This window comes from Thermoanaerobacter sp. X514, assembly GCF_000019065.1.
Classification (GTDB): Bacteria; Bacillota; Thermoanaerobacteria; order Thermoanaerobacterales; family Thermoanaerobacteraceae; genus Thermoanaerobacter; species Thermoanaerobacter pseudethanolicus.
Window position 1 is genome coordinate 796,654 of record NC_010320.1, and the last position, 115,343, is coordinate 911,996.

110 protein-coding genes, 2 tRNA genes, 3 pseudogenes and 2 other annotated features (2 of these 117 only partly in view) are annotated in these 115,343 nt (G+C 35.6%); of the genes and pseudogenes, 103 read left to right on the plus strand and 12 right to left on the minus strand.

Going from position 1 to position 115,343, the window contains the following annotated elements; genetic code table 11:
- The 5 genes from TETH514_RS03920 to TETH514_RS03940 form a co-directional block, all read left to right on the plus strand.
- Positions 1-1,810, plus strand: partial view of a heavy metal translocating P-type ATPase gene (locus tag TETH514_RS03920; RefSeq protein ID WP_009053005.1) — the 3' portion only. The gene continues 290 nt to the left of window position 1, outside the view; the window shows 1,810 of its 2,100 coding nt (coding positions 291-2,100); its start codon lies beyond the left edge, outside the window; the stop codon is at positions 1,808-1,810.
- Positions 1,811-1,980: 170 nt separating this feature from the next.
- On the plus strand, positions 1,981-2,919 hold the full coding sequence (gene cysK, locus TETH514_RS03925; protein WP_009053004.1) for a cysteine synthase A: 939 nt from the start codon (positions 1,981-1,983) through the stop codon (positions 2,917-2,919).
- Between the two features lie 76 nt (positions 2,920-2,995).
- Complete coding sequence (nifS, locus tag TETH514_RS03930) at positions 2,996-4,150, plus strand: cysteine desulfurase NifS (RefSeq protein ID WP_009053003.1); 1,155 nt, start codon at positions 2,996-2,998, stop codon at positions 4,148-4,150.
- A 32-nt stretch (positions 4,151-4,182) separates the two neighbouring features.
- Complete coding sequence (gene mnmA, locus TETH514_RS03935; RefSeq protein WP_038016936.1) at positions 4,183-5,277, plus strand: tRNA 2-thiouridine(34) synthase MnmA; 1,095 nt, start codon at positions 4,183-4,185, stop codon at positions 5,275-5,277.
- 70 nt (positions 5,278-5,347) lie between these two features.
- Entirely contained in the window at positions 5,348-7,741 is a 2,394-nt protein-coding gene (locus TETH514_RS03940) for a heavy metal translocating P-type ATPase (RefSeq protein WP_009053001.1), read from the plus strand.
- 238 nt (positions 7,742-7,979) lie between these two features.
- On the opposite strand, the pseudogene TETH514_RS12230 reads toward TETH514_RS03940, so the two are convergent.
- Both TETH514_RS12230 and TETH514_RS03945 read right to left on the minus strand, forming a co-directional pair.
- Positions 7,980-8,102 (minus strand): annotated as a pseudogene (locus tag TETH514_RS12230) (ATP-binding cassette domain-containing protein); the annotation flags it as partial.
- Positions 8,092-8,727, minus strand: a complete 636-nt coding sequence (locus TETH514_RS03945) for an EAL domain-containing protein (protein WP_009053000.1) — start codon at positions 8,725-8,727, stop codon at positions 8,092-8,094. The pseudogene TETH514_RS12230 and the gene TETH514_RS03945, both read right to left, overlap by 11 nt.
- 96 nt (positions 8,728-8,823) lie before the next feature.
- Between TETH514_RS03945 and TETH514_RS03950 the strand changes: the two genes are divergently transcribed.
- The 3 genes from TETH514_RS03950 (at position 8,824) to TETH514_RS03960 (ending at position 12,020) form a co-directional block, all read left to right on the plus strand.
- Positions 8,824-9,534 (plus strand): N-acetylmuramoyl-L-alanine amidase, encoded by a 711-nt coding sequence (locus TETH514_RS03950; RefSeq protein WP_003867780.1) that lies wholly within the window; start codon positions 8,824-8,826, stop codon positions 9,532-9,534.
- Complete coding sequence (locus tag TETH514_RS03955; protein WP_003867781.1) at positions 9,531-9,869, plus strand: phage holin; 339 nt, start codon at positions 9,531-9,533, stop codon at positions 9,867-9,869. The genes TETH514_RS03950 and TETH514_RS03955 overlap by 4 nt, the downstream gene beginning before the upstream one ends.
- Positions 9,870-10,151: 282 nt before the next feature.
- A complete protein-coding gene (locus TETH514_RS03960; RefSeq protein WP_038016943.1) occupies positions 10,152-12,020 on the plus strand; it encodes a DUF4914 family protein in 1,869 nt (622 codons plus the stop codon).
- Between the two features lie 297 nt (positions 12,021-12,317).
- Here the strand turns inward: TETH514_RS03960 and TETH514_RS03965 are convergent, their stop codons facing one another.
- Entirely contained in the window at positions 12,318-13,505 is a 1,188-nt protein-coding gene (locus TETH514_RS03965) for a glycine C-acetyltransferase (RefSeq protein ID WP_009052998.1), read from the minus strand.
- Positions 13,506-13,524: 19 nt separating this feature from the next.
- Positions 13,525-14,571 (minus strand): L-threonine 3-dehydrogenase, encoded by a 1,047-nt coding sequence (gene tdh / locus TETH514_RS03970; RefSeq protein WP_003867785.1) that lies wholly within the window; start codon positions 14,569-14,571, stop codon positions 13,525-13,527.
- A 224-nt stretch (positions 14,572-14,795) separates the two neighbouring features.
- Between tdh and nifJ the strand changes: the two genes are divergently transcribed.
- Complete coding sequence (nifJ, locus tag TETH514_RS03975; RefSeq protein ID WP_009052997.1) at positions 14,796-18,311, plus strand: pyruvate:ferredoxin (flavodoxin) oxidoreductase; 3,516 nt, start codon at positions 14,796-14,798, stop codon at positions 18,309-18,311.
- Between the two features lie 26 nt (positions 18,312-18,337).
- Here nifJ and TETH514_RS12235 read toward each other — a convergent pair whose 3' ends face one another.
- Positions 18,338-18,499 carry a DUF3787 domain-containing protein gene (locus TETH514_RS12235; RefSeq protein ID WP_009052996.1) on the minus strand — a complete coding sequence of 54 codons (162 nt, stop codon included), beginning with the start codon at positions 18,497-18,499 and terminating at the stop codon, positions 18,338-18,340.
- Positions 18,500-18,655: 156 nt separating this feature from the next.
- Between TETH514_RS12235 and TETH514_RS03980 the strand changes: the two genes are divergently transcribed.
- Positions 18,656-19,063 (plus strand): DUF1284 domain-containing protein, encoded by a 408-nt coding sequence (locus TETH514_RS03980; protein WP_003867788.1) that lies wholly within the window; start codon positions 18,656-18,658, stop codon positions 19,061-19,063.
- 6 nt (positions 19,064-19,069) lie between these two features.
- On the opposite strand, the gene TETH514_RS03985 is transcribed toward TETH514_RS03980, so the two are convergent.
- From TETH514_RS03985 to TETH514_RS04000, 4 genes are read right to left on the minus strand one after another with little or no spacing between them, the layout of a single operon-like run.
- Complete coding sequence (locus TETH514_RS03985; protein WP_009052995.1) at positions 19,070-19,930, minus strand: ABC transporter permease; 861 nt, start codon at positions 19,928-19,930, stop codon at positions 19,070-19,072.
- Positions 19,927-20,829: an ABC transporter ATP-binding protein gene (locus TETH514_RS03990; RefSeq protein ID WP_009052994.1), complete on the minus strand. Its 903-nt coding sequence runs from the start codon at positions 20,827-20,829 to the stop codon at positions 19,927-19,929. The genes TETH514_RS03985 and TETH514_RS03990 overlap by 4 nt, the downstream gene beginning before the upstream one ends.
- Positions 20,830-20,833: 4 nt before the next feature.
- Entirely contained in the window at positions 20,834-21,994 is a 1,161-nt protein-coding gene (locus TETH514_RS03995; RefSeq protein WP_009052993.1) for a DUF2275 domain-containing protein, read from the minus strand.
- A gap of 2 nt (positions 21,995-21,996) precedes the next feature.
- A complete protein-coding gene (locus tag TETH514_RS04000) occupies positions 21,997-22,497 on the minus strand; it encodes an RNA polymerase sigma factor SigX (protein WP_009052992.1) in 501 nt (166 codons plus the stop codon).
- A gap of 175 nt (positions 22,498-22,672) precedes the next feature.
- On the opposite strand from TETH514_RS04000, the gene TETH514_RS04005 reads away from it, so the two are divergent.
- The 14 genes from TETH514_RS04005 (at position 22,673) to TETH514_RS04070 (ending at position 38,411) form a co-directional block, all read left to right on the plus strand.
- Entirely contained in the window at positions 22,673-23,614 is a 942-nt protein-coding gene (locus tag TETH514_RS04005) for a DMT family transporter (RefSeq protein WP_009052991.1), read from the plus strand.
- A gap of 588 nt (positions 23,615-24,202) precedes the next feature.
- A tRNA-Glu gene (locus TETH514_RS04010) sits at positions 24,203-24,277 on the plus strand.
- A 145-nt stretch (positions 24,278-24,422) separates the two neighbouring features.
- Complete coding sequence (gene spoIIE / locus TETH514_RS04015) at positions 24,423-26,768, plus strand: stage II sporulation protein E (protein WP_003867795.1); 2,346 nt, start codon at positions 24,423-24,425, stop codon at positions 26,766-26,768.
- Between the two features lie 160 nt (positions 26,769-26,928).
- Complete coding sequence (tilS, locus tag TETH514_RS04020) at positions 26,929-28,305, plus strand: tRNA lysidine(34) synthetase TilS (RefSeq protein ID WP_009052990.1); 1,377 nt, start codon at positions 26,929-26,931, stop codon at positions 28,303-28,305.
- Positions 28,306-28,330: 25 nt separating this feature from the next.
- Complete coding sequence (gene hpt, locus TETH514_RS04025; protein ID WP_003867797.1) at positions 28,331-28,876, plus strand: hypoxanthine phosphoribosyltransferase; 546 nt, start codon at positions 28,331-28,333, stop codon at positions 28,874-28,876.
- A 71-nt stretch (positions 28,877-28,947) separates the two neighbouring features.
- Complete coding sequence (ftsH, locus tag TETH514_RS04030; RefSeq protein WP_003867798.1) at positions 28,948-30,783, plus strand: ATP-dependent zinc metalloprotease FtsH; 1,836 nt, start codon at positions 28,948-28,950, stop codon at positions 30,781-30,783.
- Positions 30,784-30,956: 173 nt separating this feature from the next.
- Complete coding sequence (locus tag TETH514_RS04035) at positions 30,957-32,339, plus strand: ATP-binding protein (RefSeq protein WP_009052989.1); 1,383 nt, start codon at positions 30,957-30,959, stop codon at positions 32,337-32,339.
- A gap of 25 nt (positions 32,340-32,364) precedes the next feature.
- A complete protein-coding gene (locus tag TETH514_RS04040) occupies positions 32,365-34,032 on the plus strand; it encodes a formate--tetrahydrofolate ligase (protein WP_009052988.1) in 1,668 nt (555 codons plus the stop codon).
- Between the two features lie 20 nt (positions 34,033-34,052).
- Positions 34,053-34,418 (plus strand): hypothetical protein, encoded by a 366-nt coding sequence (locus tag TETH514_RS04045; RefSeq protein WP_009052987.1) that lies wholly within the window; start codon positions 34,053-34,055, stop codon positions 34,416-34,418.
- A 277-nt stretch (positions 34,419-34,695) separates the two neighbouring features.
- A complete protein-coding gene (locus TETH514_RS04050) occupies positions 34,696-36,246 on the plus strand; it encodes an acyl-CoA carboxylase subunit beta (RefSeq protein WP_009052986.1) in 1,551 nt (516 codons plus the stop codon).
- Between the two features lie 12 nt (positions 36,247-36,258).
- Positions 36,259-36,516: an OadG family transporter subunit gene (locus TETH514_RS04055; RefSeq protein ID WP_003867804.1), complete on the plus strand. Its 258-nt coding sequence runs from the start codon at positions 36,259-36,261 to the stop codon at positions 36,514-36,516.
- Between the two features lie 17 nt (positions 36,517-36,533).
- Positions 36,534-36,932, plus strand: coding sequence for a biotin/lipoyl-containing protein (locus tag TETH514_RS04060; protein WP_003867805.1), 399 nt, complete (start codon positions 36,534-36,536; stop codon positions 36,930-36,932).
- Positions 36,933-37,068: 136 nt separating this feature from the next.
- A complete protein-coding gene (locus TETH514_RS04065) occupies positions 37,069-37,596 on the plus strand; it encodes an ECF transporter S component (protein WP_009052985.1) in 528 nt (175 codons plus the stop codon).
- A 47-nt stretch (positions 37,597-37,643) separates the two neighbouring features.
- Positions 37,644-38,411, plus strand: a complete 768-nt coding sequence (locus TETH514_RS04070) for a type III pantothenate kinase (protein ID WP_003867807.1) — start codon at positions 37,644-37,646, stop codon at positions 38,409-38,411.
- A gap of 6 nt (positions 38,412-38,417) precedes the next feature.
- Here TETH514_RS04070 and TETH514_RS04075 read toward each other — a convergent pair whose 3' ends face one another.
- Entirely contained in the window at positions 38,418-39,527 is a 1,110-nt protein-coding gene (locus TETH514_RS04075) for an endospore germination permease (RefSeq protein WP_003867808.1), read from the minus strand.
- Between the two features lie 96 nt (positions 39,528-39,623).
- Between TETH514_RS04075 and TETH514_RS04080 the strand changes: the two genes are divergently transcribed.
- The 14 genes from TETH514_RS04080 (at position 39,624) to TETH514_RS04145 (ending at position 52,843) form a co-directional block, all read left to right on the plus strand.
- Entirely contained in the window at positions 39,624-41,159 is a 1,536-nt protein-coding gene (locus TETH514_RS04080; RefSeq protein WP_009052984.1) for a spore germination protein, read from the plus strand.
- Between the two features lies 1 nt (position 41,160).
- Positions 41,161-42,345 (plus strand): Ger(x)C family spore germination protein, encoded by a 1,185-nt coding sequence (locus TETH514_RS04085; RefSeq protein ID WP_009052983.1) that lies wholly within the window; start codon positions 41,161-41,163, stop codon positions 42,343-42,345.
- 4 nt (positions 42,346-42,349) lie between these two features.
- Positions 42,350-42,574 carry a hypothetical protein gene (locus TETH514_RS04090; RefSeq protein ID WP_009052982.1) on the plus strand — a complete coding sequence of 75 codons (225 nt, stop codon included), beginning with the start codon at positions 42,350-42,352 and terminating at the stop codon, positions 42,572-42,574.
- A 115-nt stretch (positions 42,575-42,689) separates the two neighbouring features.
- The gene (locus TETH514_RS04095) at positions 42,690-43,214 is read left to right on the plus strand and encodes a hypothetical protein (protein WP_003867812.1); all 525 of its coding nucleotides are present in this window, start codon (positions 42,690-42,692) and stop codon (positions 43,212-43,214) included.
- Positions 43,215-43,218: 4 nt separating this feature from the next.
- The gene (locus TETH514_RS04100) at positions 43,219-44,127 is read left to right on the plus strand and encodes a hypothetical protein (RefSeq protein WP_003867813.1); all 909 of its coding nucleotides are present in this window, start codon (positions 43,219-43,221) and stop codon (positions 44,125-44,127) included.
- Between the two features lie 13 nt (positions 44,128-44,140).
- Positions 44,141-45,229, plus strand: coding sequence for an NAD(P)H-binding protein (locus tag TETH514_RS04105; protein WP_003867814.1), 1,089 nt, complete (start codon positions 44,141-44,143; stop codon positions 45,227-45,229).
- Between the two features lie 164 nt (positions 45,230-45,393).
- Positions 45,394-45,867: a transcription elongation factor GreA gene (gene greA / locus TETH514_RS04110; RefSeq protein WP_003867815.1), complete on the plus strand. Its 474-nt coding sequence runs from the start codon at positions 45,394-45,396 to the stop codon at positions 45,865-45,867.
- 19 nt (positions 45,868-45,886) lie between these two features.
- Entirely contained in the window at positions 45,887-47,386 is a 1,500-nt protein-coding gene (gene lysS / locus TETH514_RS04115; protein ID WP_009052981.1) for a lysine--tRNA ligase, read from the plus strand.
- 392 nt (positions 47,387-47,778) lie between these two features.
- Positions 47,779-48,345 carry a GTP cyclohydrolase I FolE gene (folE, locus tag TETH514_RS04120; protein ID WP_003867817.1) on the plus strand — a complete coding sequence of 189 codons (567 nt, stop codon included), beginning with the start codon at positions 47,779-47,781 and terminating at the stop codon, positions 48,343-48,345.
- Positions 48,346-48,357: 12 nt separating this feature from the next.
- Positions 48,358-49,170 (plus strand): dihydropteroate synthase, encoded by an 813-nt coding sequence (folP, locus tag TETH514_RS04125; RefSeq protein WP_003867818.1) that lies wholly within the window; start codon positions 48,358-48,360, stop codon positions 49,168-49,170.
- Positions 49,167-49,667 (plus strand): 2-amino-4-hydroxy-6-hydroxymethyldihydropteridine diphosphokinase, encoded by a 501-nt coding sequence (folK, locus tag TETH514_RS04130; RefSeq protein ID WP_003867819.1) that lies wholly within the window; start codon positions 49,167-49,169, stop codon positions 49,665-49,667. Before folP ends, folK begins: the two co-directional genes overlap by 4 nt.
- Before the next feature lie 3 nt (positions 49,668-49,670).
- Positions 49,671-50,039, plus strand: coding sequence for a 6-carboxytetrahydropterin synthase QueD (queD, locus tag TETH514_RS04135; RefSeq protein WP_009052980.1), 369 nt, complete (start codon positions 49,671-49,673; stop codon positions 50,037-50,039).
- A 10-nt stretch (positions 50,040-50,049) separates the two neighbouring features.
- Entirely contained in the window at positions 50,050-50,742 is a 693-nt protein-coding gene (sfsA, locus tag TETH514_RS04140) for a DNA/RNA nuclease SfsA (RefSeq protein WP_009052979.1), read from the plus strand.
- 103 nt (positions 50,743-50,845) lie between these two features.
- Positions 50,846-52,843, plus strand: coding sequence for a S9 family peptidase (locus TETH514_RS04145; protein WP_009052978.1), 1,998 nt, complete (start codon positions 50,846-50,848; stop codon positions 52,841-52,843).
- Between the two features lie 36 nt (positions 52,844-52,879).
- Here TETH514_RS04145 and TETH514_RS04150 read toward each other — a convergent pair whose 3' ends face one another.
- Positions 52,880-53,518 (minus strand): DUF1614 domain-containing protein, encoded by a 639-nt coding sequence (locus TETH514_RS04150; protein ID WP_009052977.1) that lies wholly within the window; start codon positions 53,516-53,518, stop codon positions 52,880-52,882.
- A gap of 146 nt (positions 53,519-53,664) precedes the next feature.
- Between TETH514_RS04150 and TETH514_RS04155 the strand changes: the two genes are divergently transcribed.
- The 19 genes from TETH514_RS04155 to radA all read left to right on the plus strand — a co-directional run bounded on the left by TETH514_RS04155 (position 53,665) and on the right by radA (position 77,911).
- Positions 53,665-53,892 carry a DUF896 domain-containing protein gene (locus TETH514_RS04155; protein ID WP_009052976.1) on the plus strand — a complete coding sequence of 76 codons (228 nt, stop codon included), beginning with the start codon at positions 53,665-53,667 and terminating at the stop codon, positions 53,890-53,892.
- A gap of 20 nt (positions 53,893-53,912) precedes the next feature.
- Complete coding sequence (locus tag TETH514_RS04160) at positions 53,913-55,340, plus strand: aspartate aminotransferase family protein (protein WP_009052975.1); 1,428 nt, start codon at positions 53,913-53,915, stop codon at positions 55,338-55,340.
- Positions 55,341-55,361: 21 nt separating this feature from the next.
- Positions 55,362-55,847, plus strand: a complete 486-nt coding sequence (locus tag TETH514_RS04165) for a thioredoxin family protein (protein ID WP_004400942.1) — start codon at positions 55,362-55,364, stop codon at positions 55,845-55,847.
- A gap of 178 nt (positions 55,848-56,025) precedes the next feature.
- Positions 56,026-58,338: a vitamin B12-dependent ribonucleotide reductase gene (locus TETH514_RS04170; protein WP_009052974.1), complete on the plus strand. Its 2,313-nt coding sequence runs from the start codon at positions 56,026-56,028 to the stop codon at positions 58,336-58,338.
- Between the two features lie 214 nt (positions 58,339-58,552).
- On the plus strand, positions 58,553-60,217 hold the full coding sequence (locus TETH514_RS04175; RefSeq protein WP_009052973.1) for a sensor domain-containing diguanylate cyclase: 1,665 nt from the start codon (positions 58,553-58,555) through the stop codon (positions 60,215-60,217).
- A 220-nt stretch (positions 60,218-60,437) separates the two neighbouring features.
- On the plus strand, positions 60,438-62,396 hold the full coding sequence (locus TETH514_RS04180; RefSeq protein WP_009052972.1) for a BglG family transcription antiterminator: 1,959 nt from the start codon (positions 60,438-60,440) through the stop codon (positions 62,394-62,396).
- Complete coding sequence (locus TETH514_RS04185; RefSeq protein WP_003868412.1) at positions 62,383-62,832, plus strand: PTS sugar transporter subunit IIA; 450 nt, start codon at positions 62,383-62,385, stop codon at positions 62,830-62,832. Before TETH514_RS04180 ends, TETH514_RS04185 begins: the two co-directional genes overlap by 14 nt.
- A 41-nt stretch (positions 62,833-62,873) precedes the next feature.
- Positions 62,874-63,920 carry a PTS fructose transporter subunit IIC gene (locus tag TETH514_RS04190; RefSeq protein ID WP_009052971.1) on the plus strand — a complete coding sequence of 349 codons (1,047 nt, stop codon included), beginning with the start codon at positions 62,874-62,876 and terminating at the stop codon, positions 63,918-63,920.
- A gap of 64 nt (positions 63,921-63,984) precedes the next feature.
- Positions 63,985-64,296: a PTS fructose transporter subunit IIB gene (locus tag TETH514_RS04195; protein WP_003868415.1), complete on the plus strand. Its 312-nt coding sequence runs from the start codon at positions 63,985-63,987 to the stop codon at positions 64,294-64,296.
- Between the two features lie 180 nt (positions 64,297-64,476).
- Positions 64,477-66,198: a phosphoenolpyruvate--protein phosphotransferase gene (gene ptsP / locus TETH514_RS04200; RefSeq protein ID WP_009052970.1), complete on the plus strand. Its 1,722-nt coding sequence runs from the start codon at positions 64,477-64,479 to the stop codon at positions 66,196-66,198.
- Positions 66,199-66,316: 118 nt separating this feature from the next.
- Complete coding sequence (gene fusA / locus TETH514_RS04205; protein WP_009052969.1) at positions 66,317-68,356, plus strand: elongation factor G; 2,040 nt, start codon at positions 66,317-66,319, stop codon at positions 68,354-68,356.
- Positions 68,357-68,803: 447 nt separating this feature from the next.
- Complete coding sequence (gene ltrA, locus TETH514_RS04210; protein ID WP_009052667.1) at positions 68,804-70,216, plus strand: group II intron reverse transcriptase/maturase; 1,413 nt, start codon at positions 68,804-68,806, stop codon at positions 70,214-70,216.
- 158 nt (positions 70,217-70,374) lie between these two features.
- Positions 70,375-71,586: an NADP-dependent malic enzyme gene (locus TETH514_RS04215; protein ID WP_009052852.1), complete on the plus strand. Its 1,212-nt coding sequence runs from the start codon at positions 70,375-70,377 to the stop codon at positions 71,584-71,586.
- Between the two features lie 25 nt (positions 71,587-71,611).
- Positions 71,612-71,803, plus strand: coding sequence for a hypothetical protein (locus TETH514_RS04220; protein ID WP_009052851.1), 192 nt, complete (start codon positions 71,612-71,614; stop codon positions 71,801-71,803).
- A gap of 166 nt (positions 71,804-71,969) precedes the next feature.
- On the plus strand, positions 71,970-72,434 hold the full coding sequence (locus TETH514_RS04230; RefSeq protein WP_009052850.1) for a CtsR family transcriptional regulator: 465 nt from the start codon (positions 71,970-71,972) through the stop codon (positions 72,432-72,434).
- A gap of 14 nt (positions 72,435-72,448) precedes the next feature.
- Positions 72,449-72,964: a UvrB/UvrC motif-containing protein gene (locus tag TETH514_RS04235; protein ID WP_003868421.1), complete on the plus strand. Its 516-nt coding sequence runs from the start codon at positions 72,449-72,451 to the stop codon at positions 72,962-72,964.
- 9 nt (positions 72,965-72,973) lie between these two features.
- Positions 72,974-73,993, plus strand: coding sequence for a protein arginine kinase (locus tag TETH514_RS04240; protein ID WP_003868422.1), 1,020 nt, complete (start codon positions 72,974-72,976; stop codon positions 73,991-73,993).
- Between the two features lie 12 nt (positions 73,994-74,005).
- A complete protein-coding gene (locus tag TETH514_RS04245; RefSeq protein WP_012268632.1) occupies positions 74,006-76,456 on the plus strand; it encodes an ATP-dependent Clp protease ATP-binding subunit in 2,451 nt (816 codons plus the stop codon).
- Positions 76,457-76,537: 81 nt separating this feature from the next.
- Positions 76,538-77,911: a DNA repair protein RadA gene (gene radA, locus TETH514_RS04250; protein ID WP_012268633.1), complete on the plus strand. Its 1,374-nt coding sequence runs from the start codon at positions 76,538-76,540 to the stop codon at positions 77,909-77,911.
- Between the two features lie 305 nt (positions 77,912-78,216).
- On the opposite strand, the gene TETH514_RS04255 is transcribed toward radA, so the two are convergent.
- The gene (locus TETH514_RS04255) at positions 78,217-78,612 is read right to left on the minus strand and encodes a hypothetical protein (RefSeq protein ID WP_009052848.1); all 396 of its coding nucleotides are present in this window, start codon (positions 78,610-78,612) and stop codon (positions 78,217-78,219) included.
- 283 nt (positions 78,613-78,895) lie between these two features.
- On the opposite strand from TETH514_RS04255, the gene TETH514_RS04260 reads away from it, so the two are divergent.
- The 46 genes and pseudogenes from TETH514_RS04260 to rplF form a co-directional block, all read left to right on the plus strand.
- Positions 78,896-79,999 (plus strand): PIN/TRAM domain-containing protein, encoded by a 1,104-nt coding sequence (locus tag TETH514_RS04260; RefSeq protein ID WP_009052847.1) that lies wholly within the window; start codon positions 78,896-78,898, stop codon positions 79,997-79,999.
- Positions 80,000-80,080: 81 nt separating this feature from the next.
- Complete coding sequence (gene ispD, locus TETH514_RS04265; protein WP_009052846.1) at positions 80,081-80,764, plus strand: 2-C-methyl-D-erythritol 4-phosphate cytidylyltransferase; 684 nt, start codon at positions 80,081-80,083, stop codon at positions 80,762-80,764.
- A gap of 66 nt (positions 80,765-80,830) precedes the next feature.
- Positions 80,831-82,075: an alpha/beta hydrolase gene (locus TETH514_RS04270; protein WP_009052845.1), complete on the plus strand. Its 1,245-nt coding sequence runs from the start codon at positions 80,831-80,833 to the stop codon at positions 82,073-82,075.
- Positions 82,068-82,565 (plus strand): 2-C-methyl-D-erythritol 2,4-cyclodiphosphate synthase, encoded by a 498-nt coding sequence (gene ispF / locus TETH514_RS04275; protein WP_012268634.1) that lies wholly within the window; start codon positions 82,068-82,070, stop codon positions 82,563-82,565. The genes TETH514_RS04270 and ispF overlap by 8 nt, the downstream gene beginning before the upstream one ends.
- A gap of 44 nt (positions 82,566-82,609) precedes the next feature.
- A complete protein-coding gene (locus TETH514_RS04280; protein ID WP_009052843.1) occupies positions 82,610-84,322 on the plus strand; it encodes a proline--tRNA ligase in 1,713 nt (570 codons plus the stop codon).
- Between the two features lie 93 nt (positions 84,323-84,415).
- Positions 84,416-84,595, plus strand: a complete 180-nt coding sequence (locus TETH514_RS04285; protein ID WP_009052842.1) for a hypothetical protein — start codon at positions 84,416-84,418, stop codon at positions 84,593-84,595.
- Between the two features lie 102 nt (positions 84,596-84,697).
- Positions 84,698-86,155: a glutamate--tRNA ligase gene (gltX, locus tag TETH514_RS04290; protein ID WP_009052841.1), complete on the plus strand. Its 1,458-nt coding sequence runs from the start codon at positions 84,698-84,700 to the stop codon at positions 86,153-86,155.
- Positions 86,153-86,369: a binding site (T-box leader), on the plus strand. (Overlaps the previous gene by 3 nt.)
- 34 nt (positions 86,370-86,403) lie before the next feature.
- The gene (cysE, locus tag TETH514_RS04295; RefSeq protein WP_003868433.1) at positions 86,404-87,069 is read left to right on the plus strand and encodes a serine O-acetyltransferase; all 666 of its coding nucleotides are present in this window, start codon (positions 86,404-86,406) and stop codon (positions 87,067-87,069) included.
- A complete protein-coding gene (gene cysS / locus TETH514_RS04300; RefSeq protein ID WP_003868434.1) occupies positions 87,056-88,456 on the plus strand; it encodes a cysteine--tRNA ligase in 1,401 nt (466 codons plus the stop codon). Before cysE ends, cysS begins: the two co-directional genes overlap by 14 nt.
- Positions 88,441-88,870 (plus strand): annotated as a pseudogene (locus tag TETH514_RS04305) (Mini-ribonuclease 3). Before cysS ends, TETH514_RS04305 begins: the two are co-directional and overlap by 16 nt.
- 9 nt (positions 88,871-88,879) lie before the next feature.
- Entirely contained in the window at positions 88,880-89,623 is a 744-nt protein-coding gene (rlmB, locus tag TETH514_RS04310) for a 23S rRNA (guanosine(2251)-2'-O)-methyltransferase RlmB (protein ID WP_009052840.1), read from the plus strand.
- Positions 89,623-90,129 carry an NYN domain-containing protein gene (locus TETH514_RS04315; RefSeq protein WP_003868438.1) on the plus strand — a complete coding sequence of 169 codons (507 nt, stop codon included), beginning with the start codon at positions 89,623-89,625 and terminating at the stop codon, positions 90,127-90,129. Before rlmB ends, TETH514_RS04315 begins: the two co-directional genes overlap by 1 nt.
- Positions 90,130-90,209: 80 nt before the next feature.
- The gene (sigH, locus tag TETH514_RS04320) at positions 90,210-90,854 is read left to right on the plus strand and encodes an RNA polymerase sporulation sigma factor SigH (RefSeq protein ID WP_009052839.1); all 645 of its coding nucleotides are present in this window, start codon (positions 90,210-90,212) and stop codon (positions 90,852-90,854) included.
- A 61-nt stretch (positions 90,855-90,915) separates the two neighbouring features.
- Positions 90,916-90,991 (plus strand) — tRNA-Thr (locus TETH514_RS04325).
- Between the two features lie 141 nt (positions 90,992-91,132).
- Positions 91,133-92,335, plus strand: a complete 1,203-nt coding sequence (gene tuf / locus TETH514_RS04330; protein WP_012268637.1) for an elongation factor Tu — start codon at positions 91,133-91,135, stop codon at positions 92,333-92,335.
- 183 nt (positions 92,336-92,518) lie between these two features.
- Positions 92,519-92,668 carry a 50S ribosomal protein L33 gene (gene rpmG, locus TETH514_RS12245; RefSeq protein ID WP_004402360.1) on the plus strand — a complete coding sequence of 50 codons (150 nt, stop codon included), beginning with the start codon at positions 92,519-92,521 and terminating at the stop codon, positions 92,666-92,668.
- Positions 92,669-92,697: 29 nt separating this feature from the next.
- Positions 92,698-92,896 (plus strand): annotated as a pseudogene (gene secE / locus TETH514_RS04335) (preprotein translocase subunit SecE).
- Between the two features lie 32 nt (positions 92,897-92,928).
- Positions 92,929-93,453, plus strand: a complete 525-nt coding sequence (gene nusG / locus TETH514_RS04340; RefSeq protein ID WP_003868694.1) for a transcription termination/antitermination protein NusG — start codon at positions 92,929-92,931, stop codon at positions 93,451-93,453.
- A gap of 46 nt (positions 93,454-93,499) precedes the next feature.
- Complete coding sequence (gene rplK, locus TETH514_RS04345) at positions 93,500-93,922, plus strand: 50S ribosomal protein L11 (protein ID WP_003868695.1); 423 nt, start codon at positions 93,500-93,502, stop codon at positions 93,920-93,922.
- 46 nt (positions 93,923-93,968) lie between these two features.
- Complete coding sequence (rplA, locus tag TETH514_RS04350; RefSeq protein ID WP_003868696.1) at positions 93,969-94,661, plus strand: 50S ribosomal protein L1; 693 nt, start codon at positions 93,969-93,971, stop codon at positions 94,659-94,661.
- Between the two features lie 47 nt (positions 94,662-94,708).
- Positions 94,709-94,831: a sequence feature (ribosomal protein L10 leader region), on the plus strand.
- A 13-nt stretch (positions 94,832-94,844) separates the two neighbouring features.
- On the plus strand, positions 94,845-95,378 hold the full coding sequence (gene rplJ, locus TETH514_RS04355) for a 50S ribosomal protein L10 (RefSeq protein WP_003868697.1): 534 nt from the start codon (positions 94,845-94,847) through the stop codon (positions 95,376-95,378).
- 37 nt (positions 95,379-95,415) lie between these two features.
- Positions 95,416-95,793 (plus strand): 50S ribosomal protein L7/L12, encoded by a 378-nt coding sequence (rplL, locus tag TETH514_RS04360; RefSeq protein WP_003868698.1) that lies wholly within the window; start codon positions 95,416-95,418, stop codon positions 95,791-95,793.
- 226 nt (positions 95,794-96,019) lie between these two features.
- A complete protein-coding gene (gene rpoB, locus TETH514_RS04365; RefSeq protein WP_003868699.1) occupies positions 96,020-99,736 on the plus strand; it encodes a DNA-directed RNA polymerase subunit beta in 3,717 nt (1,238 codons plus the stop codon).
- Between the two features lie 42 nt (positions 99,737-99,778).
- Positions 99,779-103,333 carry a DNA-directed RNA polymerase subunit beta' gene (gene rpoC / locus TETH514_RS04370; protein WP_009052836.1) on the plus strand — a complete coding sequence of 1,185 codons (3,555 nt, stop codon included), beginning with the start codon at positions 99,779-99,781 and terminating at the stop codon, positions 103,331-103,333.
- Between the two features lie 95 nt (positions 103,334-103,428).
- Positions 103,429-103,683 (plus strand): ribosomal L7Ae/L30e/S12e/Gadd45 family protein, encoded by a 255-nt coding sequence (locus TETH514_RS04375; protein ID WP_003868701.1) that lies wholly within the window; start codon positions 103,429-103,431, stop codon positions 103,681-103,683.
- 54 nt (positions 103,684-103,737) lie between these two features.
- A complete protein-coding gene (gene rpsL, locus TETH514_RS04380; RefSeq protein WP_003868702.1) occupies positions 103,738-104,112 on the plus strand; it encodes a 30S ribosomal protein S12 in 375 nt (124 codons plus the stop codon).
- Between the two features lie 79 nt (positions 104,113-104,191).
- Entirely contained in the window at positions 104,192-104,662 is a 471-nt protein-coding gene (rpsG, locus tag TETH514_RS04385; RefSeq protein WP_003868703.1) for a 30S ribosomal protein S7, read from the plus strand.
- 49 nt (positions 104,663-104,711) lie between these two features.
- Positions 104,712-106,781, plus strand: coding sequence for an elongation factor G (fusA, locus tag TETH514_RS04390; RefSeq protein WP_009052835.1), 2,070 nt, complete (start codon positions 104,712-104,714; stop codon positions 106,779-106,781).
- 14 nt (positions 106,782-106,795) lie between these two features.
- Positions 106,796-107,998: an elongation factor Tu gene (tuf, locus tag TETH514_RS04395; protein ID WP_012268640.1), complete on the plus strand. Its 1,203-nt coding sequence runs from the start codon at positions 106,796-106,798 to the stop codon at positions 107,996-107,998.
- 191 nt (positions 107,999-108,189) lie between these two features.
- Positions 108,190-108,498: a 30S ribosomal protein S10 gene (gene rpsJ, locus TETH514_RS04400; protein ID WP_003868559.1), complete on the plus strand. Its 309-nt coding sequence runs from the start codon at positions 108,190-108,192 to the stop codon at positions 108,496-108,498.
- Positions 108,499-108,581: 83 nt separating this feature from the next.
- Positions 108,582-109,214, plus strand: coding sequence for a 50S ribosomal protein L3 (gene rplC, locus TETH514_RS04405; RefSeq protein ID WP_009052834.1), 633 nt, complete (start codon positions 108,582-108,584; stop codon positions 109,212-109,214).
- 17 nt (positions 109,215-109,231) lie between these two features.
- Positions 109,232-109,852: a 50S ribosomal protein L4 gene (rplD, locus tag TETH514_RS04410; RefSeq protein WP_003868561.1), complete on the plus strand. Its 621-nt coding sequence runs from the start codon at positions 109,232-109,234 to the stop codon at positions 109,850-109,852.
- The gene (rplW, locus tag TETH514_RS04415; protein ID WP_003868562.1) at positions 109,852-110,145 is read left to right on the plus strand and encodes a 50S ribosomal protein L23; all 294 of its coding nucleotides are present in this window, start codon (positions 109,852-109,854) and stop codon (positions 110,143-110,145) included. Before rplD ends, rplW begins: the two co-directional genes overlap by 1 nt.
- 23 nt (positions 110,146-110,168) lie before the next feature.
- The gene (gene rplB, locus TETH514_RS04420; protein ID WP_003868563.1) at positions 110,169-110,996 is read left to right on the plus strand and encodes a 50S ribosomal protein L2; all 828 of its coding nucleotides are present in this window, start codon (positions 110,169-110,171) and stop codon (positions 110,994-110,996) included.
- A 22-nt stretch (positions 110,997-111,018) separates the two neighbouring features.
- The gene (gene rpsS, locus TETH514_RS04425; RefSeq protein ID WP_003868564.1) at positions 111,019-111,300 is read left to right on the plus strand and encodes a 30S ribosomal protein S19; all 282 of its coding nucleotides are present in this window, start codon (positions 111,019-111,021) and stop codon (positions 111,298-111,300) included.
- A 17-nt stretch (positions 111,301-111,317) separates the two neighbouring features.
- Complete coding sequence (gene rplV, locus TETH514_RS04430) at positions 111,318-111,653, plus strand: 50S ribosomal protein L22 (RefSeq protein WP_003868565.1); 336 nt, start codon at positions 111,318-111,320, stop codon at positions 111,651-111,653.
- 13 nt (positions 111,654-111,666) lie between these two features.
- The gene (rpsC, locus tag TETH514_RS04435; RefSeq protein ID WP_003868566.1) at positions 111,667-112,332 is read left to right on the plus strand and encodes a 30S ribosomal protein S3; all 666 of its coding nucleotides are present in this window, start codon (positions 111,667-111,669) and stop codon (positions 112,330-112,332) included.
- Between the two features lie 3 nt (positions 112,333-112,335).
- Positions 112,336-112,770: a 50S ribosomal protein L16 gene (rplP, locus tag TETH514_RS04440; RefSeq protein WP_003868567.1), complete on the plus strand. Its 435-nt coding sequence runs from the start codon at positions 112,336-112,338 to the stop codon at positions 112,768-112,770.
- Entirely contained in the window at positions 112,760-112,969 is a 210-nt protein-coding gene (gene rpmC, locus TETH514_RS04445) for a 50S ribosomal protein L29 (protein ID WP_003868568.1), read from the plus strand. The genes rplP and rpmC overlap by 11 nt, the downstream gene beginning before the upstream one ends.
- A 17-nt stretch (positions 112,970-112,986) precedes the next feature.
- Positions 112,987-113,241, plus strand: a complete 255-nt coding sequence (gene rpsQ / locus TETH514_RS04450) for a 30S ribosomal protein S17 (RefSeq protein WP_003868569.1) — start codon at positions 112,987-112,989, stop codon at positions 113,239-113,241.
- 21 nt (positions 113,242-113,262) lie between these two features.
- Positions 113,263-113,631, plus strand: a complete 369-nt coding sequence (gene rplN / locus TETH514_RS04455; RefSeq protein WP_003868570.1) for a 50S ribosomal protein L14 — start codon at positions 113,263-113,265, stop codon at positions 113,629-113,631.
- Positions 113,632-113,643: 12 nt separating this feature from the next.
- On the plus strand, positions 113,644-113,967 hold the full coding sequence (gene rplX / locus TETH514_RS04460; RefSeq protein WP_003868571.1) for a 50S ribosomal protein L24: 324 nt from the start codon (positions 113,644-113,646) through the stop codon (positions 113,965-113,967).
- 23 nt (positions 113,968-113,990) lie between these two features.
- On the plus strand, positions 113,991-114,530 hold the full coding sequence (gene rplE, locus TETH514_RS04465) for a 50S ribosomal protein L5 (RefSeq protein ID WP_003868572.1): 540 nt from the start codon (positions 113,991-113,993) through the stop codon (positions 114,528-114,530).
- A 16-nt stretch (positions 114,531-114,546) separates the two neighbouring features.
- On the plus strand, positions 114,547-114,732 hold the full coding sequence (locus TETH514_RS04470; protein ID WP_003868573.1) for a type Z 30S ribosomal protein S14: 186 nt from the start codon (positions 114,547-114,549) through the stop codon (positions 114,730-114,732).
- Positions 114,733-114,750: 18 nt separating this feature from the next.
- The gene (gene rpsH, locus TETH514_RS04475) at positions 114,751-115,149 is read left to right on the plus strand and encodes a 30S ribosomal protein S8 (RefSeq protein ID WP_003868574.1); all 399 of its coding nucleotides are present in this window, start codon (positions 114,751-114,753) and stop codon (positions 115,147-115,149) included.
- Between the two features lie 22 nt (positions 115,150-115,171).
- A protein-coding gene (rplF, locus tag TETH514_RS04480) for a 50S ribosomal protein L6 (RefSeq protein WP_003868575.1) crosses the window boundary here: on the plus strand, positions 115,172-115,343 show its 5' portion. The gene runs 371 nt beyond the window's last position; only the first 172 of its 543 coding nucleotides appear in the window; it begins with the start codon at positions 115,172-115,174; its stop codon lies beyond the right edge, outside the window.

A 115,343-nucleotide genomic window follows, 5' to 3' on the forward strand; every position in this document is an offset into this window, starting at 1 on the left:
TTCTGCTATTTTGTTTGCTGTTGCATTGATATTTAATTTATCTGTTTATGTTAAATTTACCTTATTTTTTATAAGTTATATAATCGTAGGTGGAGAAGTCATCTTAACAGCTGCTAAAAAGATTTTAAAAGGGCAGGTTTTCGATGAACATTTTCTTATGAGCATAGCGACAATCGGTGCTTTTGCGATTGGAGAGTATCCTGAAGGTGTAGCTGTAATGCTTTTTTATCAGATTGGTGACCTTCTGCAGGATGCTGCTGTTGACCGTTCGAAAAGGTCTATTAAAGAGTTAATGGACATTCGTCCCGATTACGCTAACTTAAAAATTGGAGATGAAATAAAAAGGGTTTCACCAGAAGAAGTAAAAACTGGAGATATCATCATAGTGAAACCTGGCGAAAGAATACCGCTTGACGGAAAAGTAATTGATGGAAAGTCAATGGTTGATACTTCTGCATTAACTGGGGAGTCTGTTTTGAGAGAAGTTTATGAAGGCTCAGAGGTTTTAAGCGGCTTTATAAACAAAAATGGCCTTCTCACAATAGAAGTAACGCAAGAATTTGGCGAATCGACCGTTTCAAAAATACTGGATCTAGTTGAGAAGGCGAGCAGTAGAAAAGCTTCTACAGAGAATTTTATAACAAAATTCGCGAAATATTACACTCCTATTGTTGTTTTTTTGGCACTAATTATTGCAGTAATTCCTCTTTTAATTATACCAGGAGCAACTTTTAAGCAATTTATGTATAGAGCACTTATTTTTCTTGTAATATCATGCCCCTGTGCACTGGTGTTATCAATTCCCTTAAGCTTTTTTGCTGGTATAGGTGCTGCGTCAAAAAATGGCATCATTGTAAAAGGAAGCAACTATTTGGAAGCTTTGAGCAATGTAGAAACTGTTGTATTTGATAAAACAGGTACCCTTACAAAAGGGGTATTTAAGTTAACGGAAATTAAACCTGTAAATGGTATAAGTAGGGATGCGCTTTTAGAATATACGGCATATGCCGAAAGTTTTTCAAACCATCCTATAGCAGAATCCATTTTAAAAGCCTATGGAAAAGAAGTAGACAGATCTAAAATAAAAAAGTATGAAGAAATTTCAGGAAATGGCGTAAGAGCAAATATAGATGGAAAAAAAGTCCTTGTAGGTAATGCTAAATTAATGAAGGCCGAAAATATTGATTGTGTTACCAGTGACTCAATAGGTACTATCATTCATGTAGCTATAGATAACAAATATTCTGGTTATATCGTCATATCCGATGAAGTAAAAGAAGATTCCTCAAGAGCCATAGAAGGCCTAAGAGAAATGGGCATTAAGAGGATTGTCATGCTTACGGGGGATAACAAAGCTATCAGCGATAAAATCGCTGCTTCATTAAGGATTGATGAAGTGTATTCAGAACTTTTTCCAAATGAGAAAGTTGGTATACTTGAGAAGTTATATGCTAACAATAAAAAGGGCAAACTCATATTTGTCGGTGATGGCATAAATGATGCACCGGTTTTAGCGAGAGCTGATGTTGGTGTTGCAATGGGTGGAATCGGGTCAGATGTTGCTATAGAAGCAGCCGATGTAGTTTTAATGACAGATGAACCTTCAAAACTGGTAACAGCGATAAAGATATCCAAAAAAACAAAATTAATAGTATGGGAAAATATCCTTCTTGCGCTGGGAGTAAAAATAGTAGTTTTAGCACTTGGTGCTTTAGGGGTTCCTACAATGTGGGAAGCTGTATTCGCCGACGTTGGTGTTGCTCTCCTTGCAGTCCTTAATGCATTGCGTGTGCTAACTGGGGCGGTTTAAAACCGCCCCTTAAGTTTATGGAAACACAGAAATCTTCGTGACTTTTTTGCCTATAAATAAACTGAATTTTGAAAGTATCTATTGACATTGATATAAGATTGTGATACTTTAAGAAGAGAAAATTTATAATTCTTATCGGAATACTCGGAATTAAAAGGAGGCAAAAAATTATGTCTGAAAGAGAAGACAAAATTTATGAGGATATAACCCAGCTTATAGGCAATACACCTATGATTAGGTTAAATAAAATTGTTCCTGAAAATGCAGCGGAGGTCATAGTAAAATTAGAGTCTTTTAACCCAGGTGGGAGCGTTAAGGACAGAATTGCATTAAATATGATAAAAAGGGCTGAGGAAGAAGGAAGATTAAAACCTGGTGGGACAATTGTTGAAGCTACCAGTGGAAATACAGGCATTGGTCTTGCAATGGTCAGTGCTGTAAAAGGGTATAAATTGATTCTTGTCATGCCTGATACGATGAGTATAGAACGACGAAATTTACTTTTGTCATATGGAGCAGAGCTTGTTTTAACACCCGGTGCAGAGGGCATGAAAGGAGCCATAAAAAAGGCACAAGAAATTTTGGAATTGAATCCTGATTATATAATTTTAGATCAGTTTAAAAATTCTGCGAATCCAGAAATACATGAGCTTACAACGGCAAAAGAAATATTAAAAGATACAAATGGAATAGTAGATGCATTTGTAGCAGGTGTAGGCACAGGGGGAACAATATCCGGAGTAGGGAAAGTTTTAAAGCAATATAACAAAGATATAAAGATTTTTGCAGTAGAACCAGAGGAATCTCCTGTATTGTCAGGCGGCAAACCTGGACCTCATAAGATACAAGGAATAGGAGCTGGATTTATTCCCGACACATTAAATCTTGACGTTATCGATGAAATTATAAAGGTAAAAGAGAGAGATGCTTTTGAGATGTCAATGAAACTTGCAAAACAAGAAGGAATTCTTTGTGGTATTTCTTCAGGCGCAAATGTTTTTGCGGCAATTGAAGTTGCAAATCGCATCGGGAAAGGAAAACGAGTTGTAACTGTGTTGCCTGATACTGGGGAAAGATATTTAAGTATGCACAAATTTTTTGAATATTGAACTCCATAATGAATAAAAAATGCAGAATATGAACAGATACTAAGAAGTAGAAGATAAATAGAGAGAGGCGATTTTTGTGAGCACAATTTATTTAGACAATGCGGCGACTACTCCAGTTGATAAAAGGGTATTAGAGGCGATGTTACCATATTATAGTGATGTTTTTGGTAATCCCTCTTCTTTACATTCACATGGTCAAGAGGCGAAAAAAGCTATTGAAGAAGCGAGGGAAAAAGTAGCAAAAGCACTAGGTGCAGATTCTGAGGAAATATATTTTACCAGTGGAGGGTCTGAGTCAGATAATTGGGCATTAAAAGGTGTAGCATATGCGTTGAAAGAAAAAGGAAATCATATTATTACAACAGAAATTGAACATCATGCAGTGCTCCATACTTGCCGATATCTTGAAAAAGAAGGATTCAAAGTAACATATCTTCCAGTTGACGAATATGGACTTGTAAAACCTGAAGATTTAAAAAAGGCGATTACAGATAAAACAATCCTTGTTTCTATAATGTTTGCTAATAATGAGATAGGTACGATAGAGCCAATTGAGGAGCTTGTCAAAATAGCTCATGAAAAAAACATATATTTTCATACTGATGCTGTGCAAGCAGTTGGAAATGTACCGATAGATGTAAAAAAATTAGATGTTGATTTGTTATCTCTATCTGCCCATAAAATATATGGACCTAAAGGCGTGGGAGCATTATATATAAAGAAGGGGGTAAAGATTCATTCGCTTATACAGGGAGGAACACAGGAAAAAAATAGAAGAGCAGGTACTGAAAATGTTCCAGGAATAGTAGGACTGGGGGAAGCGATAGAGCTTATCACGAAAAATTTGGATTCTCATATAAATAAACTTACATTTTTAAGAGATAAACTTATAAATGGAATATTAGAAAAAATACCTTATACGAGGTTAAACGGGCATCCAACAAAAAGGCTTCCAGGCAATGTTAATGTATCATTTGAATTTATAGATGGCGAATCCCTTATTTTAAACTTAGATATGGCAGGAATATGTGCTTCAAGTGGTTCAGCATGCACTTCTGGTTCACTTGAGCCATCTCATGTGCTTCTGGCAATTGGGCTCTCAAAAGAATTAGCTCGAGGGTCTTTGAGACTTACAATAGGTAAAGATAACACTGAAGAAGATATAGATAAGGTTTTAGAAGCACTTCCACAAATTGTTAAAAGATTAAGGTCAATATCACAGATTGTATGAGAGAATCTACAAGGAGGTTAGAAAATTTTTTTATGAAAAAGAATAACAGAGTAGTTGTGGGAATGAGCGGAGGTGTTGATAGCTCTGTTTCAGCGTATCTTTTAAAAGAGCAGGGATTTGATGTTATAGGTGTTACGATGCAAATATGGCAGGACAAAGATGAGGAAGCCGTAAGAGTTGAAGGCGGCTGTTGTTCATTAAGTGCTGTTAATGACGCCAGAAGAGTAGCGAATAAGATTGGCATTAAATATTATGTAATGAATTTTAAGGATGTTTTTAAAGAAAAAGTAATAGATTATTTTGTAGATGAATATTTAAGAGGTAGGACTCCTAATCCATGTATTGCTTGTAATAAATATATAAAATTTGAAGAACTTTTAAAAAGAGCCTGGATGATAGATGCATATTATGTAGCAACAGGCCATTATGCGGTTAAAGAGTACGATGAAGAAAGAGGAAGGTATTTATTAAAGAAATCTGTAGATACTTCCAAAGACCAGACTTATGTACTATATAATCTTACTCAAACTCAGCTTGAGCATATTTTGTTTCCACTGGGTAAATATAAAAAAGATGAGGTCAGAGAGTTAGCTAAAAATTTAGGCCTGCCTGTTGCATCAAAGCCAGACAGTCAAGAAATTTGTTTTGTAACTGATAATGATTATGGAAAATTTATTAGAGAAAATGCCAAAGAAGAAATAAAACCAGGAGAATTTCGTGATACGAGAGGTAGATTTTTAGGCTATCATAAAGGGATTATACATTATACAATAGGACAAAGGAAAGGTTTAGGAATTTCTGTTGGCAAACCCCTCTATGTTGTCGATATTGATGCAGAAAATAATGTGGTAGTATTAGGATACGGTGACGAAGTATTTGGGGATGAACTCATTTCCTACAATAATAATTTTATTTCAATTGACAAACTTGAAAGAGAAATGAGAGTAAAAGCAAAGATACGGTACAATGCAAAAGAACAGGATGCAGTAATACGACCACTTGAAGACGGCAAAGTTTTTGTGAAATTTGACAATCCACAAAGGGCTATTACACCAGGACAGTCAGTAGTTTTTTATGATGGAGATATTGTTGTAGGAGGGGGAACAATAGAAAGAAAAGTTAGATAAAATTTCTGAATCTCCTTTTATGTGGAAGAATTTCCTATAAGAAACTAAAAGATGAAGAGGAGATGAAAATATGGCCGAAAAAGCTAATTTAAAAATAACAGGGATGTCTTGTGCAGCTTGCGCAACAAAAATAGAAAAAGGGCTTAAAAGCTTAGATGGAGTTTTAGATGCAAATGTAAATCTTGCGATTGAAAAAGCAACAGTTATATATGATCCAGATAAAATTAATATATGCGATATGGAGAAAAAAATAGAAGATATAGGATATGGTGTAATAAAAGATAAAGTAGAGCTTGCACTTATGGGTATGTCCTGCGCATCCTGCGCTGCTAAAATCGAAAAAACCTTAAAAAACCTTCCTGGTGTAAGCAACGCATCAGTCAACTTTGCGACGGAAACGGCAACTGTTGAATATGATTCAAATGAAATTGATACAGAAAAAATGATTAAAGCGATAAAAGATATAGGATATGATGCAAAAGAGAAGACTGGAGTAGGTATTGACACTGAAAAAGAGATAAAGGAGAGGGAAATAAATACATTAAGAAAATTGGTAATATATTCAGCGATTTTAACTGTCCCACTGGTATTATCAATGTTTTTGGTAATGTTTAAAGTTCCAGGAGGGATACTTGAGAATCCGTGGTTGCAGGTGTTTTTATCTTCACCTGTTCAGTTTATTGTGGGTCTTAGATATTATAAAGGGGCGTGGAACAATTTAAAAAATATGACGGCAAATATGGATACTTTGGTAGCTATGGGAACATCTGCAGCATATTTTTATAGTTTGTACAATGTATTTACAAAACCCTCTCATGAGATACACAATTACTTGTATTTTGAGGCATCAGCAGTTATTATAACGCTTGTAACATTGGGTAAGCTGCTTGAAGCTACAGCCAAAGGGAAAACATCTGAAGCAATAAAAAACCTCATGGGACTACAAGCAAAGACCGCAAGAGTGATAAGGGATGGACAAGAATTAGATATACCTATTGAAGAAGTCAAAGTCGGGGACATCGTTGTTGTAAGACCGGGCGAAAAAATACCAGTGGACGGTAAAATAGTTGAAGGTAGTTCCACAATAGATGAATCTATGATAACTGGAGAATCTATTCCTGTAGAAAAAGGAGTTGGTGATGAAGTAATTGGTGCTACGATAAATAAAACAGGAACGTTTAAATTTGAAGCGACAAAAGTGGGTAAAGATACGGTACTATCGCAAATTATTAAAATGGTGGAAGACGCCCAAGGTTCCAAAGCACCAATTCAACAAATTGCTGATAAAATCTCTGGTATTTTTGTACCCACAGTTATGGGTATAGCTGCTACCACATTTTTAATCTGGTATTTTGGGTATGGAGATTTTAATGCGGGCATAATAAATGCAGTATCTGTGCTTGTAATTGCGTGCCCGTGTGCGCTTGGACTTGCAGTTCCCACTTCTGTGATGGTAGGGACAGGAAAAGGAGCAGAAAATGGTATACTCATAAAGGGAGGAGAACATCTGCAGAGGGCAGGAAAAATAACGACAATAGTGCTTGATAAGACTGGGACGATAACAAAAGGAGAACCGGAAGTTACAGACATAGAAGCTTTTGGAAATTTCACCGAAGAGGAGATACTAAAAATAGCGGGAATTGCGGAAAAAAATTCTGAGCATCCATTGGGACAAGCAATTGTCAATAAAGCAAAAGAAAAATTCAAAATATTGGAAGTTCCTGAGAAATTTGAGGCTATACCAGGCTACGGTATATGCATTACGATAAATGAAAAAGAATTTTATATTGGCAATAGAAGGCTTATGGATAGACAAAATATTGATATAACGCCAATTGAAGACAAACTTGTAAATTTAGAAATACAAGGTAAAACATCAATGATTTTGGCTTCCAAAGATTGTGTTTATGGCATTATAGCAGTTGCAGATACAGTAAAGAGTGACTCGGCAAAAGCTATTAAAGAGTTACAGGCTATGGGTATTGAAGTGTACATGATTACGGGAGATAATAAAAGGACTGCTGAGGCAATAGCAAAACAAGTTGGTATAAAAAATGTGTTGGCAGAAGTATTGCCAGAAGATAAAGCTGAAGAGGTTGCCAAGCTTCAAAAAATGGGAAAGGTAGTTGCAATGGTGGGAGATGGTATTAATGATGCTCCTGCTTTAGCTACTGCGGATGTTGGCATAGCGATAGGTACAGGTACAGATGTGGCGATAGAAACCTCAGATATAACGTTGATAAGTGGAAATCTTATGGGTATTGTGACCGCCATAAAATTAAGCAAAGCTACCATGAGAAATATATATCAAAATTTATTCTGGGCTTTTATATACAACACAATCGGTATACCATTTGCTGCAATGGGATTTTTAACTCCAGCTATAGCGGGAGGGGCGATGGCGTTTAGCTCAGTATCAGTTGTTTTAAATGCTCTGAGATTAAGAAGGTTTAGGGAGGGATAAATATTTAAAATGAGTTTGGAATTGTCCAAACTCATTCTTTTAATGCAGGAAGCCACACTACAAAAGTTGCTTCTTTTCTCTTTTTACTGTAGATTTTGATCAACTCTTTGCTGTTGTCCACCACTTAATTCATGGGATATCTTTTTCATCAAGTATTTTTTCCTGTTCTGTTTTTTCCATTTTTTCTATTCCAAATAAGATATTTTTTCAACTGTCATGTGTGGAAATAATGCATAGTAGCAATTAGTCTTAAAATTGTACATTTACCGCTTCCACTGGGACCTAAAAGTGCTACAATCTCTCCTTTTTCAATAGATAAATTAAAGTCCTTTAATAGATAAAGGACTGCACTAATAAGCATAATTGAACATTAATTCTATCTCCTTTGAAGTTTTAGGTCTCGATATATAATAACCTTGTATTTTGTCACAACCCCATTCCTTTAGCATACTAAGCTGTTCCTCTGTTTCTACCCCTTCCGCTACGACTTCATAGTTCATTTCCTTTGAGATATACAAAATTCCCTTAATTAATGTTTTTACTTTGTTTTCGTCAATCCTGTCAATAAGGCTTTTGTCCATCTTAATAGTGCTTATAGGAAACTCTATCATGTTTATTAAGGAAGAATATCCAACTCCAAAATCATCTAGCGAAATCTTTATTCCCCTTCTTAAAAATTCGTCTATTTTATTTACCCTTTGCTCTTTAATATCTAATATTTGAGTTTCAGTAAATTCTATGCCGATGAGATTTGATGGTATATTGTATTTACTAATAAGCTCATCAAATTTAAAGAAAAACTCATCGTCCCTAAGCTGAAGGGGAGAAACATTGATGTTAACCTTAAGCTCGATACCCTTATTCCGCCAATCTTTTATTTGTTTAAAAATATCTTCAATAATAAAAATACCAAATTCTTTGATAAGACATACGCCTGATAGATGAACGCGATCGTGATACCTGGAAAGTAGTAGGATTTGAAGCAAAGCAAGCTCTTAGCACTTTTGAGGAATTTACCTACAAAAGGCGCATTTACATTTTTTATTTTTTATATAAACTTGTTAATTTTCTTTGCATATTATATGATTATGATAGAAGAATTTACAAAATTTATTTTAATGGTGGTGAGTGAAGTGCTCATAGCTATTGATCCAGGTCACGGAGGGAAAGATCCGGGAGCAGTGGTTGAAAACTATAAGGAAAAAGACTTAAATCTAGATATCGCTTTAAAATTAAGGGAGATTTTATTGGACAAAAATATAAGCGTGATTATGACAAGAGATAAAGATGAAACTGTAGATTTGCAACAAAGGTGTGATATTGCTAATAAGAACAAAGTAGACTACTTTATTTCAATTCATTGCAATAGTTTTAAGGACCCTACTGCAAATGGTACGGAAACTTATGCATATCCGGGAAGCATTGTAGGCCAAAATTTAGCTCAATATGTCCAAAATGAGATAGTAGAAATGTTAAAAACGGCGAATAGGGGGGTAAAGTATGCAACTTTTTATGTTTTAAAACACACCGTAATGCCAGCAATATTGGTTGAAACAGCTTTTATGTCAAATCCGCAAAATTTAGATTTGCTTTTACACAGACCAGATATTTTTGCACAGGCGATTTCAAATGGGATAATTAAATTTTTAGAAAGTATAAATTATCAACAAACTGATGATATTAAAAAATTGCGCAGGAAAGGGATTATAAATGAGCATTATGATCCTAAAAGTTTTGTCACATGGGGAGAATTTGCTTCTGTTATAATAAAAATATTGGGGGGAACAAAATGAGAGATTTGATTATGACAATTTTGACTGCTGGTGTTCAACTTGGTATAATGGTCGTGCTTGGATATTTGATTGATTATTTAAATACCAAAATTGGTATGGAAAAAATGAAAAGATATTACGAAATTGCAAAAACTTTTGTGCAAGCAGTAGAACAACAAATAGGGCCTGGCAAAGGACCAGATAAGAAAACAGAAGTTTTTAATTTATTAAAGAAAGTGATTGGCAATAAGTTGACAGATGAAGAGATAGATAAATTAATAGAAGCGGCAGTTTTTGAAATGAATTATATATTGAAATTGAAAGGTCTAGAAAAGCAAGCTGAAGTGAATAAGTAAAAGCGCTCCATTAGGAGTGCTTTTGTTTTTATCACCTATTACTAATCAAAATTGCAAGAATGCGATTCAAAAATTTCATCAATGTAAAAGATTACAGAAGATATGTGCGCAAAAGAACGATATTATGACAAAAAGTTCGGAATGTAGATACATACTAAAAATTATTTTGCAAATTTTATTATTCAAATTGCAAACTTGAAAAATTTTTTGTATAATATTCTTATACTTATTATTGTGAGGTGGTATAAGATGGACTTTTCTCTCATTACTAATAAGGAAACAATGGAAATTATAAGTAAAATGAGCCTACCAGAAGAAGTAGAGGAAATATTAAAAAAGTGTCCTAAAATAACAATTCCAGAAAGTAGACAACATCTTCTTGAAATTTCTGTTGGGGGGAATAATGACTTTTTTGAAGTTTTTTATGATGTTCCAGGGAAAGGAAAAGTATTAGAAGCCACCGTGGCAAGATGTAAAAACGGATTAGCAGTTAATTATCCTGAGCCTTATATGAGAAGGAGAGAGCCAGACTGTCTCGTCGTTGCCGATAATGGGGAGACAGATAAGCCAAGATTTATGGAAAGATATAAATACGATTTTGAGGAGTTAAGACAGAAGACTTTTGAATGGTTAAAAGATCAGAATTTAATTGTTATGCCTTTTATGGCCGGTGGTGAAGAATACGGCTATCCTTCGCTTTTATTGGCACCCGAAAATGCTGGTTTCTTTGCTACAGCTCTTGCAGATATTCAAGGATTTATACCTAAAAAGGAAATACCGGAAGGTTTTACTCCGAAAGCAATAGTATATTCAGCTCCTCCATTTAGGCATACCCACTTTAATGGAAAGCAAGTAGTTGTACACAACCGCTTAGAGAATCTTTATGAACTTTTTTCGTATAACTTGTATCCTGGCCCAAGTGCAAAAAAAGGAATATATGGAGTACTCTTAACAATGGGAGAAAAAGAAGGGTGGATTACTGCTCATGCTTCTGCAGTAAGAATAATTACTCCTTATGACAATATATTGACTATTATGCATGAGGGTGCCAGCGGTGGCGGAAAGAGTGAAATGTTGGAACAGATTCATAGAGAACCTGATGGTTCTATAAAGGTAGGACGCAATTTAGTAACAGGGGATGAAATATATGTAGAGTTGAAAGAGGCTTGTGAGTTGCAGCCTGTAACTGACGATATGGCCTTATGTCATCCTAAATTGCAGCAAGGCAAAAAGTTGGTTATAAAAGATGCAGAAAAAGGTTGGTTTATACGTGTAGATCATATGAATGAATATGGAACAGACCCTCATTTTGAAAAGTTATGTATCTATCCTAAAGAGCCTTTAATCTTTTTAAACATAGACGGAGTGCCTAAATCCACTTGTCTTATATGGGAACATATTATGGATGCACCTGGCAAACCTTGTCCTAATCCTCGTGTAGTTATGCCAAAAAGATTTATGCCAAATGTAGTTGATGAACCTGTAGAAGTGGATGTAAGAAGTTTTGGTGTGAGGACTCCGCCCTCCTCAAAGGAAAAACCATCATATGGGATAATAGGTATGTTACATTTGTTACCACCTGCTCTTGCTTGGTTGTGGAGACTAGTGGCGCCGAGAGGTCATGCAAATCCCAGCATTGTAGAAACTGAAGGGCTTCAAAGTGAAGGAGTAGGCTCATATTGGCCTTTTGCAACGGGGAAAAGAGTAACCCATGCAAATCTCTTGCTCCAACAGATTATAAATACGCCTGGTACTCGATACATTCTTGTTCCAAATCAACACATAGGTGTATGGAAAGTTGGATTTATGCCTGAATGGATAGCTCGTGAATATCTTGCAAGAAGAGGAAGCGTGAGATTCAGGCCAGACCAAATTACACCAGCGAGAAGTAGTCTCTTAGGTTATGCTTTAAATACATTAAAAATAAACGGAAGCTTTATTCCTCGTGAATTACTGCAAGTCAACAAGCAGCCAGAAGTGGGAGATGAAGGATATGACAAGGGTGCAGAGATGTTAAATGAATTTTTCAAAAGAGAATTAAAACAATTTTTAGTACCTGAACTTGATCCCCTCGGCAGAAAGATTATTGAAACGTGTTTAGAAAATGGAACTTTAGAGGACTATATAAAACTTTTAGGAGATTATAGATAAATTGAAAGAGAAAAGAGCCTGTACTAAGTTGTATGGGCTCTTTTTTTGTGGTTCTTTGTCAAGAGTTGGGGTGGGTATTTTTCTGAATGCCGCCCTTTAGTTTTAAACTGAAATATGTAATCGTTGTGTCAGCTTTCAGAAATTTTGTGATATAATTGGTATGCACTTATTCTGATGCTTCTTTTTGATAAATTTTGTTATTTAACCAATTTTATTATAACAGGCATTCAGAATAAGTGCGCTATTTTTTATGGATGATTTTTATCCACCCCAACATTTGTTAGAGAACCAAATTTTTTAAATTATATTCAATTGTTTTCCGACTTTTTCAAAAGCTTTTAAGGCAGCGTCTAAGTCTTCTTTTGTATGGGCAGCTGTTACAATTGTTCTTACTCTGGCTTTGTTTTTAGGTACAGTTGGATATACTATTCCTTGCGCGAAAACTCCTTCTTCAAAGAGTTTTCTGCTAAATTCGAGAGCTTTAGTTTCTTCGCCTATTATTACAGGGGTGATAGGTGTTTCACTCTTGCCGGTATCAAAACCTAAAGATTTTAACTTTTCTTTGAAATATTTTGCGTTATCCCACAGCTTGCGAGTGAGAGCATCACTTTCACTTAAAATATTTATAGCTTCTATTGATGCTGCAACTGCCGCAGGAGGTAGAGCTGTACTGAAGAGGAAGGGTCTGCCTCTATGATTTAGCCATTCTATAAGCTCTCTTTTGCCAGCTACATATCCTCCAACAACTCCGATTGCTTTGGAAAGTGTGCCTATTTGTATATCAATTCTTCCGTGTAAGTTGAAATGGTCAGCAGAGCCTCTTCCGCTTTCACCTAAAACGCCACTGGCATGTGCGTCATCTACATAAGTTATTGCACTGTATTTTTCTGCCAATTTCACTATTTCGGGGAGTTTCGCTATATCGCCATCCATGCTGAATACTCCGTCAGTTATTATCATTTTGACTCTGTATTTATCTTTTACTTCTTTTAATACTCTTTCTAGGTCCTCCATGTCACTGTGTTTGTATATTACCACATCTGCTCGGCTTAATCTGCAGCCATCGATGATACTGGCGTGGTTTAATTCGTCACTTATTATGACGTCTCCTTTGTCAACAACTGCTTGAATGACGCCCATGTTTGCTGTAAAACCTGATTGGAAAGTGAGAACTGCTTCTTCTCTTTTAAATTCAGCTAATTTTCTTTCAAGTTCTTCGTGAATTGTCATGTTTCCTATTATCGTTCTTACGGCGCCAGCACCAACTCCCCATTTTTCAATAGCTTCTATTGCGGCTTTTTTTAACCGCGGATGATTTGCAAGGCCGAGGTAGTTGTTTGAAGAAAGGTTTATAACTTTCTTTCCATCGATTATAGAACGGGGGCCAGAGGGACTTTCAAGGACAGTTAATTTTCTATACACACCTGCTTTTTTGAGTTCTTCCAGCTTTTCTTTTATAAAGTCAAGGTCATGAATGCTTGACATATTAAAAACCTCCTTTTGTTTATGGATATAATACAACTTTGCCACATTGGCCTTTTATCATTAGTTCCATCCCTTTTTGGTATTCAGTGAGAGGGAAGGTATGGGTGATTATTGGCTTTAATGCATCTTTTAATCCTGAGCGCAATAAACCTTTTACTTGGTACCAAGTATCGTACATTCGCCTTCCTGTGATGCCGTGTATAGTTATGCCTTTAAAAATGACATCATTGGTTATGTCTATAGGGACTTCATTGTCAGGAAGACCTAAAATAGACATTCTTCCGCCTTTTGCGATATATTTAAGACCTTGCCTTATTGCAATCGAGCTTCCAGAGAAGTCCAATACTACATCCGCGCCGTAGCCTTCTGTTTCGCTTTTTATTATACTGACAACGTCTTCTTTAAGAGGGTTTATAACTCGTGTTGCACCTAATTTATGAGCAAGTTCCCTTCTGTATTCGACAGGTTCTATTGCAAATACAGCTGAAGCTCCTGTTGTTTTAAGAAGTGGTATCGCCATCATACCTATAGGACCGCAACCTACTACAGCGACAGTTTTTCCTACTACCTCTCCAGAAAATACTGTGTGAACGGCGTTTCCAAGGGGTTCTTGTATGGAGAGAAGTTCTAAAGGTATGTCTTTATCGTTTAGCCATACATTGCTTTCCGGGACTTTAATGTATTCTGCAAAAGCACCGTCTGTATCAACACCGAGTATGAGGGTGTTTTCGCAGATGTGGGCATTACCTGTTCTGCAAGCTTTGCATTTTCCACATACTATGTGAGTTTCCGCACTTACTAAATCTCCAACCTTTACAGATGTTACATTTTTACCTATTTCTACAACTTCTCCTACAAATTCATGTCCCATTGTCTTTGGAGGTTTTATGCGGCTTTTTGCCCATTCATTCCAAACGTAAATGTGAACGTCTGTGCCGCAAATAGATGTAGCTTTGACTTTTATTAAGACTTCATCCGGTCCTATTATTGGTATTTCTTTTTTTATTATATCTGCACCCTCTGTGGTATGTTGTTTAACAACAGCGGTCATATATCCTTCCACCATGGACAACTCCTTTTCTTGTACACTCAACTTAATACATAATATATTCTATATTTTTAGAAGAATTCCTTCTTACATTACAAAAAAATTTGAAGAACTACATTTTTTCCAGAAAAGTTTCACTAAATAAAGGTGAAAAAGGCTTTAAAATGTATGATAATCCTTTTTTGTCAAATAATATATCTGAATATATGAATACAAATTTAAAATTGGTGAGGAGGAAACTTATGAAAAAGTCAATGAAAACAATGGACGGAAATACAGCTGCTGCCTATGCCTCTTATGCTTTTACTGAGGTTGCAGCAATTTACCCTATTACGCCTTCTTCTCCAATGGCAGAAAATGTCGATGAATGGGCTGCCCACGGCAAAAAGAACATATTTGGACAACCCGTGAAGGTTGTTGAAATGCAGTCAGAAGCAGGTGCTGCAGGTGCTGTCCATGGTTCTTTAACTGCAGGCGCTTTGACAACCACATATACCGCATCACAAGGACTTCTTTTAATGATACCAAACATGTATAAAATAGCAGGAGAGCTTTTGCCGGGGGTTTTTCATGTAAGTGCCCGTGCTATTTCTGCCCATGCACTTTCTATATTTGGTGACCATCAGGATGTAATGGCAGTAAGACAAACAGGTTTTGCACTTCTTTCTTCTTCAAATGTCCAAGAAGCTATGGATATGGGTTTTATAGCACATCTTTGCGCGATAAAATCGAGAGTACCTTTTTTGCATTTTTTCGATGGTTTTAGAACCTCTCACGAAATGCAGAAAATAGAAGTGGTGGAATATGAGGATATTGCAAAGCTTTTGGACTTAAAAGCAGTAAAAGAGTTTAGAGATAGGGCACTTAATCCAGAACACCCTGTTGTAAGGGGTACTGCTCAAAATCCTGATATATACTTTCAGGGAAGAGAGGTAGCTAATAAATTTTATGAAAAAGTTCCCGAAATAGTGGAAGATTACATGAAAAAATTTAAAGAATTGACTGGAAGGGAATATCATCCCTTTGATTATTATGGAGCAAAGGATGCAGAGTACATAATTGTTGCAATGGGGTCGGTGTGTGACACAATAGAAGAGACAATTGATTATTTGATGAAAAAAGGTGAAAAAGTAGGCTTAATTAAAGTGCATCTTTACAGGCCTTTTTCAGAGAAGCATTTTTTTAATGTGCTTCCTGGTACAGTAAAGAAAATCGCTGTGTTGGACAGAACAAAAGAACCTGGTTCTATAGGTGAACCGCTATATCTTGATTTGGTTAAAGCTTTTTACCACAAAGATAAGAAGCCTGTAATAGTAGGAGGAAGGTATGGCCTTGGCTCAAAAGACACAACTCCTTCTCAAATTATTGCTGTGTATGATAATTTAAAGAAAGACTATCCAAAAGATCGATTTACAATAGGAATTGTAGACGATGTAACTTATACCTCATTAGAAGAAGGTGAATTTGTAGAGACAACTCCTGAAGGCACTGTAAGCTGTAAGTTTTGGGGATTAGGCTCTGACGGTACAGTTGGTGCAAATAAATCGGCTATTAAGATAATTGGGGACAATACAGATTTGTATGTGCAGGCATATTTTCAGTATGACAGCAAAAAATCAGGTGGAACTACTATTTCCCATTTGAGGTTTGGTAAAAAGCCGATTAAATCCAGCTATCTTGTAAATCACGCTGATTACATTGCTTGTCACAATAAATCTTTTATTTATAACTATGATGTGCTAAAAGGCCTTAAAAAAGGTGGCACCTTTGTGCTAAATTGTCCTTGGAGCAAAGAGGAACTTGATGACAAACTGCCTGCCTCAATGAAAAGATACATTGCTGAAAACAGCATCAATTTTTATATAATAGATGCAGTGTCTATTGCGCAAGAGGTAGGATTAGGTGGCAGAATAAACATGATAATGCAGACTGTGTTTTTTAAACTAATAAACATAATACCTTTTGAAGAAGCGGTTAAGTATTTAAAAGATTCTATACAGAAAGCCTATGGCAAAAAAGGGCAGGATATAGTGGAGATGAACTTAAGAGCTGTAGATAAAAGCATAGAAGCACTTGTAAAGGTAGAAGTGCCTGAAGAGTGGAAAAACGCAAAAGAAGGGCAAAAAATTATAAAGCCAGAGCCTGATTTTGTTAAAAACATACAAAGACCTATAGAAAGAAACGAGGGAGACCTGCTTCCTGTAAGTGCTTTTGTCGGCATGGAAGATGGCACATTTCCTACTGGCACTACCGCATACGAAAAGCGAGGGATTGCGGTACTGATACCTGAATGGCAAATAGACAATTGCATACAGTGTAACCAGTGTTCATTTGTTTGTCCTCATGCGGTTATAAGACCGTTTTTGTTAACTGAGAAAGAGGTAAAGAAAGCGCCGCCAACTTTCAACGTAAAAAAGGCTATAGGGAGAGGTTTAGAGGGACTTTGGTATAGGATACAGGTAAGTCCTCTTGACTGTACGGGATGTGGCAATTGTGCAGATGTGTGTCCTGCACCTACAAAGGCCCTTATAATGAAGCCTGCTGAAGAACAAATAGAAAAAGAAGCGAGAAATTGGGAGTATGCTGTGACACTTGATGTTAAAGATAATTTAGTGGATAAGACAACTTTAAAAGGCAGTCAATTTGCTAAGCCCTTATTTGAATTTAGCGGTGCATGCCCCGGCTGCGGTGAGACACCTTATATAAAGCTTTTGACTCAGCTTTTTGGGGACAGAATGATGATAGCAAATGCTACAGGTTGTTCCTCTATTTATGGAGCAAGTGCGCCTTCTATTCCTTATACTACTAATAAAGAAGGAAAAGGGCCTGCGTGGGCTAACTCACTTTTTGAAGACAATGCCGAATTCGGCTACGGCATGTTTTTGGCAAATAAGCAGATAAGGGAAAGGCTTAGAGATTTGATGAAAGAAGCTATAAATATGACTATTGACGATGAATTAAAAGCCGCATTCCAAGAGTGGATTGATGGGATGGAGGATGGAGATAAATCTAAACTTGCTTCACAGAAGATATTGAATATTATAAACAAAGGTAGCTATACAAATAATGAGATAATAAAAGAGATACTTGACAAAAAAGATTTTCTTGTAAAAAAATCTCAGTGGATAATAGGGGGAGATGGGTGGGCATATGACATTGGTTTTGGAGGGCTTGACCATGTCATAGCATCAGGGGAAGATGTAAATATCCTGGTGCTGGATACAGAAGTTTATTCCAATACAGGAGGACAGTCCTCAAAATCTACGCCGTTAGGGGCAATTGCAAAATTTGCGGCAGCAGGTAAGAGGACAAGCAAAAAGGATTTAGGTTTGATGGCTATGAGTTATGGATACGTGTATGTGGCACAAATTGCAATGGGAGCAAATATGAACCAGATGATAAAGGCTTTTGTGGAGGCAGAAAAGTACAAAGGACCGTCACTTATAATAGCATACGCTCCTTGCATAAACCATGGCATAAAGTCAGGCATGGGGACAAGTATAATGGAGGAGAAAAAAGCTGTGGAGTCTGGTTATTGGCACCTTTACAGGTTTAATCCAGAACTTAAAAAAGAAGGGAAGAATCCTTTTGTACTTGATTTTAAAGAGCCAACAAAATCTTTTAGAGAATTTATTGAAGGTGAGATACGGTATTCTTCACTTAAAAACGTGTTTCCTGATATTGCAGAAAAACTTTATCAAATGGCAGAAGAGACTGCGAAAGAGCGATTTAAAAGATATAAAAAGCTGGCAGAATAACAATTCCGGGCGTATGCCCGGAATCGTTATTTTTTGTTTTCTTCTACCCATTCTTTTGCGTTTATTACTTCATTTTCACTTGGGATAGGCACATTTGATTCTTCTTTTACATTTTGTATGTTTGCCCAGGAAGCAGTCTTATGATTTTCTATTGGCATTTTGTGAGGTTTTTTTGGTTTTTTAGTCATACAATCACTCCTTTAAATGTATTATTTTCGATAATTGAAGAAATTATGACTATTATTGTGATAACCTGAGGGGTGTAAATTTCTTTTCTTTCTTAGGTTACAGTTCAAAATAGCAGTATAATTATTGTTATAATCATGGGATGAGGAGAGATTGAAATGGAGATAAGAGGACATCACTTTTTGTGTATGTTGGGCTTTAGAGGGCTTGGTTATGATGAAAAATTTGTTAAAAATATGGATGAAATTATTAGAAAATTAAATAATGAACAGGACATGTTGATAAAAGTTGTGGATAATGTGGATAATATTTGCGCCATGTGTCCAAACAATGTAGATGGAGAGTGCAAAATAGAGAATTATCCGGGAAGTGTGAGGGAAAAGGATAGGGCTATTTTAGAGGTTCTAGGTATAGAAGTAGGAGAAATATTAAGCTATAAAAAAATTATAAATCGAATTAGAGAAAAAATGACAGAAGAAAAGATGAGAGATATATGTAGGGATTGTGAATGGTTTAGCCTTGGGTATTGTTTAGAAGGGCTTAAAAAGTTAAAAGGCGGTGTGTGACCGCCTTTATAAGTCTCTTTGTGAAAAGCGCTTTGCACCGTAATAGAGGAGAAATACCACGTAGAAAAAGATGTATATGAACATGTAAATACTGGGTTGAGACATGCCGCCAAAGAGTCCTTGTGTCATAAAACTTATCCCACTACTTTGTGTCAAAAGCTCTGCGGTCATTTTTCTATATATGACATCTGTAGGAAGGATGAGGCTTGTAATTATCCCTGCGTTTATAAGGCTTTCTCCGCTTTTTAAGCCAAAGGTACCGACTTGACTTTGTTGCATTGCTGTTCCAATTTGTTCAAGAACACCTCCGACGAGGGCAATTCCATAAGCCATAATAGCTATGATGCCTGTGTTTACAGTCGAAAAAATTGAGCTGGAAGCTATTATAAGGGCTAAAAATACAATCGGTCCTAAGTCGAAGAAAAAAAGTCCTCTTAAAATATTGCTTGCTTCAAAGGTTATTTTAGCCCCCATAAAGATGTTTAAACCTACTACAGACAAAAACATGATGGAGCTGTATATTACAATCATAGTGCCTAACCCTATAAATTTTCCCAAAACCAGTTCATATCTTTTTATAGGTTTCGATAAAACGGCGTATATGGTGCCGCTTTCTATTTCTCCTGATATGGCATTTACTGATGTCAAAACTACAAGAAAAGCCACTATGAAATTTGCGAAAAATAGACCGGCAGACAAAATTTGAGATTGAAAGATGATGTCATATATAGAATCGTTGGGACGCTCAAATATTTTACTTAAGCCGAAGGCATATATGGAAAGGTAGAGGAGGGACAAAAGGGAGACTAATAGAAAAGCCCGTTTTTTTAGCATCTCTTTAAATGTGTATTTTATTATAGTTATCACGACACCTCATCCTTTCCAATTAAGTTTATGAATAAGTCTTCCAATGAAGAAGTTTGAGTATTTAATTGATATAGCTTTGCACCTGCTTCTATTACCATTTTAGCTATAACTGGTATTTTTTCTCTGTCTTCTACTTTAAAAGAGAGTTTACCTTCTTCAAATTGAAATTCTTTTGATAAGCGAGAAATTTTTTCAATCAACTCTGAAGTATAGTCTGATACAATCATTTCTACATGGGTGTGTTCTTTTAATAGCTCTTCCAGTTTTCCTTCGGCTATTATTCGGCCATGGTTTATTATGGCTACTTCATCGCATACCATTTCCACTTCACCTAAAAGGTGGCTATTTAAAAAAACAGTTTTGCCTTGGGATTTTAACTCTTTTATGATTTCTCTTACGTCAATTCGTCCTACAGGGTCAAGGGCTGACGTAGGTTCGTCTAAAAATACTATTTCTGGGTCGTTTAAAAGAGCTATCGCAAGTCCAATTCTTTGCTGCATTCCTTTGCTGTAATTTTTTATCTTTTTATTTTCATGGCCTTTTAGTTTTACCAACTCAAAAAGACTATCAATTTTTTTATTAGGATTTTTTATTTTGTGAAGTTCAGCGTGAAAAGTCAAAAGTTCTCTTCCTGTCATCCAGTCATGATATCTAAAGTTTTCGGGCAAAAATCCTATTTTTTCTCTTGACTTAGGAGTACCTATGGGTTTGCCAAGAATCCAAGCAAAACCAGAGGCAGGGTGAAGTAACCCCACCATGGTTTTTACAAAAGTGCTTTTTCCAGCACCATTTGGACCTAAAAATCCAAAAACCTGCCCTTTTTCTACAGAGAGTGTGACTTCTTTAAAGCCGCCTTTTCCATTAAACTGTTTTGTGAGATTTCGTGTTTCTAAAACCATTTAATCACCTCATTGAATTTGCAATTTGAATTAAGGTATTAATATTTACATCCCTAATCTGTGGATCTGTTTTTTCAGGAGAAGAACTTGTACCGAACATAGACAAGGCATACATTACTCCATTTTCATTCCAAGCAAGTGTAACCGTATCAGGAGAATACTTACTTGTGATTAAGAAGGCTTTGTTGCCTCTTATGTTTATTTCTTGGACGCTTTGTGCTTCAGTGATAGGTATAGGCAAAGTTTCTTTCCAGTTGTTTACATCTGCAATCTGTTTTTTCAAATGGTCAGGTAAAAAGGGTAAGTTAGCCAAAGCATCTATTACTTTATCCACATCTACTCCTTCTGGTACTATCACTTCAGGAGCTTTGTTTATTGAAATGTGTATGCCTCTATAATTTTCTGAAGCATTTTTGTCTTTCATGGAGATATTAACTGTTTTGCCGATGTTTAAAATTACAGGTTTTTTATTGAGTTCTGAAGGGAATAGATGTGTTCCTCCAAATGTTTTAATGAGCTCATTAATTTTGTCGATATTGAGTACAAATTCAAAACCCTGATCTTTTCCTACATAAATGTGTTCTATTTCGAAATTGCTATCTGTCGGGAGCTTAATTTCATAATCCACCATAGATTTTAATTTGTCAATTTCATTTGGGGATACATCATATCCTTCAGGACCTCCATTTTTTAATATTTCTCCATATTCCTTTAAGTCAATATTTTTTATATCTCTTCTGTAAAACTCATTTTGAATTTGCCTCATATCATCAGGAGTTATTGTTATTACCTGCATCTTGTTAAGCCTTAGAAGGTTTAAAAGTTTAGCTTCTACATTTTTAAGGGGTGGGAAAAATACTGAGGCAGCTATAAATGCAATTACAATGGCAGCAGCAATAGCTTTTTTGTATTTTGTAAACATGGCAAAAATTCCTCCTTTTTTATTATTTTCACTCAATTTTTCATTAAAACTTGCCCATGCTTCATTTAAGTCTATATTAGTAGTTTCTAAAGCTTTTGAGGTAAATTCATTTATAGACTTTAATTCTTCTAATTTTTCTCTGCATACATCACAGGTTTTTAAATGTTCTTCAACATTTTTTGCTGTAATTTCATCAAGTTCGTTGTCTATATATGCTTGGAGTGTTCCTTCATCGTAGCACATTTTTACACCTCCTTTTCATATAATTCTTTAAACTTTTTTTGTGCTCTTGCTATGGTTGTGCCGACGGAGGTTTTCTTAATTCCCAATGATATTGCTATTTCTACGTAACTATATCCTGAATGTTTAAGTATTAGACACATCATATCTCTTTTACTCATTTTTAGGAGGACTTCTTTCACTTTAGCTCTTTCAAATTTTTTAATTGCTATTTCTTCAGGGTCTTCAAAAAATTCCTCTTGCGTGTTTCTAAAAACTTCCAGTTCTCTTATTTTTGTGTTTTTTTCACTGCGGATATAATTTAAGGCATGATTTATTGCCACTTTGGATAACCAACCTCCTATATTTTCATTGTACCGGGGAGGGTTCTTAAAAAATTTTATAAAGACTTCTTGTGATATGTCTTCTGCCTTGAATTCGTCTTTGATCATCCATGAAATTTGTCTTAAAACTTTTGGATAATATTCTTCAAAGATATCTTTGAAGTCCTGTTGTATTTTGAACACCTTCCCTATGTCTTTTCATTAATAATAACACATCTAAACCAAGTTTTGTGACAAAAAACCCCGCATGAAATTTTTCATGCGGGGTTATATCCATGAACTATACAATCCCTTTGTCTTTTGTATAAAAACTTTATATAATTATATCAGTGCCACAATGTACTTTGGGGGTGTTAAGTTGAAAAATATAAAGAGTTATTATCCCTATTTAGCTGGGGTGGGGATGGCATCAATTTTTGGATTTTCTTTTATGTTTACCTCTATGGGGCTTGATGTAGCTTCTCCTATGGAGCTTATAGCCTATCGTTTTTTACTTGCAGCATTTATGATTACTCTTTTGTGGGTATTTGGAATTATTAAACTTAATTATAGAGGGAAAAATCTGTGGCCATTGTTTTTATTGTCTCTATCAGAGCCTGTTGTGTATTTTATATTTGAAACATATGGTGTAAAATATACCTCCTCTTCTCTTTCAGGCTTGATGATAGCTTTAATTCCTGTTGCTGTTACTGCTTTGGCGGCGGTATTTTTAAAGGAAAGACCCTCTTTGTATCAGCTTTTCTTTATTCTTTTGTCTGTTACAGGAGTTGCTTTTATAATTTTTATGACGGGTATTGAAAGCCGTAATACGTCAATTATAGGGTTTGTGTATCTTTTAGGAGCAGTCTTATCTGCAGCTTTTTACAGTATTTTAACAAGAAAGTCTTCTTTAGAATTTTCACCTATTGAGATAACCTTTGTAATGATGTGGTTTGCTGCAATTTCTTTCAATTTTTTAAATTTAATTGATAGATTAACAAAAGGTTACCCTATTTCTGACTATTTCAAGGATTTAACTGATTACCGAGTACTTATTCCTGTGTTATATTTAGGCGTTTTATCTTCTGTTGTAGCGTATTTTTTAAATAATTACGCTCTTTCAAAATTGCCTGCATCTCAAGCTTCAGTTTTTGCAAATTTGACCACAGTAATTTCTATAATAGCGGGAATAACCATAAGACATGAAACTTTTTATTGGTATCACGTAATAGGGGCTATTATGATATTGATAGGAGTATGGGGGACAAATTATTTTGGAAAAGTGTCTCAATTGGTTATTTCTTCAGAAGAAACACACTGAAATTCTGTATTTACATTACTTAGAGGATGTGATATACTTTTAACGTAACCCTATACCATACGGGGGCATATATTAGCCCAAAAAGGATGCGGTATAAAAATACCGCATTTATTATAGAGGAGTGATTTTATTAGTACTTTAATTAGTATAACATGTTTTTGCGTTTTATTAAAGTGCAAAAAGAGAGATAATAAATATAAAAAGTTTTTGAAGTGAAACTATGGAGAGAGATGTAAAAGAAGCTCTAGAAATGTTAGGCAGAGGGAGATGAAACTTTTGAGGTTGTGGCTACATTCAATGCTATGCATACATGAGGAATTATAAAAAGGTACTGGATCAGATGGTGAGGGTCTGTTGAATATGGGAAGAAAGTTGTCGCTGAAAGACACAAAGAGAGAGGAAGCCATCATGAAGCAAATATAAGCATTGAAGATATTGCAAAGTATTAGAAGTTGAATATGGTTTAATAGGAGAAATAAAAAAGTCAGAAAGGACAGATATTTTTATATCCAAAAAGTGACAATTATTAAGGAAAAATTTATCGTTGACAAGACATGAAAATATGATAAAATAAATAATGTCTTTTGTGGCCCCGTGGTCAAGAGGTTAAGACACCGCCCTTTCACGGCGGCAACACGGGTTCGAATCCCGTCGGGGTCACCATTTAAGTTAAGAAATAAAATGTCGTACAAAGGTGCGACATTATTTTTTATGTCGAAAGAAAAATTACATATATAACAAAAATTAACAAATAAAACCATCACCTTAATGGTATAATTTAGAAAAAACAAGAGGTGGTGGTTTTTTTATGCAAAATATAAATATTTTACCTTATAAAAGAGTTATAAAAACTCCCTTGACGGAAAATACACAAAAAAATCTTTATAAAAACATTCAACAGATTATATTATTGTCAATTATAAGCTTTTTTATAGGGCGAGCTGTTATTTTCAATAGTCTTTTGCCTTTCGGCATTGCTTTTTTTGCAACCCTTTTAATGTATAAAAAGCGATATCTTTTAACAGGAATAGGAGTATGGTTGGGAATATTAACTTTACCCAATGTCAATAGTTTTAAATACCTTTTAGTCCTTATTTTGATCTTTTTATTGGAGGGGCTTTTAAAAGTTAAACCTCAAAATATTATTAAAACCTCTTTCATTACTTTTATTTCTCTTTTTAGCACAGGTCTTATCTTCAGCTATATTTATGGCTTTTTGCTTTTTGACATCATAATGAGCCTATATGAGTCTGTCACTGCAATGTTAATGGTTTTTATTTTTAATCACGCTGTTTCATTTATTTTGAATGTAAACAGAAAAATTGTTTCCAATGAAGAGTTGATATCTTTGAGTATATTTATAGGGCTATTTATTTTAGGAATGAATCATCTGAATGTATGGAAATTTACTCTCAATGGGATATTAGGGATATTTATAATACTTTTAGCCTCTTATATAGGTGGGGTTGGAGTAGGAGCAAGTATCGGCACGACTATGGGACTTATTGGGAGTTTATCTTTTTTCCAAATGCCAGTCTCCATAGGGCTTTTTGGATTTGCAGGCTTGTTGGCCGGCAGTTTGAAAAAATTGCATAGAATTGGAGTTATTATAGGCTTTTTAACTGCCATTTTTATTATTACATTTTATGTAACATCAAGTGTGGATATGCTTGTAAATCCTTATGATATTGTGTTAGCTTCTTTAATGTTTGCAGCGCTTCCTAAGAAGTACATAGTAAAGGCGGAGGAAATAGTAAAAGGAAATAAAAATTTAAACAACAGAAATTACAATGAAAAGCTAAAGGAAGTAGTGACAGATAGATTAAAAGAGTATTCTCAAGTATTTGAAGAGCTCTCTAAAAGTTTTAAACAGGTAAATGAAAAGGTACTAGACCACAAAGATATTTCTTATTTGTTTGAGGAAATTGCCAATAAGACTTGTACTCAATGTGTTATGTATAAAACTTGTTGGGACAAGGAATTTTACAATACTTATAAAAGCATGTTTGAATTGATAGAACATCTTGAAAGAAATAGCAGTATTGAAGACAATAAACTTTATAGAAAATGTATAAGATTTTCTGAGCTTATAAGTACAACTAAATATTATTTAGGCATTTATAAAATAAGCATGCAGTGGAGAGAGAGGTTAAAAGATGCAAAAGGGCTGATTGCTACTCAGTTGAAGGGAGTTGCTGATGCAATATCTAATATGGCTAGTGATATTAGCATGAATGTCACTTTTAAAGATGAATTAGAACAGATGATGATGATAGAATTGGATAAAAAGGGCATACCTGTAGAGGATGTGTTAATTTATGACACAGGAGATGGAAATGTTAACGTAAAAATATACAAAAAGGTATGTTTTGCTAAGGAATGTGACAAAAAGATTGCCCCAATTGTGTCTGAAATTATGGGGGAAAGATATGAGAGAAAAAATAGGTTATGCTCTATAGACCACAATGGAAGGTGCGTACTTACTCTTACAAAAGCAGAGAGTTTGCAAGTTTTGACAGGTATAAGCAGAGTTAGCAAGTCAAAAAACAAGATTTCTGGAGATACTTATTCTTTTATGGATTTAGAAGATGGAAAATACATGGCAGCTTTAAGCGATGGAATGGGGATTGGATATAAAGCGGCTGCAGAGAGCAGTACTACCATTTCTTTGCTGGAGAAATTTATAGAAGCAGGTTTTGATAAATATTTAGTTATTCAAACATTAAACTCTATTTTGGCTTTGCGATCTGCAGAAGAAATGTTTTCTACTGTGGATATAATGTTTCTGGACAAATTTACTGGAGAAACAGAATTTATCAAAATTGGTTCTTGTGCTACTTTTATAAAGAGGGGAAATGAGGTTGAAATTATAGAATCTAGTTCTTTGCCCATTGGCATTTTGGAAGATATAGAGGCAGATATACATGAAAGAAAATTAAAAGATGGAGATTTTGTGATTTTAGTTACTGATGGAGTGTTGGAGTGTTTTGAGAAAGATAAAGAAGTAGAATTTTCAAGGTTAATCAGTGAAATTAACACGAGGAATCCTCAGGATATGGCGGAGGTGTTGATGAAAAAATGTTTGGAATTGTGTAATAATACTCCAAAGGACGATATGACAATTTTGGTTTCAAAGGTATGGAAGAAAATATAAAATTAATAAATTGGAATAACCCTTCCACAATGTGGAGACAATATATCGAGGCGATTAAAGGAATACTTTTGTGGAGGGGTTTTTTAGGTTTGATTTAGAAAGGAGGATATTATATAATCATTATATAACATGAGTATATATCGTTATAAGGGGTTAAGAAATGATTGATAAGGTTGTTTCCACAATTAAAAGGTATAAAATGATTGAGACAAATGATAAAATTGTAATGGGGGTTTCCGGTGGACCTGATTCTTTGTGTATGCTGGATATTTTATACAATTTAAAAGATTTATTTAATCTTAAGTTGTATATAGTACATGTTAATCATATGATAAGAGGAGAAGCAGCTAAAAGGGATGCGCAATTTGTTGAAGATATGTGTCGCAAATTGAAACTCCCATTTTTTTTATTTGAAAAAGATGTAAAAAAAATAGCCAAAGAAATGGGATATTCAGAAGAAGAGGCTGGTCGATATGTGAGGTATCAGGCTTTTGAGGAAGTATTAAAAGAAGTTAAGGGTAATAAAATAGCAGTAGCTCATAATAAAAATGATGTAGTGGAAACAGTTTTTTTAAATTTAATAAGAGGTTCTGGAATGGCTGGCCTCATTGGAATAAAACCGGTAAATGGAAATATAATAAGGCCTCTCATTGAAATAGAAAGGGAAGAAATAGAGAAATACCTTAAGGAAAAAGATTTAAAGCCAGCAATAGATTTTACAAATTATGAGGATTTATATAAGAGAAATAAAGTAAGACTTAAATTAATTCCCTTTATAAATGAAACTTTTGAAGTAGATATAATAGAAAATATCTACAGGATGGCAAAAATTATTTTAGAGGAGAATGACTATTTAGAAAAAGAGTGTGAAAAGATTTTTAATGAGGTTTGCTATTTTAATCAAGAGGAAATTTTTGCTGATATAAAAAAAATGAAGACACAGCATCCCGCTATTCAGCGGCGCTTAGTTAGGCTTATGTACCAAAAATTAAAAGGAGATATTTATGGGTTAGAATACATCCATGTAGAGGATGTTTTAAGCCTTTTAGACAAACCAACTTCCTCAAAAATTGATTTACCCTTTGAAATTGAAGCTTTAAAAAGCTATAATAATCTTATAATGAGAAAAGTAAAAGAAAAAGAGGTCAAGACTTTTTGGGCAAAATTAAATATTCCTGGAATTACTAAGATATGTGGTATTGGTCAATTTAAAACTGCTGTTTTAGCTATTGATGAGGTAAAAAAACTCAACATAGGAAAATACACGAAATTTTTTGACTATGATAAAATACAGGGAGATGTGGTAGTTAGAAATAGGCAAGCAGGGGATATTTTTTCTCCTCTTAACTTGGGGGGGAGTAAAAAATTAAAAGAATTTTTTATTGACGAGAAAATACCCCGCGAAATAAGAGATAGCATTCCTTTATTAGCCATAGACAATGAAATTGTGTGGGTTGTAGGTTATAGAATGAGTGATAAATTTAAAGTAGATGAAAATACAAGAAAAGTCCTTGTGATAGAGTATACCAAAGGATAAAATAAAAAAAGAGGAGGTTAAATTTATGTCGAGTCCAACACAAGATATACAGGAGATTTTGATTACGGAAGAGCAATTAAAAGAAAAAGTGAAAGAGTTAGGACAAATAATTACAAAAGACTACCAAGGGAAAGACCTTGTCCTCCTTGGGGTTTTAAAAGGAGCAATAATGTTTATGGCAGACTTATCTCGTGCGATAGATTTACCTTTATCAATAGATTTTATGGCAGTCTCCAGTTATGGTTCTTCTACTCAGTCTTCTGGAATAGTAAAAATAATTAAAGACCATGACATAAACATTGAAGGGAAAGATGTGCTCATAGTTGAGGATATTATAGATAGCGGTTTAACACTTTCTTATTTAAGAAAGACTTTATTAGAAAGAAAACCCAGAAGTTTAAAAATTTGCACTATTTTAGATAAACCTGAAAGAAGAGAAGCAGACGTTAAAGTAGATTATTGTGGATTTAAAATTCCTGACAAATTTGTAGTTGGTTATGGATTAGATTTTGATGAAAAATACAGAAATCTCCCATTTATAGGGGTTTTAAAGCCAGAGCTGTACAAATGATTTGGTTTTTTAAAGGAGATATGATATTATAGATTAAAGGTAGTTGGACTTGTTTGAAGGAGGGGCCTTATTTGAACGATAATAACAAAATAATTAGAAGCATGGTGCTCTATTTATTAATATTTATAGCTATTTACGCAATGGTACAATTGTATTCTCAAAGCACCGAACCAATAACCGATATTGATTACGGACAGCTAATAAAATACATTGATGCCAATCAAGTAAAAAGCATTACCCTTGTGGGTAATGATGTTAAAGGTGTATTAAAAAATGGTACCGAGTTTAAGAGCCGTGTACCAGATGTAACAAACTTTATGAGTTTTGTAAATCCTTACATTTTACAAGGAAAACTGGATTTTAAAAGTGAGCCGCAAGTAGGCCCGCCATGGTGGGTACAAATGCTTCCTTCTCTCTTTTTAATCGTAATTTTTATCATATTTTGGTATATTTTTATGCAACAGGCACAAGGTGGGGGAGGAAGCAAAGTGATGTCTTTTGGCAAAAGCAGAGCCAGAATGATTACAGACAAAGATAAAAGAGTAACTTTTAATGACGTGGCGGGAGCGGATGAAGAAAAAGAAGAACTACAAGAAATTGTTGAATTTTTAAAATATCCCAAAAAGTTTCTTGAGCTTGGAGCCAGAATACCTAAAGGGGTTCTTTTAGTAGGGCCTCCAGGTACAGGAAAAACTCTTCTCGCAAAAGCTGTAGCAGGAGAAGCGGGGGTACCGTTTTTTAGCATCAGCGGTTCCGATTTTGTGGAGATGTTTGTCGGTGTAGGTGCTGCGAGAGTAAGAGATTTATTTGATCAAGCCAAAAAGAATGCGCCTTGTATTGTTTTTATTGATGAAATAGATGCAGTAGGAAGGCAAAGAGGTGCGGGTTTAGGTGGCGGACATGATGAAAGAGAGCAAACACTAAACCAGTTGTTAGTTGAAATGGATGGTTTCAGTGTCAATGAAGGTATAATTGTGATTGCCGCAACAAACAGGCCAGATATATTAGACCCTGCTCTTTTAAGACCAGGAAGATTTGATAGGCACATTACTGTTGGTATTCCTGATATAAAAGGAAGAGAAGAAATTTTGAAGATACATTCAAGAAATAAGCCATTGGCTCCAGATGTATCATTGCAAGTATTGGCAAGAAGGACGCCTGGGTTTACTGGGGCCGACCTTGAAAATCTTATGAATGAAGCGGCTCTCTTAGCAGCAAGGAGAGGGCTTAAGCAGATAACTATGGCGGAGTTGGAAGAGGCTATAACGAGAGTAATAGCAGGACCTGAAAAGAGAAGCAGGATTATGTCTGAAAAAGACAAGAAATTGGTGGCATACCACGAAGCGGGGCATGCTGTTGTAGCAAAGCTTTTGCCAAACACTCCTCCTGTCCATGAGGTAACGATAATTCCGAGAGGCAGAGCTGGAGGCTATACTATGCTTCTTCCCGAAGAAGATAAATATTACATGTCAAAATCTGAAATGATGGATGAGATAGTTCACCTTTTAGGTGGACGTGTGGCAGAGAGTTTAGTGCTAAATGATATAAGTACAGGTGCACAAAATGACATTGAGAGAGCTACAAATATTGCAAGAAAGATGGTTACAGAGTATGGCATGAGTGAAAGGTTAGGGCCCATGACTTTTGGTACTAAAAGTGAAGAAGTGTTTTTAGGGCGGGATTTAGGAAGAACAAGAAATTATAGTGAAGAAGTAGCTGCAGAAATTGATAGAGAGATAAAGAGAATAATTGAAGAAGCGTATAAAAGAGCAGAATCATTGTTAAAGGAAAATATTGATAAACTCCACAGAGTAGCAAAAGCTCTTATTGAAAAAGAAAAGCTTAATGGGGAAGAGTTTGAAAAAGTCTTTAACGGAGAGGATATAGAAGGGGTGCAGTTTGCATAAAACACCAAATAATGTATAAGTCTTTGGACTTATACATTATTTTTTTAAAAATTTTTAGTTAACAATAAAAAAATTATTGACAAAAAGGAGGATTTTTCTACTTTAATGTCTAATTATATTAGTGGGACTAAGGCTTTTGAACGAAAGATAAGGGAGATAAAAGGGGGACAGTCATGAAAGTGAACAAAGCTTTTGCTACAGATAAAAATTCCTTGCAGTGGATATGCAACCTTTTAGATAATTCACACGATTTTTTTGTCTTAAAAGATTTAAATGGTAAGGTAGTTCATGTAAATAAAAGACTTCTTGAAACATTAGGCTATACCGTTGATGAGTTAGATAATTATGATTATTTTTTTTACCATATATTAAAATACAAAGAAGTAGGACCGTACGAAGATGGTCTTATCATAGAGCTTACGGCAAAATACAATATAAGAATGTCTTTTAGCATAAAATTTAGTCCTATAGCTAACAGTGTTGGTGATAAAATAGCTTTTTTAGGGTTTGTGAAGTTGCGAAGCTATTGTAAAGAAAAACCTGAAGATTATTTTAACTTCTTCAAACATCCAAATGACGTAATGGATATGACAGAGGAAGGTGTTGTGATAGTTGATAATAGGTTTAACGTGGTCTATGTGAATAACAGGACATGTGAATTATTTGGCATTAAATATACAAAATTCATAAATGCAAAGTTTATGGACATTATAAAAAAATACAAACCGGATGCTTCAGAAAATAATTTAATTAACGGAGAAAAAATTGTAATCCCATTGAATGGGAGTTTTGACGAAAGAGTGCTTTTGCTTAAGTATGGGAAGTTAAACAGTGGGCATTGGAAAACTATTATTGTGAAAAATATAACTGAAGACTTAAAATATCAAAAATTAATTGAGCAAACGGAAAAATACACAATTGCTGGTGAATTTGCTGCCACAACCATTCATGAAATAAAAAATTCTTTAACTTCTATAAAAGGCTTTATACAACTTCTACAAGCTAAACATAAAGAAAGTTCTACTTACTATGAGACTATTTTAGATGAAGTGGACAGAATATTAGCTTTAATAAAAAATTACCTTGGTATAGTTAGAAGCAATGAAGAAGGAGAAACTGAAATAGACATAAATGGCGTTATAAATCAATATTTACTTCTTTTTGAAGCAGAAGCTGTTCGCAAAAAAATTAAAATAGAAAAAAGGTTTGGCGATGTCCCTCCTATAAAAATGGACAAAAATCATCTTAAGCAGCTTATTCTAAATGTAGTTCAAAATTCTCTTCATGCCATTGGGGAGAATGGTAAAATAATATTAGATACAAGATATTACACTCTCAAAAAAAGGGTGGTAATAAGAATTGTTGATAATGGAGGTGGTATAGAGAAGAAATATTTAAAAAAAGTTATTGAGCCCTTGTTTACAACTAAAAGAGAAGGAACAGGCCTGGGACTTGCAATTTGCAAAAGTATTGTAGAATTGTACAATGGTGATATTAAAATTTTTAGTAAAAAAGGCAAAGGTACACTTGTAAAAATAATTTTAGGTGAGAGATAAAAATAAAAGCTGGAGGGGAAAATTTATGAAATCTGATATTGAAATAGCTCAAGAAGCGAAAATGCTACATATAAGGGAGGTTGCAAAAAAGTTAGACATTGAGGAAGACTACCTAGAATACTACGGCAAGTATAAAGCAAAAATTTCTCCTGCGTTATCGGAGAAAATAAAGGACAGAAAAGATGGTAAGCTTATTCTTGTCACAGCGATAACTCCCACCCCTGCAGGCGAGGGTAAGACTACACTTACTGTAGGATTAGGACAGGCTCTTGCTAAAATAGGTAAAAAAGCCATGATAGCTTTAAGAGAGCCCTCATTAGGACCTTGTATGGGAATAAAAGGTGGAGCGGCTGGGGGAGGATATTCTCAAGTTGTACCTATGGAGGACATAAATTTGCACTTTACAGGAGATTTACATGCGATTACTGCTGCTCATAATTTATTGGCTGCTATGATTGACAATCACATCCATCATGGAAATGAACTTAATATTGACATAAGGGCTATTACATGGAAAAGAGCTATGGACATGAATGATAGGGCTTTAAGAGAAATAATAGTAGGGCTTGGAGGAAAAGCAAATGGCTTTCCGCGGCAAGACGGATTTATAATAACAGTTGCCTCAGAAGTAATGGCGATTTTATGTCTAGCTCAAGACTTGATGGATCTGAAAAGAAGAATTGGTGATATAATAGTGGCTTATGATAAAGATGGCAATCCTGTAACTGCAAGAGATTTAAAAGCCGATGGAGCTATGACAGTCTTATTAAAAGATGCTATAAAGCCTAATTTAGTGCAGACGATTGAAAACGTTCCAGCATTTGTTCATGGAGGGCCTTTTGCAAATATTGCTCATGGATGTAATAGCTTAATTGCCACTAAATATGGTTTGAAATTGGCAGATTATCTTGTAACAGAGGCAGGCTTTGGTGCTGATTTAGGGGCTGAAAAATTCTTTGACATAAAGTCAAGGTTTGGAGGACTAACACCCAATGCAGCCGTCATAGTAGCGACTGTAAGAGCTTTAAAGATGCATGGAGGAGTTAAGAAGGAAGACTTACAAAAAGAAGATGTGGAAGCAGTAAGAAGAGGAATAGAAAATCTTGAAAAGCAAGTTGAAAATGTGAGGAAATTTGGGGTACCAGTGGTTGTAGCTCTCAACAGGTTTGTTTTTGATACTGAAAGGGAAATTGAAGAGGTAAGAAAGGCCTGCGAAGAAATGGGAGTAGATATGGCAGTAGCGGAAGTTTGGGAAAAAGGAGGAGAAGGCGGAATAGAGTTAGCTGAAAAAGTTGTGAAAGCTTGTGAGACACCTTCCAACTTCCACGTTTTGTATGATGAAACACTTCCAATTAAAGATAAATTGCACATAATTGCAACAGAAATATATGGAGCTGATGGAGTAGAATATACTGCTTCTGCTCTTAAAGATATAGCAAACCTTGAAAGACTAGGCTTTGACAAGATGCCAATAGTTGTGGCAAAAACTCAATATTCTCTTTCTGATGACCCTAAACTTTTAGGCCGTCCAAGAGGATTTAAGATAACAGTAAGAGAATTGAGAGTTTCAATGGGTGCAGGATTTGTTGTGGTTTTCACAGGAGATATAATGACAATGCCAGGCCTTCCAAAGCATCCTGCAGCAGAAAACATAGACATTGATGAAAATGGAAGAATAACAGGACTGTTTTGAGGGAGTGTAGATGAAAGTAGATGAAAAAAGAAATATTAGATATACAAAATTTGTCACAGGCGAAAAAGGAAATTAGCCAAATAAAAGCTGAAGAAATTTCTGTGGATATTATGGCACCAAAAGCCGTTTTCAGGGTTGTCAAGCTGTTTGATGTACATCCAGCAGCTGCTAACATAATAAAACAGGAGATGCTAGCTATAGGAGGAGAAGCAGCTGTAGCAAGAGGTTGTGTCAATATGAGCGTTGAAAAATCTGACGTTATTATAATGGGAACATTAAGACAATATCAGAGGCTTTTGGCGAAACTTAAAATGCAAAAGGGCTATTTTGGGCTTAATGAAGTTGTAGAAGAATTAAAAAGTGTTATTGAGGAAATGTCTAGATAGGCGGCAAAGAGGCTTTTTCTTTGGCCGCTTTTTTACGGGAAAAAATTTCAAATGAAAAGGTAAACATTTGTTAAAAATTTATGTTATAATGTTAAGGGGAAAATCAAAGGAAGGTGTTTTATGGTTGACAAGGAAGAATTAGAAAGTACTTTTGGAACTTTGTCAAAGGGATTAAATTTATTGTGTATTTGGGAAGTATGTGGTATATTATTTTAGTAGGTACTAATAATAACTGCTACTATTCGGTCGCAGTGAGGCTGTAAGGAGGTATAATTGTATGAGTGTTCATGATATGATAGAAGAGCTAAAAAGAAGAAGAGAAAAAGTTTTAGAAGGTGGAGGGGCTAAAAGAATAGCTGCTCAGCACGAAAAGGGTAAATTGACTGCAAGGGAAAGGATACATAAGCTTCTTGACAAGGACAGTTTTGTAGAAATAGACCCTTTTGTAGAGCATCGGTGTTATGACTTTGGGATGGAAAAGCAAAAATATCCTGGAGAAGGAGTTGTAACAGGCTACGGAACAATAGATGGAAGATTAGTCTATGTATATGCGCAGGATTTTACTGTGTTAGGTGGGTCATTAGGAGAGTACCATGCGAAAAAGATAACAAAAGTTATGGATATGGCGATGAAAATGGGAGCGCCTATAATAGGGCTTAACGATTCGGGGGGTGCTCGCATACAGGAAGGGGTGGATGCTCTTTCTGGGTATGGAAACATATTTTACAGGAATACTTTGGCCTCCGGCGTCATACCGCAAATATCGGTAATAATGGGGCCGAGCGCTGGGGGAGCCGTGTATTCACCGGCATTGACAGATTTTATTTTTATGGTAGACAAAACTAGTCAAATGTTTATAACAGGTCCACAAGTTATAAAAGCTGTAACTGGAGAAGAAGTTACTCCTGAAGAATTGGGAGGATCAATAACTCACAATAGATTAAGCGGTGTTGCTCATTTTAGGGGTCCAAATGATGAAGAAGTTCTTAAGATGGTGAGGAATTTATTGAGTTATTTACCTTCTAACAACTTAGAAGACCCACCACAATACGAGACAGGGGATAATCCCAATAGAGTTTCTCAAAGACTTATGGAGATAATTCCAGACAATCCTAATAAGCCTTATGACATGAAAGAATTAATAAGAGAAATAGTCGACAATGGAGAATTTTTAGAGTCACAAGAGATGTACGCAGAAAATATCATCACAGCTTTTGCAAGACTTAATGGAAAGACAATAGGAATTGTTGCAAATCAGCCAAGAGTATTAGCAGGAGTACTTGACATAAATGCTTCTGACAAAGTGGCCAGGTTTATTCGCTTTTGTGATGCTTTTAATATACCTATACTTAGCATAGTGGATGTGCCTGGATTTTTGCCAGGGACAAATCAAGAATATGGTGGGATAATAAGACATGGGGCAAAAATGCTTTACGCTTATTCTGAGGCTACTGTTCCTAAGGTTACTTTGATTGTAAGGAAGGCTTACGGTGGGGCTTATCTTGCTATGTGCAGCAAAGACTTAGGGGCTGACATGGTGTTTGCATGGCCTACGGCAGAGATTGCGGTTATGGGACCAGAAGGAGCAGCTAACATAGTTTTTAAAAATGAAATCAATGAGGCAGAAAATCCTGCAGAAGTGAGGCAGCAAAAGATAAATGAATACAGAGATAATTTTGCAAATCCATACAGAGCTGCAGCTCGTGGCTATGTAGATGATGTAATTCTTCCTTCTGAGACAAGGCCAAGACTCATATCAGCTTTTGATATGTTATCTAGCAAAAGAGAGAGTCGTCCTCCTAAGAAACATGGCAATATACCTCTGTAAGGTGGTGCTTTTATGGAAGGGTTTTTGGAGTTTTTGAAGAAAATCTTTAATAATAAAGAGGAAGAGAAAGTAAAGAAGGAAGAAAAAATAGATAAAAATGGAGAAAACGAGGAGGAAACTGAGCTTGTTGCTGCGATTACAGCCGCAGTTGCTTTGTATTTACAAGCCGATGTTAGTAGTTTTTACGTAAAGTCTATAGTGAGACTTCCAGAGACTGCTCCTGTTTGGGCTAAAGTAGGGCGGCAGGAGCAAATGAGAACAAGATTGTAACTGATGGAGGGATTTCTGTGAAGAAGTTTAAAGTAACAGTAAATGGAAAAGTATATGAGGTTGAAGTAGAAGAGATAAAAGATAAGGATGAAATTTCAAACATAATACAAACGGCAACTGTTTCACAGCCTAAAGTGACTGCAACTCAGGCGACTTTCCAGCCAGTTTCAAAAGCTGAAGCGCCTTCTTCGGCAGATAAAGGTTCTAAAATAATTTCTGCCCCTATGCCAGGCACAATTCTTGATGTGAAAGTTAAAGAAGGTGACAGGGTAAAGCGGGGAGATGTGGTAGTAATTTTAGAGGCTATGAAAATGGAAAATGAAATAATGGCACCTGAAGAAGGAGTTATAGCAAGCATACATGTTTCTAAAGGCTCTTCCGTAAACACAGGGGATGTGCTTGTGACTATGAATTAAAAAATTATTGATGAGTAAGACTTTTTTTGGTAAAATAAAATTGCGGGTATCGTCTTTGAACCTGACACGATAATTAAATAATTAAATGGAGTTCGGAACGGTATCCTGAAAAGGAACCGGAACGGAGGTGAGGAAAGTGCAAATTAAAGCGACAAGAGAAGGGAAAGCGGCAAAAATTTCTTTGAGGCAGATAACTGTAGCAGGAATGCTGGCTGCGATATCCATTGTTTTATCTACAACCATTTTAGGGTACATTCCTTTAGGTATTGCTAATGCTACTACAATGCACATACCAGCAATTATAGGAGGAGTATTAGAAGGACCTATTGTAGGAGCTTTTATAGGTTTGATTTTTGGATTGACCAGCTTCATAAGGCAAAACACTCCTCTTTTTGCGGACCCTGTAATTGCTATATTTCCCAGGATTTTTATAGGGGTTGTGGCATATTATTCTTATAAGTTGACTAAAAATGTTGGTATTGCAGCAGCCGCAGGCACGTTGACAAATACCATCGGAGTTTTGGGCTTAGCAGTGCTTCTAAAATATCTGCCGCTTAAGGTTGCATTATTTGTAGCTTTAAAAAATGGCATATTTGAAATTATTGTCGCTGTGATATTGACAACAATGATAGTAAAGTCTTTGAAAAAAGTGTATGATAAATAAATATAAAAGCAGGCATTTGCCTGCTTAATTTTAAGAAGGTGATGATTTTGCTTTTAGTCTTTGACGTAGGGAATACCAACATTGTAATGGGGATTTACAAAGGGAAAAAGCTTCTACATTCTTTTAGAATATCTACCGAAAAAAGCAAAACCTCCGATGAATATGGGATGTTGATAAATCAGTTGTTTGAGTACAATGGTCTGAAGCTTAAAGATGTAGATGCGGTAATAATTTCTTCTGTTGTACCTCCTATTATGCATACACTTGAATCGATGACTATAAAATATTGCAATACAAAGCCTTTGATTGTGGGACCAGGGATAAAGACAGGCATAAATATAAAGTATGATAATCCCAAAGAAGTAGGTGCAGATAGGATTGTAAATGCTGTTGCCGCATATGAAATTTACGGAGGACCAGTCATAGTAATAGATTTCGGCACAGCTACTACTTTTTGTGCAATTTCTAAAAATTGTGAGTATTTAGGTGGAATAATTGCCCCTGGATTGGCAATATCTGCTGATGCGCTTTTTCAAAGGACTGCTAAACTTCCTAAAATCGAACTTACAAAACCGTCTACTGTTATTTGCAAAAATACAGTGTCTAGTATGCAGTCAGGTATTATATATGGACATGTTGGTATGGTGGATTATATAGTAAGCAGAATGAAAGAAGAATTTGCGCCAAACGCTTATGTGGTAGCGACAGGTGGTTTTGCAAGGATGATTGCAGAAGAGTCAAAAACTATAAATACGGTGAATGATATGCTCACTTTGGAAGGTTTAAGAATAATCTATGAGAGGAATGCAGATTAATTCCTCTCATTTTATTTTTCTGATTTTCGCAATGATATAAAGAACTATAGGGAAAAATACTTCAAACCAAAAGGCTTCAAAAGGGAAACACCTCTGTATGTAAGTGTACAATCCATCTAAATTTTCAGATACATTTTCTGCTAAGGGGATTAACAAAGTAGCAAGGGGTAATAGAATAAAGCGATAGTCTGGGGTTTTTATTGTTTCAGCTAATCCTTTTGCAAAGAGATAAGTAAATATTACAATTTTAAGATAAATTCCCATTAACCACATTGCCATTACCAATGAATCAAACCGCTGTATATAATCGCTAATTCTTATATTTCTCACCATTTCCAAAGCTGTAAATTGAAAGTTTGATGCAGTTTTTGCTCCAAAAATTCCTATTGCTAAAACTCCCAACATCATGCTAAGAGCTAATATTCCAAGGCTTATTATTCCTCCTTTTAAGGCTTTTTCTTTTTTAGAGATATGAGGGAATATAAAAAGTATTATTACCGTTTCAAGCATATAAGAGGTAATGAGGATTGAACCTATTATGGGAGGTTTTATCCCGTTTTCGAGTATTGGGAGAAAGTTTGCCATCTTAACTTTTGGAAGGGCCAAAGTGATCACAAATGCCAAGAGGAGCATTCCAAAAGGAAATAAAAGTTCATTTAATTTAACAATTGCTAAAAAACCTTTTGATACAGTGTACATTACTGATATTATCAAGACTACATAAAAAACCATTGGGGGAGTATGAGGCATAAAAGCATTGACCATAATCTCTATTAATTCTCTCATTACTAAAGAGATACCGTGTAAGATAAATAACAAATAAAGCGAAGCTATTATTTTTCCTATAAATTTTCCTGTTATTTTATCTACATAGGAAAATAGCATTTCTTCTTTAAAGACCATTGCCAGTTTATAATAAAAAACAAAGACAATGCTAGAGGTTACAAAAGATATCACCACAGAAATCCAAGAGTCTTGTTTTGCGGCTAATGCCACAAAAGAAGGCAAAAAGACGTCTGCCGTTGATAGGACAGTTGTGACCAATAAAAATATCATTTGTTTTGTAGAGATTTTCTTTTCTGAAGTCCTTTCATATTGTCCTGTTTCTTTAAACATATCCGACTCCTAAACGTATTTTTTTTTATTATTTATCTAAAGCCAACATAATATTCTAAAAAAAACTTGAAATAATAATATCTGGAGGTGTTTAAAATGCCCCATAAGTTGCCTGATCCACAGTATGTAAAAGAAAATTATCAATATATGACTCTTAGCAAAAAATTAGAAGAAAATATATATATATTTCAAGTGCTTTTAAAAGGGAATAATGACATAGTTTTTAGGCAAATTAGCATAGGAGATAAAAAAGTTAAAGCTTTTTTAGTATATGTAGATGGAATGGTAGATAAGTTGTTAATTACTCGAAATATTTTAGAGCCAATAATGATAGAGACAAGAAAGTTGAATAAAATCATATACACTAATGACCAACTCTTTAATTATATAAATGAATATTTTATAACAACTTCAGAAGTAAATGTAAAAGATAAAATTGGAGATATAATAGACGACTTACTTTCTGGAGAGACAATACTTTTAATTGATGGAGTGGAAAAAGCTTTAATTATCTCTACAAAGGGATGGGAAGGGAGAAATATAACTGAGTCTACTACAGAATCCTATGTAAGAGGTCCTAAAGAGTCTTTTGTGGAGACTTTAAGAATAAATACTTCTATGCTAAGAAGGAGAATAAAACACCCTGATTTTGTAATTGAAAATATAAAAATTGGAAAGTATTCTAAAACAGATGTATCTATTGCTTATGTAAAAAGCATTGCTGATGATACAGTGGTACAAGAAGTTAAAAAACGACTTAAAAAAGTACAAATTGATGGGGTTATTGATAGCGGTTATTTAGAAGAATTTATAGAGGATAATCCTTTTTCTCCTTTTCCACAAATAGCTCATTCTGAAAAGCCAGACAAGGTGACTGCAGAAATTTTAGAAGGGAAAGTGGCAATATTAGTTGATGGTTCACCTTTTGTATTAATAGTTCCTGCAGTATTTGTACAATTCTTTCAGGCTGCTGAAGATTATTATGAGAGGTATTTCTTGTCATCAGCTCTCAGAATTTTGAGAATTGCTGCGATGTTTATTGCTCTTTTATTTCCCTCTATATACATTGCAGAAACTACTTTTCATCAAGAAATGATACCGACGCAACTAGCTATTTCTATTGCTGCTCAAAGGGAAGGAGTGCCTTTTCCAGCACTTTTGGAGGCATTATTCATGGAAATAACCTTTGAAATTTTAAGGGAGGCGGGTATAAGACTTCCTATGCAAGTAGGACAAGCAGTAAGTATAGTAGGCGGTTTGGTAGTTGGGCAAGCAGCTGTTCAAGCAGGACTCGTGTCTCCTGCAATGGTGATTGTAGTTGCAATGACAGGAATAGCTTCCTTTTCAATTCCTGCTTATAACGTTGCGATAACTTTTAGGCTTTTGAGATTTATCATAATGATTGCAGCAGGAACTTTAGGCTTTTTTGGGATAATAATGGTGGTGATGATGATACTCGCCCATATGGCGTCATTGGAGTCTTTTGGAGTACCATACCTTTCACCTTTGACTCCAAGTAGGACACAAGAATTAAGCGATGTATTAATAAGAATACCTTGGTGGGCAAAGATATTGAGGCCGCGAACTGTACAGAGAAAAAATATTATGAGGCAGGAGGATACAAGAGGATAAGATGAAGAGACTTGTAATATTAATTTTGGTGGGTGCCATTTTACTCACAGGATGCTGGGATAAAAGAGAAATAAATCAATTGGCCTTTGTACAAGGTTTAGGTATTGAAAAAGGAAAAGATGACATGATACATCTCATTGTGCAAATTTTAAAACCGGGACTTCTTGCAACAGGTGGCGGTGGTGCTGGAGGTACGGGGGGAGGAAGTGCTGTTGGCAAGCCCTATGCTGTTTTTCAAGCCAGTGGGGTGGATTTTGCAAAGGCTTTTTCTAACTTAAATGATGAATTGCCAAGGTCTCTTTTTCTGCAATATAACGAAATAATATTTTTAGATGAAAAATTTGCACGTTCGGGAATATACAAGACTTTAGATTTTATGACAAGAAATCCTGAGTTTAGGAGGACAGCTTATATATTAGTTGTAACTGGAGGAAACTTGCAAGAACTCTTTGATTTGCCAAGTAATGAGCAACTTGAAAGATATCCCTACAGAGAAGTGTTGGGAATGATACAAAACCAACAAAATACTTCTTCTTCGTATGTATGTGATCTAAATGAGTTTATTGAGACGTTGGAGATTCCAAAAAAAGCGCCTATAACAGGGCGACTGGAAATAGTAAAAAAAGATGGCAAAGCGATAGGATTGAGGATGGTAGGGTCTGCAGTTTTTAACAATGATAAGTTAGTGGGATTTTTAGAGGAGCAAGACACAAAAGCTGTAATGACATTAAAGAACAAATTAAAAAGAAGTACATTGACTTTAGACAAGGGATTAAAAAGCGAAAAGGCACATATTTCTTTTGTGGTTACTAAAGCCCATACTGATATTATTCCTAAAGTGAAAGGCAAAGACATTTCTTTTGATATAAAAGTTAATATAGAAACCCATATGAACGAGCAAGAGAGCAAGTATGATTTGACAGAGCCTAAAAATCTTGAAAAGCTTCAACTTTTAATAAATGACAAAATAAAACAAGGGATAGAACACGCGCTTTTTGTACTTCAAAAGAAGTATAATGCTGATGTAGTAGGATTTATCAATATTTTGCACCAAAGGAATCCTAAACTATGGAAAGAAGTTGAAAAAGACTGGGATAAAATTTATCCTGAGGTGAAATTTAATGTGACAGTGAAATCAATTGTAAGAAGGACAGGTTTAACTTCTAAACCTATATATCCGAGGTGATTTTATGATTAAAATACTTGTTCTAACATTGATTTTTGTGATTATATCATTGGTTGAGGTACCAGGTCTTGTAAGACAAAAAAAGATTAAAGAAGTTATTCTGTTTTTTGTCTTTTTGATTGTTGGCTACATATTAAACTTGCTCTACCTTTTAAATATACAAATTACCCCTACTAATAAAATAATTCAATCTCTATTAAAACCAATTGAAAAATTTTGGGGACAATAATCCAGAAAAGTATTTTATCTGGATTATTTTTCTTTTTGGTATTGAAATTTTTTTAAAAAAGTATTAAAATTGTAATTAATATGAGCACAAAATGTGCACACTGGAGGTTGTGCAAATGAAATTCATTAAAATTGGTGATAAGACTATAAATTTAGAGAAATTACACGGTATTATAGATAAAATGATTGAAATGAGACAAAATGGGTTTTCACAGCAAGAGGTTGCCTCCCGCTTCAAAGTTGACAGAAGTTTTGTTTCCAGGCTAGAAAGTTTAGGTGAGGTTAGAAAAGGAGGAAATATTGCTGTAGTAGGTTTTCCTATAAAGAATAAAGAAGAGTTGGAGATGCTTTTTAGAGAGTGGGGAGTTAATTTTACACTTCTTTTGTCTGAAAAAGAGAGATTGAACTTGGCTGAAAATATGAGTGGTGTGGAGCTTTTTAACATGGTAATGGATTTAATTGCTAAAATCCAATCTCACGACGTAATAATTTTTTTAGGTTCAGACAAAAGGAGCCAGTTGGTAGAGGCTATATTTGACAGAGATATCATAACTATAAATATTGGACATTCTCCTTTGACAGAAGATGTATATGTTGACCCCCAAATAGTGAAAGAAATATTAAATTCCTTGAAAGGGTGAAAATATGAAAAAGGTTGTAAGCATAAGTATAGGTTCTTCTACAAGAAATAAAACGGCAGAAGTGGAGATTTTAGGAGAAAAATTCGTTATAGAAAGAATAGGGACTGATGGAGATTTAAAAAAAGCTATAGAACTTATTAAAGAGCTGGACGGAAAAGTTGACGCTTTTGGAATGGGAGGGATAGATTTATACCTTTCAGCAGGTAAAAAAAGATATGTTATAAAAGATGCTTTGCCTTTAAAGAACGCCGCAAAAATTACTCCAATTGTGGACGGCTCAGGACTTAAAAATACTCTTGAAAGAAAAGTAATAAAATACATACAAGAAAAAGGTATAGTTGATTTAAAAGATAAAAAGGTGCTTATTGTAAGTGCTATGGATAGATTTGGAATGGCTCAAACTTTTTCTGAAGAGGGAGCGAAGCTTATTATAGGGGATTTAATTTTTGCATTAGGAATTCCTATTCCTCTTCACTCGTTAAAGTTATTGTATGGTTTGGCGGCTATATTAGCTCCAATTATTGTTAAATTGCCTTTTGAAATGTTGTATCCGACAGGAGAAAAGCAATTATCAATAGACAGTAAAAAATATGAAAGATTTTATAAAGAAGCAGAAATAATTGCAGGTGATTACTTGTTTATTAAAAAGTACATGCCAGAAAGGCTTGATGGGAAGATAATTGTGACTAACACAGTTACACAGGAAGATGTAGAGATGATGAAAGAGAAAGGGGTGAAAATGCTAATTACTACCACCCCAAATATAAATGGTAGATCTTTTGGAACAAATGTGATGGAAGGAGTTCTTGTGGCAATAGCAGGTAAAAAACAAGAAGAAATGACACCACAAGATTACGATGAACTTTTGGATAAAATAGGTTTTGAACCAAGAATAGAATATTTACAAAAATAGGGAGGTAATAAATATGCATAAATTTGGTTTTATAATACATCCTATAGAGTACGAAGATGTAAGCCGCAAGTTTAAAATAATGGAGAAGTTTCCCAAAAGAGTTGTGGAAGGTTTTACAAGACTTCTTCCTCCTATGAAAGTTTCCGAAATAACAGGGGTTAAAAGCGAATATGCTGAGACAGAAGGTTGGTTTGTAGCGGTTCCTTTGACCTCTGAACAAATGTTAAAATTGCCTGAGGGCTATGTTTTAAATAAAATAATAAAAGCGGTAAAAATTGCAGAAAATTTAGGTGCAGAAGTTGTCGGCTTGGGGGCTATGACCTCTGTTGTAGGAGATGCAGGGATAACAATTGCTAAAAATTCAAACATCGCTGTAACTACTGGTAACAGTTATACAGTCGCTACCGCAGTAGAAGGAGCGGTAAAAGCAGCAGAGATGATGGGTAAAGATGTAAGAGATTCTCATGTCGCTGTAATAGGAGCGACAGGCTCAATAGGCAAAGTCTGTGCAGAAATTTTATCCCGAGATGCAAAGTACATGACACTTGTAGCACGAAATAAAGAAAAATTGCAAAATTTTAGAGACTATCTTTTAACAAAAACGGGTATGTCTGCTCATATCACTTCAGATATAAAAGAAGCTTTAGAAGATGCGGATATAATAATTACTGTTACAAGTGCAGTAGATACGGTGATAAAGCCTGAATATCTAAAACCCGGGGCTGTTGTATGCGATGTAGCAAGACCGAGAGATGTGTCAAAGGAAGTTGCGGATAAAAGAGATGATGTTTTAGTTATAGAAGGTGGAGTAGTACAGGTGCCTGGTGATGTAGACTTCCACTTTAACTTTGGCTTTCCACCTAAAACAAGTTATGCATGTATGGCAGAGACAATGATTCTTGCTATGGAAGGACGAATTGAGAATTATTCATTAGGACGTGATTTGACTGTAGAGCAAGTGGATGAGATATCAAAACTTGCTAAAAAGCATGGGTTTAAATTAGCGGGATTTAGAAGTTTCGAGCGAGAAGTTACAATGGAAAAGATAGAATCTGTGAGAAAAAACGCCAAAAAGAGATTACAAGAGTGGAAATTTGCATAATTTAGACTTGACTTTATTTGTTAACTGATTTATAATAATCCACATGGAAAATTACACAAGCACTGCTGAAGCAGTGCTTGTGTATTAATATTAACATAAATTTCATTATTGTTACATATGAATAAAATACAATTTTCAATATTTTATAAAAAGGAGAATCATCTATGAGCAAGCCTGTAATTTTAACTTATGAAGGACTCAAAAAGTTAGAGGAAGAATTAGAATATTTAAAGACGGTCAAAAGAGCTGAAGTAGCAGAAAAGATAAAACAAGCGAGAGCATTTGGAGATTTAAGTGAAAATTCAGAATACGACGAAGCAAAAAACGAACAAGCGTTTATAGAAGGAAGAATAGCTACTCTGGAAGCCATGCTTAAAAATGCAAAAGTGATTGACGAAGAAGACATAAAACTTGACCAGGTTAGCATTGGATGTACTGTAAAAGTGTATGACGAATCCTATAATGAAGAAGTAGAGTATACAATTGTAGGTTCAGCAGAAGCTGACCCAATGAATAACAAGATATCTGACGAATCTCCAATAGGGAAAGCGCTTTTAGGGAAAAAAGTAGGAGATGTTGTCTCTGTTGAAGTTCCTGCTGGAATTATAAAGTTAAAAATATTAGAAATACGCAAATAAAGGGTGATGGAGGTATAATATGTCTAATTCAAATGATAACATTTGGAACAACACTGAAGAACTCAATGAACTTTTGCGAATAAGAAGAGAAAAATTAAATATTTTAAGAAGCATGGGAATAGAACCTTACGGTATTGACAGGTTTGAAAGGACTAATGTATCCTCTGATATTAAAAACGATTACGAGAATTTTGAAGGCAAAGTAGTGACTCTTGCAGGACGAATTATGTCCAAAAGGGCCCATGGCAAAGCTTCTTTTGCAGATATTCAAGATAGAGATGGCAGGATACAGATTTACGTTAAGTATGATACAGTAGGAGAGAAGAATTATGAAATTTTTAAAATCCTCGACATTGGAGATATAATAGGGGTTACAGGCGAGGTATTTAAATCTAAAACTGGTGAAATAACTATTCGCGTAACAGACTTTAAGCTTTTGTCTAAATCTCTTCAAATACTTCCAGAGAAATGGCACGGTTTAAAAGACCCTGATTTGCGTTATAGACAGAGATATACGGATTTAATAATAAATCCCGAAGTAAAAGAGGTGTTTTTAAAGAGGACGAAAATAATAAAGGCGATAAGAGAATTTCTTGACAATAGAGGATTTTTAGAAGTGGAGACTCCTATTCTTCATACTATTGCGGGTGGGGCTGCAGCAAGGCCTTTTATTACTCATCACAATGCTTTAGACATTGATATGTACTTGCGAATTGCTTTAGAGCTTCACTTAAAAAGACTTATTGTCGGTGGCCTGGAAAAAGTATATGAAATGGGCAGAGTTTTTAGAAATGAAGGAATGGATATAAGGCACAATCCGGAATTTACTTTGTTGGAACTTTACGAAGCCTATACGGATTATTACGGTATGATGGAACTTACAGAACAATTATTTGCCTATGTGGCCCAAAAGGTTAACGGTACTACGAAAATAGTTTATCAAGGAACAGAAATAGATTTGACACCTCCTTGGAAGAGAATTACTATGGTGGATGCAATAAAAGAATATGTAGGTGTAGACTTTAATGAAGTTAAGGCAGATGCAGAAGCAGTAGAGATAGCGAAGAGATTAAACCTTGAGACAAAAGAAGGAATGAAAAAGGGAGAAGTAATAGCACTTGTTTTTGATGAGCTGGTAGAACAACATTTGATACAGCCAACTTTTGTTATGGATTATCCAGTAGAGATTTCTCCTTTAGCTAAGAGAAAACACGACAATCCAGCATTTACTTCTAGATTTGAAGCCTTTATTTACGGAAGAGAAGTGGCTAATGCCTTTTCAGAATTAAATGACCCTATAGACCAAAAAGAAAGGTTTTTAGAACAATTAAAACAAAGAGAAGCCGGCGACGAAGAAGCTCATATGATGGATGAGGATTTTATAAATGCTCTTGAGGTTGGTATGCCACCGACTGGAGGACTAGGTATAGGGGTAGACAGACTTGTGATGTTTATGACAGATGCTTATTCTATAAGAGATGTAATATTATTCCCGACGATGAAGCCTAAAAATGACTAAAAAAGCAGTCGAAAGACTGCTTTTTAGACTGTAGACAAACTCTTTATTATATGTTGGCATTTTGCATAAGTGAAGCGACTTGACAGAGCAGCAACTAAACTTAGCGAGACCGAGAGACGAAGGCGAGGCCGAAGCCAGGGAGGGCGGAGGCGGGCACCTGAGGCAAGGACGCCGAATGTGCCCGGAACCCCGCCTGAGTCCGAGGTCGAGCTTTAGTTTAGTCTGTGATGTCACTCGGAGCGAACGATGCAAAATGCCAACAAAAATAGAACTTTGTTAACAAACTGAAGCAGTCGAAAGACTGCTTTTTAACTTTTTTGTAAGGACTGGCTTTTTAGAGATAAAAATAATATAATAAAGTTGTCAACTTTTTAAACAAAGGGGTATCGTACATGATAGATAAAGAAAAGATTAAAAAAGCGGTAAGAGACATACTTGAAGCCATAGGAGAAGACCCGGATAGGGAGGGGCTCCTTGAGACTCCTGATAGGGTTGCAAGGATGTATGAGGAAATTTTTGCTGGCCTTCATACGGATGTAAAAGACGTTATAAAGATTTTTCAGGAGGATGAACATCAAGAAATAATACTTGTAAAAGATATTCCGCTTTATTCTATGTGCGAACATCATCTCTTGCCTTTTATAGGAGTTGCCCATGTAGCGTATTTGCCTAGAAAAGGTAGAATTTTAGGCCTTTCAAAATTAGCTCGCATAGTAGATATTTTAGCAAAAAGGCCACAGCTTCAAGAGAGGTTGACAAGTGAAATTGCAGATACCATAATGGAAGCAGTGAATCCCTTAGGTGTTGCCGTTGTCATTGAGGCAGAACATTTGTGTATGACAATGAGAGGTATCAAAAAGCCGGGGGCCAAGACTGTTACTTCTGCTTTGAGAGGAATATTTAGAACAGATGAAAAATCAAGGGCAGAGGTAATGTCTTTAATAAATTCTAAAAAATAAGGGAGGTAAATTATGCTATTTAGGTGCAGAGATAAAAGTCTGGAGATTGGAAAAAAAACTTACATAATGGGAATTTTAAATATGACTCCTGATTCTTTTTCAGATGGGGGAAAATATAATACTTTAGAAAAAGGCATAGAAAGAGCTCTTCAAATGATAGAAGAAGGAGCTGACATAATAGATGTAGGTGGAGAGTCTACAAGGCCGGGACATACTCCAGTGGATGAAGAAGAAGAAATGAGAAGAGTTATACCTGTCATTGAAAAGCTTTCAAAAATTTCAAATGTCATTATATCTGTGGATACTATGAAATCAAATGTGGCATTAAGAGCTTTAGAAGCAGGTGCTCACATAGTAAATGATGTATGGGGACTTCAAAGGGACCCCAAAATGGCGGAAGTAGTTGCAAAATACAATGCAGGTGTAATAATGATGCATAACAGCAATGTAGCAGAATATGAAGATGTTGTTCAGGATATAATAAAATTTTTACAAAAAAGCATAGAGATAGGAGAAAAAGCAGGAATTGATAAAAGTCAAATGGTAGTGGACCCAGGGATAGGTTTTGGAAAAACTTTAGATCATAATCTTGAGGTCATGAATCGATTGGAAGAATTAAAAGTTTTAGGACTTCCTGTGCTTTTAGGTACTTCTAGGAAATCCATGATTGGAAAAGTTTTAAACCTTGAAGTAGAGGATAGATTGGAAGGGACTGCTGCAACAGTTGCTGTTGGGATTGTAAAAGGGGTTGATATTGTACGCGTTCACGATGTAAAGCAGATGTTAAGAGTTGCTAAGATGACTGATGCGATGGTGAGAAGATGAGTGAAGTGTATTTATCTTTAGGTTCTAATTTAGGAGATAGGGAAGAAAATTTAAAAAGAGCCGTTTTTGAGTTAGAACACTGGGAAGGCATAATTTTAAAGAAGCTTTCTCCTATTTATGAAACAAAACCTGTAGGATATTTAAACCAGGATATGTTTTTAAATATTGCAGTTGAAGTGGAGACAAACATTGGGCCTTATGACTTATTAAAAGTTGTAAATGAAATTGAAAAAAAATTAAAACGAGAAAGACTCATAAGATGGGGTCCAAGGACTATTGATATTGACATACTGTTGTACGATGATATTGAATTAAAGGATGAAGTGTTGAGTATTCCTCATCCGAGAATATGGGAGAGAGCTTTTGTGTTGATTCCTCTTTCGGATATAAACCCTTTTATAAAAAAAGGAGATGTGTATATTAAAGATTTAATAGCGGAGTTGCCTGATAAAGAAGGAGTTAAGCTGTATAAAGAGAATTGGTACAATGGGGTGTAAAAAATGAAAGTGACAAAAATTTTTACTTTTGACAGTGCCCACAATCTTATAAATTACAATGGGAAGTGTGAGGAGCTTCATGGTCATACATATAAGCTGGAAGTCACAGTTGAGGGGAAGCCTGACGGAGAAGGAATGGTAATAGATTTTGTGAAGCTTAAAGAAATAGTAAATGAGAAAGTTGTAAAAAAGCTTGACCATAAGTATTTAAATGAAGTTTTAGGATTTAACACTACTTGCGAAAATATTCTTTTGTGGATATGGAAAGAATTGGAGCCTGTGTTTAAAGGAGATAACTATCATCTTTATAAATTGAGATTGTGGGAAACCCCTACAAGTTTTGCAGAAATTACCGAAAAAGATTTAGTATGAGGTTTTTAAAATGGTGATTACAAATCCAATTGTTTACGGGAAATTCATAAAGAGAATCAATAGATTTGAAGCTTATGTAGAGTTAAATAGCGGAGAAAAGACTTTAGTACATGTGCCTAATACGGGAAGGTGTAAAGAGATATTTGTCCCGGGAGCAGAGGTTATCCTTGAAGTAAGAGATAGGCAAGGCAGAAAAACACCCTACGAGTTGGCTTTTGCTTATAAGGGGAAAAGACTTATATCTATCGATTCACAAGTGCCTAATAAAGTAGTTTTAGAAAGCATAAAGATGGGGCTTATTGAGGAATTTAAAGGCTATGACATTGTAGAAAAAGAAAAAACTTTTGGGAACAGTAAGTTTGATATAAAGCTTACAAAAGGGAAAGAGATATGCTATGTAGAAGTCAAAGGAGTAACTCTGGAAGTAGAAGGTGTTGCAAAATTTCCTGATGCTCCCACAGAAAGAGGAAGGAAACATTTAAAAGAGCTTATAAAAGTAAAAAAAGAAGGTATGAGGGCAGCAGTAATTTTTTTAATTCAAATGGATGATATAAAATATTTTACCCCTAATGACGAGCAGGACCCGGAGTTTGGGAAGTTTCTAAGAGAGGCTGTAGGTAAAGGAGTAGAAGCTTATGCCTATACCTGTGATGTTGGAGAAAACTACGTGTTTTTAAAAGACAGGGTGGAAGTTGTGTTATGACCCTGTCCTTTTTAGCGTCTCTTGATGTAATTTTTTATTTTTAGATTTTTAGCAAATATATGTTATAATAAAGTTGTAAACATTTTTAATGGGGGCGATTTTAATGGAAAAATTACAGCTTGAGGACTTTACAAAGTTTAAATTTTTGTCTGGTTTGAAATACTCTCCAAATGGCGATTATGCAGCTTTTGCAGTACATAGAATGGATGTAGAAGAAAATAAATATCTTTCTAACATATGGCTCTTAGATATAAAAAGTAGGAAATACTTTCAATTAACTTCTTTTAATGAGGAAAGGGGTTTTGTGTGGCTAGATAATGAGAACATACTTTTTTCAGGTAGCAGGAATCCTAAAGATAAAGAAAAGGTAGAGAGTGGAGAGGAATTTACTAGGTATTATAAAATAAACATCCATGGAGGAGAGGCATTAGAGGCTTTTGTAATTCCTAAGAAGGTTATGAATATTGAACCAATTGATGAAAACACTTTTTTACTGACAGCGAGATATAACGTAAATGAAAAAGAGTTGGAAGGGTTAAGTGAGGAAGAAAAACAAAAAGAGCTAAAGAAAAGGAAAGAAGAAAAAGATTACAAAGTTTTAGATGAAATTCCCTATTGGGTAAATGGAGCAGGTTTTATAAATAAGGATAGAGAGAGGTTATATTTATATCGTGCTAATGAAAATAAGTTACAACCTATTACTGACGAATACACAGATGTATCTTTGTTTAAGTTAAACAGAGATAAAAGTAAAGCAGTATTCATAGGGCGGACTTATAAAGATAAAATGGACCTTGTAAGCGATGTGTATATTTATGATGTTGCATCTAATGAAGTAAAGAAAATTAATAGAGACGAAGATTTTTCCTATAGATATGCTGACTTTTTAGGAGACAAAATAATTTGCACAGGTACTGACATGAAGAAATATGGAATCAATGAAAATAGCAAGTTTTACCTTTTAGATATTGATTCAGGTGAGAAAAAGTGCATAACTCCTGATTTGGATATGAGTTTAGGCAATTCTGTTGGATCTGATTCTAGATATGGTTCTGGCTATAGTTTTAAAGTAGAAGGAGATTATCTGTACTTTATATCTACAGAAAGGTATAATGCATACCTTAACAGGATAGATGTAAATGGGAAAATAGAAAAAGTGATAGCATCAGATGGGTCTGTTGACATGTTTGATGTAAAAGGGGAAAATATTCTCTTTATCGGTTTTAGAGGGTTAAAACTTTTGGAACTTTATGAATACAAAAATGGCGAAGAAAAGCAGTTGACAGATTTTAATGAGTGGGTGCAGAAGGAAAGAAAACTTTCAAAGCCAGAAAGGGTAGAAGTTGAGACAAGGCCCGGACATTTCATAGATGGTTGGGTTATAAAGCCTATAGACTATGAAGAAGGCAAAAAATATCCTGCTATATTGGATATCCATGGAGGACCAAAAACTGTATATGGCGAAATTTATTTTCACGAAATGCAGTACTGGGCGGCAGAAGGATACTTTGTATTTTTCTGCAATCCCAAAGGAAGCGATGGAAGGGGCAACGAGTTTGCTGATATAAGAGGTAAGTACGGCACAATAGATTATGAGGACATAATGAAATTCACAGATTATGTATTGGAAAATTATAAAGACATCGACCCTTCAAGAGTAGGAGTGACAGGGGGCTCTTATGGAGGATTTATGACAAATTGGATTATAGGTCATACAGATAGATTCAAAGCAGCCGTTTCTCAAAGAAGTATATCTAATTGGACAACAGAATTTGGGACTACAGATATAGGTTATTATTTTGTCCCTGACCAAATAGGAGGAACACCTTGGGATAATTTTGAAAAGTATTGGGAACATTCGCCTTTAAAATACGCTGATAGAGTAAAAACTCCTACTTTGTTTTTGCATTCAGATGAAGACTATAGATGTTGGATGGCAGAAGCTCTGCAAATGTTTAGCGCTCTTAAATATTTTGGCGTGGAATCAAAACTGGTACTTTTCCACGGTGAAAATCATGAGCTTTCAAGAAGTGGCAAACCTAAACCCAGAATAAGAAGGCTTAAAGAGATCACAGAGTGGTTTAATAAGTATTTGAAATAAAATTAAAGGACACCCTACAAGCCGTAGGGTGTTTTTTTAAGCTAATAAAGCGGCTACTACACCTACTAAAAAAATTCCATCGAATATACCTGCGCCTCCTATACTTATAGCATGAGAGTTTAGGTCTTTAAAATGAGGCAAATTTAAAAGGTCTGCTCCAATTAATGTGCCTAAAACTCCTGAGATGTATGCTACAGGAGCTGCATCACTAGGAGATAAGAGGATCGCAGCAGCAGCTGCTACAAGAGGTGGTATAAAGGCAGGAAGGGAAATACCTACTCCTGGCACAGGTTTAGCTAGTGCTTTGGCTACAATTGTAACTATTATAGTAGCTATTATAGTTGGGAGTAATGGTGCTCTCGGTAAAAGGTACAAACTGAGAATGACAGGAATGACGGCTCCTCCTATATTTACAGCAATTATTTGTTCTTGCACTCGTGGAGGATAGTAAAAAAGGAATGGAAAAAACTGCTGTTCTTCTTCATGGATTATAAATTTTTTTCGAGATATAGGAATATTGATTACACTTCCTATTAAAGATAAACTAAAAACAAAAACTGCCATTTGAGGAGATAACCCTAATTTTGCAAAAGAAAAAGTAGCTGCTTGTATGAAAAATACAAATATTAAAAAGGGAAACAATAATATTAGAAAAAGTATCCAAATTAAAGGCATTACGAAAACCTCCTTAAATATTTGCTACTATATTGTTATAATATCATAAAAGTGATGGTCATATCCATTACTTATAAAAATTCTTTTGTTTTTTAGGAAAAAGGAATATAATATATTTGTCAAAATTTATTCAACGAGGTGAAGCAATGATAACGAGAGAAATGATAGATAGAATAAATTTCCTTTATCACAAATCACAAACAGAAGGTTTAACAGAAGAGGAAAAAGAAGAGCAGAAAAGGCTGAGGCAAGAATACGTGAAAGAAATAAAAGAGAGAGTAAGAAGAGAATTAGAAAGTATTAAATATGCTAACAATAGTTGCGAACATTGTGGTCATGACCATCATCACCATCATCACCACCACAGACATTAAAGATAAAGGAGAGATGAAAAATGTATGAAGTAACAAAGGGGAAAGTGAAGGATGATATTCCGGAATATATAACTTTAGAAGAAGCACTTACATTAAACAAAAATCAAGTCAGAGAAAATTACAAAGAATACATAAATTCAGTTTTTGTCTCTATGCTTTCAATGCTTCAGTTTGATAAACTTTTTGTAAGAGCTAAGGGAGTTTCAGTATGGGACAATGAAGGAAACGAATATTATGACTTTTTAGGAGGATATGGTGCTTTAAATTTAGGGCATAACCCCGATGAGGTCATCGAAGCTGTAGAAAAAGTAAAATATATGCCTAATATATTGCAAGCGGCTATTGGAAATTTGCCAGGAGTTCTTGCTCATAATCTTGCAAAAGTGACACCAGGGAATCTTAAAAGGAGCTTTTTCTGTAACAGCGGAGCTGAAGCAGTAGAAGGAGCTTTAAAACTTGCTAAAATTGCTTCAGGGAAACAAAAAATAGTTTACTGCCAAAACTCTTTTCACGGCAAATCCATGGGTGCCCTTTCAGTGACGGGACGAGAAAAATATCAAAAGTATTTTAAACCACTTGTGCCGGAGACAGTTCCTATTCCATTTGGAGATGAAAAAGCTTTGGAGGAAGCTTTGAAAGGTAGAGATGTTGCTGCTTTTATAGTAGAGCCTATCCAAGGGGAAGGCGGAGTTATCGTTCCTCCTGAGGGATATTTGAAAAAGGTAAGAGAGCTCTGTACTAAGTATGATGCTTATTTGATTTTAGATGAGGTGCAAACTGGGTTTGGAAGAACAGGAAAAATGTTTGCATGTGAGCACGAAGGAGTGGTTCCTGACATAATGTGCCTTGCGAAGTCTTTAGGTGGAGGAGTTATGCCTATCGGTGCCTATATAACCACAGAGGAGATATGGCAAAAAGCTTATGGGACTATGGAAAAAGCTCTTTTACATACTTCTACTTTTGGCGGTAATACCTATGCTTGTGCAGCTGCGATTGCTTCAATACAAGCTATTATAGAGAAAAAGCTTCCTGATGCTGCAAAAGAAAAAGGTGGATACTTTTTAGGTCGACTGAAAGAATTAAAAGAAAAACATCCAAAACTTATAAAAGATGTTAGAGGAAAGGGGCTTTTAATAGGAGTAGAGTTTAATCAACCAGAAGGTGGACTTCTTGACAAGATTTCTGGAGGAGCTATCTCAAAGTTTTCAAGTGAATATCTCGGCTCTTTAATTGCTGGAGAGCTTCAAAATAAACACAGAATTATAACGGCTTACACTTTGAATAACCCAAATGTAATAAGATTAGAGCCACCTTTAATTGTGACAAAAGAACAAATTGACAAAGTTGTAGATGCTTTAGATGAAATTCTCACAAGAAGTAGTAGCTTCTTAGGGATTACTGTCTCGGGAGCAAAAACTGTTTTAGGATCGTTATTTAAAAGGCAGTAAATTGAAAGAGGTGAATTAACTTTGAGAGAATTGTTTGAAAAAGGAATAACTTTTGAGGAATTTGTAAAAGAATCGGAGGAGAACATTGCTAAAAGAATAAAAGAGAGATATGAAAAGACAGTCTTAGATGAAGACTTGATAGAGAAAATAAAATTTAAAGATGAGATAAATATTTTGGCATTTGCTGAGAGTTGGTGTCCTGATTCTCAAGTTAATGTGCCTATAGTTGCAAAAATTGCAAGTTATAATAAAAATTTTAAACTGAGAATTTTAAAAAGAGAAGGTAACGAAGAGCACATGAAACCTTATTATATAGATGGTAAAGCTAAAATACCCACTTTTGTATTTATGAATAAAGATTTTAAAGAAATTGGTCATTGGATTGAAAGGCCTGAAATAGTAAAAGAACTTGCAAAAAGTGGAGAAGGAGAGTGGAAAAGAGATTATCTTAAAGGGAAATATGATAAAAACATAATTGAGGAAATTGTTAATATTTTGTCCCGGTAATTGTGCCGGGTTTTTTAAATTCGTTTAATTTATTAAGCTTTTAAACGAAAATTAATAGTAAACGGAGATAATAAAGTTAATCGGATAGTTTTGGAGGTTGCAGAATCCACAATAAAATGTATAATTTAATAAGTAATACACAAAATATTGTGGTTTTACATAAGAGGAGGAATTTCCTGTGAAAATTACTGAGAATGCGAGGAAGGTTCTGGAGAGAAGGTATTTGGCTAAAGATGAAAATGGCAAGCCTATTGAGACAGTTGAGGAAATGTTTGAAAGGGTTGCAAAGACTATCGCTGAAGTGGATTTAATCTATGACAAAAATGCTGATGTAGAAGCAGTAAAGAAGAGATTTTATGATATGATGGTAGCTCTGGATTTTTTACCTAATTCTCCTACGTTAATGAATGCCGGTAGGCCATTAGGTCAGCTTTCTGCCTGTTTTGTTCTTCCTGTGGGAGATTCTATGGAAGAGATTTTTGACGCGGTAAAGTACGCGGCAATTATTCACAAAAGTGGTGGGGGTACGGGATTTAGCTTTTCTCGCTTACGACCCAAGGGAGCTACAGTCAGATCCACTGGAGGCGTTGCATCAGGACCTGTTAGTTTTATGAAAGTTTTTAATGCAGCGACAGAAGCGGTGAAACAAGGTGGTACCCGAAGAGGAGCAAATATGGGCATTCTGCGTGTTGACCACCCTGATATATTGGAGTTTATACAGTGTAAAAAAGATAACAATGAAATAACAAATTTTAATATAAGCGTGGCTATTACAGAAGAATTTATGAAGGCTGTTGAGGAAGATAGGGAATACGATCTAATAGATCCTCATACGGGTAAGGTTGTAAATAGATTAAGAGCAAGAGAAGTCTTTGACCTGATTGTAGAAATGGCTTGGAGAAATGGGGAACCGGGTATTGTATTTTTAGACAGAATAAATGAGAAAAATCCTACCCCTGAAGTTGGAGAGATTGAGTCTACCAATCCCTGTGGTGAACAGCCACTTCTTCCTTATGAATCTTGTAACTTAGGTTCAATTAATCTTGAAAATATGTTAAAAAAGGTAGAAGGTAGATACGTAATAGATTATGACAAACTTAGAGAAACGGTCTATGATGCAGTACATTTTTTGGATAATGTAATAGATGCCAATAAATATCCTCTTCCACAAATTGAGGAGATGACAAAAGGGACAAGAAAAATAGGTCTTGGCGTAATGGGATTTGCTAACATGCTTTTGAGATTAGGCATTCCCTATGATTCTGAAGAGGCTGTAGAGTTAGGCGAAGAATTGATGGAGTTTATTGATGAAACTTCCAAAGAAGCATCGATTAAATTAGCGGAACAAAGAGGTACCTTTGGTTTCTATGATAAGAGTATTTACAAAAAAATGGGTATAAAAATTCGAAACGCTACAACTACTACTATTGCCCCGACTGGCACCATATCTATCATTGCAGGTACTTCTAGTGGCATAGAACCGGTGTTTGCAATAGCTATGACGCGAAATGTTATGGATAATACAGAACTGGTGGAAGTAAACCCTGTATTTAAAGAGGTTGCCATTGAAAGAGGATTTTATTCAGAAGAACTGATGCGAGAAATTGCTCGAAGGGGAAGTCTAAAAGACATAAAGGGTATACCAGAAGATGTTAAAAGAATCTTTGTGATAGCTCATGATATTGACCCTGAGTGGCATGTTAAAATGCAAGCAGCTTTTCAAAAACATGTTGACAATGCAGTTTCTAAAACGGTGAACTTTAGAAATGAAGCTACAGTAGAGGATGTTAGAAGAACTTATCTTCTTGCCTATGAACTTGGTTGCAAAGGGGTTACTATATACAGAGATGGAAGTCGTGAATCGCAAGTATTGAATTTGGGCATAAAAGAGAAAAAAGAAGAAACAAAACCTAAAGAAGAGCAAACTAAAAATGAACCTTTAAGACCAAGGCCAAGACCTCCTGTGACAAGAGGAATAACTGAAAAAGTGAGAATAGGTTGTGGAAATCTTTATATAACAGTTAATTATGATGACCAAGGCATATGTGAGGTATTTACAAATCTTGGAAGAGCAGGTGGATGTCCTTCACAGTCAGAAGCTACAAGTAGGCTTATATCTATAGCATTGCGCTCAGGCATTGATGCTAAGACAATTGTAGAGCAATTAAAAGGTATAAGATGTCATTCTACTTTAAGGCAAATGGCTACAAACAAAGAAATAAAAGTGTTATCTTGCCCTGATGCTATTGGCAAGGTTATTGAAAAAGTGATGAAAATCCGAGTGGAAGAGGAGCAGCAATTTGCACCTATTGATGTACCTATATATGAAAATAATCATAATGGCGATGAAGATGACCCTAAAGAAGAAGTTGCATTGAGTGAAGCTGACTTATTAGACGAAGAAAAGTTTTGCCCTGAATGTGGCAGTCCGATAGAGCATGAAGGTGGTTGTGTTGTGTGTAAAAACTGTGGCTATTCTAAATGCGGCTGATATTTATAAAAAACCTTCTGTAGCAATTGCTACAGAAGGTTTTTTATAAATATTTAAAAGGAAGTACAAGATTCGACATATTATGATGGGGATTTGTGGTACAATTGGCTCTGATAAATAAATGTGATCAATTTTATAAACCTTATCAGCCCAAGAAGGATTTTTGAAATAAATGTAGAATACTAATATGATTCGGAAAAACGAGGGGATTAGTATGGGGAAGTACAGGGAACTGGTTTTTAATATAACCTTAATTACAATAGGAAGTATATTATTTGTGTGGGCACTTTACTGCTGTGGTATTGGAATTGATTGGAGAGTCTTTTTGATTTTATTAGCTTTCGCAATAATTTTGGATAATCTTGGCATAATGTATACAGATATAAAATTATCTTTAAGCCCTACAATAGGAATAACTACTTTTTTGATTTTTGGCACGGTTGGAGCGGCTACTCTCATGGTATCCTCTGTTATGTTTGATACTATTGTAGTAAGAAAAAAGATAAAAAATGGGCTTTTAAATGGAGGAATGTTTTCTATTGCATATTTAGTGGCAGGATGGTTTTATGAATTCATAGGTGGAAAAATTGGCATAGTTTCTTTTTCGCAAATTAAATATATTTTAAGCTACGTCATAATAAGTTTTCTTTTGAATAATTTTATACTGTACTATGCTTTAAAAGTACAGGGGAAGATTTTGTTTAAAGAGTATTGGAATGAGAGTGTATTATTAGAGTTAGGTACTTATATAGTTATGATTCCTGTTTCATTACTTCTTGCATATATTTATTTTAAACATAGCCTTCTGTTTTTTGTGTTATCTTTAACTCCACTTATATTCATAGCATATGCTTTTAGGATGATTAGAGATTTGATTAAGGCAAATAAAAGGCTTAACGCTATATATGAGATGGTTAAAATGATAAATTCGAAGTTAGAGTTGGAGCAAATATTAGATACTATTATAGAAGTTATTTCTCAAGTTGTTTCAGTATCTGCAGCAGCAATATATTTGACAGATTCTAATGGGGTAGCTGCTTTAGTAAAATCGATAGGTAATAGAGAGGGAGAGGAAGGCTTTAAAGAAAATTACTTCAAAGATGAGGGAATAATAGGAAAGTGCATATCTTCTAACAAAACAATAGCAATTAAGGATTTAAAGCAGGATAAAAGATTTTTAAAAGAACAATTTTTAAATAACTATGGCAGTGTAGTAGTAGCTCCTTTAAGGTCTTCGGGTTCTACCATTGGATGTCTTGCGGTATTACATGTAGATACAAATGTTTTTGATGAGGATTCTGTTAAAATCATAGAGATAATCGTAGATCAAGCTTCTGTTGCGATAACCAATGCTAAACGATATTATGAAGTCACCAAAAAATCTATTACTGATCCTTTAACAAAGACTTATAATAGAAGATATTTTAATGATGCATTAATGGAAAATATTATGAGGGCAGATGAGACTAGTGAGCCTGTGAGCCTTATAATGTTTGATTTGGATAATTTTAAACTGATAAATGATACTTATGGCCATTTAGTTGGAGATGAAGTACTTAAGGAAGTGGCAAAACGGATAAAAAACAATGTGAGAAGTGATGATATTGTAGCGCGATTTGGTGGAGAAGAATTTGCAGTGATTTTGCCGAAACTTACTGCAGAACAAGCCTATATGATTGCAGAGAGGATAAGAAATGAAGTATTATCAAGGCCAATTAGGACAGATAAAGGAGATATATATGTAACCATAACGGGTGGAGTAGCAGATTATCCGGAAAAGGCTGATTCTGCAGAAAAACTTATAAGCCATGCAGATAGAGCTTTATATGCAGGTGGCAAAAGTAAAGGAAGAAACAAAATTGCCATATATGAAGTGTGAAAAAGGCTTAAAGAAAAGACTGGGAGAATATTTTCCTGGTCTTTTTTGTTTTATCTCTTGATTTAAATAATTGATAAAGTTTTACCACATTAATAAGGCATAAAAAGTTACACTTAAATTCCTTGAAAATAAACGTTTTTTAGGTATAATATTAATCGAAAGCTGAAATAAATTTGTTAATATAGTTACCACATTAAATGTGGTAAAAGGGTGATTAATTATGGATAGGATACTTGAGATTATAAATATGCTTTTAAATAGCGAACAGCCACTTACGGTTGATTATATCGCAAATACACTGAAAGTATCGAATAAAACAATAAGGAATGATTTAAAAAAAGCTGAAGAATATGTACAACAAAAAGGCGTAAAAATTATCAAAAAACCAAGAGTAGGTATTGTACTAGAGGGGCCTAGAAATAAAAAGCTTGAACTTGCTGATGAGATTAAAAAGAGTTTAGACTTTGAAGAACCTTTTTCGCCTGAAGCAAGAAAAAACTACATTTTAAAGCGATTGTTTATGAGTAAAGGAAGTGTAACTACAAAAGAACTAGCGGAGGAACTTTATGTAAGTAGGGTTACAATACACAAAGACTTACAAAGTGTTGAAAAATGGCTTAACAAATTCAATCTAAAACTTCTAAAAAAACCTAATTATGGCATTGAAGTGGTAGGCGATGAAGAGAATTGGCGAAATGCAGTGGCAAGCTTAATTGTTTTAACTAAAGAACAAAAAGAATTAAAAGAATTTTTATATAATGATTACACTGGTAGGATAGATTATAGAACATTAATGCAATTAAAGGAACTTTTTGATATTGATTACAAGCAACTTGAAAAAATAGTTAGTAATGCTGAATCAAAACTCAAATTTAGATTTTCGGATGAAGCTTTTATAAGTTTGGTTATACATGTAGCTATTTCTATCGAAAGACTAAAGCATAAAAAAGATGTTAAATTATCAAAGGCGGTCTTAAATAATCTAAAGCAAAAAGATGAATATGTGATAGCTCAACAGATGGCGAAAGAGATTGAAGAGAAATTCAATGTAGTTCTTTCTGAATCAGAAATAGGATATATTGTATTGCATATCATTGGTACTAAAATGCAGCAAAATAAAATTGAAGATGTGAATTTAGAGTTGGAAGATGAAGAAAGTATTGAGCTAGCGGTTATTATGTCAAAAGAAATTATAAATATTGCTGAAAGGGCATTATCTCTTGATTTAAGCAATGATAAGCAATTGTTAAATGGTTTGATACTACATTTAAGACCAACTATAAATAGGCTCAAGTATGGTTTAACACTAAGAAATCCACTATTAAACGATATTAAAGAGAATTATCCTGAAATATATGGGGTTGCATGGATGACAAGTGTTGTGTTTGAGAAGTATTTAGGTAAAAAAGTTGCAGAAGAGGAAATAGGCTATATTGCACTACATTTAGGTGCTGCAGTTGAACGAGCTAAAAAACCACTTAAAGCCCTGGTTGTTTGTACAACTGGCATTGGAACAGCACAACTTCTTGCGGCAAGGCTTGAGAAATCTTTTAAACAGATAGAAATAAAAGACATAGTTTCTTCTGTTTCGCTACATGAGAGCATCTTAAATGACATAGATATAGTTATCTCTACTGTACCTATTGAGATAAATAAACCTTTTATAAATATAAGTCCTTTATTAACTCAAAATGATATAAAGCGGCTTGATGAATTTATACAGGCTCTAAATAAGAGATCTAATTTAATTGATACGCAGTTACTTGATGTTGACGGTATTTATCTAAAAAAAGAAGATTTATTAAATAAGGTATGTATGGAGTTGCATAAAAAAGGATATGTAAAGGAGGAATATATTCAAGATGTTATAACCAGAGAAAAAATAGCTTCTACTGCTATAGGAAATGGTATTGCAATTCCACATGGTTTACCAGAACATGTTAATAAATCAGTTTTTACAGTGGTAAGACTAAAAAATCCTATAGCTTGGGATGAAGAAAAGGTAGATATGTTATTTATGATATCTTTAACTCAAAGTGATATAGCAAAATCCAGGTATATATTTAGAAAATTATATAATAAACTTGAATCACCGGAATTTGTAGAAAATATAAAAAAAGCAAAAAACAGAGAAGAAATTATAAAGTTATTGGAGGTAATTTACGATGCTGATAAATAAAAATCTTGTCACACTAAATCTTGAGGCAAAAACCAAAGAAGAGGCAATTACAAAATTGGCTGAGTTAGCTCAGAAAGAAGGTAAAATAACTTCCATAGATGAATATGTAAAGAGTGTACTTGATAGAGAAAAAACATATACTACAGGGGTGGGGAATGGAATCGCAATACCACATGGAAAATCAAAAGCTGTAAAGGAGGCGATGATAGTATTTGGTAAAACAACTGATGGAATAGAATGGGATTCATTAGATGGCAAACCTGTCAATTTAATTTTTCTCTTAGGGGTGCCTGAAGAAAATGTGGATAATGTTCATCTTAAGATATTGTCACAGTTATCACGAAAATTAATGAATGATAGTTTTATTGAAATGCTAAAAAAAGCAGTAACTGTCGAGGAAATTTTAAATGCTTTAAGTGATATCCAAGTAAGTTAAAAATAAACAAAAATAAAATAGATAAGGAGGATAAAAATACGATGAAGGAAGAATTAAAAAGGATTAGAGAATATTTAATGACAGGCGTATCTTACATGATACCTATAGTTGTCATAGGTGGTGTTTTAATAGCTTTTTCAATTGCATTAAGTGGTGTGCAGGCTGGTAAAGGTGCAGTTGTTACAAATCCAGTGTTAAAAAGTATGATGGATATTGGTACAGCTTCTTTTTCAATGATGGTGCCAGTTCTTGCAGGATTTATAGCTTTTGGAATAGCTGATAGACCTGGACTTGCTCCTGGACTTGTTGGTGGAGTACTTGCAAACCAGTTGAAGGCAGGTTTTTTAGGTGGAATTATTGCAGGTTTTATCGCAGGATATGTTGCAAGGTGGATAAAGAGTTGGAGAGTTCCTAAGAATTTAAGACCTATAATGCCAATTTTTGTAATCCCGTTGTTATCAGCACTTATTGTAGGTTTTCTTATGATATATATACTCGGTAATCCTATAAGCAGTGCAATGACAGCTATGACAAATTGGTTAAAATCCATGAGTACAGGAAATGCTGTGATTTTAGCAATGATAATGGGTGCGATGATAGCTTTTGATATGGGGGGGCCTGTAAACAAAGTTGCATTCTTATTTGCTGCAGCAATGATAGGAGAAGGCGTATATACAATTATGGGACCAGTAGCAGTAGCAATATGCATTCCCCCGCTTGGGATGGGTGTTGCTACATTGTTAGCACCCAACAAGTACACTAAAGCAGAAAAGGAAGCAGGGTATGGTGCACTTGCAATGGGGATGATTGGTATCACAGAAGGTGCTATACCTTTTGCTGCAGCCGATCCATTAAGAGTAATACCATCTATAATGGTAGGCTCATCTATAGGTGCTGCGATAGCAGCAATAGGGAAGGTTGGAGACCATGCACCACATGGTGGACCTATTGTGTTACCAGTTGTAGATAATAAAATCATGTTTATAGTAGCTGTACTAATAGGTATTGCGGTTACTGCATTAATGGTAAATGCATTAAAAAAACCTGTTATTGAAGAAGTTGAAGATGAAAGTGAAGTTGCTGAGTAAAACTAAAAATAGTTTCAAGATTATGTAAATAATTTACAAAATTTTATAGAAAGAGGGATGGAATATGAAAATAGTTGCAGTTACAGCTTGTCCTACAGGTATTGCTCATACCTATATGGCGGCTGAAGCATTAGAGAATGCAGCAAAAAAACTTGGGCACAAAATTAAAGTTGAAACGCAAGGTTCAATTGGCATAGAGAATAAAATAACTCAGAAGGAAGTTGATGAAGCAGATCTTGTTATTTTCGCAGCAGATGTAGCAGTTAAAGAAGAATCTCGATTTAAAGATAAGCCCATCTATAAAGTTGAAGCTCAAAAAGCTATAAAAAACGCTAAAGCTGTTATTGAAGAAGCATTAAAATTGGTTAATAAATAAAGAACTGGTTGCTGAGTCAGGAAAGGGATTGCCTTTCCTGATTTTGCTTTTGCGGCTATCTAAAAAATGATTTGTCAAATTTGCTTTATTTTTTTATTTTATTATTGTGCAAAAGTTTCACACTGGGACGAAAACTATGTTATAATAGACGTTAGAACTAATTTTAAGGAGGGTTAACAAATGCTAAAAGGAGTTGCGGCATCCCCAGGGATAGCGATTGGGAAGGTTTTCTTATATACTAAAGAAAAAGCAGAAATCAACATGAAAAACATAGATGAATCAAAAGTAGAGTACGAAATTGAAAGGTTTAAGAAAGCTTTAGAAGTGACGAAGGAGCAAATACAAAAAATTAAAGAAGATGCATTGAAAGAATTTGGGAAGGATAAGGCAGAAATTTTTGAGGCACATTTAATGCTAGCAAGTGACCCCGAACTTATTGAAGGGGTAGAAAACATGATAAAGACTGAACTTATAACTGCCGATAATGCGGTAAATAAAGTAATTGAACAAAATGCTTCTGTAATGGAAAGTTTAAATGATGAATATTTAAAAGAAAGAGCTGTAGATTTAAGGGATGTAGGAAGCCGTATAATAAATAATCTTTTAGGAGTAAAAAGCGTGAATCTTTCTGAACTTGATGAACAAGTGGTAGTTATAGCCAAAGACTTAACCCCTTCAGATACAGCTACCATGAAAAAAGAAATGGTTTTAGGATTTGCTACAGATGTAGGCGGAAGAACTTCTCATACAGCTATAATGGCACGTTCCTTAGAAATTCCTGCTGTAGTAGGATTGGGTAATGTTACCTCTCAAGTTAATAATGGAGATACCATAATAGTAGATGGGTTGGAAGGGGTTGTCATTGTAAATCCTGACGAAAATACAATAAACGAATATAAGGCTAAAAAAGAGAATTATGATAAAAAGGTGGAGAAATTAAAGAAATTAAAAGATTTGCCTGCAATAACTCCCGATGGCAAAAAAGTCATGTTAGCGGCAAATATAGGAACTCCAAAAGATGTAAAAAGTGCGCTGGCCAATGGAGCAGAAGGGGTTGGACTTTTTAGAACTGAATTCTTATACATGGATAGAACTACTCTTCCTACAGAAGAAGAGCAATTTGAAGCCTACAAAGAAGTTGCAGAAAAGATGGAAGGCCGGCCTGTTACTATAAGAACCTTAGATATAGGCGGAGATAAAGAGCTTCCTTATCTTGATATGCCTAAAGAGATGAATCCTTTTTTGGGATATAGGGCTATAAGGCTTTGCTTGGATAGGACAGACATATTTAAGACCCAATTACGAGCAATTTTAAGAGCAAGTGCTTATGGAAATATTCACATAATGTATCCTATGATATCTTCTATAGAAGATGTAAGAAAAGCAAATATCGTTTTAAATGAAGTAAAAGCTGAGCTTGATAAAGAAGGCATAAAGTATGACAAAAACATAAAGGTAGGTATAATGGTGGAAATACCTTCAGCTGCAGTGACTGCAGATATATTAGCTAAAGAAGTGGACTTCTTTAGCATAGGAACTAATGACCTGACGCAGTATACCCTTGCTGTTGACAGAATGAATGAACACGTAAAAGATTATTATCAGCCATTTAATCCAGCTATTTTAAGGCTTATAAAGTTTGTGATTGATGCGGCTCACAAAGAAGGAAAATTTGCAGCCATGTGCGGTGAAATGGCAGGTGACCCTTTAGCTACAGTTATATTGTTAGGACTTGGCTTAGACGAATTTTCTATGAGTGCAACTTCTATACCTACAGTTAAAAATATCATCAGAAATGTGGAATATGAAAGAACAAAAGAAATAGCGGAAAAGGTGCTAAATATTGCTGAGGCAGAAAAGATACAAAAAATGATGGAGGACATAATTAAAGACATTGAGTAAATCTCTGGCTTTTGCCAGAGATTTTTTATTAAAAAAATATCAAAAAAATAAAGGAAAATTTCAAAATGTATAGAATAATAATATTAAAGATTATTTGCGATAAGATAGGGGGATATGTATGAAGGATTACAAAACTAATCAAATAAGAAATGTAGGATTAGTTTCCCACGGTGGAGCCGGTAAAACTACATTAACTGAGGCATTCCTTTTCAACACAAAAGTTATTGATAGAATGGGGCGCGTAGAAAATGGCACTACTGTATCTGACTATGACACGGAGGAAATTGCCAGGCAGATATCTATTTCCACATCAGTAATTCCAGTGGAATGGAGAGAGTATAAAATTAATATATTAGATATGCCAGGGTATTTTGATTTCTTTGGAGAAGTTGTAAGTGGCTTGCGAGTTGTAGACAGTGTTATAATACCTGTGTGTGCTGCTTCTGGTGTAGAAGTGGGAACTGAAAAAGTGTTTAGTTTGGCTCAAAAGAATAAGTTGCCTATTATATTTTTTATTAACAAAATGGATAGAGAAAATGCAGATTATTTTAAAACGTTAAATCAATTGAGGGAGAAATTTAGTAATAAGGTTATTCCTCTGACATTTCCTATTGGAAGCGAACAAAGTTTTAAAGGCTATGTAGACGTTCTTACTCAAAAAGCATACGTTTACGATGAAAAAGGGGTAAAGGAGACAGAAGTACCGGCAGATTTGATGGATAAAGTTTTATCGGCCAAAGAGGAATTGATTGAGAACATTGCTGAAAACGATGAAACTTTAATGGAAAAGTACTTTGGCGGAGAAGAATTTACACAAGAAGAAATGAAAGAAGGAATCAAAAACAGCATAAGAATTGGAGAGTTAATGCCTGTTTTATGCGGTTCAAGCCTTAAAAATATTGGAGCAGATAAATTATTAGATGCCATTGTGGAATTTTTGCCATCACCTCTGGATATAGAAAGAGAAAAAGTTAGTGAAAATGGTCCAGTAGCTGCATTTGTATTTAAAACTATAGCAGATCCTTATGTAGGAAGACTCTCTATTTTTAAGGTTGTATCAGGTGCTTTGACTTCTGATTCTATGCTGCTTAACTCAAATAAGCAGATGCAAGAGAAAATAAGCCAGCTTTACATTTTAAGAGGTAAAAAGCAGATGCCTGTATCTAAGTTAGTAGCAGGAGATATAGGAGCAGTTGCAAAGCTTCAATATACAATGACAGGAGATACCTTATGTGACACTTCTAAACTTGTGACATTAGCACCTATCGATTTCCCACAGCCTACACTTTCACTTGCTATTGAACCTAAATCCAAAGGGGATGAGGAGAAAATTAGCAATGGGCTCCAAAGGTTGCAAGAGGAAGATCCGACTTTTAAAGTTGAAAAAAATTTAGAGACGGGTCAGATGATAGTTTACGGAATGGGAGAGCAGCATATAGAAGTAATTTCTAAAAAGTTGATGAACAAGTTTGGAGTAGAATGTACCTTGACAGACCCAATTGTACCCTATAGAGAGACGATAAAGGGTAAAGTCAAAGTAGAAGGAAAGCATAAAAAGCAGACAGGTGGACATGGACAATATGGTCATGTGTGGATTGAATTTGAGCCAAATCCCAACAGTGAATTTGAGTTTGAAGATAAAATCTTTGGTGGAGCTGTTCCTAAACAATATATTCCAGCAGTAGAAAAAGGCTTGAGAGAAAGTATGAAAGAAGGTGTGCTTGCTCGTTATCCTGTTGTAAACATTAAAGCTACTTTGGTAGATGGTTCCTACCATCCTGTTGATTCTTCTGAAATGGCTTTCAAAATTGCTGCATCTCTTGCTTTTAAAAAGGGAATGGAACAAGCAAATCCAGTTCTTTTAGAACCTATTATGAGAGTAGAAGTGGTGGTACCTGAAGAATACATGGGAGATATCATTGGGGATTTGAATAAGAGAAGAGGAAGAATTTTAGGCATGGAGTCAAAAGACAATTTAGAAGTAATCACAGCAGAAGTGCCTTTGGCTGAAATGAATAGATATGCGACAGATTTAAGGTCTTTGACACAAGCAAGAGGAGACTTCAAAATGACTTTTGCAAGATATGAAGAAGCTCCACCTAATGTGGCACAAAAGATAATAGAAGAAAGGAAGAAATTAAAAGAAAAAGAAGAATAAGCCTGCTTTTGCAGGCTTTATTTTTATGTGCGCCCGGCATGGGCGATAGCTAGGCGGTGAAAGTCCGCTGTGGGCTTGGTAGTGGGAACCACTAGCCAAGAGCAAGGGTGTCCATCGTGAGGTGGAATCTGAAGGAAGCTTAAGGCAAAATCTCGGTCTGATGAACAAGAACCAGATAAGAGGCTGAATTGGGATGGATGAGTTTGCGTAACAAAACGAAGTCCAACACTACCCGAATCCCATACAGTAAATCTGGCAGATATATGAGATGAAAGTTATCGTTCTTACCCGGGGAGGTCTCAAGGATAAGTCACTAAAGTGAACTCTGAAGTGACAACCCATACAGTGATGTATGGTTGAACCTTGAGAAGTCAGCAGAGGTCATAGTACTTATCTAGTCATGAATAGATAAGGAAGGGCCGAACGTTAGGAGGTTTTGGAAATCTTATGGACTCGAAAGATATGCAGAGACTGCAGACAACTCAACAAAGAGGCTATCCGTTGAATAGAGAAATGGAATTTCAAAAGACAACGGAAGTGCATAGTATATCATCGGCGTCAAAAGATAGAAGAAACGATGTACAAAGATATACCAGCAAGATGCTTGAAATGATAGTAGAACGAGGAAACATGAGAGCAGCATACAAGCGCGTTGTTGCAAATAAAGGAAGCCATGGAGTCGATGGGATGGAAGTAGATGAACTTCTACCGTATCTCAAAGAAAACTGGGCAACCATAAAACAACAACTGCTGGAGGGGAAATACAAACCACAACCAGTGCGAAGAGTAGAAATTTCCAAACCAGATGGAGGAGTAAGACTACTAGGAATACCTACAGCACTAGATAGGCTAATACAACAAGCAATAGCCCAAATACTAAATAAAGTCTACAACCATACATTTTCTGATAGCAGTTATGGATTTAGACCAGGACGCAGTGCAAAAGACGCAATAAAAGCCGCAGAAGCATATATAAATGAAGGATATACATGGGTTGTAGATATGGACTTAGAAAAGTTCTTTGACAGAGTAAACCACGACATAATAATGTCCAAACTAGAAAAGCGGATAGGAGATAAAAGGGTACTAAAGTTAATAAGAAGATACCTAGAATCAGGAGTAATGATAAACGGAATCAAAGTATCAACAGAAGAAGGGACACCCCAAGGAGGGCCATTAAGTCCCCTATTAGCAAACATAATGTTGGACGAACTAGACAAAGAACTTGAGAAACGAGGGCATAAATTCTGCCGATATGCAGATGACTGCAACATATATGTAAGAAGCAGGTCTGCAGGAAACAGAGTAATGAAGAGCATAAAGAAATTCATAGAAAGCAAATTAAAACTAAAAGTCAACGAAGCAAAAAGTGCTGTAGATAGACCATGGAGAAGAAAATTTCTTGGATTTTCATTCTATACAAAAGAAAACGAAGTAAGAATAAGAATCCATGAAAAATCCATCAAAAGGTTTAAGGAAAAAGTAAGAGAAATAACCAATCGGAACAAGGGAATAAGCATGGAAAACAGAATAAAAAGACTAAATCAAATAACGACAGGATGGGTCAACTATTTTGGATTAGCAGACGCGAAAAGCATAATGAAAACCCTTGACGAATGGATAAGGCGAAGACTAAGGGCATGTATATGGAAACAATGGAAGAAGATAAAAACGAAGCATGATAACTTAGTAAAACTAGGAGTAGAAGAACAAAAAGCCTGGGAATACGCCAATACAAGGAAAGGCTACTGGAGAATATCCAATAGCCCAATCCTAAATAAGACTCTTACAAATAAATACTTTGAAAGCATAGGTTATAAGAGTTTATCCCAAAGATATCTAATTGTACACAATTCCTAATGAACCGCCGTATACCGAACGGTACGTACGGTGGTGTGAGAGGACGCTGAATAAAATAATTATTCAGCTCCTACTCGATTGCAGCTAATAACTTTTTTCTAAAAAATATTTAAGTTATAATATAAGAAAACACGGGTATTAGAGGAGGACTTTATGAAATGAATATAAGAGAAGAAACTTTAAAACTTCACAAAGAAAATAGAGGCAAACTTGAAATTGTAAGCAAAGTAGAAGTGAAAAATGACAAAGATTTAGCTTTAGCCTATACCCCAGGTGTTGCGGAACCTTGCAAAGAGATACATAAAAATAGCGATTTAGTATATGAATATACTACTAAAAGCCACATGATTGCAGTTGTCACAGATGGTTCTGCTGTTTTAGGATTAGGGAATATAGGACCGGAGGCAGCTCTTCCTGTTATGGAAGGAAAAGCAGTTTTATTTAAAGAATTTGGAGGCGTTGATGCAGTACCTATATGTCTTGCTACTCAAGATGTTGAAGAAATTATAAAAACTGTGGTGAATATTTCACCTGCTTTTGGAGGCATAAATCTTGAAGATATTTCTGCACCTCGCTGTTTTGAAATAGAAAAAAAGTTGGACGAAATTTTGGATATACCCGTTTTTCATGATGATCAGCATGGAACGGCAGTTGTAACTTTGGCTGCTTTAATAAATGCTTTAAAAATTGTAGAAAAGGAATTAAAAGAAGTTACTGCCGTTGTAAATGGAGCTGGAGCGGCAGGGATTGCTATTGCTAAATTTTTAATAAAAGCGGGTATAAAAGATGTAATAGTTTGCGATAGAAGTGGTATCATATATGAAGGAAGAGAAGATAAAGACTTCTCTAAAAAAGAGATTGCAAAAATATCAAATAAAGGAAGATTAAGAGGGGCTTTAAAAGATGCTTTAAAAGGAGCAGATGTGTTTATTGGAGTATCAGCACCTAATGTATTAAATAAAGAAATGATAAAAACAATGGCCAAAAAACCAATAGTTTTCGCATTAGCTAATCCAGTACCTGAAATATATCCTGATGAAGCAAAAGAGGCAGGAGCTTATGTGGTAGGTACTGGTAGATCTGATTTTCCAAACCAAATAAACAACGTGTTGGCTTTTCCAGGTATATTTAGAGGGGCATTAGAAGTTAGGGCTACTACAATTAATGAAGAGATGAAAATTAGTGCTGCATATTCTATTGCCCAAACTATTTCAGAAAATGAACTTACTCCGGAGTATATAATTCCAAAGCCTTTTGATAAAAGAGTTCTTAAAAATGTAGCAATAGCAGTTGCAAAAGCAGCAATAGACACGGATGTAGCTAGAATAAATGTGGATTTAAAAGAGATTGAGAAGAGTTTAAGTGAATAAGAAAAGTAAATAAGAGGTGGAGGAAATGAATAAAAATCAAAAATTCTTCAAAGGAAAATTGTACAAATCTATAAGAGGGAATTTTTTTGAAGAAGATACTTACGAAAGTACAGAAAGAAAAAATTTAAAAGGAAAAAGCAATTTTTCATCTCTTATAAACCAACAAGAGCCTCAAGAGTTGGCAGATGAAGGGGAAGAAATCTATGAAAATGAATGAAAAATGGTGAAAATTTTAGAATATGAGAGATATTTTTATTATTTGATGAAAATATTAGAAAAAATCACTTGCTTTAGCGTGAAAAAGCTATTGACGAGAGGACAAAAAAATGTAAAAATATATTCGAAGGTCAAAGAAAGTCAAAGTAAAAGTAAGAGACGTGGTGATGGTGATGGCAAGGCTTAGTGATTTGATTGAAAATTTTATAAAAGAGCTAATGGAAGAGGCTGGTAAACACTATGTAGAAATTCAAAGAAATGAATTAGCAAATGTTTTTAATTGTGCGCCATCTCAAATAAACTATGTGTTAGAGACGCGTTTTACTATTGACAGAGGATACATCATAGAAAGTAAAAGAGGCGGCGGAGGTTATATAAAAATTTATAAAACTTCTATATCAAACAATTGGATAAATAAAATAATAGAAAACATAGGGGATAATATTTCTGAGAGTAAAGCTAGATACTACATTGATGCTCTTTTAGACCACAATATTATAACTTCAAGGGAAGCAGCTTTGATGAAAGCTGTAGTTAATGATAAAATTCTTTCTTTTTCTCAGGAAGATAAGAATATGTTGCGAGCATTACTACTTAAGGCAATGCTTATGGAAATTGCTCGCAACAAGTAAAGGAGGTAATTTTTATGATGTGTGATAAATGCAAAATAAGGCCTGCTACAGTTCATTACACTAAAATAGTAAACGGAGTAAAAACTGAAATGCATTTGTGTGACCAGTGCGCAGCAGAAGAGGGAATTTTAAATACAGAAGTTTTTTCAACTTTTACACCTTTTTCAGTTCAAAATTTATTGTCAGGGTTAATGGACTTTTTGCCTGGAGTAGATGACTTTACAAAAAAAACTTTGAAATGCAGTCACTGTGGTATGACTTACGAAGATTTCAAAAAAATTGGAAGATTAGGTTGTAGTTTCTGCTATGATGCTTTTGCTGAAGAATTAAATCCTCTTATGAGGAGAATACACGGCAGTACAGAACACAGAGGGAAAATTCCTAAAAAAGCTGGCGGTAAAATGAGAGTAAAAAGAGAAATTGAGGAGTTGAAATATCAATTGGAAAAAGCTATTAAAGAAGAAGCTTATGAAAAAGCAGCAGAATTAAGGGATAAAATCAGAGAATTGGAGAAAGAATTAGGAAAGTAGGTGACCGAAATGCTACAGTACGATAAAGATGTGGTATTGTCCAGTAGAATTAGACTTGCTCGGAATATAAAAGATATTCCTTTCCCTACTATTATGACAGAAGAGCAGGGACGAAAGGTTATAGATTTGGTTAGAAAGGCTATATTAGGTAGTAATACTATTTTATCTACTCAATTTGTAGAATATGATATGAAGAAATTGACTCCTATTGACAGGCAATCACTTGTAGAAAAGCACCTTATAAGCCCTGACCTTTCACAGAATACAAAGAGTGGTTATGCTCTTATAAAAGATGACAATACAGTAAGTATAATGGTCAATGAAGAGGATCATCTTAGAATACAATGTATATTAGAAGGATTAAGGCTTAATGAAAGCTGGGATACTGCCGATAAAATTGACGATTTGATTGAAGAAACTATCGACTATGCCTATGATGAAAAGATAGGTTATTTGACTTCTTGTCCTACTAACGTAGGAACAGGGATACGAGCCTCAGTCATGGTTCATCTTCCAGCTCTTACTATCACTGGGCAAATAAGCAATATTTTAAACTCTGTTTCTAAAATAGGTATGGCAGTGAGAGGGATATACGGTGAAGGTACTCAAGCTTTAGGAGATATTTATCAAATTTCTAATCAAGTCACTCTTGGCCAAAGCGAAAGAGAAATAATTGAAAATATTCAAGGAGTAGCAAGACAAATTATCTCTAGCGAAAGAAAAGCTAGAGAGGATTTATACAAAAAACAAAGAATTCAAATAGAAGATAGAGTAGGAAGGGCTTTTGGAATTTTATCTCATGCAAAAGTGATGTCTACAAAGGAATACATGACTTTAATGTCTGACGTGAGATTAGGAGCAATTTTAGGAATATTAGATGTGGATATAAATAAAATTGATGTTCTCACTACACATATACAACCAGCTAATTTACAAAAAATTTATGGCATTCAATTAGACCCCTATGAGAGAGATGTTAAAAGGGCAGAATATGTAGTAAGTCAAATAAACAAAAAAGATAATTTATAGGAGGTGTTTGTTATGGCGATGTTTGGAAGATTTACAGAAAGAGCTCAAAAAGCTCTTTATTTGGCTCAAGAGGAAGCGAGGTCTTTTTATCATAACTATGTAGGGACAGAACACATTTTATTAGGATTGTTAAAAGAAGATGAAGGAATTGCAGCAAGAGTTTTAAAAAAACTGGGAGTAACTTATGAAACTACAAGAGAGAAGGTATTGTCTTTGATTGGAATGGGAAATATTCCAGGAGACGTGGTAGGTTATACACCACGAGCTAAAAGGGTATTGGAATTGAGTCTTAGTGAGGCAAGGAGATTTAATACCAGCTATGTAGGGACAGAGCATATTTTGTTAGGACTTTTAAGAGAAGGCGAAGGAGTTGCTGTAAGAATTTTAATGGAACAAGGTATAGATTTCAATAGGGTGAGAGAGGAGATTGTAAAAATGCTTAATGAAGAGCCTGCAGGAGGACCTGCAAAGGCTGCAAAAGTTAAAAATACCAATACACCTACTTTAAATCAATTTGGAAGAGATTTAACTGAGCTTGCAAGAGACGGCAAACTTGACCCTGTAATAGGAAGAGAAAAAGAGATTGAAAGAGTTATACAAATCTTAAGCAGAAGGACAAAGAATAACCCTGTCCTAATAGGTGAACCGGGTGTCGGTAAAACTGCTATTGTAGAAGGTCTTGCGCAAAAGATTGTAGAAGGAGAAATTCCTGAAATTTTGAAAGATAAAAGAGTTGTAACTTTAGACATGGCTTCTATGGTAGCAGGTACAAAGTACAGAGGCGAATTTGAAGATAGGTTAAAAACAGTATTAAATGAGGTTATAAAGGCAGGAAATGTGATACTATTTATAGATGAGATGCACACTTTGATAGGAGCAGGTGCAGCAGAGGGTGCAATAGATGCATCAAATATTCTAAAACCGGCACTTGCAAGAGGTGAAATTCAAGTAGTTGGAGCTACTACTTTGGATGAGTACAGAAAATATGTAGAAAGAGACCCTGCATTAGAGAGACGATTCCAACCAATAATTGTAGATGAACCAACTGTGGAGGAGACTATTGAGATATTAAAGGGCTTGAGAGATAAGTATGAAGCCCATCATAGGGTTAAAATTACTGACGAAGCTTTAGAAGCAGCAGCTAGACTTTCTCACAGATATATTGCAGATAGATTTTTACCTGATAAAGCTATAGACTTAATAGATGAAGCAGCTTCTCGCGTAAGACTAAAGACAGTGACAGCTCCTCCAGAGATAAAAGAACTGGAAGATAAAATCAATGACCTTATAAAAGAGAAGGAAGAAGCGATAAGAACTCAAGAATACGAAAAAGCTGCAAAAATAAGAGATGAAGAACAAAAATTGAGAGAAGAATTAGAAAAATTAAAAGCTAAATGGCAACAAAATTCTCTTTCTAATGAAAAAAGTGTAGGACCTGAAGAAATCGCACAAGTCGTATCTCTGTGGACAGGAATACCTGTTAAAAAGTTAGCTGAAGAGGAATCAGAGAGATTGCTCCACTTAGAGGAGGTATTGCATGAAAGAGTTATAGGACAAGATGAAGCAGTAGAAGCAGTGGCAAGAGCTATAAGAAGGGCAAGAGTAGGCTTAAAAGATCCAAAAAGGCCAATAGGTTCATTTATCTTCTTGGGGCCTACTGGTGTTGGTAAAACAGAACTTACAAAGGCTTTGGCAGAAGCTCTTTTTGGTGACGAAAATGCTATGATTAGGCTTGATATGTCAGAATACATGGAAAGACACACCGTTTCTAAACTTATTGGTTCACCTCCAGGATATGTAGGATTTGAAGAAGGAGGACAATTAACAGAAAAAGTAAGAAGAAAACCCTATTCAGTAATCTTGCTGGATGAAATTGAAAAAGCGCATCCTGACGTGTTTAACATTCTCCTTCAAATATTAGAAGATGGACGACTCACAGATTCAAAAGGTAGAACTGTAGACTTTAAAAATACCGTTATAATCATGACATCAAACGTGGGAGCAGAACTTTTGAAAAAGCAATCTACTTTAGGATTTATGCCTCAAGAAAAAGAAGACAAAGCCTCTTATGACAAAATAAAAGAAACATTGATGGCAGAGTTGAGAAAGACCTTTAGACCTGAATTCTTAAATAGGGTGGATGAGATAATTGTATTTCATCAACTCTCAAAAGAAGATATTGAAAAGATTGCTGATATAATGATTAAAGAATTGAATGACAGACTAAAAGAGAACGACATTAAACTGGACTTTACTCCTGAAGCCAAAGAGGAAATTATCAAACAGGGATATGACCCCAACTACGGTGCAAGGCCTTTAAGAAGAGTTATACAAAGAATTGTAGAGAATCAACTGTCTGAACTTATGTTGCAAGGAGAAGTGAAGCCAGGAGATGAACTTATTGTAACTGCAAAAGACGGAAAAATAGAGTTTGTGAAAAAGGACGCTATAAAAAAGGCTTAGCCTCGGGCTAAGTCTTTTTTATAGGAGAGGTTTAAAAGTGTGATATAATTAAAAGAGAATTTTGTGAAAGATGGTGGAGGTATGGCCAAATCAACTACAAAGTTTGTGTGTAGAGAGTGTGGCTTTGAAAGTAGTAAATGGATGGGAAGATGTCCTAATTGTGACAGCTGGAATTCTTTTGAGGAAGAAGCTATAGAGAGTTCAAAAAATTTTAGGAAAACTAAAGATAGATCACAAATATACCTTCTTGAAGATGTAACTTTTTCAGAAGAGGAAAGAATAAGGACAGGGATTGAAGAGTTTGACAGGGTTTTAGGCGGCGGAATTGTAAAAGGTTCTCTTGTTTTAATAGGTGGTGACCCAGGAATTGGGAAGTCTACTTTGCTATTACAAGTAGCAGGTAATATTTCTGATAGCAGGAAGGTACTTTATGTGTCAGGAGAGGAATCAGTTCAACAGATTAAATTGAGGGCAGATAGAATTTTGAAAGAGAAACAGCGAATATATCTTTTGTGCGAAACAAATATAGAAGAGATAGAGAGAAAAATTGATGAGAATAAGCCGGATTTTGTTATTATTGATTCTATACAGACGATATACACTGAGGAAAGTGAGACAATACCGGGAAGTGTGTCTCAGATAAGACAAGTGACTCAAAAGCTGATGGAAATTGCAAAACAAAAAGACATAAGTATTTTTTTGATAGGGCATGTTACAAAAGAAGGAGCAATAGCGGGACCCAAAGTTTTGGAACATATGGTGGACACGGTTTTATATTTTGAAGGGGATAGGACCCAGTCTTTTAGGATATTGCGGGCTGTAAAAAACCGTTTTGGCGCAACTCACGAAATAGGAGTTTTTGATATGGAGGAGGATGGGCTTTGTGAGATAAGCAATCCTTCTGAATTTATTCTCTCAAATAAGCCGAAAGATGTTTCAGGGACTGCTGTTGTATCTTCTATTCAAGGGACGAGGCCAATTTTAATGGAAGTTCAGTCTTTGATATGTAAGACTACTTTTGGAGTGCCGCGAAGAATGGCCACTGGATTTGACTACAATCGCTTTATATTGCTTTTGGCAGTTATAGAAAAAAGACTGGGCATAAATCTTTCACAATTTGATGCATATGTAAATGTGGCTGGAGGAATGAAAATTCAAGAGCCAGCTGCTGACCTTGGAATAATTGCTTCATCTCTTTCTGGATATTTTAATATACCTATTCCTGAAGATGTTTGTTTTATAGGAGAGGTGGGATTGACGGGAGAAGTAAGAGGAGTCAGCAATATAGATAAACGAATAGGTGAAGCACAAAAGATGGGATTTTCTCAAGTTTTTATTCCTGAGATGAAAACAAAAGAAATAAAAAAGTTTGGGAATATAAAGGTTACTAAAATAAAGGACATAAAGGATATTATGGATTTTTTGAGAGAAAGAGAACAAAAAGCGTCTTCATAAGGAAGACGCTTCAGACTGTAGACAAACTTTCGTAAAGGAGATATTTTGCATAAGGAGCGACTTGTTACAAAGCGCTAACAAAACTTAGCAAGACCGAGGGTGGAGGCAGGGCCGAAGCCACGGATGGCGGAGGCGGGCACCTTAAGGCATGGATGCCGATTGTGCCCGGTACCCTGCCGGAGCCCGAAGGTCGAGCTTTAGTTTTGTCGCTTTGGAACACCGGAGTGACGATGCAAAATATCTCCTTTGAATATTTTTTAACTTTGTCAACAAACTAAAGCGTCTCCATAGAAGAGACGCTTATTTTATAACATGTTAAATATGCCTAAAGTGTTCAATTCTTTGTGTTTTTTAAGAAGTATATCGTAAAAATTAAGCCCTAAAACATTACACAAAGCGATTATGTAAAATACATTGTTACCTATTTCTGCTTCTATAACTTCTTTACAGTTTTCACAGAGTTGGCCTTCAAGATGGGTTTTGAAATATTTATGGGCTTCTTCCAGAGTTGCATCGGGGGGAGTCTCTTGTTTGCTGGCATTTATCCTTATGCAACCGCACTCGGTTACTGATTTAGCAACAGCTCTATTTATACGGGCACTGCTCTCTTGTATTTTTGTGAGTATGTCCATTATACTTCTGTGGCGTAAGAGGTATTCATCTACTGTATTTTGAAGGTCGTCTACAATAATATCTTTCATTTTTTGGTCCACTCCCGTTCTATGAGTTTTTAAGACTTCTCTTGCTTTTATTATAGACTTAAACCATTACCATGTCAATATTTAGAATGGCATTTAAATACATTATATAGCATTAATGTAATTTTAATCTTTTGTTAAATTGACAATCCCTCTACATAAGTAGTATACTGTAATTAACAACCACTTTATACGTGTAAAAATTGTGAAATATTTTTAATTATTCCCCCTATATTGCTTATAATAATGAGAAAAATAGCCAATAATAGAGATAGGAGGTGATAATATGTTGTATAAAATTATAAGAGGTGGAATTGGATTACTGGGAATGGCAGCGGGTTTTGAATTGACAAAGCTTTTGCTAGATCTTGTAAAAGATCAGAATTTTGTGCCTATACAGTTAAATTATTTTTCAACAGTGATAGCTTATATTATAGGTACTTTAATAGGTGGAATCATATTTTACGTCATTTCTCCTAAATTTATAAAGTGGGGGAAAGACTTTGAACAGTGGTTGGAAGCAAAACTTCAGAATATGCCGATTGATGAAATTTTAATAGGAGCATTCGGGCTAATAGTAGGGCTTATTGTGGCTAATTTGTTAAGCGCGCCTCTTTATCCTATCTTAGTTGTAGGAAAAGTAGTGCCAATTCTTTTGAATTTGTTTTTGGGGTATTTGGGCATTAGAATTTCTTTAAAGAAAAAAGATGATATTTTAAATGTATTTTCTTTTATGAAAAAGTTGGGACCGCAAAAGACTGTTAAAAACGAGTATAATGGAATTCCAAAAATTTTGGATACCAGTGTAATTATAGATGGCAGGATATTTGACATATGTAAGACGGGCTTTATTGAAGGACCTTTAATAATTCCAGCTTTTGTATTAGAGGAATTAAGGCATATTGCAGATTCTTCAGATTCTTTAAAGAGAAATAGGGGTAGACGGGGACTGGATGTTTTAAATAAGATACAAAATGAGTTAAATATCAAAGTAGAAATTGTAGATAAGGAAATTGATGCGGCAGAAGTAGATACAAAACTTTTGAAACTTGCCCAAATGCTAAAAGGCAAAATAATAACTAATGATTATAATTTAAACAAAGTAGCAGAATTTCACAGGGTCCCTGTTTTGAATATAAATGAACTTTCCAATGCAGTAAAACCAATTGTTCTTCCTGGAGAAGAAATGGTAGTGCAAGTTATTAAAGATGGCAAAGAGGCCGGCCAAGGAGTTGCTTATTTGGACGATGGTACGATGATTGTTGTAGACGGTGGCAAAAAATTCATAGGTAATACCATAGAAGTGCTTGTTACTAGTGTTTTGCAAACTGCCGCAGGAAGGATGATATTTGCAAAGCCCAAACAGGCAGAACAAGAAAAGGCTATATGAAAAACGCAGGGAAACCTGTGTTTTTTTATGTGGAAATGATATAATTGGAGTGTGCATTATTTTACTTGTGAGGTAGAGAAAATGAATGTAAGTGCGGTAATAGTGGCGGCAGGTAAGGGCATTAGAATGGGTCACACAGTAAATAAAGTATACCTTCCTATAGCAGGTAAACCAGTTTTGTATTATTCTCTCAAAGCCTTTGATGAAATTGATTGGATTAAGGAAATTGTTGTTGTTGTATCAAAGGAAGAAATGGAATATTGCCAAGAAAATGTAGTAAAAAAGTATTTTTTCAAAAAACCAATTAAATTAGTAGAAGGAGGTAGTGAAAGGCAGTATTCTGTTTATAATGGAATTATAAATACAGAGGGAGATTGCGAAATTATAGCAATTCATGATGGAGCAAGGCCTTTAATTGAGAAAGAAATAGTTATAAAAGCTTTAAAAGAAGCTTATTTGCATAAAGCAGTAGCATTGGGAGTGCCTGTCAAAGACACTATAAAAGTAGTTGATGGGAAAAATTTTATTTTAAATACCCCTGATAGAAAATATTTATGGGCAATTCAAACCCCTCAGGTATTTGAAAGGAATTTGATTATTAAAGCTCATCAAAGGGCACTGGAGGATGGTTTTTTAGGGACAGATGACACAGTATTAGTGGAGAGATTGGGTTATAAAGTGAAAGTAGTTGAAGGAGACTATAGAAATATAAAGATTACTACGCCAGAGGATTTGATTGTGGCAGAAGCTTTTTTAAAAAAATAACGTTTTTTGCGAATCCTCATATAATTTAATAGAGAATTCTCTATTAAGTTATATGAGGGTGATTTTATGGATAACCCTGTAGTTTTTGTACACGGGATATTTGGCTCTATTTTTACTCCAACTCCTTTAGGGAAAATATGGAGTTTTGGCCCTGCGGCTTATGCTTATAATCCTTTTATAGAAAATTTGGGCAAATTAGGCTTAGTAGAAGGGAAAAATCTATTTATATGTTATTATGAATGGTGGAAAAGTGTGCCGGATTCTGTTGATGCCCTTAAACTGACTATTGAAGAGGCAAAAGCTAAGACTGGCAGCACTAAAGTAGATTTGATATGTCATAGCATGGGAGGACTTTTAGCGAGAAGTTATATTCAAAGCGATAAATATCAATTTGATGTGGCTAGATTGATATTTTTAGCTACTCCCCATTTTGGAGCGGCAAATGCTTATTATGGTTGGGAGGGGGGTACTGTAGCCCCAGAAGATGATGATTTTATAAACATGCTCTTTAAAGGATTTTTATGGATTTTTTCAAAAATTAAAGGGGAAACTGATGCAATAACTGTTATTCGAAAATACATTCCTTCTGTAAAAGACTTAATGCCTTCTAAAGAATATGGTAACTATCTTTTTATGTATCCTACGAGATATAATAAAATTTTGTTTAAAAATATAGAGTATATGAAAGTTATAAATGAGTTTTTGAATAGTCTAAATAAACAAGTAGGAGTTTTATACGACAGAGTCAAGAAAATCTATGTTTTTTCAGGAGATGGAATATATACTAATAAGTTTATTCAAGTAGGAAAACCAGTAAGTGACATAGTATGGCCAGATGGCAAACCAGTAGGTGTAATAAGGGACAATAAAGGGGACGGTACAGTCCTTAAAAAGAGCGCGTTAGGAGTAGAAGGAGAAAAATTTATTGTAAAAACAGGTCATATTGGAATTTTAAATGATTCCATTCCTTATTTGCAACAAATATTGGGTATTAAAGAAAAGCCCCAAGTTTCTATTTTAGAAAAAGTTGTATCATATTTGAGCATGATAACAGACAAGAAAATAGTAGTGTTAGATAGAAGTAAAAATGTTATAAGTTATGATATCTTTGGCAAATTTGTGTGGCATCTAAATTTAAAACCTGAAGGGGAATATCGCATTTCTGTAAGAGAGCCTTTTGTTTCGGAGGTATATATTGAGACTAATAAAGGGAATTTTGTAAAAAAGATTAAATCATCTCGCTTTGCAAGAGGTGTAAGCATGAGTTTAGAAGTTGATAAAGAAGGGAATTTTAGCGTAAAGGATGATTGAAGTGAAAGTAGGGTTAGGATATGACGTCCACAAGTTTGAAAAAGGAAGAAAGTTAATACTGGGAGGAGTAGAAATTCCCTATGATAAAGGTTTGGCAGGCCATTCTGATGCAGATGTTTTGATACACGCCTTAATTGATGCTATTTTAGGAGCAGCTGGTTTAGGGGATATAGGGGAGCACTTTCCTGATACGGAGATAGCCTATAAAGATATTGATAGTAGCCTTTTATTAAAAAAAGTGTTGGCAATAATAGAGAATAAATTCAGAGTAAATAATGTGGATTGTATTATTGTAGCGCAAAGGCCTAAGTTATCTCCTTATAAAGAGCAAATAAGAATAAAATTATCAGAATTATTAAAAATTGAGAAAGAAAGAATAAATGTAAAAGCAAAAACAGAGGAAGGATTAGGTTTTACAGGTAGACAAGAGGGAATAAAAGCCTATGTTATTGTCAGTTTAGAAGAATTAGGTGTTGACATAAGAAAGTAGGTAAAATAAAATTTACTTAAAATTATGCACTTAGGAGGATGGAGATGAGGTTATCGCAATTATTAGTTCCGACTTTAAGAGAAATTCCTGCTGAAGCTGAAATTCCCAGCCATATTTTAATGTTAAAGGCTGCATTGATGAGGAAATTGGCTTCAGGGGTATATATTTACTTGCCATTAGGACAAAGGGTACTTAGAAAAGTGGAGCAAATTGTAAGAGAAGAGATGGACAGAGCTGGCAGTCAAGAGGTACTAATGTCTGCTCTTATTCCAGCAGAACTTTTGAAAGAAAGTGGAAGATGGGATGTATTTGGCCCTGAGATGTTTAAGCTAAAAGATAGAAATGAAAGGGACTTTTGCTTAGGGCCTACACACGAAGAGGTTTTTACAGACCTTATTAGAAATGAAGTGAAGTCTTATAGGCAGCTTCCTCTTATTTTATATCAAATTCAAACTAAGTTTAGAGATGAAAGGCGCCCGCGATTTGGCGTCATGAGAAGTAGAGAATTTATAATGAAGGACGCTTACAGCTTTGATGTGGATTGGGAAGGTTTGGACAAGTCCTTTAATAAAATGTATGAGGCTTACTGCCGAATATTTGATAGATGTGGACTTAAATATTTGGTGGTAGAAGCTGATTCAGGTGCTATGGGAGGAAAAGACTCAAAAGAGTTTATGGTAATTTCTAGTATAGGGGAAGCAGTAATAGCTTACTGTGACAATTGTGGTTATGCTGCAAATGAGGAAAAGGCAGAATGCCTTATCAATCAAGAAATAGTTGAAGAGATGTTGCCAAAAGAAGAAGTATATACACCAAATGTTAGAACAATTGAAGAGTTGGTTAATTTTTTGGGAATTACTCCTAATAAATTTGTAAAAACTCTTATATACAAGGCAAAGGACAACGTTGTAGCAGCATTAGTTCGAGGAGATAGAGACTTAAACGAGACAAAGCTTTTAAATATTTTAGGAATAAGAGAAGAGGAGTTAGAATTGGCAGATGCATCAATAGTGGAAAAGGTTACAGGAGCAAAAGTGGGATTTGCAGGACCTATAGGATTAAAAGGAGAAGTAATGATAATAGTAGATAATGAGATTCCGCAAATGAGGAATTTTATAGTAGGAGCAAACGAGACAGATTATCATATTAAAAATGTCAACTATGGTAGAGACTTTAAAGCTGATGTTGTGGCGGATATCAAAAATGTTATTGAAGGAGATAAGTGTCCAAGGTGTGGTTCACCGCTTAAAATTGACAGAGGTATAGAAGTAGGACATATTTTTAAGTTAGGGACAAAGTACAGTGATGCATTGGGAGCTAAGTATGTAGATGAAGAGGGGAATGAAAAGCCAATTATAATGGGCTGCTATGGAATAGGAATTAATAGAACGGTGGCGGCTATTATAGAGCAACACCATGATGAGAAAGGTATTATATGGCCTATGAGTGTTGCACCCTATCATGTGATTATAGTGCCTGTCAATGTTTCTAATGAAGCTCAAAATCGAGTAGCAGAAGATATATATGCTGCTTTGCAAAAAGAGGGAATAGAGGTTTTAATAGATGATAGAGATTTAAGAGCTGGTGTCAAATTTAATGACGCCGATTTGTTAGGAATACCTATAAGGATTACAGTTGGGAAAAAAGTAGATGATGGAATAGTGGAAATAAAATTGAGAGAAAATGAAGAAGCAGAAGAGGTAAAAATTTCTGATGTTGTAGAAAAGGTGAAAAATATTATAAAAGAGAAAATGTAAGGGATTTCTTAAAAGGAATCCCTTATTTTGCATAAAGAAAGTTTGTATGTGAAAAAATATTTGTCAAAAGGTTGATAAAAAGGAGGGACTCTTGTGAATATTTATATAATGGGTATTAGTGTGGAGAAAAGGAGCGAATTTGGCTCAAAAGTTCAAGAAGTTTTGACAAAGCACGGAGACCAGATAATTGCAAGGTTTGGAATACATGATTCACAAAATGGCAGCGGTTTCATTACTAAAACTTCCATTTGCACAAAGCAAGCGACTTGTTGAAATTTTACACACAATTGTCACTTCATCTATTTAAAAAGCGCAAAATTTGTTATAATTAAATCTAGTATAAAGTATTAACTAAAAAAGGATGGAGTGACACACATGAACAATTTGAGAGTTAGATTTGCGCCAAGCCCAACTGGAGCTATTCATATAGGGAATATAAGAACTGCTTTATTTAATTATCTTTTTTCAAGAAGTGAAGGGGCTACTTTTGTTTTAAGGATTGAAGACACGGACTTAGAAAGGTCTTCAAAAGAGTTTGAAGAATTAATTTTTAAAGAATTAGAGTGGTTAGGTATAGAATGGGACGAAGGACCAGATAAACCAGGTCCCTATGGCCCTTATAGGCAAAGTGAAAGACTTGAAATTTATCATAAATTTGCCCAGAAACTTATTGAAGAAAAAAAGGCATATAGATGTTATTGTACTCCGGAGGAATTAGAAGAAGATAGAAGAAAGGCAGTAGAAAGAGGAGATATACCTCGTTATTCTGGAAGGTGTAGGTATCTTACAAAGGAGCAAGAAGAGGCTTTTATAAGAGAGGGAAGAAAACCTGTAATAAGGTTTATTATTCCTGACGATGAAGTTATAGAGTTTGAAGACATGATAAAAGGAAAAATTACAATAAAAAGTGATACTTTAGGCGGGGACATGGTAATTGTCAAATCAGACGGAATGCCTACTTACAATTTTGCAGTTGTAATAGATGACGCTCTTATGAAGATTACCCATGTCATAAGAGGAGAAGACCATATATACAATACTCCGAAACAGATACTCATTTACAAGGCTTTAGGATTTGAAATTCCTAAGTTTGCCCATGCGCCTTTAATATTGGGACCAGATAGGACTAAACTTTCTAAAAGGCATGGGAATACTTATATAGGCCAGTATAGAGAATTGGGATATTTGCCAGAAGCTATGTTTAACTTTTTATCTCTTTTAAGTTGGTCACCGGAGGATAATGTAGAAATCATGTCAAAAGAAGAAATAATAAAGAAATTTAATTTCAGAAGGATTCACAGTGCTAATCCTGTCTTTGATATTGAAAAGCTTAATTGGATGAATCAACAGTATATACAAAAAAGTTCTATTGAGAGAATTGTAGATTTGGCTATTCCACATTTAAGAAGGGCAGGATACATTGACGGAATAGATGATATGGTGTATAATTGGCTAAAGGATGTAATATCCCTTTACAAAGATGGACTCCAATATGTGGCTCAAATTACTGAGAAAGCTAAGATGTTTTTTGTAGAAGAAGTTGAGTATTCTGATGAAACGGTGAAAATATTGAATAGCCCAAATAGTAAAATTGTACTAGAAGTAGTTAAAAAAGTCATAGAGGAAGCTGATGAAATAACAGAGGAATATGTTAAAGATTTGCTTAAAAAATTGCAAAAAGAAACCAAGGTAAAAGGGAAAGAATTTTTCATGCCAATCAGAGTAGCAATAACAGGAGAAGACCATGGACCTGAATTGGTGAAGATTATTCCTCTTTTGGGGAAGGATAAAGTGATAAATAGGCTGAAAAAAGCGATAAATTTAATAAAGTAAAAAGCGATGAGGAGAAGAGTATTATAACATAAGCCTTCAGAGAAGAGCTACCATAGGCTGCGAGTAGCTCGAGGATATGTTATAAGAAGTGCATCTCCGAGCTGTATCCCTGAAATTTTAGTAGGGGGTTACCGGCCTTTGCCGTTATCTAAAATGAGTGGAGTTTAAAACTCAAGCAGAGTGGAACCACGGGAGTCCCCCCCTCGTCTCTGAGATGAGGGGGGTAAATTTTTAAGGAGGTGTTTGGTATGTTTAAAACTTTAAAAGAAGACATCCAAGTTATTTTTGAAAGAGACCCTGCTGCCAAAAGTGTGCTGGAGGTTATATTATGTTATCCCGGGCTTCATGCCATAATACTACACAGAATTGCTCATTATTTATATAAAAAAGGGTTAATTTTAATCCCGCGGCTTATTTCACAGTTTAATAGATTTCTCACAGGGATTGAAATACATCCCGGTGCTAAGATAGGTAGGAGATTTTTTATCGATCATGGCATGGGAGTTGTAATTGGGGAGACTACAGAGATTGGTGATAATGTGACAATATATCAAGGGGTAACTTTAGGAGGTACAGGGAAAGAAAAAGGAAAAAGACATCCTACTATAAAAAATAATGTAGTTATAGGAAGTGGAGCTAAAGTATTAGGTCCTATTGTAGTGGGAGAAAATTCAAAAATAGGTGCAGGAGCAGTTGTATTAAAAGATGTACCACCTAATAGCACAGTAGTCGGAGTACCTGCTCGCTGTGTGAAAAAAGATAATATACGTATAGCTTCTCCGTATGTGGTAGATTTAGAGCATGGTAAACTTCCTGACCCTGTGGAAGAGGAATTGCAAAAATTGAGAAAGAGGATTGAGAGGTTAGAGCAAATTTTAATTGAAAGGAAGGGAGAGAAAGATGAAGCTGTATAATACTCTTTCAAGGACAAAAGAAGAATTTGAACCTTTAAATGATAAGATAGTGAACATGTATGTTTGTGGACCTACTGTATATAATTACATCCACATAGGAAATGCAAGGGCTTTTATTGTATTTGATACAGTGAGAAGATATTTAGAATATAAAGGTTATAAAGTAAATTACGTTCAAAATTTTACTGATATTGACGATAAAATAATTAAAAGAGCCCAAGAAGAAAATGTTACTACAAAAGAAGTAGCGGAAAAATATATAGAAGAATATTTTATAGATGCAGATAATTTGGGTATAAAAAGAGCAACAGTTCATCCTAAAGCGACAGAGCATATAGAAGATATAATCGAATTTATAAAGATTTTAATCGACAAAGGATATGCTTATGTGGTAAATGGAAATGTTTATTTTGAAACTGCGAAATTTAAGGATTATGGAAAGCTTTCTCACAAAAATATAGAAGAATTGCAAGCAGGGGCAAGAATTGAGATAAACGAAGAAAAGAAAAATCCATTGGATTTTGTTCTCTGGAAAGCTCAAAAGCCCGGTGAACCTGCATGGGATAGTCCCTGGGGAAAGGGAAGACCAGGATGGCATATAGAATGCTCTGTTATGTCTACGAAATATTTGGGGAAAACTTTAGATATCCACGCAGGAGGTCCTGATTTGGTATTCCCTCATCATGAGAACGAAATTGCTCAGAGCGAAGCAGCATATGGTCAACCGTTTTCCAAATATTGGATGCACATAGGGTATTTAAATATAAACAATGAAAAGATGTCAAAATCTAAAGGGAATTTCTTTACAGTAAGAGAAATAACAGAGAAATACAATCCTGAAGTTTTAAGACTTTTTATGCTTATGGCTCACTACAGAAGTCCCATTAATTTTAGTTTAGATTTAATGGAGCAGGCTAAGTCCGCTTATGAAAGATTGTTAAATGCGGTGGCCAATTTAAAACATTTGCTTACTGTGTGCAAAGACAGGGAATTAAACGAAGAAGAAAAGAGAATAAAGGAAAAGTTTGAAGAATATAAAAAGGAATTTGAAGATGCAATGGATGACGATTTTAACACTGCGGATGCCATATCGGTTTTGTTTGAAATGTCAAAAACTGCCAATACAAATATCAGTGGAAATTCTTCGAAGAAATTGGTAGAATATATTTTAGATATATTTTTAAAACTCTCAGAAATTTTAGGACTTTCTTACAGAGGCGTGGAGACTGAGCTCAATGATGAAGAAATACTTGCTTTAATAGAAGAAAGGCAAAAAGCAAGAAAAGAAAAGAATTGGAAGTTAGCTGATGAAATAAGAGATAGACTGAGAGAAAAAGGAATAATTTTGGAAGACACACCAGAGGGAGTAAGATGGAAAAGAGTATGATGGGGTTTTTGGAAAATACAGAGTTACTTACGAAGGAGGGGGTGTTAAGTTTATCCCCCCTTGTTTTAGCTTTTATTGGAGATGCTGTGTATAGTTTATACATTCGCACCAAAATTGTGGCCCAAAAAAAATCAGCCTGTTAATTTTTTGCACAAAGAGACAGTTAAGTACGTAAAAGCCAAAGCTCAGGCAGAATCTGTAAAAAGAATTTATGATCTTCTCTCAGAAGAGGAAAAAGATATAGTTAGAAGAGGAAGGAATATGAAGTCTAATACTACACCTAAAGGAGTAGAAGTACAGGCCTATAGATATGCTACGGGATTTGAAGCTTTGCTAGGTTATCTATATCTTGCAGGAGAATTTGAAAGATTAAAAAACATTCTTGAGCTTTCTGTACAAGTTATTGAAGAATAGGTGATGATTATGGAAGAGCAGAATGTAATTTTTGGTAGAAATCCAGTAATCGAAGCTATAAAAAGTGGGAAGGAAATTGAAAAAATATATGTTTCTAAAACAGCAGGAGGAAATATTTCAAAGATAATAAATTTTGCCAAAGAAGCAGGTATTGTAGTTTCTACTACTGATAATGATACTTTAAGTGAACTTGCCGGTAGTCGAAATCACCAAGGGGTCGTAGCTTTATCTGCTGTCTATAAATACTTTGAAGTAGATGACCTTTTGGAATATGCTGAACAAAAGAAAGAAAAGCCTTTTTTGTTGATATTAGATGAGATAACTGACCCTCACAATTTAGGTGCGATTATAAGAAGCGCAGAGGCTTTTGGGGTCCATGGGATAATAATTCCAAAAAGGCGGGCAGTAGGAGTTAATGCTACTGTTGTAAAAACTTCTGCTGGAGCAGTAGAACATATGAGAATAGCAAAAGTATCAAATATTAACAATACAATACGAGATTTAAAAGAAAGAGGCTTGTGGATTGTTGGAACGGATGTAAATGCGGAAAAAAGTTTTGAAGAGCTGAATTATGATTTTCCTGTTGCTTTTGTCATTGGGAATGAAGGAAAAGGGGTTTCGAAATTAGTTTTACAAAATTGTGATTTTGTAGTCAAAATCCCCATGAAGGGTAAGATAAACTCTTTAAATGCTTCTGTAGCAGCCTCCATTTTAATTTATCAAGTAGTTTCAAAAAGAAAAGATAAGGCGTGATGTCCTTGTACATGTTGGTGGATGGTTATAATGTAATAAATAATTGGCAGATACTAAAAGAAGAAGCGCAAAAAAACTTGGAAGATGCGCGGGACAAGTTAATAGATATGTTGGCTGATTTTAAAGGATATTCGGGGATAAATATAATATTAGTTTTTGATGCAATGTATGTAAAAGGAAGTCTAGAAAAACATGAAGAAATTAGTGGTATTGAGGTCGTTTACACAAGAGAAGGCGAATCGGCAGATCATTTTATAGAGTTAAAAGTAGTGGAATTAGCGAAAAAGGAGCAAGTAATTGTGGTAAGTTCCGATTGGACTGTGCAGCAGGTGGTTTTAGCTCATGGTGCAATAAGAATGTCTGCAAGAGAGCTTTACGAGGAAATGAATAAATATATTGAAAGCCATAAAAAAAGCTATGTGAATACAATTTATAAAGACAATTTGGAAGAGCGACTTGATAATGAAATAGTAAAAAAACTGCGCAAAATGGCAGAAAACAGTTAAAATTAGCTTGACTACCTTTACCAATATAATGTATAATTATAACGTATAAAGTTGCCGGAATAATAAATGGGGGCGGTATTGTGAAATCTGGGGCGCAGCAGGATTACTATCAACCATATGACCAAATGGAAGAGGAGGAGGTCGTTTTTAGAGCTCAAAAAGGAGACGAAATTGCTTTAGAGTACCTTATTGAAAGGTATAAAAGTTTTGTAAAAGCAAAAGCTCGCGCTTATTTTTTAGTAGGTGCCGATAAGGAAGATATTATTCAAGAAGGGATGATAGGCCTTTATAAAGCAATTCGAGATTACAAAAGTGACAAGCTCACCTCTTTCAAAGCTTTTGCGGAATTATGTGTGACTCGTCAAATTATTACTGCTATTAAAACCGCAACAAGGCAGAAGCACATACCCCTTAATTCTTATGTTTCCCTCAATAAGCCCATCTTTGATGAAGAATCTGATAGGACTCTTATGGACGTTGTTTCTACCCAATGCATTGCTGACCCTGAAGAGTTAATAATAAGCAAAGAGGAATACGTTAACATTGAGAGCAAGATGGAAGAATTGTTGAGTGGGTTAGAGTGGGAGGTCTTGGTATCATATTTAGATGGTAAGTCATATCAAGAAATTGCTGAAGATTTAAATAGGCATGTTAAATCCGTAGACAATGCTCTACAACGGGTAAAAAGAAAATTAGAAAGATATCTTGAAATGAGAAACAGCTAACTATTGACATTTAGAAAACTTTATAGTAAAATCAAAAATCGGAGTCGTGATATTCCCTTTTGCCCACGTAGCTCAGTAGGTAGAGCGTCGCCTTGGTAAGGCGGAGGTCACCGGTTCGATCCCGGTCGCGGGCTCCAACTTTGTTATTGAAGTTTTTTTTTATCATACAAGGTTTGAATTTTTTAAAGCACACGCACAAAGATGTATAAATTGTCACTTTTGTGACATAATTTTAAGAAACACCAGGATAAGTTTATTGTGTAAAGGAGGAAAAGAGGATGGCGAAGCAAAAATTTGAGAGGAAGAAGCCGCACGTAAACGTAGGGACGATAGGTCACGTAGACCATGGTAAGACGACATTGACAGCAGCGATAACGATGGTATTATCGAAGGCAGGAATGGCAGAGGCGAAGGGATATGACGAGATAGACAAGGCACCAGAGGAGAAAGCAAGGGGAATAACGATAAACACGACTCACGTAGAATATGAGACAGAGAAGAGGCACTATGCGCACGTAGACTGTCCAGGTCACGCAGACTATGTAAAGAACATGATAACAGGGGCAGCGCAGATGGATGGAGCGATATTGGTAGTATCAGCAGCAGACGGTCCGATGCCACAGACGAGGGAGCACATATTATTGGCGAGGCAGGTAGGAGTGCCATATATAGTAGTATTTTTAAACAAGGCAGACATGGTAGACGATCCAGAATTAATAGAATTAGTAGAGATGGAAGTAAGGGAATTATTAAACGAATATGAATTTCCTGGGGATGACACACCGATAGTAGTAGGATCAGCATTAAAGGCATTAGAATGTGGATGTGGCAAGAGAGAGTGTGAATGGTGCGGTAAGATATGGCAGTTAATGGATATAGTAGACGAATATATACCGACACCGGAGAGAGACATAGACAAGCCATTTTTGATGCCAGTAGAGGACGTATTTACGATAACAGGAAGGGGAACTGTTGCGACAGGAAGAGTAGAGAGAGGGAAGGTAAAGGTAGGAGACGAAGTAGAGATAATAGGATTGACGACAGAATCGAGGAAGACAGTAGTAACAGGAGTAGAGATGTTCAGGAAGACGATGGATGAAGCGCAAGCAGGGGACAACATAGGAGTATTATTAAGAGGAGTACAGAGGGACGAAGTAGAGAGAGGGCAAGTATTAGCGAAGCCAGGGACGATAAAGCCGCACACGAAATTTGAGGCTCAAGTTTACGTATTGACGAAGGAAGAGGGAGGAAGGCACACACCATTTTTCAATGGATACAGGCCACAATTTTACTTTAGGACGACAGACGTGACAGGGGTAATAAACCTGCCGGATGGAGTAGAGATGGTGATGCCAGGTGACCACGTAACGATAAAAGTAGAGTTAATAACACCGATAGCGATGGAAGAAGGTTTGAAGTTTGCTATAAGAGAAGGCGGCCGTACAGTAGGTGCTGGCGTCGTGTCAGCTATCATAGAATAAAGAGAAGCCGGGTTCAAGCCTGGCTTCTTTTGGGTTAAATCAATGCTTTAGCAAACTGTGCAAAATGTCAACCAATGAGCTACCTATAAATCTTTGACACAGACTTTTTATTTTTGTGATTGACAACAAGTTATATTTATGATAAATTTGACTAAGCAGTCGAATCACCGGGAGGTGTAATAATTGAGAGTAAAAATTACGTTGGCATGTACTGAGTGTAAAAATAGAAACTACCATACGACAAAAAATAAGAAGAATGACCCTGATAGGTTAGAATTAATGAAATATTGCAAATTCTGCAAAAAGCATACCTTGCATAGAGAGACTAAGTAGTTTTTAAAACTTCAAGAGGATGTGAGGAAATGGCCGGTGAAGGAAGAAAAATTGTCAAGTTTTTCAAAGATATAAGGGCAGAAATGAAAAAGGTGACATGGCCAAGCAGAAAAACTGTGATAACTTATACTGAAATTGTATTAATAGTAATGGCTCTTTTGACAGTATTCATTTTTTTTGATTGACTCAATTTTTAGTTACCTATTAAAGCTCATTATTAAAGTTTAAAGGAGGTTGGGGCGAGTCCCCAGAGGTTGACTATGCCAGAAAAAGAAAATGCAAAGTGGTATGTGGTTCATACCTATTCTGGATATGAAAACAAAGTTAAGGCTAATTTAGAGAAAATTGTAGAGAATAGGAATTTGCAGCATTTAATTCACCAAATTATCGTACCTACGGAAAAAGTTGTTGAGATTAAAGACGGTAAAAAGAAAACTGTCGAGAGAAAGATTTTCCCGGGTTACGTTTTGGTGAAAATGGTTATGACAGATGATACTTGGTATGTTGTGCGAAATACCAGGGGCGTTACAGGATTTGTAGGCCCTGGATCTAAACCTGTACCATTGACTGAAGCGGAAGTTAGAGCTTTAGGTATAAAAGAGATTCCAACTGCAGTTGACCTTAATGTAAAAGATACTGTCAGGGTTATTTCTGGGCCTTTTGAGAATTTTATTGGAGTAGTTCAAGAGATTTATCCAGAAAGACAAAAGGCGAAAGTTTTAATTTCTATGTTTGGGAGAGAGACACCGGTTGAATTTGACCTTGTACAACTTCAAAAAATATAAAAGTAGAAACTCATAAGCTATTTTAATTTTGTAAGGAGGTGTAATCATGGCAAAGAAAGTGGCAGCAGTTGTAAAAATACAGTTGCCAGCGGGAAAAGCTACTCCTGCGCCACCAGTAGGTACTGCTTTAGGACCTCACGGTGTTAATATAATGGCTTTTTGTAAAGAGTTCAATGAAAGGACAGCCAAAGACGCAGGGCTAATAATTCCTGTTGTTATTACAATATATGCAGACAGGTCCTTTAGTTTTATAACTAAAACTCCACCAGCAGCTGTGCTATTGAAGAAAGCAGCTGGAATAGAGTCAGGTTCTCCGCAACCTAACAAACAAAAAGTAGGAAAAATTACAAGGGAGCAGCTTAGAGAAATTGCTGAAATCAAGATGAAAGACTTAAATGCTTCTGATATAGAGGCTGCTATGCGGATGATAGCAGGTACTGCAAGAAGCATGGGTATAGAGATTGTATAAAAATAAGTGGGAGGAAAGTCCGATAATACCACAAGGAGGTTAGAAAATGAAACGTGGGAAAAAATATTTAGAGAGCTTAAAGTTATATGACAAAACACAGCAGTATTCCAGTGATGAAGCTATAGACATTGTATTGAAAACTGCAAAGGCAAATTTTGACGAAACAATTGATCTAGCTGTAAGATTAGGTGTTGATCCAAGACATGCTGACCAGCAGGTAAGAGGTACAGTAGTGCTTCCTCACGGAACAGGAAAAAGTGTGAAAGTATTAGTTTTTGCAAAAGGGGAAAAAGCTAAAGAAGCAGAAGCAGCAGGTGCTGACTATGTGGGAGCAGAAGAATTAGTTGCAAAAATACAAAATGAAAATTGGTTTGATTATGATGTTGTAGTTGCAACCCCAGATATGATGGGAGTTGTAGGGAGATTAGGTAAAATATTAGGGCCAAAAGGATTAATGCCAAATCCTAAATCAGGTACTGTGACTTTTGATTTAGAAAAAGCTATTAAAGAAATTAAAGCTGGTAAGATTGAGTACAGGGTGGATAAAGCAGGTATAATTCATGTTCCTATAGGGAAAAAATCCTTTGGGAAAGAGAAGTTATTAGAAAACTTCAGAGCAGTTATGGATGCTATAATCAAGTCCAAACCAGCAGCCGCAAAAGGACAATACATCAAAAGTGTAGTGTTATCTTCTACAATGGGACCAGGTGTGAAGGTTAATCCTTTAAAGATTTTTTAATAAAAGTTGTTGACAGACAAAAAGATGTAAGGTATAATAAGTGACGTTGAAATTGAATAAAAAGACCGTAGACAGTGGGTGTGCTTTTGCACGTAAATCCCACCGAGGTTTTTAGAAATAAATTCCCAAAAGGGATCCTCGTGTCTACGGGATCCTTTTTAAATTTTTTAAGGAGGTGGGAAGGTGGGCACAGCAAAAGAGAAAAAGCAACAAATAGTAGCAGAGTTTAAAGACAAATTGTCACGAGCACAAACAGTGATTTTTTCAAACTTTAGTGGCTTGACTGTAGAAGATGATACTATATTAAGACGCAAATTTAGAGAAGCTAATTCTGAGTACAAAGTCTACAAAAATACTTTAATGACTATTGCAGCTAAGGAACTAGGCTATGGAGATGATTTAATTAAGTATTTTGAAGGGCCAACTTCTGTAGCTTTTGGATATGATGACCCCGTTGCGCCTGCTAAAGTTCTTGTCGAATTTATGAAAGACCACAAGGGAATTGAGTTAAAAGCAGGTCTTGTAAATGGGAAGTTAGTGACAGTTGAGGAAATTAAGGCTTTGGCGGAGCTTCCTTCAAGGGAAGAGCTTGTGGCGAAAGCTTTGGGCAGCATGAAAGCTCCTATTACCAACCTCGTTTTCGTGTTGTCTGGCACTTTGAGAAGCCTGCTTTATGCTTTAAATGCAGTGAAAGAGAAAAAGCAAGCTGAAGCTTGAAAATAAAAATAAAAATTTTAAGATGGAGGTAGAGAAAATGAGCAAAGAGGAAATTTTGGAAGCCATAAAAAATATGACAGTTCTAGAATTAGCTGAATTGGTAAAAGCTTTAGAGGAGGAATTTGGCGTATCTGCGGCAGCTCCTGTAGCAGTTGCAGCAGCTCCAGCAGCTGGAGCACCAGCAGCAGCACCAGCTGAAGAAAAAACAGAATTTGATGTTATTTTACAAGAAGTAGGTAGTGACAAGATAAAAGTTATCAAGGTTGTGAGAGAAGTAACAGGCTTAGGACTAAAAGAAGCAAAAGATTTAGTAGAAAGTGCTCCAAAGCCAGTTAAAGAAGGAGTAAGCAAAGACGAAGCAAATCAAATTAAAGCAAAATTCGAAGAAGTTGGTGCAAAAGTAGAAATAAAATAAGGGCAAAAATTTTGCCCTTATTTTTTTATGGGGAATTGTTGACATAAATCTTCTCTTGTGCTATCATAATAAATTGCATTAATAGTGGCCTTTTTTATTTGTTAATATATGTATATGTATAAGATGACGACTGTTGGTGAATAATAATGGTAAAATAGGGTTATTTTGTGCGCAATCCAAAAGTTTTCAACTTTTGGCAATTTACATTTTTTAAGGGGTGAAATGGATGGTACGTCCTGTACAAGTGGGCAACAAGACAAGAATGAGCTTTGCCAAGATTGATGAAGTTCTACAAATGCCCGACCTTATTGAAGTTCAAAAGAAGTCCTACAAATGGTTTTTAGAGGAGGGATTGAGAGAAGTTTTTAGAGAAATTTCCCCAATAGAGAGCTTTACGGGAAATTTGGCTTTAGAATTTGTGGATTATAGATTAGAAAATAACCCTAAGTATTCAGTAGAAGAATGTAAAGACAGAGATACTACATATGCTGTGCCGATGAAAGTTAAAGTACGCCTTACCAATAGGGAAACAGGGGAAATTAAGGAATCCGAGGTATTTATGGGAGATTTCCCTTTAATGACAGAAAAGGGTACTTTTATTATAAATGGCGCAGAACGTGTAATTGTAAGCCAATTGGTGAGGTCTCCAGGAGTCTATTATGAACAGCAATTTGATAAATTTGGGAAAAAATTGATTTCTGCAACTGTAATTCCAAATAGAGGGGCTTGGCTAGAATATGAAGAAGATTCAAATGATATAGTATATGTTAGAATCGACAGGACAAGAAAAGTTCCAATTACTGTATTATTAAGGGCTTTGGGGTATAGTACTGATATTCAAATTCTTGACCTTTTAGGGGAAGAGGAAAAACTAAAAGCTACTTTAGATAAGGATACTACAAAATCTGAAGAAGAGGCTTTAATAGAAATTTATAAGAGATTAAGACCAGGAGAGCCGCCTACTGTCGAGAGTGCTAAAAGCCTTTTGTATGCACTATTTTTTGATGCAAAAAGGTATGATTTAGCAAAAGTTGGGCGCTATAAATTTAATAAAAAACTTGCATTAAAAGCGAGAATTGCAAACTTAAAAAGTGCAAAAAAGATTGTCAACCCTGTTACAGGTGAGATATTAGTAGAAGAAGGAGAGAAAATTTCAAAAGAAAAGGCAGAAGAAATTCAAAATTGCGGCATAAATGTAGTAGAAGTGTTAGTAGAGGGTAAAGTAGTAAAAGTAATAGGCAATAATACGGTGGATATAAATAAATATCCAATGCCTTATGATGTATCTAGCTTAAATATAAAAGAAGCAGTAAATTTAAGTATATTAAAAGAAATACTTGACAATTTCTCTGATGAAGAGGCGGTAATAAACGAAATAAAAAATAGAATGGATGAACTTGTTCCTAAGCACATTACTAAAGATGACATTATAGCCACTATAAGTTACCAATTAAATTTAACTCATGGAATAGGTTCAATAGATGATATAGATCATTTAGGAAATAGGAGACTGCGGTCTGTAGGGGAATTATTGCAAAACCAATTTAGAATTGGACTTGCGAGATTAGAAAGAGTAGTCAAAGAAAGAATGACAATCCAAGATGTGAATGAAATTACTCCTCAAAACCTTATAAACATTCGCCCAGTTGTAGCAGCCATTAGAGAGTTTTTTGGAAGCTCCCAGCTTTCTCAATTTATGGACCAAACTAACCCTTTGGCAGAACTTACTCATAAGAGAAGAGTAAGTGCTTTAGGTCCTGGAGGACTTAGTAGAGAAAGAGCGGGTTTTGAAGTAAGAGACGTTCATTATTCTCACTATGGAAGGATATGTCCAATTGAGACTCCTGAAGGACCTAATATCGGTTTGATTGGATCTTTGACTACCTATGCTCGTGTAAATGAATATGGATTTATTGAAGCTCCATATAGGAGAGTAGATAAAACTACTGGTACAGTTACAGATGAAATTGTATATATGACTGCAGATGAAGAAGATGAATATATTATAGCTCAAGCTAACGAACCATTAGATGAAAACAACAGGTTTATTAATGAGAAAGTGGTATGTAGATTAAAAGAAGAGATAATAGCTGTACCTCCAACAGAAGTGGACTTCATGGACGTTTCACCAAAACAGATAGTGTCTGTTGCTACTTCTATGATACCTTTCTTGGAAAATGATGATGCGAATAGAGCCTTGATGGGGTCTAACATGCAGAGGCAAGCAGTACCCCTTATAAAACCTGAAGCACCAATAATTGGAACGGGTATAGAATATAAGGCAGCTGTTGATTCTGGTGTAGTAGTATTAGCGAAAAACGATGGAGTAGTGGAAAAAGTCGCTGCTGATAAAGTTGTAATTAGAACAAAGGACGGTAGAAGGGATGAGTATAATTTACTTAAATTTAAGAGGTCAAACCAGGGAACTTGTATAAACCAAAGGCCTATTGTAAATGAAGGAGATGAAGTGAAAAAAGGGCAAGTTATATGCGATGGACCTTCTACTGACCACGGTGAACTTGCACTTGGGAAAAATGTCTTAGTAGGATTTATGCTTTGGGAAGGTTACAACTATGAAGATGCTATTTTGATAAGTGAAGAATTGGTTAGAGATGATTCTTTAACTTCTATTCACATTGAGGAGTATGATGCAGAAGCAAGAGATACGAAATTAGGTCCAGAAGAGATAACGAGAGAAATACCGAATGTAGGCGAAGATGCTTTAAAAGATTTAGACGAGAGAGGAATAATACGTATAGGTGCAGAAGTTACCGCTGGTGACATATTGGTAGGTAAAGTTACTCCAAAAGGTGAGACTGAACTTACAGCTGAGGAAAGACTTTTAAGAGCTATTTTTGGAGAAAAGGCAAGAGAAGTAAGAGATACTTCTTTGCGTGTTCCTCACGGTGAGTCAGGTATAGTAGTAGATGTTAAAGTTTATTCCAGAGAAAATGGTGATGAATTGCCACCAGGAGTCAACCAGATGGTAAGAGTATTTGTTGCTCAAAAGAGGAAAATTTCTGTTGGAGACAAAATGGCAGGGCGCCACGGTAACAAGGGTGTTATTTCAAGGATACTTCCAGTAGAAGATATGCCATTTTTGCCAGACGGTACCCCTTTGCAGATATGTTTAAACCCATTAGGTGTTCCATCCCGTATGAACATTGGTCAGGTTTTAGAAGTTCACTTGGGTCTTGTTGCAAAAGCATTGGGATGGCAGATTGCTACACCTGTTTTTGATGGAGCAACGGAAGAAGACATACAAGAGCTTTTAGCTAAATCGGGTTTTTCTCCAGATGGCAAGGTGCAATTGTACGATGGAAGAACAGGTGAGCCTTTTGATAATAAAGTTACAGTAGGTTATATGTACATGCTAAAACTTCACCATCTTGTTGACGATAAGATGCATGCAAGGTCTACTGGACCCTATTCTTTGGTTACTCAGCAACCTTTGGGTGGAAAAGCTCAGTTTGGTGGACAGAGATTTGGTGAGATGGAAGTATGGGCATTAGAGGCATATGGTGCAGCTCATACTTTACAAGAGATTTTAACGGTAAAATCTGACGATGTATCAGGTCGTGTAAAAACCTATGAAGCTATTGTCAAGGGTGAAAACATACCAGAACCAGGTATTCCTGAATCCTTTAAGGTATTGGTTAAGGAACTTCAAAGCTTAGCATTAGATGTCAAAGTTATCACAGAAGATAATCAAGAAATTCCATTAAAAGAATTTGAAGATGATGACGATTCTGATGTGCCAGATGCTACTCTTAATATCAATATAGAAGGCCGCGAAGATACGCCGCCAGAAGAAGTGTATGAAGAAGGCTACGAAGAAGGCTTTGAAGAAGAGAGTGAAGAATTGCCAGAGGATATTGATTTTGAGCCAGATAGTTTTGATATAGAAAATGATGATTTAGATTTAGAAGATTTTGATATTTAATTAGTTAAAACCAAAATTTATTGAAGAAAGGAGCGACACTCCTTGTTTCAGTTAAGAAATTTTGAAGCTATTAAAATCGGGTTAGCATCACCTGAAAAAATAAGAGAATGGTCAAGAGGTGAGGTGAAAAAGCCTGAAACTATAAATTATAGAACGTTAAAACCAGAAAGAGATGGCCTTTTTTGTGAAAGAATTTTTGGACCTACAAAAGACTGGGAATGCCATTGCGGTAAATACAAAAGAGTAAGATACAAAGGTGTGGTTTGTGATAGATGCGGTGTAGAAGTGACAAGGTCTAAAGTTAGAAGGGAAAGGATGGGGCACATTGAACTTGCTGCTCCTGTTGCCCATATATGGTATGTAAAGGGGATTCCTAGTCGAATGGGGCTTCTTCTTGACATGTCTCCGAGAGCATTAGAAAAAGTGCTGTACTTTGTATCATATGTGGTTATTGACCCGGGTGATACTCCTCTTACTAAAAAGCAGTTATTGTCAGAGAAAGAGTACAGAGAATATTTGGATAAATATGGCAATAAATTTAGAGCAGGAATGGGAGCAGAAGCTATAAAAGAATTGTTACAAGAAATAGATTTAGAAAAGTTGAGCAAAGAATTGAAAGCTGAAATACGTGAATCTACTGGTCAAAAAAGGGTAAGAGCAATTAGAAGGTTAGAAGTAGTGCAAGCTTTTATAGATTCAGGCAATCGCCCTGAATGGATGATTTTAGATGTTATACCGGTAATTCCACCTGATTTAAGACCTATGGTGCAGTTGGATGGTGGGCGGTTTGCAACTTCAGACCTTAATGATTTGTACAGGAGAGTAATCAATAGAAATAACAGATTGAAAAAGCTTTTAGACTTAGGGGCTCCGGATATTATAGTAAGAAATGAAAAAAGAATGCTACAAGAAGCAGTAGATGCTTTGATAGACAACGGAAGGAGAGGAAGGCCTGTTACAGGTCCCGGCAACAGACCTTTAAAATCCCTTTCTGATATGCTAAAAGGTAAGCAAGGAAGATTCAGACAAAATCTTTTAGGTAAGAGGGTAGACTATTCAGGCCGTTCCGTTATAGTAGTAGGACCAGAGCTTAAAGTTTATCAATGTGGCTTGCCAAAAGAAATGGCATTAGAGCTTTTTAAGCCTTTTGTAATGAAGAAATTAGTAGATGAAGGTTTGGCGCAGCATATAAAAAGTGCTAAGAGAATGGTTGAAAAGATAAAGCCGGAGGTATGGGATGTATTAGAGGAAGTTATTAAAGAACATCCCGTATTGTTAAACAGAGCGCCTACCCTCCATAGATTGGGTATTCAAGCTTTTGAACCGGTGTTAGTTGAAGGAAGAGCTATAAAGCTTCATCCCCTTGTGTGTACAGCTTACAATGCAGACTTTGATGGTGACCAGATGGCTGTCCACGTACCTCTTTCAATGGAAGCACAAGCTGAAGCGAGGTTTTTGATGCTAGCTGCTAATAACATACTCAAGCCCCAAGATGGAAAACCTGTTATGACTCCTACTCAAGATATGGTATTAGGTTGTTATTACTTAACAGCAGATGAAGAGGGAGTTCAGGGTGAGGGCAAATATTTCTCTAGCCCTGAAGAAGCTATTACGGCATATCAACTGGGATACATTCACATTCATGCTAAGATAAAAGTGAAAATGACAAAAGAAATTGATGGAGTCAAAAAATCAAAAATAATTGAGACAACAGTTGGAAAAATTATATTTAATGAAGCAATTCCGCAGGATTTAGGTTATGTAGATAGAACTAATCCTGAAACTGCTTTTGACTTAGAAATTAATGATTTAGTAGATAAATCTAAATTGGGGAAAATTTTAGATAGAGTATACAGATTACACGGGCCAACAAAAACCGCAGAAACTCTTGATAAAATCAAAGAGTTAGGTTTCAGATATTCTACAAAAGCAGCTATCACTGTCAGTGTTTCTGACATGGTAATACCTAAAGAAAAAGAGAAGCTTCTAAAAGAAGCAGATGAAATGGTAAGTAAAATTGAAAGCCAATTCAGACGTGGTCTCATATCCGAGGAAGAGAGATATGAGAGCATAATAAGAACATGGAATATGACTACAGAAAAAGTTACAGAAGCTTTAATGACAAGCCTGGACAAATTTAATCCTATATTTATGATGGCTCATTCAGGAGCAAGAGGAAGTAAAAACCAGATAAGGCAGTTAGCGGGTATGAGAGGTCTTATGGCAGACCCTTCAGGAAGAATTATTGAGCTTCCTATAAGGTCTAACTTTAGAGAGGGTCTTAATGTGTTGGAATTCTTCATATCTACTCACGGTGCAAGAAAAGGTCTTGCGGATACAGCTTTAAGAACTGCAGACTCTGGTTATTTAACAAGAAGATTAGTTGATGTTAGCCAAGATGTAATAGTCAGAGAAGAAGATTGTGGAACAGATGAGGGAATTTACGTAGAAGAAATAAGAGAAGGAAACGAAATAATTGAAAGATTAGCTGACAGAATAATAGGAAGAGTTGCGGCTGAAGATGTGGTTGATAATGAAGGCAAGATAATTGTCAGAAGAAATGAATTGATAAACGAAGAGGAAGCAGAAAAAATCGAAAAAGCAGGTATTACTAAGGTAAAGATAAGGTCACTTTTGACATGTAAGTCACGACACGGCGTATGTAGAATGTGTTATGGTAGAGACCTTGCAACAGGTGAACTTGTAAATATAGGCGAAGCAGTGGGCATTATTGCTGCACAAGCTATAGGCGAACCAGGTACACAGCTTACCATGAGAACATTCCATACTGGCGGTGTAGCAGGTTCTGATATTACACAAGGTCTTCCAAGAGTAGAAGAGCTTTTTGAGGCGAGAAAACCAAAAGGACTTGCTGTAATTTCTGAAATTTCTGGTGTTGTAAGAATCAATGAATCAAAGAAGAGAAGAGAAGTCATTGTAACAGATGAAGAAAACAGTATTTCTAAGACTTATCTGATTCCCTATGGTTCAAGACTTAAAGTTCATGATGGTCAGGTAATACAAGCTGGGGATGAGCTGACAGAAGGGTCTGTAAATCCTCATGACCTTTTGAAAATAAAAGGAATATTTGCAGTACAGACTTACTTGCTACAAGAGGTTCAAAAGGTTTATAGATTGCAGGGTGTTGAAATAAATGATAAGCACATTGAAGTAATAATAAGACAAATGATGAGAAAAGTAAAAGTAGAAGACCCAGGAGATACTTCAATGCTTCCTGGAGAGCTTATAGATATGTTTAAATTCGAAGAGGAAAACAAAAAAGCAGTAGAAAAAGGACTAAAACCTGCTACTGGTAGGAGAGCTCTTTTGGGAATTACAAAGGCGGCTTTGGCAACAGATTCTTTCTTATCAGCTGCTTCTTTCCAAGAGACAACAAGAGTGCTTACAGATGCAGCTATAAAAGGTAAAGTAGATCCGCTTTTGGGATTGAAAGAAAATGTGATAATAGGTAAACTAATTCCTGCTGGAACTGGCTTATCACGCTACAGAAATATTTCCGTTGTAAAGAAAGTAAAAGACCAACAGGATGCACAAGATAAAGAAAAAGAAGAAGCAGAAGTAAAGGCAAGCAACTAAAGATTGAAACGAAATTCTACTGTTGACAGCTAAACTGCTTAATGATAAAATTATTAGGTGTGTTAAAAACCGCTGTCCTGATGGGAGGAAGGCGAATGGCGGGACAAGATTGCCCTTCTAAGCGGGTGGTTGGAGCGAAGCAGACTCTAAAAGCAATAATGAATTGTAATGTACTTCAGGTCTACATTGCAAAAGATGCGGAAGAACATGTTACTAAAAAAATAAAAGAACTATGTGAGGAAAAATCAATTAAAATAGTGTACGTCGATACTATGAAAGAACTTGGGGTAATGTGTGGTATTGATGTAAATGCTGCCGCTGCAGCGGATATTATAGGTGAAAAGAAATAATTACCCCTTTGAGGGGGTAATTATTTCTTGATTTATTTGGAAGGAGGTGCAAAAATGCCAACAATAAATCAGTTAGTAAGACAAGGAAGAAAGCCAGTAAAATATAAATCTGCTGCTCCAGCTTTAGAGGGTAATCCTCAAAAGAGAGGAGTTTGTGTTGTAGTAAAGACTACAACTCCTAAGAAGCCAAATTCAGCACTACGAAAAATAGCAAGGGTAAGGCTAACAAATGGAACAGAGGTTACAGCGTACATCCCTGGTATAGGTCACAATTTGCAGGAACACTCTGTAGTTTTAGTAAGAGGTGGAAGGGTTAAAGACCTCCCAGGTGTAAGGTACAAGATTATCAGAGGAGCCCTTGATGCTGCGGGTGTTGCCAATAGAAAGCAAGCTCGTTCAAGATATGGCGCTAAAAAGCCTAAAAAGTAAAAAAAGGATGAAATAGAGCTATAAAGGTATCTAGTAGAGTTAATTATTGTAAAGTTTTTATACAAAAGGAGGGAAAAGGATGCCAAGAAAAGGTCATGTAGAAAGAAGAGAGGTCCTTCCTGATCCTGTATATAATAGTAAAAAAGTTTCCAAACTAATTAATAAGGTAATGTGGGATGGCAAAAAGAGTTTGGCTCAAAAAATTTGTTATGGAGCTTTTGACATAATAAGAGAAAAGACAGGAAGAGATCCTCTTGAAGTATTTGAAGAAGCTTTAAATAATGTTATGCCTGTTCTTGAAGTAAGGCCTCGAAGAGTAGGTGGTGCCACTTACCAAGTTCCTATGGAAGTAAGGCCTGAAAGAAGGCTTTCTCTTGGAATAAGATGGCTTGTAGAGTATGCAAGGCAAAGAAGTGGCAAATCTATGATGGAAAAATTAGCGGCGGAGATAATAGATGCTGCAAATAATACTGGCGGAAGTGTTAAGAAGAAAGAAGATACTCATAAAATGGCAGAAGCTAATAAAGCCTTTGCTCATTATAGATGGTAATTGTTTATAGGGGGTAGTGAATCTAGGGTACAAGAAAGGAGGATGGAAGATGCCAAGAGACTACAGCTTAGATAAAGTTAGGAACATTGGTATTATGGCGCATATAGATGCAGGAAAAACCACTACTACCGAGCGAATACTTTTTTATACAGGGAAAGTTCATAAGTTAGGAGAAGTCCACGAAGGTACTGCTACAATGGACTGGATGGTACAAGAGCAGGAAAGAGGTATAACTATAACTTCTGCGGCTACTACTTGTTATTGGAAAGGGCATAAAATAAACATTATCGATACGCCGGGACACGTGGACTTTACTGTAGAAGTTGAAAGGTCTCTTAGAATATTAGACGGAGCTGTTGCGGTTTTTTCTGCAAAAGAGGGTGTTGAGCCTCAATCTGAAACTGTGTGGAGACAGGCTGACAAATATCATGTTCCAAGAATTGCCTATGTAAATAAAATGGATATAATAGGTGCTGACTTTTTCAATGTAATAAAAATGATAAAGGAAAGATTAGGAGCTAATCCTGTAGCTATACAAATTCCTATTGGGAAAGAAGATACTTTCAGAGGCATTGTAGATTTAATTAAAATGGAAGCCATAATATATGAAGATGATCTAGGTACTGTAATGGATGAGACTGAAATACCTGATGACTTAAAAGATTTAGCTGAGGAGTATAGAGAAAAACTATTAGAAGCAGTTTCTGAGCAAGATGAAACTATTTTAGAGAAGTATTTAGAAGGGGAAGAAATAACTGAAGAGGAGATTCACAAAGCCTTAAGAAAAGGAACTATAAATGGTGAATTAGTACCAGTTGTCTGTGGTTCTTCCTATAAAAACAAAGGAATTCAGCCTATGTTGGATGCGATAGTAAGATATCTTCCTTCTCCACTCGACTTGCCACCTGTAAAAGGCATGGCATTAGCCACAGGAGAAGAGATAGAGAGAAAAGCCGACGATTCAGAGCCTTTTTCAGCATTAGCATTTAAAATTATGGCGGATCCTTATGTAGGTAAACTTGCTTTTTTTAGAGTATATTCAGGGACTCTAAATGCGGGCTCTTATGTATTAAATTCTACAAAAGGTAAAAAAGAAAGAATAAGTAGAATTCTTCAAATGCATGCAAACCACAGGCAAGAAATGGAGGCTGTCTACACAGGCGATATAGCTGCAGCTGTTGGACTAAAAGATACTACAACAGGAGATACCCTCTGTGATGAGAATCATCCAATACTTTTAGAATCAATGGATTTTCCAGAACCAGTTATTTCTGTTGCTATAGAACCTAAGACTAAAGCTGCTCAAGAAAAAATGACTACAGCTTTATTAAAACTAGCTGAGGAAGACCCAACCTTTAAGACATATACTGACCAAGAGACAGGACAGACAATAATAGCCGGTATGGGAGAATTGCACTTAGAGATAATTGTTGATAGGCTAAGAAGAGAGTTTAATGTTGATTGCAATGTAGGTAAGCCTCAAGTTGCTTACAAAGAGACTATTACTAAACCGGTTAAAATTGAAGGGAAATTTATTAGGCAATCCGGCGGACGCGGTCAGTATGGTCATGTTTGGTTGGAGATGGAACCTGCTCCAAGAGGAGAAGGCTATACATTTGAAAATCGCATTGTAGGAGGAGTTATTCCAAAAGAATATATTCCTGCAGTTGACGCAGGTGTTCAAGAAGCTATGCAAAACGGTGTTCTTGGAGGATACCCTGTTATCGATGTAAAAGTGGCATTGGTAGATGGTTCTTACCATGAAGTTGACTCCTCAGATATGGCATTTAAAATAGCAGGTTCTATAGCATTTAAGGAAGGCATGAAAAAGGCAAACCCTGTTCTTTTGGAACCTATTATGAAAGTAGAGGTTGTGGTTCCAGAAGAATACATGGGAGATATAATAGGAGATATAAATGCACGACGTGGAAGAGTTGAAGGAATGGAAGCAAGAGCTGGAGCCCAAGTTATAAGAGCATTTGTGCCGCTTGCTGAAATGTTTGGATATGCCACTGATTTAAGGTCAAAAACTCAAGGAAGAGGAACTTACACTATGCAGTTCCATCATTATGAAGAAGTTCCTAAAAATATTGCTGATCAAATATTAGAAAAGAAGTAAAGGAGGAAAAGAGGATGGCGAAGCAAAAATTTGAGAGGAAGAAGCCGCACGTAAACGTAGGGACGATAGGTCACGTAGACCATGGTAAGACGACATTGACAGCAGCGATAACGATGGTATTATCGAAGGCAGGGATGGCAGAGGCGAAGGGGTATGACGAGATAGACAAGGCGCCGGAGGAGAGAGCAAGGGGAATAACAATAAACACGACTCACGTAGAATATGAGACAGAGAAGAGGCACTATGCGCACGTAGACTGTCCAGGTCACGCAGACTATGTAAAGAACATGATAACAGGGGCAGCGCAGATGGATGGAGCGATATTGGTAGTATCAGCAGCAGACGGTCCGATGCCACAGACGAGGGAGCACATATTATTGGCGAGGCAGGTAGGAGTGCCATATATAGTAGTATTTTTAAACAAGGCAGACATGGTAGACGATCCAGAATTAATAGAATTAGTAGAGATGGAAGTAAGGGAATTATTAAACGAATATGAATTTCCTGGGGATGACACACCGATAGTAGTAGGATCAGCATTAAAGGCATTAGAATGTGGATGTGGCAAGAGAGAGTGTGAATGGTGCGGTAAGATATGGCAGTTAATGGATATAGTAGACGAATATATACCGACACCGGAGAGAGACATAGACAAGCCATTTTTGATGCCAGTAGAGGACGTATTTACGATAACAGGAAGGGGAACTGTTGCGACAGGAAGAGTAGAGAGAGGGAAGGTAAAGGTAGGAGACGAAGTAGAGATAATAGGATTGACGACAGAATCGAGGAAGACAGTAGTAACAGGAGTAGAGATGTTCAGGGAGACGATGGATGAAGCGCAAGCAGGGGACAACATAGGAGTATTATTAAGAGGAGTACAGAGGGACGAAGTAGAGAGAGGGCAAGTATTAGCGAAGCCAGGGACGATAAAGCCGCACACGAAATTTGAGGCTCAAGTTTACGTATTGACGAAGGAAGAGGGAGGAAGGCACACACCATTTTTCAATGGATACAGGCCACAATTTTACTTTAGGACGACAGACGTGACAGGGGTAATAAACCTGCCGGATGGAGTAGAGATGGTGATGCCAGGTGACCACGTAACGATAAAAGTGGAGTTAATAACACCGATAGCGATGGAAGAAGGTTTGAAGTTTGCTATAAGAGAAGGCGGCCGTACAGTAGGTGCTGGCGTCGTGTCAGCTATCATAGAATAACATCATATTTTTGTGCTAATAGCAGTTGCTATTAGCACAAAAATATTGATATGTCAAGTCTTGCAATGATTTAGAACTTGAGATAAAATATTAAAGCTGGTCTTGTAGGTAAGATTTTTTTTTGACAATAAAACGCCTGGATATGTGGATATATAAAAGTGTTGAGGATTGATAGAAGGAGGGAAAGTAAAATGCCCAAGCAAAAAATTCGCATACGTTTAAAGGCTTTTGACCATGCTATTTTAGATCAATCGGCTCAAAAGATAGTGGAGACTGCAAAGAGGACGGGTGCTGAGGTTTCTGGACCTATTCCATTGCCAACAGAAAAAGATATTATAACTATTTTAAGAGCTCCTCACAAATATAAAGATTCAAGAGAACAATTTGAGATAAGAACTCATAAGAGATTAATTGATATTTTAAATCCAACACCTAAGACAGTAGATGCTCTTATGAGATTAGATTTACCATCTGGTGTAGATATTGAAATAAAACTGTAAAAGGCAATAAGTGAAAAAGCAAAAAAATAAAAAAGAAATTAAGACGCAAAAGCGTCCGCTGATTTCAGGAGGTGGATAGAATAATGAAGAAAGGTATTTTAGGTAGAAAGCATGGGATGACACAAATATTTGATGAAAAAGGCGAAGTCATTCCAGTAACAGTGATTGAAGCTGGTCCTTGTGTTGTTGTTCAGAAAAAAACAGTGGAGACTGATGGATACAATGCTATTCAAGTTGGTTTTGGAGATGTTAAAGAGAAAAGACTTACAAAACCTTTAATAGGGCATTTTAAAAAAGCAGGAGTGCCTTTTAAAAGATATTTAAGAGAGTTTAGGTTAGATGACATAAGTGGATATGAAGTAGGTAGCGAAATAAAGGTAGATATTTTTAAACCAGGAGATAGAGTAAATGTAACAGGTATTTCAAAAGGTAAAGGCTTTGCAGGTGTTGTAAAGAGATATGGCGCTAATAGAGGACCTATGTCTCACGGTTCCAAATATCATAGAAGAGTAGGTTCGATGAGTGCTACCACAGACCCAGGAAGAACTTTTAAAGGTAAAATCATGCCTGGGCATATGGGACATGAAAGAGTGACTATACAAAACCTCGAAGTTGTAAAAGTTGATCCTGAATTAAATTTATTGTTAGTAAAAGGATCAGTGCCAGGACCTAAAGGTTCCTTGCTCATTATAAAAGATTCCGTGAAGAGCAAGTGATGAAAGGAGGAAGAAAGATGCCTAAGGTAGCAGTTTACAACGTAAAAGGGGAACAGGTAGGAGAAATAGAACTAAAGGATTCAGTTTTTGGCGTGCCAGTAAATGTTCCTGTTATGCATGAAGCTGTGTTAAATTATTTGGCAAATCAAAGGCAAGGTACCCATTCGACAAAAACCCGCGGTGAAGTTCGTGGCGGCGGAAGAAAGCCTTGGAGACAAAAGGGAACAGGAAGAGCACGTCAAGGAAGCATAAGAGCTCCTCAATGGATTAAAGGAGGCATTGTCTTTGGACCAAAACCAAGAGATTACAGCTATAAATTGCCTAAAAAAGTAAAAAGATTAGCTTTAAAATCTGCTCTTTCATCTAAAGTTAGAGATAACGAGATAATTGTATTAGATGAATTCAAATTAGATCAGCCAAAGACTAAAAAAGTTGTTGAGCTTCTTAAGAATTTTAATGTTGATAGTGCGTTAATAGTGGTACCTGAAGGGGAAAAGAACGTAGAACTTTCAGCAAGAAATATACCAGGTGTTAAAACTTTATATGCTAATTATTTGAATACTTATGATATTTTAAAATACGACAAGTTTATCATAACTAAGGATGCCGTGGGCATAGTCGAGGAGGTGTACGCCTAATGGAGGCACGCGACATTATAATACGCCCAGTAATAACTGAAAAAAGCATGAACCTCATGAGTGAGAGAAAATATACTTTTATTGTGGATAAAAGAGCAAATAAAATTCAAATAAAGAAAGCTGTAGAAGATATATTTGGTGTCAAAGTTGATAAAGTGTATACAATGAATTATAAGGGAAAGCCAAAGAGAATGGGGAAATATGAAGGAAGGACAGAAGCTTACAAAAAAGCAATAGTTAAACTTACTCCAGACAGCAAAGGTATCGAATTCTTCGAAGGATTGCAGGCATAATTTTAGGTTAAGGAGGGAAAGAAATGGGAATAAAATCTTTTAAGCCGACATCTCCCGGCAGACGTCAAATGACAGTATTGACTTTTGAGGAAGTTACTAAGGATAAACCAGAGAAATCCTTAGTTGTTACTTTAACTAAAACAGGTGGAAGAAATGTATATGGAAGAATTACTGTCAGACATCGCGGTGGCGGACATAAGAGAAAATATAGGATTATAGATTTTAAAAGAGATAAGGACGGAATACCAGGAAAAGTAGCTGCTATTGAGTACGATCCAAATAGAACAGCTTATATTGCACTTATACATTATTTAGATGGAGAAAAAAGATATATCATTGCTCCTTATGGACTAAAAGTAGGGGATATAATAGAATCTGGGGAAAATGTAGACATTAAAGTAGGAAATGCTTTGCCTTTGAGAAATATTCCTGTAGGTACAATAATCCATAACATTGAGCTTATACCAGGAAAAGGTGGACAATTAGTGAGAGCGGCAGGTACAGCGGCGCAGCTTATGGCTAAAGAAGGGGATTATGTGCAAGTTAGAATGCCTTCAGGAGAAATTAGATTGATAAAGGCTGACTGTCGTGCAACCATTGGACAAGTATCAAATTTAGACCATGAAAATGTAAAGATAGGTAAAGCAGGAAGGTCAAGATGGCTTGGAATAAGACCAACTGTTAGAGGTTCAGCTATGAATCCGGTTGACCATCCACATGGTGGTGGTGAAGGTAAAGCGCCTATCGGACATCCAGGGCCACTTACACCATGGGGCAAGCCTGCATTGGGTTATAAGACACGTAAGAAAGGTAAAGCTTCGGATAAATTCATTATAAGAAGACGCAAATAGTTAGTGAAAGGAGGTCAATGCCTTGAGCAGATCTGTAAAAAAAGGTCCCTATGTTGATCCAAAACTTCTTAAAAAGATTGTTGAAATGAATAAAAAGAATGAGAAAAAAGTAATTAAAACATGGTCAAGAAGTTCAACTATTGTGCCAGAAATGGTTGGACATACAATAGCTGTTCATGACGGCAGAAAGCATGTACCTGTATATATAACTGAAGCGATGGTAGGGCACAAGTTAGGAGAATTTGCTCCTACTCGAACCTTCCACGGACATGCTGATACTGAAAAAACTTCCAAAGTTAAATAGGCAAAGGAGGAGATAACGTGGAGGCAAGGGCAATCGCCAGATATGTAAGAATTTCGCCTCGAAAGGTAAGATTAGTTCTTAACCTGATTCGTGGCAAGCATGTGGATGAAGCCTTAACTATTTTAAGGTTTACTCCCAAAAGAGCCTCAGGTATAGTTGCCAAGGTTCTTAAATCAGCCATTGCTAATGCCGAAAATAACCATGGAATGAATAGAGATAATCTGTATGTGGCAAAGGCTGTGGCAGATGAAGGCCCTACAATGAAGAGAGTTTTCCCAAGAGCGATGGGAAGAGCAGATATTATGAGGAAGAGAACCAGTCATATAACGATAGTTGTGAAGGAAAAAGAATAAAGGAGGGATATGCGTGGGCCAAAAGGTACATCCATATGGACTTAGAGTTGGAGTTACACAAGATTGGCTAACTAAATGGTATGCGGATGACAAAGATTTTTCAAAACTCTTAATAGAAGACATTAAAATAAGAAACTATATAAAAGAAAAACTGTATGCAGCTGGGATTCCTAAAATAGTTATTGAGAGAGCTTCCAATAGGATAAAAATAGATATTCATGCTGCAAAACCGGGAATGGTAATTGGCAAAGGTGGAGCAGGCATTGACAAGTTAAGAGAAGAATTGGAAAAAATGACTAATAAGACAGTTATCCTTAATATTGTGGAAGTCAAAACTCCTGAACTTAGTGCACAACTAGTAGCTGAGAATATTGCGGCTCAAATTGAAAAGAGGATATCCTATAGAAGGGCTATGAAACAAGCCATAGCAAGAGCGATGAAATTAGGTGCTAAAGGTATCAAAATTGCTTGTTCGGGTAGACTTGCTGGTGCGGAAATTGCTCGTACTGAAAGGTATCATGAAGGGGTTGTACCGCTTCAAACTTTAAGAGCGGATATTGACTATGGCTTTGCAGAGGCAAATACTACTTATGGGAAAATAGGAGTAAAAGTTTGGATAAATAAAGGAGAGATACTGCCACAGCCTAAAAAGCAGGTAACCGCGGAAGGAGGTAAGTAAAACATGTTAATGCCAAAAAGAGTGAAATACAGAAAACAACAACGGGGCAGAATAAAAGGAAATGCTACTCGTGGTAATACCCTGACTTATGGAGAATATGGGTTGCAAGCGCTGGAACCTGGTTGGATTACAGCCACCCAAATTGAGGCAGCTAGGGTTGCAATGACGAGGTTTATAAAAAGAGGCGGGAAAGTGTGGATAAAAATTTTCCCTGATAAGCCGGTTACTAAAAAACCTGCTGAAACTCGTATGGGTTCAGGGAAAGGGTCACCAGAATTTTGGGTAGCAGTTGTAAAGCCAGGTAGAGTTCTTTTTGAAATAGCTGGGGTATCAGAAGAAGTTGCAAAAGAGGCTTTAAGGCTTGCAATGCATAAACTGCCTATAAAGACAAAGTTTTTAAAACGTGAAGAATTGGGTGGTGAAGATAATGAAAGCTAGGGAAATAAGAGAGCTTACCAATGAGGAATTGCTTCAAAAGCTTTCGGACTTAAAAGCAGAACTTTTTAATTTGAGGTTTCAACTTGCTACCGGTCAATTAGATAACCCTATGAGGATAAGAGATGTAAGAAAAACAATTGCGAGAATAAAGACAATTTTGAGAGAGCGGGAATTAGGTATTAGGCAAAATAAAGCATAAGGAAGGAGGGTATTCACTTGGAAAGAGGCTACAGGAAGGTTAGAATTGGGACAGTCGTAAGCAATAAAATGCAAAAAACTATTGTAGTTGCCGTAGAAGACAGAGTAAGACATCCTCTTTATGGAAAGACAATAAAAAGAACTAAAAAGTTTAAAGTTCACGATGAAAATAATGTATGCAATGTAGGGGATATAGTAAAGATAATGGAAACAAGACCACTTAGCAAAGAAAAAAGGTGGAGATTGGTTGAAATAGTTAAAAGAGCTGAATAATTTGAAAGGAGGTAAACTCAAATGATTCAACCTCAAACACGATTGAAAGTAGCAGATAACACAGGTGCAAAAGAAATTATGTGTATTCGCTTAGAGGGCGGTTCAAATAGAAAGTTTTCAAATGTAGGAGATGTAATAGTTGCTTCTGTAAAAAGTGCAACACCCGGTGGTGTTGTAAAAAAAGGGGAAGTTGTTAAGGCGGTAATTGTAAGGACTAAGAAGGGGATTGCTCGAAAAGATGGCACTTATATAAGATTTGACGATAATGCTGCGGTTATTATACGAGATGATAAACAGCCAAGAGGTACGCGTATTTTTGGACCAGTCGCAAGAGAATTAAGAGAAAAAGATTTTATGAAAATTATATCTTTGGCTCCTGAAGTGCTTTAAGGAGGGTTGAAAATGGCACAAAATAAATTACACGTAAAAAAGGGAGACATGGTTGTAGTAATTTCAGGTAAAGACAAAGGGAAAAAGGGTAAAGTATTACAAGCTTTTCCTAAAGAAGGCAAAGTAATTGTAGAAGGCGTCAATATTGTTACAAAACACAGGAAAGCGACAAGTCCGCAAAAACCAGGTGGAATAATTCACCAAGAGGCGCCAATTTACAGTTCGAAGGTTATGCTCTATTGTGAAAATTGTGGAAGAGGAGTTCGTTATGGGGTTAAAGTCCTCGAAAATGGCGAAAAAATACGTTACTGCAAGAGGTGCAATGAAACGCTATAATTATAAAAGGAAGGAGGCTCATTATGTCAAGGCTGAGAGAAAAATACGAAAAAGAAGTTGTGCCAGCGCTCATGGAACGTTTTGGCTATAAAAATATAATGCAGGTTCCTAAAGTTGAAAAAGTTGTTATAAATATAGGTGTGGGTGAGGCAAAAGAAAATCCTAAGGCGCTGGAAGCAGCAGTTGATGATTTGACAATGATTGCGGGGCAAAAGCCAGTTATTACAAGAGCTAAAAGGTCAATTGCTAATTTTAAGATTCGTAAGGGAATGCCAATTGGAGTAAAAGTTACTTTGCGCGGGGAAAGAATGTATGAATTTATGGATAAACTTTTTAATATAGCTCTACCACGTGTTAGAGACTTTAAGGGTGTTTCTCCAAATTCCTTTGATGGAAGAGGTAATTATGCCTTAGGAATAAAAGAACAATTGATTTTTCCTGAAATTGACTATGATAAGATAGATAAAATAAGAGGAATGGATATAATTATTGTTACAACTGCTAAAACCGACGAAGAAGCGAAGGGATTGTTAGAACTTTTAGGTATGCCATTTGCAAAGTAAAGGAGGGTAAAATTATATGGCAAGAAAGGCTTTGATAGTAAAGCAGCAAAAGCCTCAAAAATATAAAACAAGAGAATACAATAGGTGCAAAATTTGTGGCAGACCTCATGCATATTTAAGAAAATTTGGCATGTGCCGTATATGCTTTAGAAAGTATGCCCATCAAGGGATGATACCAGGCGTTAAAAAAGCAAGTTGGTAAAAGAGGGGAGGTAGTACAATGGTAATGACAGATCCTATAGCAGATATGCTAACTCGAATAAGAAATGCAAATATTGCAAGACATGAAACAGTAGAAATACCTGCTTCAAACATGAAAAGGGCTATCGCAATGATTATGCTAAAAGAAGGGTTTATAAAATCAGTAGAAGAAATAGACGATGGAAAAGGTGGTATTCTCAAACTAACATTAAAGTATGGCCCTAACAAAGAAAGAGTTATATCTGGTTTGAAAAGAATAAGCAAACCTGGTTTGAGAGTATATGCGAGACACGACGAATTACCACGGGTATTAGGAGGTTTAGGAATAGCAATTATATCAACTTCAAAAGGCATAATGACAGATAAGGAAGCAAGGAAAGCAGGAGTTGGAGGAGAAGTTATTTGTTACATTTGGTGATTTCAATAAGGAGGTGTGGTCAGTGTCTAGAATAGGAAGATTGCCTATAGAGATACCAAAAGGGGTAGAAGTCAAAGTAACTCCTGACAATGTAGTTACTGTAAAGGGAAGCAAAGGCACTTTAGAAAAAAAGTTTCCGCCGATTGTAAATATAGAAGTAAAAGATAATCAAGTAATTGTAACTCGAAAAGGCG

Coding starts and splice junctions, on each gene's coding strand:
- sfsA (WP_009052979.1), top strand. CDS start 50,050: ATGGTGATTACAAATCCAATTGTTTACGGGAAATTCATAAAGAGAATC.
- TETH514_RS04230 (WP_009052850.1), top strand. CDS start 71,970: ATGGTGATGGCAAGGCTTAGTGATTTGATTGAAAATTTTATAAAAGAG.
- folK (WP_003867819.1), top strand. CDS start 49,167: ATGAGTGAAGTGTATTTATCTTTAGGTTCTAATTTAGGAGATAGGGAA.
- TETH514_RS04270 (WP_009052845.1), top strand. CDS start 80,831: ATGGATAACCCTGTAGTTTTTGTACACGGGATATTTGGCTCTATTTTT.
- rpmC (WP_003868568.1), top strand. CDS start 112,760: ATGAAAGCTAGGGAAATAAGAGAGCTTACCAATGAGGAATTGCTTCAA.
- TETH514_RS04280 (WP_009052843.1), top strand. CDS start 82,610: ATGAGGTTATCGCAATTATTAGTTCCGACTTTAAGAGAAATTCCTGCT.
- lysS (WP_009052981.1), top strand. CDS start 45,887: ATGTCTAATTCAAATGATAACATTTGGAACAACACTGAAGAACTCAAT.
- cysS (WP_003868434.1), top strand. CDS start 87,056: ATGAAGCTGTATAATACTCTTTCAAGGACAAAAGAAGAATTTGAACCT.
- TETH514_RS04085 (WP_009052983.1), top strand. CDS start 41,161: ATGAAGAGACTTGTAATATTAATTTTGGTGGGTGCCATTTTACTCACA.
- ptsP (WP_009052970.1), top strand. CDS start 64,477: ATGCTAAAAGGAGTTGCGGCATCCCCAGGGATAGCGATTGGGAAGGTT.
- radA (WP_012268633.1), top strand. CDS start 76,538: ATGGCCAAATCAACTACAAAGTTTGTGTGTAGAGAGTGTGGCTTTGAA.
- ispD (WP_009052846.1), top strand. CDS start 80,081: ATGAATGTAAGTGCGGTAATAGTGGCGGCAGGTAAGGGCATTAGAATG.
- TETH514_RS04100 (WP_003867813.1), top strand. CDS start 43,219: ATGAAAAAGGTTGTAAGCATAAGTATAGGTTCTTCTACAAGAAATAAA.
- rplN (WP_003868570.1), top strand. CDS start 113,263: ATGATTCAACCTCAAACACGATTGAAAGTAGCAGATAACACAGGTGCA.
- gltX (WP_009052841.1), top strand. CDS start 84,698: ATGAACAATTTGAGAGTTAGATTTGCGCCAAGCCCAACTGGAGCTATT.
- rplK (WP_003868695.1), top strand. CDS start 93,500: ATGGCAAAGAAAGTGGCAGCAGTTGTAAAAATACAGTTGCCAGCGGGA.
- TETH514_RS04180 (WP_009052972.1), top strand. CDS start 60,438: ATGGATAGGATACTTGAGATTATAAATATGCTTTTAAATAGCGAACAG.
- greA (WP_003867815.1), top strand. CDS start 45,394: ATGAGCAAGCCTGTAATTTTAACTTATGAAGGACTCAAAAAGTTAGAG.
- rplA (WP_003868696.1), top strand. CDS start 93,969: ATGAAACGTGGGAAAAAATATTTAGAGAGCTTAAAGTTATATGACAAA.
- ispF (WP_012268634.1), top strand. CDS start 82,068: ATGATTGAAGTGAAAGTAGGGTTAGGATATGACGTCCACAAGTTTGAA.
- TETH514_RS04045 (WP_009052987.1), top strand. CDS start 34,053: ATGAAAAAAGAAATATTAGATATACAAAATTTGTCACAGGCGAAAAAG.
- tuf (WP_012268640.1), top strand. CDS start 106,796: ATGGCGAAGCAAAAATTTGAGAGGAAGAAGCCGCACGTAAACGTAGGG.
- TETH514_RS03995 (WP_009052993.1), bottom strand. CDS start 21,994: ATGTGCTACGATGAAGGAACACTCCAAGCATATATAGACAACGAACTT.
- rplP (WP_003868567.1), top strand. CDS start 112,336: ATGTTAATGCCAAAAAGAGTGAAATACAGAAAACAACAACGGGGCAGA.
- TETH514_RS04190 (WP_009052971.1), top strand. CDS start 62,874: ATGAAGGAAGAATTAAAAAGGATTAGAGAATATTTAATGACAGGCGTA.
- TETH514_RS03965 (WP_009052998.1), bottom strand. CDS start 13,505: ATGTCAAGCATTCATGACCTTGACTTTATAAAAGAAAAGCTGGAAGAA.
- spoIIE (WP_003867795.1), top strand. CDS start 24,423: ATGCAAAATATAAATATTTTACCTTATAAAAGAGTTATAAAAACTCCC.
- TETH514_RS04185 (WP_003868412.1), top strand. CDS start 62,383: ATGCTGATAAATAAAAATCTTGTCACACTAAATCTTGAGGCAAAAACC.
- rplX (WP_003868571.1), top strand. CDS start 113,644: ATGGCACAAAATAAATTACACGTAAAAAAGGGAGACATGGTTGTAGTA.
- nusG (WP_003868694.1), top strand. CDS start 92,929: ATGCCAGAAAAAGAAAATGCAAAGTGGTATGTGGTTCATACCTATTCT.
- rlmB (WP_009052840.1), top strand. CDS start 88,880: ATGGAAGAGCAGAATGTAATTTTTGGTAGAAATCCAGTAATCGAAGCT.
- TETH514_RS04050 (WP_009052986.1), top strand. CDS start 34,696: ATGAGTGTTCATGATATGATAGAAGAGCTAAAAAGAAGAAGAGAAAAA.
- TETH514_RS12235 (WP_009052996.1), bottom strand. CDS start 18,499: ATGACTAAAAAACCAAAAAAACCTCACAAAATGCCAATAGAAAATCAT.
- TETH514_RS04040 (WP_009052988.1), top strand. CDS start 32,365: ATGAAATCTGATATTGAAATAGCTCAAGAAGCGAAAATGCTACATATA.
- cysK (WP_009053004.1), top strand. CDS start 1,981: ATGTCTGAAAGAGAAGACAAAATTTATGAGGATATAACCCAGCTTATA.
- TETH514_RS03980 (WP_003867788.1), top strand. CDS start 18,656: ATGGAGATAAGAGGACATCACTTTTTGTGTATGTTGGGCTTTAGAGGG.
- TETH514_RS04080 (WP_009052984.1), top strand. CDS start 39,624: ATGCCCCATAAGTTGCCTGATCCACAGTATGTAAAAGAAAATTATCAA.
- TETH514_RS03990 (WP_009052994.1), bottom strand. CDS start 20,829: ATGGTTTTAGAAACACGAAATCTCACAAAACAGTTTAATGGAAAAGGC.
- TETH514_RS04155 (WP_009052976.1), top strand. CDS start 53,665: ATGATAACGAGAGAAATGATAGATAGAATAAATTTCCTTTATCACAAA.
- TETH514_RS04175 (WP_009052973.1), top strand. CDS start 58,553: ATGGGGAAGTACAGGGAACTGGTTTTTAATATAACCTTAATTACAATA.
- TETH514_RS04075 (WP_003867808.1), bottom strand. CDS start 39,527: ATGTTTAAAGAAACAGGACAATATGAAAGGACTTCAGAAAAGAAAATC.
- TETH514_RS04255 (WP_009052848.1), bottom strand. CDS start 78,612: ATGAAAGATATTATTGTAGACGACCTTCAAAATACAGTAGATGAATAC.
- rpsG (WP_003868703.1), top strand. CDS start 104,192: ATGCCAAGAAAAGGTCATGTAGAAAGAAGAGAGGTCCTTCCTGATCCT.
- TETH514_RS04055 (WP_003867804.1), top strand. CDS start 36,259: ATGGAAGGGTTTTTGGAGTTTTTGAAGAAAATCTTTAATAATAAAGAG.
- ltrA (WP_009052667.1), top strand. CDS start 68,804: ATGGACTCGAAAGATATGCAGAGACTGCAGACAACTCAACAAAGAGGC.
- rplL (WP_003868698.1), top strand. CDS start 95,416: ATGAGCAAAGAGGAAATTTTGGAAGCCATAAAAAATATGACAGTTCTA.
- hpt (WP_003867797.1), top strand. CDS start 28,331: ATGTCGAGTCCAACACAAGATATACAGGAGATTTTGATTACGGAAGAG.
- TETH514_RS04160 (WP_009052975.1), top strand. CDS start 53,913: ATGTATGAAGTAACAAAGGGGAAAGTGAAGGATGATATTCCGGAATAT.
- TETH514_RS04150 (WP_009052977.1), bottom strand. CDS start 53,518: ATGCCTTTAATTTGGATACTTTTTCTAATATTATTGTTTCCCTTTTTA.
- rplD (WP_003868561.1), top strand. CDS start 109,232: ATGCCTAAGGTAGCAGTTTACAACGTAAAAGGGGAACAGGTAGGAGAA.
- TETH514_RS04095 (WP_003867812.1), top strand. CDS start 42,690: ATGAAATTCATTAAAATTGGTGATAAGACTATAAATTTAGAGAAATTA.
- rplC (WP_009052834.1), top strand. CDS start 108,582: ATGAAGAAAGGTATTTTAGGTAGAAAGCATGGGATGACACAAATATTT.
- rplW (WP_003868562.1), top strand. CDS start 109,852: ATGGAGGCACGCGACATTATAATACGCCCAGTAATAACTGAAAAAAGC.
- tuf (WP_012268637.1), top strand. CDS start 91,133: ATGGCGAAGCAAAAATTTGAGAGGAAGAAGCCGCACGTAAACGTAGGG.
- tilS (WP_009052990.1), top strand. CDS start 26,929: ATGATTGATAAGGTTGTTTCCACAATTAAAAGGTATAAAATGATTGAG.
- TETH514_RS04035 (WP_009052989.1), top strand. CDS start 30,957: ATGAAAGTGAACAAAGCTTTTGCTACAGATAAAAATTCCTTGCAGTGG.
- TETH514_RS04375 (WP_003868701.1), top strand. CDS start 103,429: ATGGCGGGACAAGATTGCCCTTCTAAGCGGGTGGTTGGAGCGAAGCAG.
- TETH514_RS04090 (WP_009052982.1), top strand. CDS start 42,350: ATGATTAAAATACTTGTTCTAACATTGATTTTTGTGATTATATCATTG.
- TETH514_RS04315 (WP_003868438.1), top strand. CDS start 89,623: ATGTCCTTGTACATGTTGGTGGATGGTTATAATGTAATAAATAATTGG.
- TETH514_RS04195 (WP_003868415.1), top strand. CDS start 63,985: ATGAAAATAGTTGCAGTTACAGCTTGTCCTACAGGTATTGCTCATACC.
- folP (WP_003867818.1), top strand. CDS start 48,358: ATGCTATTTAGGTGCAGAGATAAAAGTCTGGAGATTGGAAAAAAAACT.
- TETH514_RS04240 (WP_003868422.1), top strand. CDS start 72,974: ATGCTACAGTACGATAAAGATGTGGTATTGTCCAGTAGAATTAGACTT.
- TETH514_RS04145 (WP_009052978.1), top strand. CDS start 50,846: ATGGAAAAATTACAGCTTGAGGACTTTACAAAGTTTAAATTTTTGTCT.
- TETH514_RS03955 (WP_003867781.1), top strand. CDS start 9,531: ATGAGAGATTTGATTATGACAATTTTGACTGCTGGTGTTCAACTTGGT.
- rpsH (WP_003868574.1), top strand. CDS start 114,751: ATGGTAATGACAGATCCTATAGCAGATATGCTAACTCGAATAAGAAAT.
- cysE (WP_003868433.1), top strand. CDS start 86,404: ATGTTTAAAACTTTAAAAGAAGACATCCAAGTTATTTTTGAAAGAGAC.
- fusA (WP_009052969.1), top strand. CDS start 66,317: ATGAAGGATTACAAAACTAATCAAATAAGAAATGTAGGATTAGTTTCC.
- TETH514_RS04235 (WP_003868421.1), top strand. CDS start 72,449: ATGATGTGTGATAAATGCAAAATAAGGCCTGCTACAGTTCATTACACT.
- TETH514_RS04470 (WP_003868573.1), top strand. CDS start 114,547: ATGGCAAGAAAGGCTTTGATAGTAAAGCAGCAAAAGCCTCAAAAATAT.
- TETH514_RS03950 (WP_003867780.1), top strand. CDS start 8,824: ATGATTATGATAGAAGAATTTACAAAATTTATTTTAATGGTGGTGAGT.
- TETH514_RS04105 (WP_003867814.1), top strand. CDS start 44,141: ATGCATAAATTTGGTTTTATAATACATCCTATAGAGTACGAAGATGTA.
- TETH514_RS04245 (WP_012268632.1), top strand. CDS start 74,006: ATGGCGATGTTTGGAAGATTTACAGAAAGAGCTCAAAAAGCTCTTTAT.
- TETH514_RS04215 (WP_009052852.1), top strand. CDS start 70,375: ATGAATATAAGAGAAGAAACTTTAAAACTTCACAAAGAAAATAGAGGC.
- fusA (WP_009052835.1), top strand. CDS start 104,712: ATGCCAAGAGACTACAGCTTAGATAAAGTTAGGAACATTGGTATTATG.
- rplE (WP_003868572.1), top strand. CDS start 113,991: ATGTCAAGGCTGAGAGAAAAATACGAAAAAGAAGTTGTGCCAGCGCTC.
- TETH514_RS04260 (WP_009052847.1), top strand. CDS start 78,896: ATGTTGTATAAAATTATAAGAGGTGGAATTGGATTACTGGGAATGGCA.
- rplB (WP_003868563.1), top strand. CDS start 110,169: ATGGGAATAAAATCTTTTAAGCCGACATCTCCCGGCAGACGTCAAATG.
- queD (WP_009052980.1), top strand. CDS start 49,671: ATGAAAGTGACAAAAATTTTTACTTTTGACAGTGCCCACAATCTTATA.
- tdh (WP_003867785.1), bottom strand. CDS start 14,571: ATGGTGGAAGGATATATGACCGCTGTTGTTAAACAACATACCACAGAG.
- rpsJ (WP_003868559.1), top strand. CDS start 108,190: ATGCCCAAGCAAAAAATTCGCATACGTTTAAAGGCTTTTGACCATGCT.
- TETH514_RS04220 (WP_009052851.1), top strand. CDS start 71,612: ATGAATAAAAATCAAAAATTCTTCAAAGGAAAATTGTACAAATCTATA.
- TETH514_RS03960 (WP_038016943.1), top strand. CDS start 10,152: ATGGAAATTATAAGTAAAATGAGCCTACCAGAAGAAGTAGAGGAAATA.
- folE (WP_003867817.1), top strand. CDS start 47,779: ATGATAGATAAAGAAAAGATTAAAAAAGCGGTAAGAGACATACTTGAA.
- nifJ (WP_009052997.1), top strand. CDS start 14,796: ATGAAAAAGTCAATGAAAACAATGGACGGAAATACAGCTGCTGCCTAT.
- rpoB (WP_003868699.1), top strand. CDS start 96,020: ATGGTACGTCCTGTACAAGTGGGCAACAAGACAAGAATGAGCTTTGCC.
- rpsL (WP_003868702.1), top strand. CDS start 103,738: ATGCCAACAATAAATCAGTTAGTAAGACAAGGAAGAAAGCCAGTAAAA.
- mnmA (WP_038016936.1), top strand. CDS start 4,183: ATGAAAAAGAATAACAGAGTAGTTGTGGGAATGAGCGGAGGTGTTGAT.
- TETH514_RS03940 (WP_009053001.1), top strand. CDS start 5,348: ATGGCCGAAAAAGCTAATTTAAAAATAACAGGGATGTCTTGTGCAGCT.